Below are 112,924 nucleotides of genomic sequence, written 5' to 3'. Positions count from 1 at the left end.
CACCTGCGCGCTCTGCATCGATGCCTGCGACGGGGTGATGGACAAGATCGGCAAGCCGCGCGGGCTGATCGCCTATGCGACGCTGTCCGAATACCAGTCCAACATGGCGCTGGCGACCGGTAATGGTGAGCATGACATCCGCCCCGCCAATGTGCGCGAGGAGGACGGCAGCTTCAGGAAGAGCATCCGCCACTTCAACTGGCGCATCGTTTTCCGGCCGCGCACGCTGCTTTACACGGCCATATGGTCGGCGGTCGGTATCGGCATGCTGTTTGCGCTGGTGACGCGCGAGCGGCTGGCGCTGAATGTGCTGCATGACCGCAATCCACAATATGTGCTGGAATCGAACGGCTCCATTCGCAACGGCTATACGGTGCGCATTCTCAACATGGTGCCGCAGCCGCGTACGATGAGCCTGACCATCGAGGGCATTCCGAATGCGGTGATGAAGATCAACGGCATGCCGGATACGGCCGCGCGCACCTTCGAGGTGACGGTGGAGCCGGACGAGGCGACGACGCTGAAGGTCTTCGTCACCCTGCCGGGCGAGGATGTGGCGCGTACGGCGGAAAATTTCGAATTCATCGTCAGCGATACGGGCGGCCATGAGACGGCCCGCTACGATGCTGTCTTCAACGCTCCGGGAGTGAAAAAATGACCGTGAACAATCACCAGACGTCCGGTTTCACTTTTACCGGCTGGCACATGCTGGGTGTCATGCTGCTGTTTTTCGGCACCGTCATCACCGTCAACATGGTGATGGCCTGGAACGCGGTCAACAGCTGGAGCGGGCTCGTCGTGCCCAATACCTATGTGGCCAGCCAGCAGTTCAACGCCAAGGCGGAAGCCGCCAAGGCAAGGGCTGCGACCGGTATCAAGGGCAAGCTCATCGTGGATGAAAAGACGGTGCGTTACGAGGTGTTTCATCCCGACACCGGCCCGGTCGATACCGATAAGGTGACGGCGCATTTTCGCCGGCCTGTGGGGGAACGCCAGAATTTCGACATGGAACTGACCCCGGTTTCCACCGGTGTCTTCACCGGACCGCATGACATGTTGCCGGGCCAATGGATCGTCGAGGTTACCGCCGTCAAGGACGGCCGGATCATCGTGCATGAGGGCACGCGGATTGCTGTCATCAGGGGGCGCAAATGAGCTGCTGCGCACCGGGAACGGAAGGTTCGCTGCAACTTGGCGAGCCGATCAATCCACCATCGTCGGAGGAGTTGATGCTGGCGAGCCGCGATCTGGGGCAGGGGTTGCGCCAGACCGATCTCAGCGTGCCGGATGTGTATTGCGGCGCCTGCATCGCCACCATAGAGACCGCGCTCGGCCGTCTTCGCCAAGTGGAGCGGGCGCGCGTGAACCTGTCGTCCAAACGTGTGGCGGTCGTCTGGAAAGAGGAAGTCGATGGCGTCAGGACCGATCCCGCCGAGATTGCCCGCGCCATTCTTGCGACGGGATATCGCACGCATCTTTTCGCCAGTGGGCAGGATGCCTCGGACGCCTTGCGTTCGCAGCTGATTAGGGCGGTGGCGCTGTGCGGCTTTGCTTCCGCCAATATCATGCTTCTGTCCGTCTCCGTCTGGTCGGGGGCGGATGCGGCGACGCGCGACATGTTCCACTGGATTTCGGCGATGATCGCCGCGCCGGCGCTGATCTATGGCGGGCGTTTCTTCTATCAATCGGCCTGGAACGCGCTGAAACATGGCCGCACCAATATGGATGTGCCGATCGCGCTTGCCATCACGCTTTCCTATGCCGTTTCCCTGTGGGAGACGATCCATCACGGCGAACATGCCTGGTTCGATGCGACCGTCTCGCTGCTGTTCTTCCTGCTGATTGGCCGGACGCTTGACCATATCATGCGCGACAAGGCGCGTTCGGCCATTGCCGGGCTTGCCCGTCTTTCGCCGCGCGGGGCAACGGTGATCGGTGAGAACGGAACGCGGGAATACCGCCAGCTTGCCGATGTCCAACCCGGAATGTCGATTGCGATTGCGGCCGGGGACCGCGTGGCGGTGGATGCCGTGGTCGTCTCCGGCAGCAGCGATCTCGACATGTCCATCGTCAACGGTGAAAGCGCGCCGCGTCGCGTTGCGGAAGGCGACAGCCTTCAGGCCGGTACGCTCAATCTCACCGGTTCGCTGACTGCACGGGTGACTGCATCGGCGAAGGATTCCTTCCTCTCGGAAGTGATCGGGCTGATGGAAGCGGCCGAAGGCGGGCGGGCGCGTTATCGGCGCATCGCCGACCGTGCCGCGAGCTATTATTCTCCCGTGGTGCATCTTCTTGCGCTGGTGACGTTTCTCGGCTGGGGCATTTTCGGCGGTGACTGGAAACAGGCGATGCTGATCGCCATCGCGGTTCTCATCATCACCTGCCCCTGTGCGCTTGGCCTTGCCGTTCCCGTCGTGCAGGTTGTGGCCGCCGGAAGGCTCTTCCGGCACGGCATCATGGTCAAGGAAGGTTCGGCGATGGAGCGGCTGGCCGAAATCGATACCGTGCTGTTCGACAAGACCGGCACCCTGACTATCGGCAAACCGAGATTGGTCGAGACTGGCGATGTGAAGCCCGCCACCATGGCGATTACAGCGGGGCTTGCCGCCCATTCGCGGCATCCCCTGTCGAAAGCCCTGCATGCTGCCTATAGCGGCGCTGTGCCGACCTATGAGGCGGTGCGGGAAATTCCGGGCTCCGGCGTCGAGGCGGAGACGGAAGCCGGAACCTACCGGCTGGGCAATCGCCGTTTCGCGTGCCCGGATGAGCCGAGCGTCGACAATGGCGATGCGCGGTCGGAAGTGGTGCTGTCCCTCGATGGCAGGCATCTGGCGAGCTTCGGTTTCGAGGATAATCCGCGCGCGGGGGCTGTTGCGGCATTGCGCAGCCTGTCGGTGCGGGGCCTGATGCAGGAAATCGTTTCGGGTGACCGGGCAGCAGCCGTCAGCGCCATGGCGCAGCGGCTGGGGATCGGCAACTGGCGTGCCGATCTGTCGCCGAAGGACAAGGCGGCGCGCTGCGCCGAGCTTGCCGGAGAGGGGCGCAGGGTGCTGATGGTGGGAGACGGTATCAACGACGCGCCGGCGCTCGCCGCCGCGCATGTGTCCATGGCGCCCGCCACCGCCGCCGATATCGGCCGGCAGGCCGCCGATTTCGTGTTCATGCAGGAGGATCTCGATGCCGCGCCTTTCGCAATCGAGACATCGCAGCGGGCCGGAAGGCTGATCCGGCAGAACTTCGCGCTTGCCATCGGCTATAATGTGATCGCCGTGCCGATTGCGATTGCCGGTTATGCGACGCCGATGATCGCGGCCATCGCCATGTCGACGTCCTCGCTGATCGTTGTCGCCAATGCCCTGCGGCTTGCCGGTGCGGCTGAAACCGTCAGTCCTCAGAACCAAGCGAAGACCGGATTTGCAGGCGAGGGGGTGCAACTGGCATGAATATGCTGATCTATCTCATTCCCGTCGCTCTGTTCTTAGGAGCGCTTGGCCTTTTCGCCTTCCTCTGGTCGGTGCGCTCGGGCCAATATGAGGATATGGACGGGGCCGCCTGGCGGGCGCTGGATGACGGTGACGACCGGCCCCGACGATCATAAGAGGCGAGGCGGGCTTGGCGTTTTGAACCGGCCTCGACCTGTCGCAAATATGCAAAGCTGATTTGCGTCATCAAAATTTAATCGTTTCAGTCCCGGCTAGCCTTGCCGTTTGTTCATTACAGTGCCACAACACGACCACCAAAAAGCAAGATGGAGGCACATCCGTGGAACAGGCAGAAATCGGTTTGATCGGTCTCGGCGTCATGGGCTCGAACCTGGCGTTGAACATCGCGGAAAAGGGCAACAAGATTGCCGTATTCAACCGAACCCCTGAAGCGACGAAAAAATTCTACGCCGAGGCTGGGGACTTGCAGGGACAGTTGATCCCCTGCGAAACCATCGAGGAATTCGTCGCCGCCATTCGCCCTCCGCGCCCGATCATCATCATGATCAAGGCCGGCGATCCGGTCGACCAGCAGATGGAAATCCTGAAACCGCATCTGTCCAATGGCGACATCATGATCGATGCCGGCAATGCGAATTTCCGCGATACGATCCGTCGTTTCGACAATCTGAAGGATAGCGGCCTGACCTTTATCGGCATGGGTGTTTCCGGCGGTGAAGAAGGCGCGCGCCATGGACCGTCGATCATGGTCGGCGGCACCGAGGACAGCTGGAAGCGCGTCGAGAAGGTGCTGACTTCCATTTCCGCCAAGTACAACAACGATCCATGCGTGGCATGGCTCGGCAATGATGGTGCCGGCCATTTCGTCAAGACCATCCATAACGGCATCGAATATGCCGATATGCAGATGATCGCCGAAATCTACGGCATCCTGCGTGACGGCCTTGGCATGAGTGCCGTGGAAATCGCCGATGTGTTCGCAGAATGGAACAAGGGCCGCCTGAATTCCTACCTGATCGAAATCACCGAGAAGGTTCTGCGCGCCGCCGATCCGATCACCGGCAAGCCGATGGTCGATCTGATCCTCGACAAGGCCGGTCAGAAGGGCACCGGCAAGTGGTCGGTCATCGAGGCACAGAACATGGGCGTCGCCGCAACCGCCATCGAGGCGGCTGTGGCTGCCCGTATTCTCTCCTCGCAGAAGGATGAGCGTGAAGCTGCCGAGAAGATCTTCGGCCTGCCGACCCTTGCAGCGGCACCGGCTGACAAAAAGGCCTTCATCGCCGATCTGGAAAGCGCGCTTCTGGCCGCCAAGGTCGGTGCTTATGCGCAGGGCTTCGCCATCATGTCGGCCGCTTCCAAGGAGTTCAACTGGAACCTGCCGATGCCGACGATTGCCCGCATCTGGCGCGCCGGTTGCATCATCCGCTCGGAATTCCTCGATGAGATCACGTCGGCCTTCACCAAGGACCCGCATGTAGCCAACCTCATCGTGACGCCTGCCTTTGCCGGCATCGTCAAGGATACCGACGCGCCGCTGCGCCGCGTCGTTTCCTACGCCGTCCTGTCGGGCCTGCCGGTTTCGGCGCTGGCGTCGGCACTCGGCTATTTCGACGCCTATCGTCGCGGCCGCGGCAGCGCCAACCTCATTCAGGCGCAGCGCGACTTCTTCGGCGCGCATGGTTTCGAACGTACCGACGGTGTGGACAAGCCGCACGGCCCTTGGGGCAGCGGCGCCGACATTTTCTGATCGGCTGAAACGACAAACGACAAAAGGCCCGCACGAGCGGGCCTTTTTCATTTCATCTATGCCTGGATTAGCGGGCGGCGGCGAGGCCGACGATCAGGCCGCTGACGGCGTTGATGAGCAGGAACTGGTTGTCGACGCGCACCCAGCGCTGGTCGCGGCGCGGTTCGGCAAGGCGATAGCGGCGATAATCGCGGCGGTCGATCACGTGGCGGCGTTCACCCGCAGACAGGCGCTGGCCGCGATCCCAGCGGTGCTTCTTGACGATGACCTTTTTGGTGGTGACCTGTCGCTCGACGGTGACGCCGCGATGGCGATCGTCGTGGCGGCTTTGGGCCTGAGCCATCGGAGCGGCGAGAACGGTAGCGGCCAGAAGAATGGTGACGAACTTTTTCATGGAAGTTTCCTCTCGTGTTTCGATGAGGAGAACTTACGAATAAACGAATGAACGGAAACTGAATTTAAAATTACATTTATGTAATGGTTGTTAACGGTTAGGGGTGGGAGTTAATCTTTTGTTTTGAGATTTTTGGCCCGGCTTTTGCAATGTGCAGACCGCCCGGCGGAACCGGGCGGTCTCTCCTCCGTCAGACCCGTTCGGCGGATTTTGCCCAGAGGTTGATATCCGCTTCCTTGGCGTAACGGTCGATTTCGGCAAGTTCCTCGGCCGTGAAATCCGGCTTGTCGAGCGCCTTCACGCAATCCTCGACCTGTTCGACACGGCTTGCGCCGATCAGCGCCGAGGTGATGCGGCCGCCGCGCAGAACCCAGGCAATCGCCATCTGCGCCAGCGTCTGGCCGCGCCGCTCGGCAATGCTGTTGAGTGCACGGATGTTCTCGACATTGCGCTCGTTGAGGAAAGCCGGGTTGAGCGACTTGCTCTGCGCGGCACGGCTGCCGTCCGGCACGCCGCCGAGATATTTCGTCGTCAGCATGCCCTGCGCCAGCGGGGAGAAGACGATGGAGCCGATGCCCAGTTCTTCCAGCGTATCGACGAGCCCGTCTTCCTCGATCCAGCGGTTGATCATCGAATAGCTCGGCTGATGGATGATGCAGGGCGTGCCGAGGTCCTTCAGGATCGCGGCGGCCTCACGGGTGCGCTTCGAATTGTAGGACGAGATGCCGACATAAAGCGCCTTGCCCGAGCGCACGATCTGGTCCAGCGCGCCGCAGGTTTCCTCAAGCGGCGTATTGGGGTCGAAGCGGTGGGAATAGAAAATATCGACGTAGTCCAGCCCCATGCGCTTCAGGCTCTGGTCGCAGGAGGCGATTACGTATTTGCGGCTGCCCCATTCGCCATAGGGGCCGGGCCACATGTTGTAACCGGCCTTGGAGGAGATGATCATCTCGTCGCGATAGCCGGCAAAATCCGTCTTCAGGATTTCACCGAAGGCGGTTTCAGCGCTGCCGGGCGGCGGGCCGTAATTGTTGGCGAGATCGAAATGGGTGATGCCGAGATCGAAAGCGCGGCGGCAAATGGCCTGTTTGGTCTGGTGCGGCGTGTCGTTGCCGAAATTGTGCCAGAGCCCGAGCGAAATCGCCGGCAGCTTCAGGCCGGTCTTGCCGCAGTGATTATATTTCATGGATGCATATCGGTTTTCGGCCGGTTGCCAAACCATGGGTCTTCCTCCGCTTGCTGATGACTGGCTGCCGGAGAACCCGGCAACCTTTTGAACCGATGAAGACAGGCGTGGGTTCACCTGTCATTCCCGAGAGGGATGGTTATGCCTTTCTCCGCATGGTTTCAATGCCGGGATTGGGCGAGGATTGGCAGGTATGAAGATCGAAGATGCGGAAATGCGGCTGGGGGCCGTCCGCCTTCGGGGTGAAGATGATACGGCGCGTTTCGCCGGCGGCAAGATCGAAGAGATTGTCGGAATAACGTCCGGGCTGATCTGCCTCCAGCATGACGAAGAGGGCGAGACCCGTGGCGGTAACATCGATTTCGAACTGGCCGTTTTTCAGTGTGTTGGTCGTGAATGTCAGGCCGGCGGGCTGAAGCTCCAGTGCCTTATAGGTGTCGCGCACATGGTGGCCTTCGCCGGTCATTCCGTTAGACGCGATGAAGCTCCAGGCAAGGACGGCGCCGTCAGGCAGGCTGTCCATGTCGATATCGGTCAGCATGGCGGCCCTGTCGGTCGCGCAGGTGCCGTTGGCCGATTTCAGCGGCACGCGGTTGCCGTCCATGGTCAGGGCAACGATGTTCATGTCGATTTCCACATCCTCCGCCGTGTCGTTGACCATGGAGAAGCTCACCCGGCGTCCATCTTCTGAAGGTATGGCCGAGACCGTAACCGGCTGGAAGAAACGGCGGGCGGCATAATGCAGCGCTTTCCAGCCGCCGCCATAATCGAGGCTCGACCATGAGGCGACCGGCCAGGTGTCGTTCAGCTGCCAATAAAGCGTGCCCATGCAATGGGGCTTCAGCGAGCGCCAGTAATCGACGGCCGTGCGGATGGCCAGCGCCTGCTGCACCTGGCTGAGATAAACGAAATTCTCGAAATCCTTCGGGAAGCGGAAGTAACGGAACATGGTGCCCGCAATCCGCTCATTGCCGCCGACATTCTTCTGGTGCAGCTCAATGACCGGCGAGGCAATGTTCATGTCCCGGTCTTCCGCGTAGGTGCGGATGACGGGCATGGATGTATAGGACTGGAAACCGAATTCGGAGCAGAAGCGCGGTTTCACGGAGCGGTAATTGTCGAACGACTTGTTCTCGTGCCAGACGGACCAATAATGCATGTCGCCGGAACCATCCGCGTGCCAGGCATCACCATAATCGAGATAACCGGAGGCGGGGCTCGATGGCCACCAGTGCGCTTCGGGAGCGGCCTTTTTCAGCGCCCGCTCAATGGTGCGGTTCAGGCGGTCATAGGCCACGAGATAACGGTCGCGATTGTTGCGGGATTCATCGAACCAGGTCAGCGCACCCACCAGCTCGTTATCGCCGCACCAGAGCGCGATGGAGGGATGCGAGGAGAGGCGTTTCACCTGATAATCGACCTCGTGTTCGACATTGTCGAGGAAGTCCTCGCTGCAGGGATAGAGATTGCAGGCGAACATGAAATCTTGCCACACCAGCAGGCCGAGGCGGTCGCAGAGATCGTAGAACCAGTCTTCCTCATAGAACCCGCCGCCCCAGACGCGGATCATGTTCATATTGGCCTCGACCGCAGAGCAGAGAAGGTCTTCGGTCTTTTCCCGGCTGGTCAGCGAATAAAGCGCATCGGCGGGGATCCAGTTGGCGCCGCGGCAGAAGATTTCCCGGCCGTTGATGCGGAAAGCGAAGCGGCTGCCTGCCTCGTCCTTGTCCGTCAGAAGCTCGATGGTCCTGAAGCCGATCTGGCGGGTCACGGCCTCATCGGGCAATTCCACCGTCAGCCCGTAGAGCGTCTGTTCGCCACTGCCGGCTGGCCACCAGAGCTCCGGATTTTCCACGAAGAAGACGTGACGCACCACCGTTTCGCCGGCGCCGACGCCGCAATCGAGCCTGAGCCTTTCGTCATTCAGCGACAGATAGACCGGTAGGCTCGCGGGGCCTTCGGCAAATAGCGTGACGGCCACATGCAGTTCCACACCGCCTTCGACATGGTGCTGCGAGGTGACGACATGTTCGATGCGGGCTGTATCGAGGCGCTTCAGCAGGATTTTGCCGTAAAGGCCGAGCGGCGCAATCGCGATATTCCAGTCCCAGCCGAAATGGCATTGCGGCTTGCGCAGCATGTTGCCATTGGCAATCGGCGAATTGCCGGGGTGATAGGGAATATAAAAAGGCTGCCGCGCCTGCCGTTCCGCGCCGGCCGCGATGTTGGAATGGAAATGGATGCGGATGGTGTTTTCACCCGGCCGCACAGCCCGCGAAACATCCGGGCGGTAACGGCGGAAACAATTGTCGGCGCTCAGGACGGGGATGTCGTTGACGAAGACGATGGCGACGGTGTCGAGGTAATCGATATCGAGATACCAGCTGGCATCCGCCTCATCGAGAATGAATGTGCGCTCGAGGATCCAGTCCTGCTGCGCGACCCATTGTACCGCCTTCTCATTGGCGCCGTGATAGGGATCTGGAATGATGCCCGCATTTTTGAGCGCGGTGTGAACATCGCCCGGGACGGAAAGCTGGGTGGCGTGGTCTCCTTCCATCGAGGTCAGGCGCCAGGACCCGGCCAGATCGATGACGGTTTCGGGCGAGGAAGAAGAAATCATAATCGGACCCTGCATAATATGAATTCGAAGAAGACTGGCCTGCATCATGGTGCAGGCTTGTGTCAGAATCTGGGGAGAATGGACGCTCGCAAAGCGGCTGCCTCACATTTATCCGGCTTTGCGATTTCCTCCCTTCGGCAACGTTACCGTAAAACAATCGTTCCGTCATTCCTTTGAGTGGGAATCAGTAACATGAAAAAATCCGGGGAACGCCGGGTCTTGATAATGACGTTTTCTCGCTCAGTAACTCGTTATATTTATCATTTTATATTAGTATTTTATGTAAGTTTTTTAATCTGTATAATGAGGATTTTTATTCCATGATATTCGGACTTTTGGCCCCGTAAGAAAAGGATCGCAGTCGGGAAATATTTTCCGGACCTATATCGTTTTAGCTGAATTGGCCGATAGCCGGACAAGACCGCAGACCTTTGCCTTTGCAACGGAGCAAAAGCTATCTATGATTACCGTTCGGTAAAGCGTGGCGAAATGACATGAACGATACTGGCAAATCCGGCAGGGACGACATACCCGCGACCACGGGCGAACGTCCGACCTTGAAGACAATCGCCTATATGACGGGTCTCGGCATCACCACCGTCTCGCGCGCACTGAAGGATGCGCCCGATATCGGCGCTGAAACCAAGGAGCGCGTGCGGCTGATCGCAAGGCAGATCGGCTACCAGCCAAACCGCGCCGGGGTGCGCCTTCGTACCGGCAAGACCAATGTGATCGCCCTTGTGCTGAGCGTCGATGAAGAACTGATGGGTTTCACCAGCCAGATGGTCTTCGGCATCACCGAGGTTCTTTCCACGACACAATATCATCTGGTCGTGACGCCCCACATCCATGCCAAGGATTCCATGGTGCCGATCCGCTATATTCTCGATACCGGTTCGGCGGATGGGGTCATTATTTCGAAGATCGAGCCCAACGATCCGCGCGTTCGTTTCATGACGGAGCGCAACATGCCCTTCGTCACCCATGGGCGGTCCGATATGGGCATCGACCATGCCTTTCATGATTTCGACAATGAGGCCTATGCCTATGAGGCGGTCGAGCGGCTGGCGCAATGCGGGCGTAAAAGGATCGCCGTCGTCGTGCCGCCATCGCGGTTTTCGTTCCACGATCACGCCCGCAAGGGGTTCTTGAGGGCAATCAGGGATTTCGGCCTTAGCGAATTTCCGCTGGATGCCATCACCATCGAAACGCCACTCGAGAAAATCCGCGATTTCGGCCAGCGGCTGATGCAATCGGATGACCGTCCCGACGGCATCGTTTCGATCAGCGGCAGCAGCACCATTGCGCTGGTGGCGGGTTTCGAAGCGGCAGGTGTGAGGATCGGCGAAGATATCGATATCGTCTCGAAACAGTCCGCCGAGTTCCTGAACTGGATCAAACCGCAGATCCACACCGTCAATGAGGATATCAAGCTGGCGGGCAGGGAGCTTGCGAAGGCCCTTCTGGCGCGCATCAACGGCGCGCCGCCGGAAACCTTGCAGAGCATCAGCAGCCCTGTCTGGTCTTCGATGGCACCGAAGCCGTAATGAGTTGCTTTGCGATTAATGGCGCGACGTCTCTACCAGCGATTGTCGCGCTTCATTTCCTTATGCAGTACTTTATATTTCAACCGCAAGTAACTGTTTTAAAATATATATTATTCCGATAATTCACGCCTCGACCGTATTCCGGCTCAAAGCCGGAATGACGGAACCGGGGCGTTAGAGGCGGCAATGTGCATCAGGACAGGCAATCCTTCAGCGAGCCTGCAATGCCGCGCATTAGCTTGAAATAGAGGTCCGGGCCGGGTTCCAGTGTCGCTGCTTCCGGATCGAGCGTCGCCGATTTCGCGGCGGTGCCTTCGGTGATGACCGAAATCAGCTTCGGCTCGAATTGCGGTTCAGCGAAGACGCAGGTTGCGCCGAGCTGGCGAACCTTTTCCTGCATCTGTTTGACGCGGTCAGCACCTGGCAGGGTTTCGGGGCTGACGGTGATCGACCCCGCCGTCTTCACGCCGTAACGATGCTCGAAATATTGATAGGCATCGTGGAAGACGATGAAGGGCTTGTCCTTCACCGGCTTGACCGTTTCCCTGAGTTCGGCGTCGAGCGCATCGAGGTCGTCGATCAGTTTTTTGGTGTTGGCCTGATAGGTCGCGGCATTGCCGGCATCGGCCGCGATCAGCGCGGTTTCTATCGTCTGCGCCATGGCCTTGGCATTGGCGGGATCGAGCCAGAGATGGGTGTCATATGCGCCGAGGTCATGGTCCCCGTGACCCTCCGCATGGTCGTGTCCATGATCGTGCGCGCCTTCCTCTTCAGCGTGGCCGTCATGCGCCTCGTGGCCTTCATCGCCATGGTCATGTGCTTCAAAGGGGCCGCCTTCGCGGAAGGGCAGCTTTTCCAGACCCTTTGCGTCTTCCAGTTCCACCACGGTTGCCTTGCTGGCAAGCGCTTCGAGCGGCTTTTCCAGGAATGCTTCCAGTCCCGGCCCAACCCAGAAGACCACATCGGCCTTTTCGAGCTTGCGGGCATTGGACGGTCTGAGATTATAGGTGTGCGGCGAAGCCGCGCCGTCGACGATGAGCTGCGGTTCGCCGACGCCCCGCATGATGGCGGCGACGAGGGAATGGACGGGCTTGATCGAGACCACGACATCGGGCGCGGCGGTGGCGCCGGAAGCGGCGGCCGCTATTGCCACTGATGCCATGAGCGGGATCAGGAACGATTTCATGAAATGCACTCCACTTGAAGAAGTATAGTTATGTTATTACATTTATTGCGTAACTCTATAACGTATGCAATAGCGGTAAGCAACATCGCCGAACGGACAATCCCATGCTTCATTCCGCCCATCGGGGCAAAGAGATACTGGTTTCCCTTGCCAATGCCGGCGTGCAGCGCAACGGCCGCTGGCTGGTGCGCGGCGTGGAGTTTTCCGTCAGCAAAGGCGAGATCGTCACGCTGATCGGGCCGAACGGTTCCGGCAAATCCACCAGCGCGAAAATGGCGATCGGCGTGGTGAAGCCGACCGAGGGCGAGGTTTCGCGCATTGCCGGTCTGAAGGTCGGTTATGTGCCGCAGAAGCTTTCCGTGGACTGGACCATGCCGCTTTCGGTGCGCCGGCTGATGACGCTGACCGGGCCGCTGCCAGCCCGCGAAACCGACGCGGCGCTGAATGCGACGGGCATTGCGCATCTCGCCAATGCGGAAGTGCAGCACCTTTCCGGCGGCGAGTTCCAGCGCGCGCTTCTGGCCCGCGCCATCGCCCGCAAGCCCGATCTGCTGGTTCTTGACGAGCCCGTGCAGGGTGTCGATTTCTCCGGCGAGATCGCGCTCTATGATCTGATAAAAAATATCAGAAATTCAAATAATTGCGGAATTCTGTTAATATCGCATGACCTGCATGTGGTAATGGCGGAAACAGACACCGTCATTTGCCTGAACGGCCATGTCTGCTGCCGGGGCACGCCGCAGGCGGTGAGCCAGAGCCCGGAATATATGCGGCTGTTCGGCGGCGCCGCAGCCAAGGCGCTTGCCGTCTATAGCCACCATCACGATCATACCCATTTGCCCGATGGCCGAGTGCAGCATGCGGATGGTTCGGTGACCGATCATTGCCACCCCGAGGATGGGCACCATCATATGCATGACCACGGCCACCACCACGACAGCCATGACGACTGCGGCTGCGGCCATGAGCATGAGGGCCATACGCCATCCAGGCACGGACAGGGAGAGCGCCATGTTTGACGATTTCTTCGTTCGCGCCATGGTCGCCGGTATCGGCGTTGCGCTCACTGCCGGTCCTCTCGGCTGTTTCGTCGTCTGGCGTCGCATGGCCTATTTCGGCGATACGATGGCCCATTCGGCGCTGCTCGGCGTCGCGCTGTCGCTGCTGTTGCAGCTCAACCTCATCGTCAGCGTCTTTTTGGTGGCGTCGGCCGTGTCGATCCTGCTGCTCTTTTTGCAACGGCGTCAGGCGCTCTCCGCCGATGCGCTGCTTGGCATCTTGTCCCATTCGGCACTGGCGATAGGACTCGTCATCGTCGCTTTCATGAGCTGGGTGCGCATCGATCTCGTCTCGTTCCTGTTCGGCGATATTCTCGCCGTTACCCGCAGCGATATCGCCCTGATCTGGGGCGGCGGGCTGGTGGTCATTGTCTCAATGGTGTTCCTGTGGCGGTCGCTGCTTGCCTCCACCGTCAATACGGAGCTGGCCGAAGCCGAGGGGTTGAACCCGGAGCGCGCAAAGCTGATCTTCACGCTGTTGATGGCGCTGGTGATCGCAATTGCCATGAAGGTGGTCGGCATCATGCTCATCACGTCGTTGCTCATCATACCGGCGGCGACCGCCAGACGCTTTTCCGCGACGCCTGAGGTGATGGCGGTGGTGGCTTCGCTGATCGGCGCGGTCGCCGTTGTCGGCGGCCTGTTCGGCTCGCTCAGTTACGATACGCCGTCCGGCCCATCCATCGTGGTTGCCGCGGTTATCCTCTTCGTTATAAGCCTGTTGCCGGCGCCGGGTTTTTCCCGCGCCGCGGATGAAGGAGGCAAATCATGAATGCGCAGACCCAGCAGAACCTCACCAAGAACCAGTCGCTGGTCATGAATGCCCTCTCAAACGCGCATCAGCCGCTCAGCGCCTATATGATCCTCGACAAGCTACGGGATGAGGGTTTTCGTGCGCCGCTGCAGGTTTACCGGGCGCTGGAAAAGCTGGTTGAGTTTGGTCTCGTGCACCGGCTTGAGAGTCTCAACGCCTTCGTTGCCTGCACCCATACGCAGGCGGAGTGCTGCTCGCACCACCATGGCACGGTGGCTTTCGCCATCTGCGAATCCTGCGGGCAGGTGACGGAGTTCCACGATCATGAAATCGACCACCGCCTCGAGCGCTGGGTGAAGGACAGCAAGTTCAAGGCGGAAAAGACCACCATTGAAATTCGCGGCCTCTGCGCCGCCTGCTCGGCTTAGTCTCACGGCAGGGCGGGCGTGGATGCCCGCCGTTTCCTATCCTTCGATGATCGCCAGATCTTTCGAAAAACGCTTCCAGTTTTCGATGTATTTTTCCGCCGAGCGGCGAAGCCCCGCGGCGGCCTCATCATCCAGCGTCCGGATGGCGCGCGCCGGCGAGCCGACAATCAGGGAATTGTCCGGAAATTCCTTGCCCTCCGTCACCAGCGCATTGGCGCCGACGAGGCAGTTGCGGCCGATTTTTGCGCCATTCAGGATCGTCGCGCCCATGCCGATGAGCGAATTGTCGCCAATGGTGCAGCCATGCACGATGGCATGGTGGCCGATGGTGCACATTTCGCCGATGACGGCGGGAAAACCGGGATCGCTATGCACCATCACGCCCTCCTGAATATTGGTGCCGCGCCCGATGCTGATCGGCTCGTTATCGCCGCGCAGCGTTGCGCCGAACCAGATGCCGACATCCTCGCCGAGCGTCACCGAGCCGATGACATTGGCGTCGGGGGCAACCCAATAGCGATCAGGCGCAGGGGTCTGTGGCACCCGGTCGGCGAGGCGGTAAAGCGGCATGGTGGTGTCCTCCCTTTTGTTCTTCGACGGCCTCAGGCAACCGTGACGCCCAGCGTGCCGATACCCTCGACGCCGCATTCGATCCGGTCGCCACGCACGATGGGGCCGACGCCGGCCGGCGTGCCGGTCATGATGACGTCACCGGCGGTAAGCGTGAACAGCTTGGAAAGCTCGGCAATCACTTCCGGCACCTTCCAGATCATCTGGGCAAGATCGCCCGTCTGCTTGCGTTCGCCATTGACGTCGAGCCAGATCGCACCGGTAGCGGGATGGCCGATCCTGTCTGCTGGGACGATGGGGGAGACCGGTGCGGAATATTCGAAGGCCTTCGCGCCTTCCCAGGAGCGGCCCATCTTCTTCAGGCCGTCCTGCAGGTCGCGACGGGTCATGTCTATGCCGACGGCATAACCCCAGACATGGCCCAGCGCCTCGGAGGCCGGGATATCGGCACCGCCGCTTTTCAGAACCACGACACACTCGACTTCGTAGTGCACGTTCGATGACAGCGGTGGGTAGGGGAAGTCCTGACCGGCGGGCAGCAGATTGTCCGGGTTTTTCTGGAAATAAAAGGGCGGCTCGCGCGAGGGATCGTGGCCCATCTCAATGGCGTGATCGGCATAATTGCGGCCGACGCAATAGACCCGCCGGACGGGGAACAGATCGCCCGTGCCTTCAACAGGCAGGAGAACGGGTTTCGGAGCGGGGATGACGGTGGCGGCCATGTCGATTTCCTGTCGTCTTTTTCGGTGCAATTCTTGTCCCGCGATTCCGGGGCGATTTCCAGTTCAAAATGACCCTGCCTGCAAAACTGGCTTTTTACGGTCCTTTGCTGTAGAAGCCGGCGCAAAGAGGTTAATTCATGTACAGACAAGCGCTTGCAAGCGGCGAAAAAATCTTCGCCGTGGCCCCCATGATCGACTGGACCGACACGAGGTGCAGGTTTCTGCACCGGCAATTGTCGAAGCGTGCGCTGCTTTATACCGAAATGATCGTCGCCGACGCCATCATCCATGGCCAGCGCGACAGGCTGCTCGGTTATCACCCTGAGGAACATCCCGTCGCGCTACAGCTTGGCGGGTCCGATCCGGCCAAGCTCGCCGAGGCGGTGCGGATCGCCGGCGATTACGGATATGACGAGATCAACCTCAATGTCGGCTGTCCCTCGGATCGCGTGCAATCCGGCACCTTCGGCGCTTGCCTGATGCGCGAGCCTGAGGTGGTAGCGCAATGTGTCTCCGCGATGAAGGCTGTCGCCAGCGTGCCGGTTACGGTGAAATGCCGGATCGGGGTGGACGATCAGCAGCCGGAAGCGGTTCTGCCGGATTTTCTGAAGCGGGTTGTTGCGGCAGGCGCGGACGCGGTCTGGGTTCATGCGCGAAAAGCCTGGCTGCAGGGGCTTTCGCCAAAGGAAAACCGCGAAGTGCCGCCACTCGATTATGATCTCGTCTATCGCATGAAGCGGGAAAACCCTGATGTCTTTATCGGCATCAATGGCGGTATCGCCGATCTCGATCAGGCGAGCGAACATCTCCAGCATATGGATGGCGTGATGCTCGGCCGTGCCGCCTATCACAACACGTCCATTCTTGCCGATGTCGACCATCGCATCTATGGCGACGAGGCCCGCCAGCCGGACTGGATAGCGCTGCGTGACGCGATGATGGCCTATGCCGCCGACTATATCGCCGCGGGCGGACGTCTCAACCACGTCACCCGCCACATGGTCGGGCTGTTTCAGGGCATGCCCGGCGCGCGCCGTTTCCGGCAAATCCTCTCCAGCGATGCCACCCGGCCGGGCGCTGGCCCGGAGGTGATCGAGGCAGCTTTCGCGGCCATCGATTTCAGCCCGACGAAAGACATGGCGGGCTGAAAGAGTTCAGACCGCCTTTTGCAGTTCCTGCGCACCAACAGGCGCATTGACCTTGCCGCCGGTGATGAAGAAGGCGAAGACATCGCGTGGTGTCTTTTCAACCTTCCGATCCGGCGCTATCAGCGGCATATCGCCCGGCACGGCGCCCTTCGCATAGGTCTTTACCCGCTCGGCCCAGTGGTCAATGTCTTTTTTCGGGTAACAGGTCTTGATATCGTCCTCGCCCTTCTGCAGGCGGCAATAGACGAAATCGGCCGTCACATCCGGCAGCATCGGATAGTCATGATGATCGGCGCAGACGACCGCGACCTTGTGCCTGGCGAGAAGATCGATGAATTCCGGAACCTGAAATGTCTCGTTGCGCACCTCGACGACATGGCGAAGACGGATGCCGTCCTGCTTCTCGGGTAACAGGGACAGAAATGCGCCAAAATCCTCCGCGTCGAATTTTTTCGTCGGCGCGAATTGCCAGAGGATCGGGCCGAGGTGGGACCCGAGTTCCGTTAGTCCCTGTGTCAGAAACTTCGTCATCGATTCACCGGCCTCGGCCAGAATCCTGCGATTGGTGACGAAGCGGCTTGCTTTTAGCGAGAAGACGAAATCCTCGGGCACTTCGGAAGCCCATTTGGCAAAAGTTTCCGGCTTCTGGCTGCTGTAATAGGTTCCGTTCACCTCTATGGCCGTGAGCTGCCGGCTGGCATGCTCCAGCTGGCGCTTCTTCGGCAGTTTTTCCGGATAAAATGTGCCTTCCCATGGCTCGAAGGTCCAGCCGCCGATACCGGTGCGGATCGTGCCTGATGTCGACATATGCTGTTCCTCCTCCGGCCTTCGGCCTATCGAACCCTTGCGACGAAAGCTGCGGATTACTCCGCAGCCTCCCGTTTTCCGGCCGGCCGGCGCTCCAGAAGCTCCTTCAGGAAGTGACCGGTATAGGAGCGCTCGACCTTGACGATGTCTTCCGGTGTACCGGTCGCCACCACCTCGCCGCCGCCCGTGCCGCCTTCGGGTCCGATGTCGATGATCCAGTCAGCCGTCTTGATGACTTCGAGATTATGCTCGATCACCACGACGGAATTGCCCTGTTCGACCAGCGCATGCAGCATTTCCAGGAGCTTGTTGACATCGTGGAAATGCAGGCCGGTCGTCGGTTCGTCGAGAATATAGAGCGTGCGGCCCGTCGAGCGCTTCGAGAGTTCCTTGGCGAGCTTGACGCGCTGCGCCTCGCCGCCGGAGAGCGTATTGGCCTGCTGGCCGACCTTGATGTAACCGAGGCCGACATCGAAAAGCGATTGCAGCTTGTCGCGCACGGCCGGCACGGCGGCGAAGAACTCCACGCCTTCCTCCACCGTCATATCCAGCACATCGGCGATGGACTTGCCCTTGAAGGTGACATCGAGCGTCTCGCGATTGTAACGCTTGCCGTGACAGACATCGCAGGTGACGTAGACGTCAGGCAGGAAGTGCATCTCGATCTTGATGACGCCGTCGCCCTGGCAGGCCTCGCAGCGGCCGCCCTTGACGTTGAAGGAGAAACGGCCCGGCGCGTAACCGCGCGCCTTCGCTTCCGGCAGACCGGCGAACCAGTCACGGATCGGCGTGAAGGCGCCGGTATAGGTGGCCGGGTTGGAACGCGGCGTGCGGCCAATCGGCGACTGGTCGATATCGATGACCTTGTCGATGAATTCGAAACCGTCGATGCGGTCGTGTTCGGCCGGGATTTCGCGCGCACCCATCACCCTTCGAGCCGCCGATTTGTAGAGCGTCTCGATCAGGAAGGTGGACTTGCCGCCGCCCGAAACGCCGGTTACGGCCGTGAAAACACCGAGCGGCACGGCGGCCGTGACATTCTTCAGGTTATTACCGCGTGCGCCAAAAACCTTGATTTCGCGGCCCTTCTTGGGCTTGCGGCGCTCCGCCGGCACGGCGACGCCGAGCTCGCCGGAGAGATATTTGCCGGTCAGCGATTTCGGATTGGCCATCACCTCCTGCGGTGAGCCTTCAGCGATCACCTGACCGCCATGAATGCCGGCGGCCGGGCCGATATCGACGACATAATCCGCCGTCAGAATGGCATCCTCGTCATGTTCGACCACGATGACGGTATTGCCGATATCGCGCAGATGTTTCAGCGTATCGAGCAGGCGGGCATTGTCACGCTGGTGCAGGCCGATCGACGGTTCGTCGAGAACATAGAGAACGCCGGTGAGGCCCGAACCGATCTGCGAGGCGAGCCGGATGCGCTGGCTTTCACCGCCGGAAAGCGTGCCGGAATTGCGCGACAGGCTGAGATAATCCAGCCCGACATCGTTGAGGAAACGCAGGCGCTCGCGGATTTCCTTAAGAATACGGACTGCGATCTCGTTCTGCTTGGCGTTGAGGCTTTCCGGCAGCACCTCGAACCAGTCGCGCGCGGTGCGGATCGACATTTCGGTGACTTCGCCGATATGCAGCCTGTTGATCTTGACGGCGAGCGCTTCCGGCTTCAGGCGATAACCGGCGCAGGCCGGGCAGGGGGCCGCCGACATGTAGCGTTCGATTTCCTCACGCGCCCAGGCGCTGTCGGTCTCTTTCCAGCGACGCTCCAGATTGGGCACGATGCCTTCGAAATTCTTCACAGTCTTGTAGGAGCGGGCGCCGTCCTGATAGTTGAATTCGATCTTGTCATCGGTGCCCTGCAGGATGGCGTGCTGCGCCTCTTTCGAAAGATCCGACCACTTGCTCGACAGCTTGAAGCCGAAAGCCTTGCCGAGCGCTTCCAAGGTCTGATTGTAATAGGGCGAGGAGGATTTGGCCCAGGGAGCGATGGCGCCGTCGCGCAGGGTACGGGCCGGCTCCGGCACGATCAGGTTTTCATCCACCTTCTGCTGCGAACCGAGGCCATCGCAGCTCGGGCAGGCGCCGAAGGGATTGTTGAAGGAGAACAGCCGCGGCTCGATTTCCGGAATGGTGAAGCCGGAAACGGGGCAGGCGAATTTTTCCGAAAACAGTACACGCTCATGGGTCTCGTTGAGCGACTTGTTGGCGGAACCGCCGGCGGCGGTTTCTTCCGGCGGCAGGGGCTTGTCGGCGAATTCCGCGACCGCCAACCCGTCGGCGAGCTTGAGGCAGGTTTCGAGACTGTCGGCAAGGCGCGCCGCCATATCCGGGCGCACCACCGCACGGTCGACCACCACGTCGATATCGTGCTTGTATTTCTTGTCGAGGGCGGGCACGTCGGCGATTTCGTAGAACTGGCCATCCACCTTGACGCGCTGGAAGCCCTTCTTCATCAGGTCGGCGAGTTCCTTTTTATATTCGCCTTTGCGGCCGCGCACCATTGGCGCGAGAATATAAAGACGTGTGCCTTCCTCGAAAGCGAGGATGCGATCGACCATCTGGCTGACCGTCTGGCTTTCGATCGGCAGGCCCGTGGCCGGCGAATAGGGCACGCCGACACGCGCGAACAGCAGGCGCATATAGTCGTAGATTTCGGTGACCGTGCCGACCGTGGAACGCGGATTGCGCGATGTGGTCTTCTGCTCGATGGAGATTGCCGGTGACAGGCCGTCGATCTGGTCGACATCCGGCTTCTGCATCATTTCCAGGAACTGGCGCGCATAGGCCGAAAGGCTTTCGACATAACGGCGCTGGCCCTCGGCATAGATCGTATCGAAGGCAAGCGAGGACTTGCCCGAACCGGAAAGGCCGGTCATGACGATCAGCTTGTTGCGCGGCAGGTCCAGATCGATGCCCTTGAGGTTGTGCTCACGGGCGCCACGGATGGAAATCGTCTTCAGTTCACTCATGACAAGGCTCGGACAAAAATAACAGGCTTGATGGCAGCGCGTCCTTATGTAGTGACGCAGCCGGATGTGTCGAGGTCTATTCCCAATCGGTCGCAGCTTTTCGGAATGCTTGACTCGAAATCTGCGATTTAATAGAACAAAAAAGGAACGAATTGCAAGCGCGAATGTCTGCTCCCGCAGCTTAAGATTATTCTTTGTGGATAGTTCCATGCTTGCGGTGCCCTTTGCGGGCGGCGGCAGCTATTGTGTGGCGAATTTTTTGAAATGCAATTGCCGGTCATGATGGCCGGCGGACAGGATGACGAGATGGCTGGTAGCGTAAACAAGGTAATTCTGATCGGAAACGTGGGCGCCGATCCCGAAATCCGCCGGACGCAGGATGGCCGCCCCATCGCCAATCTGCGCATTGCCACCTCGGAGACCTGGCGGGACCGTAACAGCGGCGAGCGCCGTGAGAAGACCGAATGGCACACCGTCGTCGTCTTCAACGAAGGCCTGTGCAAGGTCGTCGAGCAATATGTCAAGAAGGGCGCCAAGCTCTATATTGAAGGCCAGCTGCAGACGCGCAAATGGCAGGACCAGACCGGCAATGACCGTTATTCCACTGAAATCGTTTTGCAGGGCTTCAACTCCACGCTGACGATGCTCGATGGTCGCGGTGAGGGCGGTGGCCGTAGCGGCGGCGATTTCGGTGGCGGCAACGATTATGGCAGCGGCGGCGGCTCCAGCTATGGCGGCGGTTACGACCAGCAGTCCTCTCCGCGCGGCGGCTCTTCCCGTGGCGGCGGCCAGCCTTCCGGCGGCTTCTCCAACGATATGGATGACGATATTCCGTTCTGAGCGGATGGCGAATTCGGGAAAGCGTAACGGGAGACAGGCATGAGTGATGCGCCCGCACCGAAACAGCCGGCGACCTGGCGCATCGTTCTTGCCTTCTTCCTCGATTTCTGGACGGCGTTTTTCGCCGCCGGATTTCTCGTGGCGGCGGTTGCAGGCGGGCGCACGCCACAGGGTTTTGCCTTGAACGGTGTGCCTGCCTTTATCGCGTTTGCGCTTATCATCGCATATTTTGTCGTGCTCGGCCGGTTCTTTGGCGGCACGCTATGGCAGCGTCTCCTGAAGGCGAGGCGCTAACATCCGGCTTTGCCGGCTCTCCGATAGGGGAGAAGGTATTTCGGCGTCGCGGCAGACTATGCCGCGACCTTGTCCGCCAGCATCGCGACCATGACATCGGATTGCGACACGATGCCCACCATCTTGCCTCTGGCGTCGATCACCGGCAGGTAATGTAGTCCTTCTTCGGCAAAGCGGATGATGGCCTCCTCGATTGCCGTTTCCGGCCGTACGGTTCTGACCGGCGATGTCATGATGTCCTTGACGGTATCGTTGGGGGCGCTTGCGCCGGAGAGGATGAGGCGCAGCCGCTGCAGGAAATCGATGGAGGGGCGGCCGTTTCTCCAGCTCGCCTTTTCCAGAAAATCCGTCTGGGTGACGATGCCGACGATCTCCGCTTTATCGTTGGTGACCGGCAATGCCTTGAAATGGTGGCTGTGCATCAGCGCGTGGGCATGGCGCAGACTGTCATCAGGCGCAACACCGACGACATCGCGCGACATGACGCTGGCGCAATCGAGATGCAGCGCACGGCGACGCCAGGAGCGCAATTCGGTCTTGCGTAAAATGGTTTCGAGCTCGTCCCGGTCGATATCCAGGACCTGGTCATATTCCTTCAGCACCTCGTCGAGGTCGTTGGAGGAAAATCCGATTTTCTGGATGGGGGTCGGATCGGTAGTGCCATGGGCGGCCTTGCCAAGCTTCAGGCCGTGAGGATAGGCGCGGCCGGTGGCATTGTTATAGGCGAGGGCCAAGGCAAGAAGGATCAGCGAATTTCCGGCGACCGGCCATAGCAGGAAGCCATAACCGAGGCTGTGTATGGCAGGGCCGCCGAGAACGGCGGTCAGCGCCACGGCACCGCTTGGCGGGTGCAGGCAGCGCAAAACCATCATCGCGGCAATGGCGAGGCTGATGGCGAGCGCGCTGGCAAGAAATAGATCCGGAACCAGCAGTGCGACTGTTACGCCCACGAAGGCCGAAACGAGGTTGCCGCAGAGGATCGACCAGGGCTGCGCCAGCGGGCTGGAGGGCACGGCGAACAGAAGCACGGCCGAAGCGCCCATCGGGGCGATCATGGCGGGCAGGGTGGGATCGAAACTGAGAGCGAGACTTCCCAGAAGGCCGGTCAGCAGAATGCCGACAAAGGCGCCGATTGCGGAGCGCAGCCTTTCCCTGTTGCTGACGGGTGCGGCATCCGGGATGAGGCGACGCAGCGTGGAACGCATGGAGATAACTTTCAAATCCGAAAAAACATGCGTCTTTTAGCCGAAGCGGCGGTCGGATTTAAAGGGAGGATTTTCCGGCGTTTTAGCGGTTGGCGGGAATTTATTGCGCAGGCACCGCCAAGGGTCGGCTTTTCAAAAAGCGAAGGCCGATTTTATGCCGTCGACCACGAACTGCACGGAAAGGGCGGCAAGCAGCACGCCGAGCAGACGGGTCAGGATCGCGCGGCCGGTATTGCCGAGAAAACGGTCCATCCGCTCCGAGACGATCAGGGCTGCATAAACGAGGGCCATGGCGAAAGCGAGGATCAGGATGAGCACCAACATCTCACGGTGGTTTTCATCGAGCCGGCAAGTAGCACGGTCGCGGAAATGGCGCCCGGCCCGGCGATCAGGGGCAGCGCCAGCGGAAAGACCGCCAGATTGTGAAGGTGGTCCTTGGTGATGGCGATCTCGGAGGTCTTTTCCTTGCGCTCCTGGCGTTTTTCGAAAATCATCTCGAAGGAAATCCAGAACAGCAACAGGCCGCCGGCGATACGGAAAGCGCCGAGCGAGATGCCGAGAAGATTGAGGATGGCAAGGCCGAAGAGCGCGAAGACGGCGAGAATGCCGAAGGCGATGATGGAGCCGCGCAGCGCCACCTGGCTGCGCTGGTCGCGCGTCATGCCGGCGGTCAGCGCCAGAAAGACGGGGGCAAGGCCCGGCGGATCGAGCGTGACCAGAAGTGTGGTAAGCGCGTTGATGAGCGTTTCGCTGCTGGCCATTCTTTCCCCGTCTCATCTGTTTTTAGGGCGGAGCCTACGCAAGTCGCCGGCACTTTGAAAGGGAGCGGCGGCGCTTTTGCCGGGCTAAATCGTGAAATGCGGCGTTCGTCTTGCAAATGACGCAAAAGCCTGTTCAAAACTCGCCGGGAAATTGGCTTAACGTGGCTGTTTCCGCTATAAAAATCCATCCGATTCTTAACAGAGAATGTGATCCGTTTTGACTGACCAGAGCCCCCCCGGCGGCGGAAAACTTCCGCCAGGCATTGAACCGATTTCCATCATGGAGGAAATGCAGCGGTCGTATCTCGATTACGCCATGAGCGTCATCGTGTCCCGCGCGCTTCCCGATGTGCGAGACGGCCTGAAGCCGGTTCATCGCCGTATTCTTTACGGCATGTCCGAACTCGGCATCGACTGGAACAAGAAATACGTCAAATGCGCCCGCGTTACCGGGGACGTGATGGGTAAATTCCATCCGCACGGCAATGCGGCGATCTATGACGCTTTGGCGCGTATGGCGCAGGACTGGTCGCTCCGCCTGCCGCTGATCGACGGGCAAGGCAATTTCGGCTCCATCGACGGCGATCCGCCGGCCGCAGAACGTTATACCGAATGCCGTCTGGAAAAGGCCGCCCATTCGCTGCTCGACGATCTCGACAAGGAAACGGTCGATTTCCGCGACAACTATGACGGCACCTTGCAGGAGCCGGTCGTCATTCCGGCGAAGTTCCCGAACCTTCTGGTCAACGGGGCAGGCGGCATTGCGGTCGGCATGGCCACCAATATTCCGCCGCACAATCTCTCGGAAGTCATCGACGGCTGTATCGCCATGATCGACAATCCGGCGATCGAGCTGCCGGAGCTGATGCAGATCATTCCCGGTCCGGATTTCCCGACCGGCGCGCTGATCATGGGCCGTTCCGGCATCCGTTCGGCCTATGAGACCGGTCGCGGCTCGGTCATCATGCGCGGCCGCGCCACCATCGAACCGATGCGCGGCGACCGCGAGCAGATCATCATCACCGAAGTTCCCTATCAGGTGAACAAGGCGAACATGATCGAAAAGATGGCCGAACTGGTCAAGGAAAAGCGCATCGAGGGCATTTCCGACCTGCGCGACGAATCCGACCGTCAGGGTTATCGCGTCGTCATCGAATTGAAGCGCGACGCCAATGCGGAAGTGATCCTGAACCAGCTTTATCGCTACACGCCGCTGCAAACCTCCTTCGGATGCAACATGGTGGCGCTGAACGGCGGCAAGCCGGAGCAGATGACGCTCATCGACATGCTGCGCGCCTTCGTGGCCTTCCGCGAGGATGTGGTCAGCCGTCGTACGAAATATCTGCTGCGCAAGGCGCGCGAGCGTGCGCATGTGTTGGTTGGTCTGGCGATTGCGGTTGCCAATATCGACGAGGTCATCCGGGTTATCCGTCATGCGCCCGATCCCGCTTCGGCTCGCGAAGAGCTGATGACGCGGCGCTGGCCGGCGCATGATGTGGAAAGCCTGATCCGTCTGATCGACGATCCGCGCCACCGCATCAATGAAGACGGCACCTATAATCTCTCGGAAGAGCAGGCGCGCGCCATTCTCGAACTGCGCCTTGCCCGCCTCACCGCGCTTGGCCGCGATGAAATCGGCGACGAGCTGAACAAGATCGGTGCTGAAATTTCCGAGTACCTCGAAATCCTGTCGTCGCGCCTGCGCATCCAGCAGATCGTCAAGGACGAGCTTGTCGCCATCCGCGACGAGTTCGGCACGCCGCGCCGGTCCGAGATTGTCGAGGGCGGTCCCGATATGGACGATGAAGACCTCATCGCCCGCGAGGACATGGTCGTTACCGTTTCGCATCTCGGCTATATCAAGCGCGTGCCGCTGACCACTTACCGGGCGCAGCGTCGCGGCGGCAAGGGCCGTTCCGGCATGGCGACGCGCGACGAGGATTTCGTCAACCGTCTCTTCGTTGCCAATACCCATACGCCGGTGCTGTTCTTCTCCTCGCGTGGCATCGTCTACAAGGAAAAGGTCTGGCGTCTGCCGATCGGCACGCCGCAGTCCAAGGGCAAGGCCCTCATCAACATGCTGCCGCTGGAGCCCGGCGAGCGCATCACCACCATCATGCCGTTGCCCGAGGACGAAACGACCTGGGAAACGCTGGATGTGATGTTCTCGACGACGCGCGGCACGGTTCGCCGCAACAAGCTCGGCGACTTCGTGCAGGTCAACCGCAATGGCAAGATCGCCATGAAGCTGGACGAGGAGGGCGATGAAATCCTCTCCGTCGAAACCTGTACGGACCGCGACGACGTGCTGCTGACGACCGCGCTCGGCCAGTGCATCCGCTTCCCCGTGGACGATGTGCGCGTCTTTGCCGGCCGCAACTCCGTCGGCGTGCGCGGTATCAACATGGCCGAGGGTGACCGCATCATCTCCATGACCATTGTGGGCCATGTGGAAGCTGAACCGTGGGAGCGTGCGGCCTATCTGAAGCGCTCGGCTACCGAGCGGCGTGCCGCAGGCGTCGATGAGGATGATATCGCGCTCGTCGGCGAAGAGGTGACGGAAGAGGGTGAACTCAGCGAAGAGCGCTATCAGGAACTGAAGGCACGCGAAGAATTCGTGCTGACGGTTTCGGTAAAGGGCTTCGGCAAGCGTTCCTCTTCTTACGACTTCCGCACCTCGGGTCGCGGCGGCAAGGGCATCCGCGCCACCGATACCTCGAAGACCAACGAGATCGGCGAACTCGTCGCAGCCTTCCCCGTGGACGAAGGCGACCAGATCATGCTGGTTTCCGATGGCGGTCAGCTCATCCGCGTGCCGGTCAACGGCATCCGCATCGCCAGCCGCGCCACCAAGGGTGTGACGATCTTCTCGACCGCCAAGGATGAGAAGGTGGTTTCCGTGGAGCGCATCAACGAGCCGGAAGGCGACGACGAAGCGGAGAACGGCAATGGCGAAGATGCCGCCGACGATCTGCCTGATACGCCGGAGGCACCGGATAACGAGGCGTAAGCCGCCTCGTTATCTTCGGTTACCAATCAAGAAAAACCCCGCGGCGCTCAGGCTCCGCGGGGTTTTTGTTTGTGTCGTATCGACTGTGTTTGATCTTCAGCGAATGCGAATATGGACCGGAGCGCGACCCGAGCGGCTCGCGACATGAAGGTGGATGTTCGCTTCCGGCTGATTGGAGCGCCAGGCGCGGGCGCCATGCGACAGAAGCAGCGCTACGAGATCGCGTGTCTTCGCCTTGGAACGATTAAGACCGAGATCGGCGATACGCATCGCCGCTTCGTGAATGGGATGCAGAACCGACAGGCTGCCATGCCCGTTGCCAGACGCAATGTCCGAATAATTCTCGTTGACTGCCATCTTGGAAAGCCTCGCTACACATTACAAACTTCGAGGAGACAGGCGATGTTTCGACCATGAACCACCGCCTGCGGAAACGTCTGTTACTGGAGTGACGCCCAGCAGCTGACGCCTTTCTTTTTCAATGCATTGCATGCATTCACCGCGGCGTTCTGGCCATCGAAGCCGCCAAAACGGGCGCGGTAGATCTGGGAGCCGTCCTTGCTGAAGGCGACCGTGAAGGGTTTTGCGGAGCGCAGTGCCGCGCCGCCCTTTTCCTGCGCGTTCTGCAACAGGCCGCGTGCGGAGTTCTCGTCGGGAGATGCACCGATCTGGATGACCCAGCCGCCCTGCGGAGCCTCGGACCTGGCCGAAACCGAAGGGGCGGAGAGGACAGGCGCCGTGGTGGAGGCGGTGACAATATTGTCCACCTTGGTCGAGTTGGTGATCAACTTGCGGTCCGGTGCAGCGGGCGCCTGATTGATTGGATCCTTGCCCTTCTGCCAGGTGGCGGCTTCCATGGCCTTGACGGCTGCATTGGAAGAGGAGCCTGCGAAGGCGGTGACCGGCGCTTCTTCGTAACGGGTCTGCGGCACTGGACCGGAATTGGGCAGGCCGGCTGCGGTTGCTGCAACTGCCACGGAAGGAACAGCAGCGGCCACGGCGACGGGCTCTTCGACCGGCGCTGAGCGGGTCTGCGCGATCAGGTTGCTGTTGCCGCCACGCGATGCCTGCGGCAGGTAGGTTGCGACAAGCTTGCGCATGGTGGCGTCGCGGGCAGCGCTGGAGCGGCCGCCGAGAACGACGGCGACGATGGAGCGGCCGTCAAGCTGAGCCGATGTGGCAAGGTTGCTGCCGGCTGCACGGGTATAACCGGTCTTGATGCCATCTACACCCTTCACGGTTCCGACGAGGCGGTTATGGTTGCCGATAACCTGCTTGCCGAAGTTGAAGGTGCGGGTGGAGAAATAGCCGTAATATTGCGGGAAATGCTGGCGAAGCGCGACGCCGAGACGGGCCTGGTCGCGCGCCGTTGTCATCTGCGCCGTGTTGGGCAGGCCGTTGGCGTTGCGATAGGTCGTGCGGGTCATGCCGAGTGCACGGGCCTTGGCGGTCATCATTCTGGCGAAACGGTCTTCCGAGCCGCCGAGATATTCGCCGAGCGCGGTTGCCATATCATTTGCAGACCGGGTGACGAGTGCAAGGATAGCCTGTTCCACGGTGATGCTGCCGCCGGCGCGCACGCCGAGCTTGGATGGCGGCTCCTTGGCGGCGTTGGCTGACACCGGCACCTTGGAATCGAGCGAGATACGTCCAGTATTGAGCGCCTCGAATGTCAGATAAAGCGTCATCATCTTCGTCAGCGAAGCCGGATAACGCAGCCCGTCCGGATCCTCGCCATAGAGGACCTTGCCTGTCTTGGCATCGATGACGATGCCCGCATATTTCGGATCGGCCTTTGCGGTTTGAACGGATGTTGCGGTTATGAACGCCGCAGCAAGGGTTAGCGCAATAAACCTTACGAAAGACGTCGCACCCGCTTTGCGCGAATGTGCCCCAGATAGACTTTTCAACACTGCTGAACTCTTCAATCGCATATTTCTGTTCCGCTCGGACACGCCCCGCCCGATGCTCCGGGAAGAAACTTTATCGGGATGGCGTTACCAAGTGGTTTATGAAAGGTATCTGCCTTCCATAAAATGCGACTTTTCGCACGCAATCTGTGCCGTGCTGTTTCACCGATTTCCGTCTTTTACGAGGCGGCGCTCGATATAGTTTTTCACATCCGCGTCCAGCTTTTGCAATTGCGGCAGCAGGGCGGATGAGAAACGGTAGAACAGGCTGAGGTCCTGTCCGGCGTGAATATCCCTCTGGCAATCGCTGCCGGTGGCCGCCTGCGGCGTTTGCGGCAGCAGGCAGCGCACCACATAGGTGCTTTCGCCCTCGCGCTCGCCGGTCAATATGACTTCCTTGCCGTAACCGGAATCAGCGCGCAGGCGGTGCAGCAGCAGGCCGTGCTTCAACGGCACCGGCTCTCCCTCCGTCAGCCGTGAATAGATCGGCCCGAAACGGCCGGACATGTCCTCGGACATGGTGCTTTGCGAAAGCTGGATGAAGATCAGCCCTGCCGCCTGCGCAGGATCGTCGAAGACGGCGCGATTCGCTTCCTCGTAACCCTTGAGGTCAGGCCAGCTTAGATAGAGGTCGACGCGCTCGCGTTCTCCGCCCAGGCGCTCGGAAGGCGCCCGCAGGGTGTTTTTGGCAAGCTTCAGCCGGTCGTTGCCGATGACGATCTCCACCTCCTCGGTGGCCGTTGTATGGCCCGCCTGGAGAATCCGCTCGCCATACCATTTGATGCCGACATTGAGGGCGCCGAGAAAGATGAGAAGAATTCCGGCGATGAGAGCGGCCCGGAGCATGAGTGACGATGAAAGCAGGGGTTTCTGGTCGTTCATGGGCTTCCATATTCGTTCCGGCCACCGGATGAGTTTCCGGCCGGGAAATAGCCGTGCAAAGCTTTAACCCGAGGCGATCGGCATTGAAATGATGTTTTGCCGCTGCTACCTGATAACGACCAAGCAAAGGACGGCATATGGCAGCGCGCGACAGATATTCCCGGAAGCTCGAATGTTCCAGATGTGGTCATCAGGGTTTTGCCGAAGCGTCGGAATCGGATGACAAGAGCCGTCGGGACGTCGATTTTCGCATCGATGAAATGCCGCGTGGATTTCGCGCGGAGCGCGCCTCGGGCGATCCGACGGATTTCATGATCCGCTGCGCCCAGTGCGGCAATATATTCCGTTTCCTGCAGAAAACCGCCTATGCGCCCGGAGGCGAACCGCGCGTGAAGGCCTGAAGGGAAGGTGCCGGCATGACTTTACCGCAACAACCGAACGGAGCGCCGCAAAGGCGCAAGCCGATCTGGCCGTGGATCGTGCTGCTGGTGCTGACGCTTTCAGCCATTTATTCCTATAATCGCGCCAATGAAATCATCGCGGAATTGTCCGATACCTTGCCGCCGGCGCTGCTGAATCTGTTTGAGGATATTCTCCGGGGTGACGGCCGGCATGGCAATGGCGGGCCGAGCATCGGCGTCTGAGGCGAGGGCGGTATAGAGAGCCGCTGGCCTTTTTTGGCCGCGCTTCGTTTTCTGGGCCATAAAAGAAAAAAAGCCCCGCAAAGAGGCGGGGCAGGTTGATCGCTCGGGGAAAGTTGGGCAATGCCCGGGAGCGATGGGTTGATATAAGTGACAATAGTGCTGACGCGATAGGCCATTTCCGTCCCAAACAGTACGCCTATGCATAAATTTCGCTCAATCAGCAGATTTTTGAACGATGAGTTCGGAAAATCTGTAAGACAACTTGACAGACTTTCGCTTTATTCTTCGCATTGCCTCGAATTGCACATATTCGCCTTTAACATAACGTGACATGAGCAGACGCATGGATAAATCGGGAATCCTCTTCGTGGCGCTTTTGCTGGTGCTTGTCGCAATCGTTTTGAGCCTGACGCTGTTCGATACTGCTCAGCAGGTGCCCTCGATACCTTCAGGCGACGGATCCCTGCTGCCGCCGGCAACGCCCCCGGGGCAATGATCTGCCAACCATAAGAGAAGGGCGACACAGCTCGCCCGGGCGGGATTGACGGCCTTTTTCAAACCGCTATAAAGCCTCACCACCGATGGATGGGTGTCCGAGTGGTTTAAGGAACCGGTCTTGAAAACCGGCGTGCGTGAGAGCGTACCGTGGGTTCGAATCCCACCCCATCTGCCATCATAGCTTCCCGCATGCCCCTGTATCTTCCCATTTGGCCTTGATTAATATGGGGATTCTGGTTCATGCGGTTTCCACCGGTTCCCGCAATACACCGTGGCGTCCCGGTAAAACCGGGTAAGTGCCAACCCGAAACCGGGTACGCAAGGCGCATTCACCGACATAACGTTTCGAAAAACCTTCCATATCTTCATAATATCGACAACTCAAAGCGTCATAAGTCCCCAATCGCAATGCGACCGGCTCGATACTGACCGTGACAAACAGCGTTGATACTATCAATAGCGTTTTCTCAGACGGATTTTGAGCATAGTGAGGACTGATTCTTTAATATTGAACCTTATTATTCTTTAGATTATTGAATAAATCAGTATTGATATATTTATGAATACATATATGGGTATATTTTCATATTCAGTCTTCGGTGCCATTTTCTGTTTGGCAATCGGTAGTAACTGGCCAGACGTGCGGGCTGCCGAGATGGTGACGATACGCGCCGGCGGCGATGCGTCATCGTGCGGTCGGATTGGTGGAGACTTCGCGATGGCGACGTCGGAGACCACAAATCTTGAATATGCGGAATTTCTGAATACGGTGGCCGCCATAAACGATCCCCATGGGCTGTATTCACCGATGATGGAGACGCATTTCTGGGGAGGGATATCGAGAAAAGGCGAGCGCGGGAACTTCATATACGCGCCAAAGCCCGGATATGCTGACCTGCCGGTTACCTTTGTGAGTTGGTACTCCGCCGTGAGATATGCAAATTGGATGCATTACGGCAAGCCGTTGAAACCTGCCGGTCTGGGCGTGACGGAAGGGAATGCCTCCAACGGCGCGTATGACACCGCGACATGGTTGAGAAACAGGGATGCGCAATATTGGTTGCCGAGCTGTGCGGAGTGGCGTCAGGCCGCTTTCTTCGATCCGGCCGAAAACAGGCAGCGCCGATATGTCACCGGACATGAATTGCCGCCCTCCGGTATCGGGCCGTCATCGGTCAATTACTTCGATGGCCGCTGGGCTGCGCCTTTCCCGCATCTGATACCGGCAAAGGACTCTGGTACGGCACGGTCTGCGAGCGGAACGCTGGGACAGGCAGGCAATGTTCTGGAATGGGTGGAAGACCTGACCGGTGGCCAGCGCATGGCGCTGGGGGGATCGTTGTTGCTGCCTGCTGCGGCGCTCAAATCGGAATATGTGGATACGGAATATCCTGATGTGACCATTTCCAGCATCGGTTTTCGTGTCGCGTCACGGCTTGCCCCATCGCCCCCAGGCTTCGTCGATCTTCCCGAGGTTCCGTTCAAACAGTATGATTTTGTCCGTGTCGCCGACAAGGGAAATCCGGTCGATCCGAGAACAGGCCGGGGTCGCGTCGAATATGATTTTGACATTGGAAAATACGAGCTGTCCAATCGCGAATATGCGGAATTTCTGAATGCGGTCGCGCGCGAAGGCGACGCTTACGGTCTCTTCAAAATCGATATGCAGACCGGCGTTGTCGGCGGCCTGGAGAAAATATCCGAAGGCGGCAAAGCCACCTATCGATCGAAGCCGGGTTGGGAGAAACGGCCGGTAACCTATGTTTCCTGGTTCGATCTCGCCCGTATGGCAAACTGGCTGCATTACGGCCGCCCCGCAACCGGTAGGCAGGAGCTTGGCACGACGGAGGGAGACGCAAAGACCGGCGCCTATGATACCCGTGCCTTTCCCGCCCCAAAGGCTTCATTCGACAGCGCCCGCTTGCCCTCTCGAAACCTCGGTGCCAGATTTTTTATTCCGAGCGACGACGAGTGGTACAAGGCGGCTTATTACAACGCCGAGAATCGTCGATATTTCAAATATCCAACGAAGTCAGACACGCCACCGAAGCCCGCGTCGGCGCAAATGCCTGCCGGAGCCAACTATACCCTGCTCGACCAGCTTGGCGAGGGCATGCCTTATTTTGTCAGCGAGGTGGACGCCTTTGCAGCGTCGGAAAGTTATTACGGCACGCGCCAGCAAGGCGGTAACGTCTGGGAATGGATCGAAGACTGGCGAAGCAAGGGTGAGGGCGGATGCTGGCGCTGCGACGAGTGGACCAAGGGCATGAGAGGCGGTTCGTTCAACTATACCGAAATCGGACTTTCCGCTGAAAACCTCGACCCCGGCGCCCCGGAACTCGGCCTTTTCGTTTATGGCGCGAGGCTGGCCCGCATCGAGGAAGGGTGGAGGCCCGTGTCGCCTTCGCCTGTTACACTCATTATCGATACTTTAGGCGAGCAAATCGCGACGCTCAAATCCCGTCCCGCATACCTCGCCTTGACGAGCTTCCTTGCGGGAGTTGTTTCGCTCGGCTCGGCGTATTTTGCGATCGCCTACGTCAGACGCAGAGCCGCGAGGTGACTTAAGCGTTGCACATTATTCTCGTCGGACGTCCCCCACAAGGCATTGACCGTGGTGGATACGCAATCCGCAAATTGGGAAAAAACGATCAAACACCAGATGTCGTCCTGACACCGGTGTTCGGTTTGGAAACAGTTTAGCAGCGCCGTAAGGAAAAACCCGCCTTGCGGCGGGTTCCATGCTGTTGATCCAATCAGATTTCCGGGCAGCCCCGTTCATTGGCGAAGGTGATGCGATCCGGTCCCCGGCGCGTGAAGCCTTCGACGACGACGCGACCCGGAGTGACGCGCACGACCTCTGGATCGCGCAGGCCTGCTTCACGGGCGGCGGCGCGGGCTTCGCGTTCGCTGCAGCCGCGCATGCGGGGCGGGCCGCGGCGGTCTACGTCCCGGTCACGATCGCGGATGATGGGGCGAACGCCGTCGGGGCCGATTCTGAGTTCCATGTCCTGCGCACCTGCAGGGATCGGCGCGGCGAAGGATACCAGGGCGATGCCCATCGCAAGAGCTGTGGTTTTCATAAGCTTGATCATGTTTCCTCCTTCAGCCGAAACCGGCGGAAAGCTCGTTTGTTTGCGGGGAGAGAACGCGGTTGCCGTCCATTTGTTCCTTGCCGATGCGGTGAGTGGGAGATGCTGAGGCGGGTAAATTCGGCCCGACGGGTGGGCTTAAAAGATAGAAATCATTAACCACGTTCGTTACAATTTTATCGAATTTGCAGAAGTCGTTCGCATTTTCGCCACGTTATGCACAAGATTAAGCGACTGTTAGGTGCTTCGATGGCAGGGGCAAATAATCGAGGCAAGTGAGGGTGCGGTTCTCCGAGCCAATAGCAGCGTGGGGCAGACGATTTGAATTCTCCGGTCAAGAAACTCGGCATCAACGCCAGGTCGGGCGTGAAGTGGCTTGCAATTTCCGTGCTTTGCGCCGCCACCGCATCGTGTTCCACGACATCCGAGACTAAGCCTAAGCCCAAGCGCAGCAAGGAATATTTTTCCGAATCCGAATATGGCGTCAAAGCCAGCCCGCGTGTGGCCGATGGCAAAGCCATTCCCAAGGGCGGCGGGCGCGAGTTGATCGGCAATGCCTATACCGTCAAGGGCCGCCGTTATTTCCCGAAGGAAGAGCCGGGTTACAACAAGACCGGCCTTGCTTCCTGGTACGGTTCCGCCTTCCATGGCCGCCTGACCGCCAATGGCGAAGTTTACGACAAAGAACATCTTTCTGCCGCACATCCGACATTTCCCCTGCCGAGCTATGCGCGCATCACCAACATGGAAAATGGTGCTTCGGTTCTGGTGCGCGTCAACGATCGCGGACCGTTCCACGAAGGCCGCCTGATCGACGTTTCCAGCAAAACGGCCGATCTTCTCGACATGAAAGCTACCGGCACGGCCAATGTGCGGGTACAATATGCCGGTCGGGCACCGCTCGATGGTCACGACATGCCTTATCTGATGGCATCCTATATTCCGAAGGGTTCGCGTTCGCCGGGTGTAGCGCCCGAAGGGCAGATCGCGACGGGCGTGATGGTGGCTTCGGCCTCGCCGAATTTCGTTCCGGCTCCCGCGTCCAACCCGAATTATGGCGGCTCCGCACAGACGGCGCTCGTCGGTTCCAAGAAGAATGCGGCGCTTCAGGCCATGCCGCTGGTCAACGGCCCGGTGCCGGCTTTCGAGCAGTTCGCGATACTGCCGGAAATCGGCCCTATCCTGGCGGAGCGTCCGGAAGGCAATTTCATGCGTGAGCCGGCGGCGCCCGGCGGCAATTATCTGCGCGTGCCGACGCCTTCCTCCAAATTTGCGGCGGCCTATTCCGAAGAATCTGCTACGGTCTCCAGGACCGCGAGCGCCTTCGACAGCGTGCTCGTCGACCGTGGCGCGCTCAACGAGCAATCGATACTCGCCCATGTGAAGCGTCAGCAGGCGAAGTCGCGCTGACGGATTGAAGGATACGGCCGGCCTCTCGCCTTTATCGCGGGCAGCCGGTTACGGCAGGCAGGACTGGGCGGTTTCATGCGCAAGGCCATTCATCGCTCCTATTGTTCGGTCGTCGCAGCGGCAGCGTTTGCGTTTTTCAGTGCAGGCCCGGTGCAATCGCAGACCGGCCCCTTCATTGCAAAGGCCGAACAGGCCTACATGATCGATGCCGAAACAGGCACGGTGCTTCTTTCGCAAAATGAGAATCAACCTTTTCCGCCCGCGTCGCTTGCCAAGCTGATGACGGTGGAAGTGGTGCTGGATGCGCTGTCAAAGGGGCAGGTGACGTCAGAGACGGCTTACCCCGTCTCCGAATATGCCTGGCGCACGGGCGGCGCGCCCTCGCGCACCTCGACCATGTTCGCGGCGCTGAAATCCTCTGTCAGCATCAACGATCTTTTGACCGGCATCATCGTGCAGAACGCCAATGACGGCTGCATCGTCGTTGCCGAAGGCATGGCGGGTTCGGATGCCGCCTTCGCCAAGCGCATGACTGTGCGGGCGGGCGAACTGGGCATGAGCAGCAGTACCTTCACCAATTCGACCGGGCTTCCCGACCCCGGCAACCGGACGACCGCGAGGGACATGGTGCGTCTTGCGCAACATCTGCGTGACACCTATCCCGAGCGTTACGGGCTTTTCACCAAGCCGGATTTCGAATGGAACCGGATTTTCCAGCGCAACAAGAATACGCTCCTGATGCCCGGCAGCGGCATAGACGGTCTCGGTCTCGGTTTTGCGGAAGGCAGCGGTTTTGCGGCTGTCGTTTCGGCCGAGCGGGAAGGCCGCCGGGTCTATCTGGCGCTTGCCGGCATCGTGGACGACAAGACGCGGCAGGAAGAGGCCCGCCGCGTGGTGGACTGGGGTCTGACCGCCTTTGAAAAACGCCATCTCTTCAGCAAGGACGAAGCGGTCGGGTCGGTCAGCGTTTATGGCGGCGATGTTTCGCATATCGATCTTTCGCCGAAGGAAGATGTCAGCGTGTTGGTGCCGGTCAATAATCCGGATCGTATTTCCGGCCGCATCGTCTATCGCTGGCCCCTGAATGCGCCGCTGGACGTCGGGGCAAATGCCGGAACGCTTAAGATTTTTTCGGGCGAGCGCCTGTTGCGGGAAGTGCCGCTTTATACGAAGGCGGCAGTCGGCAAGGGGTCTCTCACCCAGAATGCGACAGGCGCGCTGAAGGAACTGCTGCTGTTCTGGCTCTGAAAGCCTGTTCCACGGGCGGCCTTGTTCCTATGCTTTTGTTCAGGCATCGGATTTTCTGAAAACCGCTTCACACTTTTCCGTTCGATGCTGTAAACAGGCATTTCAACATTTACGTGAATTCCTCGCAGGACGTGACATTGGCCGAAAAGACCGGATTGTTCATCAGCTTCGAAGGCGGCGAAGGCGCCGGCAAGTCGACGCAGATTCGCACGCTTGCCGAGGCGCTTCGCGGCCGTGGTTTCGAGGTGGTCGTGACGCGTGAGCCGGGCGGCTCGCCGGGTGCGGAGGCCGTTCGGCATGTTCTGCTCTCGGGTGCGGCGGAATCCTTCGGGGTGCGCATGGAAGCGATCCTGTTTGCGGCGGCGCGCAACGACCATGTCGAAGAGGTCATTCGCCCGGCGCTTGCTCGCGGTAAGATCGTGCTCTGCGACCGGTTCCTCGATTCGTCCCGTGTCTATCAGGGCACGACCGGCAATCTGGAGCCGGATTTCATCGAGACACTGCAACGCATTGCGATTGACGGTGTCGTGCCGGAACTGACGCTGATTTTCGACATCGCCGCCGAAAAGGGGCTCGCCCGCGCCAGAAAGCGCGCGGATGAAGGCGCTGCGCCGGACCGCTTCGAAAAAGAGGAAATCGAGACCCACGAGAAGCGGCGGGAGGCCTATCTGGATATTGCGCTTGCCGAGCCGCGTCGTTGCCGGATCGTCAATGCCGATCAGCCGGAAGAAAAAGTGGCGGAGGATGTCATGTCCTTTGTCGAGCCCTTGCTCGAACAGCTGAAAACAGCAGCGGGCGCGGCGCATGAGTGAGGTTCAGGGCGTTCTCGACGGTGCGATTGCGCCGCAGCAGAACACGAAGCTTTTCGGGCATGAGGAAGCGGAAGCCTTCCTCGCGCAGTCCTATCGTTCCGGCAAGGGCCATCATGCCATTCTGATCGAAGGGCCGGAGGGGATCGGCAAGGCGACGCTTGCCTTCCGTTTCGCCAATCATGTGCTCAGCCATCCCGATCCCTCGCTGGCGCCGGATTTTCTTGCCGATCCCGATCCGCAATCGCTGGTCAGCCGGCAGATCACCGCAGGCGCCTCGCACAATCTGCTGCATCTGACCCGTCCGGTGGATGAAAAGACCGGCCGTGTGAAATCCGCCATTACGGTGGACGAGGTGCGGCGGGCAGGGCACTTCTTTTCGCAGACCTCCGGCACCGGCAACTGGCGCATCGTCATCATCGATCCCGCCGACGATCTCAATCGCAACGCCGCGAATGCGATCCTCAAAATACTGGAGGAGCCACCGAAGCGGGCGATGTTCCTCGTCCTGTCGCACGCACCGGGCAAGTTGCTGCCGACCATCCGCTCACGCTGCATGCCCTTGAGGCTCCTGCCGCTTTCCGATGCGGCCATGGTGCAATCTCTCGATCATCTCAGCATCAGCCCGGAAGGCGAAAAACGCGACGCCCTGCTTGCCGCCTCCAAGGGCAGCGTGGCGCAGGCGTTGAAGCTGATGAATTACGGCGGCTCCGACATTGTCGAGGCCTTTGCGGAGGTCATGGCTTCCGAAGGGCCAGGCGTGCGCAAGCAGATGCATAAGCTCGCCGAGGTTCTGGCACAGAAGGATGGTGACATCGTTCTCGGCTTCTTCATGGAGCATGTGACGGAAGAACTGATGGAGCGCGCAAGGGCGGCGGCGATGGCGGGCGATATCGCGGCGGCGGAGAAACATGCACGGCTTTCCTCGGCGCTCTCGGAACGCATCACCGTGGCGCAGGCCTATAATCTCGACAAGAAGCAGATGGTGCTTTCCATTCTGGAAGATATTCGCGGCGTGTGAAGGCGAGGGATCGTGCGGAATGTAGGATTCGACGGTGCATAAATTCTCCTCTGTCATGCCGGACTGGATCCGGCATCCAGCCACGGCGCGTCCGCGCCGTGAAGAGAGTCTTTTGCGATCAAGGACTTGATCGCGCTGGACCCCGGATCAGGTCCGGGGTGACGGTAGTGCGGATGCCAAGCGCTCGCCAAATCCACTTTGTCTGCAAGCGGTCGTACAAAACGTACGCTTTTTCTTTCGCTGCTGCGAACAATGGTTTAAGAGCGGTCTATCCAAAAAACAGCCTGTAAAGTCGATAGACCGTCATGACAGACAAGACACCATTCTACATCACCACCGCGATCTCCTATCCTAACGGCAAGCCGCATATCGGTCATGCCTATGAGTTGATTGCGACGGACGCCATGGCACGCTTTCAGCGCCTGGATGGAATGGATGTGTTCTTCCTGACAGGCACCGACGAACACGGCCAGAAGATGCAGCAGACGGCGCGGGCGGAAGGCATTTCGCCGGAAGAACTGGCTGAGCGCAATTCCGACCAGTTCCGCGCGATGGGCAAGCTGCTCAACGCCTCGAACGACGATTTCATCCGCACCACGGAAGAACGTCACCACGAGACTTCGCGGAATATCTGGAACCTGATGGCCGACAGCGGCGACATCTACAAGGACAGCTATGCCGGCTGGTATTCCGTGCGCGACGAAGCCTATTACGCCGAGGACGAAACGGAAGTGCGCGCTGACGGCGTTCGCTACGGGCCGCAGGGCACGCCGGTCGAGTGGGTGGAGGAGGAAAGCTACTTCTTCAAGCTCTCCGAATATCAGGACAAGCTGCTGAAGCTCTATGAGGAGAACCCGGAGTTTATCGGCCCGGCAGAACGCCGCAACGAAATCATCTCCTTCGTCAAATCCGGCCTCAAGGACCTGTCGATTTCTCGCACCACCTTCGACTGGGGCATCAAGGTTCCGAACGATCCGAAACACGTCATGTATGTCTGGGTCGATGCGCTGACCAACTATCTCACCGCCACGGGTTACATCGAAGACAGGAACGGCCCGCGCGCCAAATATTGGCCCGCCGACGTGCACATCATCGGCAAGGACATCATCCGCTTCCACGCGGTTTACTGGCCCGCCTTCCTGATGAGCGCGAAGCTGCCGCTGCCCAAGCGGGTCTATGCGCATGGCTTCCTGCTCAACAAGGGCGAGAAGATGTCGAAGTCGCTCGGCAATGTCGTCGATCCGGCCAATCTGGTGAACCATTTCGGTCTCGATCAGGTCCGTTATTTCTTCCTGCGCGAAGTCTCCTTCGGCCAGGACGGCAGCTATAGCGAAGAGGGCATCGCCACCCGCATCAATGCCGATCTTGCCAACGGTATCGGCAATCTCGCCAGCCGTTCGCTGTCGATGATCGTCAAAAATTGCGATGGCCAGATTCCGACGCCCGGTGAGTTCACCGAAGAAGACAAGGCGATGCTTGGCTCCGCCGACGGGCTGCTGGCGCTCTGCCGTGAGGAGATGGGCAAGCAGCTCATCCACCGCGCGCTTGCGGCCATCATCGCCGTCGTCTCGGAAACCGACCGCTATTTCGCCTCGCAGGAGCCGTGGGCGCTGAAGAAGACCGATCCCGAGCGCATGGGCACCGTGCTTTACGTTACGGCGGAAGTGGTGCGCCAGATCGGCATTCTCCTGCAACCCTTCATGCCGGAATCCTGCGACAAGCTGCTGGATCTCGTTGCGGCACCTGCCGACAAACGTGATTTTGCAGCACTCGGCGAAGCGGGCCGTCTGGTTCCGGGCACGCCGCTGGAAGCACCGAAGCCGGTCTTCCCGCGTTACGTCGCACCGGAAGCGTGAAGGCGAGACCCATGCTGATCGATACCCATTGCCATCTGGATTTTCCCGATTTCGAGGCTGAGCGCGACGATATCATCGCCCGCGCCCATGCTTCGGGTGTGAGCCAGATGGTGACGATTTCGACCCGGGTGCGTCGTCTGCCCGAACTTTTGAAGATCACGGAAAGATATCCGTCGGTCTTCTGTTCGGTCGGCACGCATCCGAACAATGCCGATGAGGAACTGGATATTTCCGCCGACGAGCTTGTGCGGCTGGCGGAGAGCCATGACAAGATCGTGGCGATCGGCGAGGCGGGTCTGGATTATTTCTACGATACGCAGAAGCCGGAAGACCAGAAGACCGGCCTCATTCGCCACATAGAGGCTGCAAGACGAACGAAGCTGCCGCTTGTCATCCACAGCCGCAGCGCCGATGACGATATGGCCGCGATTTTGCGCGAGGAAAGCGATAAGGGACCATTCCCCTTCATTTTGCACTGCTTTTCCGCCGGTCCGGATCTGGCGAAAACCGGTGTCGAGCTTGGCGGTTACGTTTCCTTTTCCGGCATTCTGACCTTCCCTAAATCGCAGGACATCCGCGATATTGCCGCCACCGTGCCGCTGGATCGGCTGCTGGTGGAGACGGATGCGCCCTATCTTGCGCCGAAGCGCTGGCGGGGAAAGCGCAACGAGCCGTCCTATGTGGTCAATACCGCTGAGGTTCTGGCCGAGGTGCACGGCGTTTCTTATGAGCGCATGGCCGAAATCACCACCGAAAACGCCTTCCGCTGCTTTTCCAAGATGACAAGGGTGTAGGTGTGGCAATCTACCGTCGTCGCTTCACGGTTCTCGGTTGCGCGTCGTCGCCCGGCGTGCCGCGCATCAACGGCGATTGGGGCGCCTGCGATCCCGAAAACCCGAAGAACCGGCGCACGCGAACGGCCTTCATGGTGGAGCAGATCGGCCCGGATGGCGGCAGGACGACCGTCGTCATCGACACCGGCCCGGATTTTCGCGAACAGATGATCGCGGCGAAGGTGGAGGCGGTGGATGCTGTGCTTTACACCCATGCCCATGCCGACCATCTGCACGGTATCGACGATCTGCGCATCTATTTCGCCCTTCAGCAAAACCGCATTCCGATCTATGCCGATCCCATTACCATGGCGCGGATAAAGGACGGTTTCGCCTATTGCCTGGAGACCCCGCCGGGCAGCAGCTATCCGCCCATCGTCGAACCGCGGATCATCGCCGATATCGACGCGGCGCTGATCATCGATGGGGCAGGCGGGCCGATCCCATTCAACGTGCACATGCAGCAGCATGGCGATGTGCATTCGCTGGGCTTCCGCATCGGTGACGTTGCCTATTGCACCGATGTCAGCGATTTTCCGGCAGAAAGCCTGCCGAAGCTTGCCGGTCTCGATGTCCTCGTCATCGACGCGCTGCAGCACCGTTATCACCCCAGCCATCTTTCGCTGGAACAGGCGCTTGGCTGGATCAAGAGATTCGCACCCAAAAGGGCGATCTTGACCCACATGCATATTCCGCTCGATTATGAGACGGTGATGCGGGAAACGCCTGATCATGTCGAACCGGCTTATGACCAGATGCGTTTCGAGATTGAGTTCGAAGCAGCCTGACGCCGCCTGAAAAGGAACAGCATGTCGACCAAGCCTTTCCGTGCACCCAGTATGGCGAGCTTCTTCGACAATCTGCGCGCCAGTCGCCTGCGGGCGATGTTCCGGCGCGGCGAGCTGGGACTGGTGCTCCTTGCCGTCCTCATCGGCATAGCGGCGGGCCTTCTGGTGGCGCTGATCGGCGCCTTGAGCACGGCGTTGCATATGCTGGTTTTCGGCGTCGAGCGGCTAAGCAGCAGCGATCTTTCCGGACGGATCGTGCTTGCCGGCCCGATCATCGGCGGCATCGTGCTCGGGCTGATCATCTTCATCCTTTCGAAGACCCGCAAGAAACCCATGGTCGACCCCATCGAGGCGAATGCGCTGCATGGCGGCCGGCTGTCGCTGACGGACAGCATCATCGTCTGCGTGCAGAATATCGTCTCCAACGGTTTTGGCGCATCCGTCGGGCTTGAGGCCGGTTACACCCAGATCGCCAGCGGCGTCGCCTCGAAGATCGGCATCAAGCTGAAGCTGCGGCGAGGGGACATGCGTATCCTTGTCGGCTGCGGCGCGGCGGGCGCGATTGCGGCCGCCTTCAACGCGCCTCTGACCGGGGCGTTCTACGCCATCGAACTCATCATCGGCACCTATACCGTGGTGACGCTTGCGCCGCTCATCGTCTCGGCACTGGTGGCGACGACGGTCATAGGGATTATCGGCGGCCATGGTATCTCGATCGATATTGTCGATGCCAGCCGTGTAACACCGGCGGATTATGTGCCCGCCATCTTTCTCGGCGTCGTGTGTGCGGCCATCGGCATCGTGCTGATGCAGGCGGTGTCCTTCATTGAAGAAACCGCACGCAAAAGCGCCATTCCTGGCTGGCTGCGTCCTGCCATCGGCGGCGTGGCGGTGGGCGGGCTTGCGCTGATTTCACCGCAGGTGCTTTCGAGCGGCCATGGTGCGCTGCATCTCAATATCGATGCCGAACTGACGATATACGGAGTGGCCGGGCTGTTCCTGCTGAAAGCGGCGGCGAGCGCCATTTCCATCGGCTCGAATTTCCGCGGCGGCCTGTTTTTCGCGTCGCTGTTCATGGGCTCGCTGCTGGGCAAGATTTTCGCGCTCTGCGCACCCTATATCGGTTATGGGTCGACAGCGCCCATCGTCTATGCCGTGATCGGCATGAGCGCCTTTGCCGCCGCCATTATCGGCGGTCCGCTGACGACGACGTTTCTGGCGCTGGAACTGACTGGCGACTTCCAGATCACGGCGCTGGTGCTTGCCGCCGTCATCACCACCTCGCTCGTGGTGCGCACCACCTTCGGTTACTCCTTCGCCACCTGGCGTTTTCACCTGCGGGGCGAGAGCATTCGCAGCGCCCATGATATCGGCTGGATTCGCGACCTGACGGTCGGCAGGATGATGCGCGCCGATATCCGCAAGGCCAATGTCAGCATGGGCCTTCCGGCCTTCAAGGAGAAGTTCCCGCTCGGTTCGACGCAACGGGTAATCATGACCCATGATGACGGGCGTTATGCCGGCATCGTCCTCGTGCCGGAAATTTACGCCGACCCGATGGATCGCGACCCCAGCAAGATCAGCCTCGAAACCTATCTGCAATACAAGAACGATGTGTTGCTGCCGACCATGAATGCCCGCCAGGCGGCGGCAGCCTTCGATGCGGCGGAGAGCGAAGCGCTGGTTGTCGTCAACGACAAGATCGAAAATCGGCCTGTCGGATTGCTTACCGAAAGCCATACGCTGAGGCGCTATAGCGAAGAACTGGATTTGAGACGCCGGGAGGCGTCAGGCGAGTTTTGAAATTGCATGAGATTATCAGTTTTATCTATTGATATAATTATATTTTTTATAATCTATTTTCATTGCTTTTAATCCTTGATCGGGAACGGTCTTTTCACCGCGCAGACGCGCGTCGGCCGGATTCCTGTGACCGGCACAGGAACGAGGGCGGAGGAACGACTCCGGCCCGCGGAGCCAATTTGTCGCGTATGTGATGCACAACAACTCCACCAAAGTCAGCTTTTTACCCAACATCCGGCGGCACTGAACATGTGATCCCGCACGGCATTTTTCGCCGTCATGTCATTTTTCTCAGTGCCCGCTTGACAAAAAAACATTCGCCCCAATAAATAGACTGACTACTTAATTAATAAAATGTTGAGCCGAAAAAGATCCAGTCGGGGAAGGCGAGGCGGACATGTTCGCACCCGTCCGGTCCTGAAGCCCGAGTGGCGAGATATTTTACCGTCTTCATCCTTACCGGCAGCGCCGGCAGTCGATCAAACTTGGAGAGTGCGATGCCTTCAGACAGCAGCACGGTTGAGACGATGCCTCTTGCGATGTCCTGTGGTGAACTCGAAACGGTTTCGGGGGCCGGGTTTCGCGGGCTTAGTCTTCCGCATCGTCGTGCGCCGCTTTATGGCGTCATCCTTGCCGGAGGCCTGTCGCTTTTCGGCAATGCGGTGGCGGCCGTTGCGTTGCCGTGGATCGTGCTGTCCCTGACCGGAAATGCCGCCTGGACGGGGATTGCGGCGGCGGCGGGCATGATACCGCTGGTTATCGGCGCTTTCTGCGGTGGCCCCATCGTCGACCGTTTCGGTTCGCGCATCGTTGCGGTAACCGCCGATCTTGCCAGCGCCCTGAGTGTCGCGGCCATACCCTTTCTCATGATGGCGGGGCAGATGGATATCGGCCTTCTGCTCGGCCTGATCGTGGTCGGGGCGCTGCTCGATGGTCCGGGCATGATCGCCCATGATGCAAGGGGGCCGGAACTTGCCCGCATCGCCCGGATGCCGATCGAGCGGGTCACCTCGATAGATGAATTGCTCGAAAATGCGGCGATGATTTTCGGCCCGCCGATCGCGGGCATCGCCATTGCCGCTTTCGGGATGGAATATGCCTTGATGATCACGGCGGCCTGTTCGCTGCTCGCTGCCACGATCGGCGCGATCTGTTTGCCGCGTCATAGGCGCAAGTCCGCCGGTGAGGATAGCGGCGATGCGACATTTGCGGGTCTGCGCTTTCTGCTGACGGAGCCGCTTCTGCGTCTTCTGCTTATCGTCGCCATGGTGATGCTGGCTGTTTTCGGGGCGCTCAACGCCGTTGTCCTGCCGGTGCTGTTCAAGGCCAGCGGAGCGGATGTCCTCGATCTCGGGCTGTTTCTCTCGGTCTCCGGGGCAGGGGCGGCTTTGTCGGCGGTGGTTTTCGCCATTCGCGGTCATTCCTGGAACGGACGGACCGTGCTGCTCGCCGGCATATCTGGCGCGACGTTTTCCATCGGCCTCATCGCTTTCCTTCAGAGCGGTCCCTTGCTGCTCATCGCGGCCGCCCTGATCGGTCTTTCCACCGGCGCGCTCGGCCCGCTCGCCAATGCGATGTTTCTGAAGCGCGCGCCGGCCGCGATCCGCGGCAGCGTGCTTGGAACCACGGCGGCGATTGCGATGATGGCGACGCCGCTTGCCGTTCTGATCGCCGGTTTCGGCCTCGAAGCCGCTGGCGCCGTCTGGTTCTTGTGGGGGCTCAGCGCCACGCTCTGCCTGCTGGTGTTCTGGGTTTTCCTCAGCCCGGCCGCACGCGCGCTGGCGAAATCGCCGCCATGAGTGGGCGGCCCCTGTTCCTTCGAGACGCAATCAAACCCGCTCGTGTGCCGGAGTATACGCCTGGCAGCCGAAAATCCGGTCTGGACGGGTGCTTCTCCGCTCCCAATTCGCCTTTTACGGGTAAGGCGGATTGACTGGCGATCATGATATAATTAATGGACTAAGTGCTCAATTAATTTATGGGAGCAATCATGGCCCGCAAGCTGGATCCAGCCAAGCATGAAGCCAAGCGGCAGCAGATTCTCGAGGCCGCCATTACCTGCTTCGCGCAAAACGGCTTTCACCAGACCACCACGGCGCAGATTTGCGCGGCGGTCGGCATGAGCTCCGGCAATCTCTTCCATTATTTCGACAGTAAGGAAGCGATCATCGAAACGATCGTTGCCGAAGAGCGACGGGAAACCGCTGACTATTTCGCCGAACTCGGCGCGGCGGACGATCAGTTCGGTGCGATTTTGGGTTTCGTCGACGCCTCGCTGGAGCTTGCGACCGATCCGACCTATGCCCGGCTGGTGCTGGAAATCGCTTCCGAAGCCATTCGCAATCCAGCCATTCATGCGATTGTACGCACCGCCGACCAGGAAATTCGCGCGGGCCTCGCCGATCTCGTGCGCAAGGGAATGGAGCGGGGACAGATCGACGCCAATCTCGACGCCGAGCGCGCCGCCACCTGGATCGCCGCATTGATAGATGGTGTTTTCTCGCGTCTGGCGGTCGATCCCGATTTCCAGCCCCTGAAAGAGGCCGAGATGATGCATCTGATCATCGGCCGCTTCCTGTCGGCACGGCAATATTCCAATGCAGCGGATCAAACCGGACGATGTCCGACGCCGGCAACGGCTGGGGCATAGGCCCGTACCGAATAGTCCCGGAAAACCGGACTGCGGTCTCAAGGACGGTCGTGTCGCGGCTTTATGACGCGAAGCTGGTTCAAGCGCTTTCAGGGCAGGGCGAGGGGAATTTCTTCGCCCGGCCTGTCGACCATGACGATATCCGTCACTTGACACATTCAATATATCCATTATTCTGGATATATGGATAACAGTAGTGCAATAACCGCGCTTGGCGCGCTCGCCCAATCTACCCGACTGGAGACCTTCCGGCTACTCGTGCGCCACGAGCCGGATGGCATTCCGGCCGGTGAGCTTGCGCGTCTTCTCGACGTTCCCCAGAACACGATGTCGGCGCATCTCGCCACGCTTTCCCGGGCCGGTCTGGTCAAGAGTGAGCGGCAGAGCCGGTCTATCATCTATCGCGCCGATCTCGACGGGTTGCGTCTGCTGACCCTGTTTCTGCTGAAGGATTGCTGCGGTGGTTCGACCGAGCTTTGCGCGCCGTTGATTGCCGAGCTGACACCCTGCTGCAGCCCGCAGGCGAAGCCTTCATGAACGCCACCGGGCTGGTGTCCGCCATCTCTTCTGCTTCGATCGCGGGGCTTGCCAGACCACCGATCTAACCACGGACCGAAACCATGACCGACAAGATCTATAACGTGCTCTTTTTGTGCACGGGCAATTCCGCTCGCTCCATTCTTGCCGAATCCATTCTCGCCAAGGAAGGTGAGGGGAGGTTCAATGCCTATTCGGCCGGCAGCCGGCCGAAGGGAGAGGTAAATCCTCACGCGCTGAAGGAACTGGCGGTGCTGGGGTATCCCACCAGCGGGCTCACCTCGAAAAGCTGGGACGTGTTTGCCGGGCCTGATGCGCCACGGATGGATTTCATCTTCACGGTTTGCGACAGCGCCGCCGGCGAAGCCTGTCCGGTCTGGATCGGCCATCCGATGACGGCCCATTGGGGGATAGAGGATCCCGCCGCTGCGGTCGGCTCGGAGATCGAGGTTCAGCGCGCCTTCGCGCAGGCCGCGCGTTTCCTCAAGAACAGGATCGTGGCTTTCGTCAGCCTGCCGCTGCAATCCATCGACCGAATGGCGCTGGAAACGCAACTTCGACAGATCGGTGCGTTGGATGGAACCACCAATCCTGAAGGAAAGTCGGCCTGATGTCCTTGTTCGAACGATATCTGACCGTCTGGGTGTTTCTGTGCATCGTCGCCGGTGTCGCGCTCGGCCACTTGATGCCCGGCGTCTTTCAGCTCATCGCTGCGGCCGAGATCGCCAAAGTGAATATTCCGGTCGCGATCCTGATCTGGCTGATGATCATTCCGATGCTGCTCAAGATCGATTTCCGGTCTCTTTCGCAGGTCGGCATGTTCTGGCGCGGCATTGGCGTGACGTTGTTCATCAACTGGGCCGTCAAGCCTTTCTCGATGGCGCTGCTCGGCTGGTTTTTCATCGGCTGGCTGTTCCGCCCTTATCTTCCGGCTGGTGAGATCGATTCCTATGTTGCCGGGTTGATCATCCTTGCCGCTGCTCCATGCACCGCCATGGTCTTCGTCTGGAGCAACCTTACACGCGGTGAGCCGCTGTTTACGCTGTCGCAGGTCGCGCTTAACGATGCGATCATGGTCGTGGCCTTTGCTCCCGTGGTCGGCCTGTTGCTCGGCCTTTCCGCCATTACCGTGCCCTGGGATACGCTTGTTCTCTCCGTTGCGCTCTATATTGTCGTTCCGGTCATCCTTGCGCAGCTGATCAGGCATCGGCTCATGACTGACGGAACCTCACGGATGCTGGATTGCGTTCTCGTAAAGCTGCAGCCGGTTTCTCTGACGGCGCTGCTCGCGACACTCATTCTTCTCTTCGCCTTTCAGGGCGAGCAAATCATCGCCCAGCCGGCCATCATCGGCCTGCTCGCCATTCCCATCCTCATCCAGGTCTATCTGAATTCGGGGCTTGCCTACCTCCTGAACCGCATGACGGGTGAGCGCCATTGCGTCGCCGGGCCTTCCGCACTCATCGGCGCCAGCAACTTCTTCGAACTCGCGGTCGCGGCCGCCATCAGCCTGTTCGGCTTTCAGTCAGGTGCGGCGCTGGCAACCGTTGTCGGCGTCCTCATCGAAGTTCCGGTCATGCTTTCGGTCGTCTGGATCGTGAACCGCTCGAAGGGCTGGTATGAGGCTGCGCCCGCCGTTTTCCGAACCACAATGACCGAAAGGCAGTGACCATGGACGCCACCATCTATCACAACCCGTCCTGCGGGACGTCGCGCAATACGCTGGCGCTGATCCGCGCGGCAGGGATCGAGCCGACCGTAATCGAATATCTGCGGGAACCGCCGACACGCGAAAAGCTCGCAGGAATGATTGCGGATGCGGGCCTGACGGTGCGCGAAGCCATGCGCGAGAAGGGGACGCCTTATGCCCAGCTCGGTCTCGACAATCCGGACCTGACTGACGACCAGTTGCTCGATGCGATGATGGAAAGGCCGATCCTGATCAATCGTCCCTTTGTCGTAACACCGCTCGGCAGCAGGCTCGCCCGTCCTTCAGAGGCCGTGCTGGATATTCTGCCGGACACTTTCAAAGGACCGTTCTTCAAGGAGGATGGCGAGCAGGTCCTCGATAATGAAGGAAAGCGCATTGTCTGACAGGTTTCCCGCGTTGCAGGCGCATCACCTGCACAGCATTGACCCGGAGGCTCTGCGTCCGGTGTTTTCGACCCATAAACCACGCATCCTGATCCTTTATGGCTCGCTGCGCGAGGTGTCCTATAGCCGTCTGCTGGCATTCGAGGCTGGGCGGCTGCTCGAACGGCTCGGTTGCGAGGTTCGTATATTCGATCCGAAGGGCCTGCCTTTGCCCGATGAAGCGCCTGCCACCCATGCCAGGGTGCAGGAACTGCGTGAACTTTCAGAATGGTCGGAAGGACAGGTCTGGGTGAGCCCGGAACGCCATGGCGCGATGACCGGCATCATGAAGTCGCAGATCGACTGGATTCCTCTTGCAATCGGTTCTGTACGGCCGACACAGGGTAAAACGCTCGCCGTCATGGAAGTGTCCGGCGGCAGCCAGTCGTTCAACGCCGTGAACCAGATGCGAATTCTCGGCCGATGGATGCGGATGATCACCATTCCCAACCAGTCGTCGGTGGCAAGGGCGTATCAGGAATTCGACGCGGAGGGCCGGATGAAGCCGTCATCCTATTATGACCGGGTCGTGGATGTCTGCGAAGAACTCGTGAAATTCACGCTGCTGACGCGTGACGCTTCCAGCTATCTCACAGATAGATATAGCGAACGCAAAGAGTTGGCAGATGAACTTGAGAAACGTGTTTCGCTAAAATCAATCTGACGGGCTGGGTTCGGTTCAACGCTTCGTGCTTTTCAATCCCTGAACCATATGATCGGTTCGATTGCGGTGGGAGAAGATATTCACGGGTTTTCGAGGCGTTGAACCTGCCATGGCTTGATCGTGCGGCGACGTATGTAACCAGCAATAGCCGCACAAATCCGGAACTGCACCATCAAATAAGTTCCATAATCTATCTTATGCGATTATTGTTTGTGGATTGAATCTAGCTCCCTGACGGGTGTTTTCCCAGCGCCGAGAACGCTGGTCTTCCCCTATGGACGGGATTTTGACGATCTGCCGGCGTGGTGCGGATTAAACCTCTTCCTGTGGTGTTCTCCTGAGTGCGACTACTCATCAAGGAGCTTGCGCCGTGAAATATTTCCCACTCCATCACTCTCCTTATCCTGACATTGGTTTGCTCGCCGGTCTCTGCCAGTCCGTTCTCGTCGGCGGCCGGACGCTATCGTATCGATCCTGCCTCTCACATCCGCTTTTCAATTGCGCAGGTTGCCGGCCCTGGGATCAAGGGCACAATTCCTGATATTTCCGGCCGCTTCGACATCGACCCGGACCAGCCGGCCAGATCTTACGTGGAAATCAGTCTCAACCCTTCCAGTGTCCAGACCGGGCAGGAACGGGTGGAAAATTTCCTGCGATCCAGCGCGGTTTTCAATATCGCCGTTTATCCGCAGATCGTGTTTCGATCCAGCCGCGTTACGCAGGACGGACCGCGCAGCGCGGTGGTTGAAGGCATATTGACAGCCAGAGGCATATCCAGACCCGAAACGTTTCACGCGACATTCGTTGAACAGCAGAAGGGATCCGTCACCTTCCACGTCACCGGCAATGTCGCACGCCTGCCCTATGGCATGGGTGTCGGAGTGCCGCTCTATTCGAATACGGTTGCATTCGACATCGATTTGAAGGGCATCAGATAAAGCGACGGGGCATCAAAAAATCGAGCGGCGGTGGGATTAAGTGCCGCGGGCGGGTGTTTGTCTAATATCGGGCATATCGTCCGATCCGTTACCCTTCAAAGGACCATCGTCATGCGTGCACATCCTTTTGTTCTGGCCGGCGTAGTAACGCTTGCCGCCACGGCTGCCCTTGCCGAACCCTATGCCGGTGGCGCCGTGGTTGAAAAGGCAACGGCCAAAGGCACGATCCTGACCGACGCCAAGGGCATGACCCTCTATACATTCGACAAGGATACCAATGGCGCATCGGTCTGCTACGATGGCTGCGCAAAGAAATGGCCGCCCCTCGCCGCCTCGAAAACCGACAAGGCGGATGGCGACTATAAACCAATCTCCCGCAAAGATGGTACGATGCAATGGTCGCATGACGGAAAGCCGCTCTATCGCTGGCAGATGGACAGGAAGCCCGGCGATGTCACAGGCGATGGCGTCGGCGGCGTCTGGCACATTGCCAAGGAATAGTATCCATGCCGGATTTTCTGGACGAGATGACGAGTTGCATACCAGCGCTTCGCCGCTACGCGAATGCGCCTACGCATGATCGTGACACGGCTGACGATCTCGTCCAGGACTGTCTGGAAAGAGCAATCCGAAAAAAGGCGCTCTGGAAACCGCAGGGACCGTTGCGTCCGTGGTTGTACCGGGTGCTCGTCAACGTTTATCGCAACAATCTGCGCGGCCGCAATCGCCGGCCCTCGCAAATCCCGATCGACGATGTTGCGGAACAGCTGTTTGTGCCGGCGGCGCAGACGGGCCGGATTGCGCTTGCCGAAATGGCCCGTGCCATTGAAAAACTGTCCGGCGAGCATCGCGAGGCCCTGCTCCTCGTCGTCGTCGAAGGCCTCAGTTATGCGGAGGCGGCAGATGTTCTTGAAATTCCGCTGGGCACGCTGATGTCCCGTCTGGGGCGGGCCCGAACGGCTCTCGCCCGGATGACCCAGGAAGACCAGCCAAATCTCAAGGTGATAAAATGACCGGCAGCGAACCGCAGATAACCGAAGCCGATCTGATCTCTTATGTCGACGGGCAGCTCGAAGACCCGCGGCGTGACGCCGTTCGTGCCCACCTCGCCTCCAATCCGGCCGACGCGCGCAAGGTTGCGATGTGGCAGCAGCAGAATGCGACGCTGACGGCTCTCTACGGTCCGCTTGATACCGACGCCCTGCCCGAGCGTCTTGATGTTTACCGCATCGAGCGGCGTCTGCGGTCGCAGCGCGCCGATTGGCGTAACATGGCGGCGGCATCCATCCTCATTCTGGCCATTGGCTTGGCGGGCGGCTGGTTCGGGCGCGGGCTGGTGTCCCAGGTCGCGGAACCGACCCACTCTATCGTGGCGGATGCAACGCAGGCGCATAAGCTGTTTGCGAGCGAGGTTCTGCATCCGGTGGAAATCCGGGCCGATGCGGAGAATGCTTCCAGCCTGCCGAAATGGCTTTCGAAGCGGCTGGACCGCAAACTGAACATTCCCGACCTCACCCGCCACGGTCTGTCACTTGTCGGCGGCCGGGTTCTTCCCAGTTCCGAAGGCGCCGCCGCCCAGCTGATGTATGAGGATAAAAGCGGGCAGCGCGTCACTCTTTATATCGTGGCTGCGGCAGATTCGAGCGACACCGCCATGCGGCGGTCCAGCCTCGGTTCGCTGGAGGCCATCTCCTGGGACGATGAAACCATCCGCTGTGCTTTGGTCGGCAACCTGCCATCCGACCGCATGGACGCCATCGCGAAAGATACCTATCAACAATTGAGCTAGCCGATGAGATATTTCGAGGATCATTCCGATAGCGCAACGACGCGGGAACGGCCGTGGCGTAATACGTCCATATCTTACGGACTGGTGGCAATCGCGTTCCATTGGACAATCGCGGTGCTTTTCCTGGCGCAGCTTGCGCTGGGATATCTGATGAGCCGCGACAATATCGACCCGGTTCTTCAGTTCGACCTGTTCCAATATCACAAGTCGATAGGATTTCTGGTGCTGGCCCTCGCCGTGCCGCGTTTCCTGTGGTCGGTTTTCAGCAGAAAGCCGCAGGCTCCTGAAGGCGAAGGGCTGGTATCGAGGTTCGCCGCGCGGGCCGCTCACGCCGCATTGCTGTTCCTTACGCTCGCCGTTCCCCTCGCCGGCTGGGCAATTGCGTCGACCTCGCCTCTGCAAATCCCCAGTTACGTCTTCGACCTCGTGGTCGTGCCGGGATTACCTCTGATGATTTCCGACCAGGCGGAGGCCTTCTGGAGCGAGGTTCACGCCACCCTCGCCTACCTTGCCGCAGCCATCGTCTTTCTTCATGTGGCGGCGGCTTTATGGCACCATCTCATCCGCAAGGACGCGACTCTCCGACGTATGCTTCCGTTTCCGACAGCCGCAGATAGCAGGCATAAATCCTCCGATTCCCGGAAATAAACGCATAAGCCGTTATGTAAGTATTTGTTTCCATTATTTTTATGACGATATAGCCTGTCCGCAACGTCATCTGAACCGGGAAGAATGGGCGGGTCACCTGACGTTGCATAAAAGTCGCATCGCAGCGGCTTTCCGCCTTTTCGCTGCACTGGATGACTCTGCTTCGGAGCGATCATTTGTTATTGTCGCCGCCGAAGAGCATTGGCGCATCGAGGTAGACTTTGCCTAAGTAAATACCGGTCTCAATCCAGTTTCACCCGTATTGCGGATAGCCACAGGCTGTCTGCGTATGATCATGTTCATCGGGTGGTGGCAAGAGACCGGTCTGGCATTGTTACAATGTGCCCTGCGCAGCGCCGCTGTCTCAGCTCTTCACCACCCCAGAACACCGCCATGCCGTTCCCGCGAGGGTTTTCTCCTGCACCATCTTGGTGGACTTCCGAATGGAAGACCAAGAGACCATGTGCAACTTACTTCGGGTCCAATGGACCATTACGCCACGAACGGCGCCCCAGCCCTGGCTTGCATGCAGCGGATGCGGCGGCCTGAGGGCATTTCAGGCCCGTGGCAAGATCCGGCTCAATGCCAATGGCCGCAAACTGGATGCCTGGCTTATCTATAGATGCATAATCTGCGACAAGAGCTGGAACAGGCCGATTTTCGAGCGCCAGAATGTCCGGGACATCAGCCCTGCCGTTCTCGAAGCGCTGCAGTCCAACGATCCGCAATGGATAAGGGCGGAGACATTCAACCTCGAAGCCTTGCGGCGCAAATCGCAACGCGTCGACGAGTTTCCCGAATTCAATATCGCGAAACAGATCCGGGATGAACCTCCCGACTGGGCCATGGCGGAGATCGATCTCATGGTTCCGTTTCAGACCGGCATACGCCTTGATCGTCTGCTGGCGTCTGAACTCGGGCTTTCTCGGTCGATGCTGCAGAAGCTTCAGGATGACGGTTCGCTTCGGGCGCCGTCCGACCGTTCCGATCTTTTGCGGCGGCGCGTTAAAAACGGCACCCGGATTGTGATCGCGCGCTGCGACGGCTTCGATCCGGAGCATTTGTGGAAACCCGTGACGGCGGAATTCTAACTGCATGGCGAGGGCCTGAAACTTCAGGCCCTCGCTTGCGGCATCGTTCAGCCTAAAAACCCCTGCTCCGCCTCAGGCGAGCGCCTTCTTCACCGCGGCGAGACCGCGGCGCAGGAACGGATCGGAATGGACGTAGAAGAATTGCACGCCGCGCTCCCGCCAGTGCGGCATTTCATCCAGCGTCGCGAGCGTTCCCGCGATTTTTCCGGCTGCGCGTATCTTGTCGACAGCGATGGCGACCTTCTCCATCACCACCTCCGGGCGCGGCTCGCCGAATGGCGGCGCGGGCGGATAGCCCATATCCTGCGAAAGATCGCCGGGGCCGATGAAGAAGACGTCGATGCCCTCGACCGTCAGCATCTCGTCCAGAGCATCGATTGCATCGACAGTCTCGATCATGGCGATGACCAGCCGCTTTTCATAATCGGACGGCAGGGCGTAACGCACCGCATCGACAATCGCGCGGCCCTCCTCGGCATTAGCGACCATGGGCACCATGATCCCGTCCGCACCGGCATTCAGATAGCGGATGATGAGCGGCCGCTCGTGCGAATGCGGGCGTACGATGGCAGCGCCACCGACGGAGCGCACCACCTGCCCGGTCGCGCGCACATCCTCAAAGCTCCATGTGCCGTGCTCGCAATCGAGGAAGACCGCGTCCGCGCCCAGTTCCACCAGCCGGGCGGAAAGGCCCGACGACGTATGGTGTGGGGTGAACATGCTGATAGCTTCACCCGCCGCAATACGGGCGCGCAGCTTTGCTCCATTCATGTACGTCTCTCCCTAGTTCTTTTTCGGCATATCCGGCGTGTCATCCGGCGCGCCCACCCAGCGCGCGACTTCGATATCCTTCGAGGTGTCACGCATATGGGTCGGGCAGATGTGCAGTTCCGGAATGACCGCGCTTTTGCTCAGGCTGGCGCAAAGCAGGACGGCGCGGGCCACGTCATGCGGATCCATCATCACGGCGCGTTCTTCCTTGAGGGGCGGCCGCGCGCGGTTGTTCATGATCGGCGTATCCGTCTCGCCCGGCAGAATGGTCGTCGCGCGGATACCCTGGTTGCGATAGGTATTGTGCAGGAAGGCCATGAAGTTCTTCACGCCCGCCTTCGCCGCACCATAGGCCACGCCGCCCAGAAGATTGGGATTGAGGGCGGCAAGCGATGAGACGGTGATGATGGTACCCTCACCCTTTGCGATCATCTCCGGCAGCACCGCCTGTGTCAGGTTGAACACGGCCGTCAGATTGACGTTGATGGTGGCGTTCCACTCCTCCTCGCCGATGAAGCGGGCGTTGAGCACCTTGCTGGCGGAACCGGCATTATTGACCAGAATATCAATGGGACCGACGGCCTCGCCGATCGACTTCACCGTGGCGAAGATCGCCTCGCGCGAAGCGATGTCGAGCGTGCGGGCAATCGCCTTGCCCTTCTTCTTCTCGATCAGTTCCGCAACCTCGCGCAGCGGATCGAGGCGGCGGCCGGTCAGAACGACCGTCGCCCCTTCTTTCGCGAGCAGAATTGCGGTTTCGCGGCCGATGCCTGAACCGGCGCCGGTTACCAGCGCAATTTTTCCGTTCAGCAGTCCCATTCTCATCTCCTATTCGGCTGCGGCAGCAATGGCGCCAGAATAGCCGAAGATTTCTTTCGCCGCCTTGGCGGTGACCAGACCTTCGGAAATATCCTGTTCGATCAGCGCGCGCGAACGCTCGCTGGCCCTGCCCCAGCCGCCACCGCCGGGTGTCTGAACTTCCAGACGTTCACCGGTCTGAAGAACGACCTTGCCCTTGGGGAAATGCGACTTGCCCTGCTTCATCACCTTGCCGGCGGACCCGCTCTGGCCTTCCACCACGCCGAAGCAGGGATGGCGGACGCGTTCCGATGCCAGATAGATGTTCATCGGGTTTTTGCCGAGATTGCGCAGAACGACGCGCTGGCCAAGGCCGCCGCGATGTTTGCCGGCGCCACCGGAATCGGCGATCAGTTCCTTGCGTTCCGTCAGCACCGGAACGGCGACCTCGAACATTTCGATGGCCGTGACCTTGCAGTTGGATGGGAAACTCAGCGTGTCCGCCCGTCGAATTCGGCGCGTGCGCCCTGCCCGCCATGGAAATTCTGCACGGAACCATATTGCGTGCCATCGTTACGCTGGCCGACGCAGTTGGCCGCCCAGATCGGCGCGCCGCCGCTATCGCCCAGAACCTTTTCCGGCACGATGCCTTCCAGCGCCTTGAAGATCAACGAGGGAATGACGTGGCCGATGAGGTTGCGCGAATTGCCCGCCGTCCATTCCTGCGGATTGAGAATGCAGCCGAGCGGCGCCTCGTCGGTGATCGGGACGATGCAGCCCTCATTATTGGGCGTTTCGGCATCGAGCAGGCATTTCAGCGCGTAGACCGAATGGGCGTAACGATAGTTCGTGCGGCAGTTGATCGAGTGCAGGACCTGATCCGAGGTGCCGGTATAATCCACATGAATGGAATCGTCCCTGACGATCACCGAGGCTTTCAGCTTGACGTCGACATCGTAGCCGTCGAGCAGGACTTCGGCGGAATAGGTGCCGTTCGGCCATTCGCGGATCGCCTTGCGCGTCTGCGCCTCCGACCGGGTGTGGATGGCGTCCGCCAGCCCATCGACATCGTCAAGCCCGTATTCATCGAGGAATTTGACCAGTTCGCGGCCCATGACATTGTTGGCGGCGATCATCGATTCCAGATCGCCGCGCACTTCCGTGGGAAGGCGGACGGAGGCTGCGATGATATCGAACACGTCCTCGTTCGGAACGCCGGCCTTGAGCAGCTTGACGATGGGAAAACGGATGCCCTCCGCGAAAATGTCGCTGGCTTCCGAATGCAGCGGCGCGCCGCCAATATCGGGAAGATGGGCGATGGACCCCGCATAGGCGACGACCTTGCCATTCTTGAAGATCGGCGTGATCATCGTCACGTCAGGCAGGTGGCCGGTTCCGATTTCCGGATCGTTGGTGGCCAAAACATCGCCCTCTTCCAGCATCTCGACCGGAAACTTCGGCAGGAAATATTTCTGCGCCGCTGCGGGCAGCGAGGTGATGAAAACCGGGATCGACCAGGTACATTGCGCCAGCGCCCTGCCCTTACTGTCGAGAAGCACCGTAACGTAATCATGGTTCTCTCGCACGATCGGCGAAAATGCCGTCTTGCCGAGCACGTTGTCGGCCTGATCCGCGATGAAGATCAGGCGGTTCCACATGACCTGAAGGTTGATCGGATCGTTGAAATCGGTTTCGGGTTTCGACATCTGACTGCCCCTTAGAGAATATTGATCACGAGATTGCCGTGGGCATCGACATGGAAGGCGCCGCTCGGCCCGACAACGGCCGTTGATTCACGCTGTTCCACAATGGCAGGCCCCTTTACCTCGTGGCCGACCGGCAGCTTGTAATGGTCGTAAACCGAGGTTTCGACATAGCCGCCCGCCTCCTGAAAATAGACCTGCCGGCTGCCCTTGCGGGCTTCGGCAACGACGGTTTCATGCGGCCGGGTGACCTGATCCTTCTCGCCGCTGGCGCGCAGACGCCAGGTGATGACTTCCAGCGGCGCGGCCACCGTGCGGCCGAACAATTCACGATAGAGCTTGAAGAAACTGCTGCGCAATTCTTCGAGGAAAAGGTCTTTCGGCAGGTTACGGTCAGGAAGCACCACCGTGATCTCGTGTCCCTGCCCCACATGGCGCATATCCACGGTATAACGATTGGTGATCGTCTCCTTCGGAACGCCGGCGGCCGAAACGACTTCCGCCCCCTGAGCGGAAAGATCATCGAGCAGGCGGTTCATTGCCTCGATATCCCAGGCATCGAGCGCCATCGGATGGCTTGCGGAGAGATCGACGGCGACCGGCGCGATCAGCAGGCCGATGGCGGAGCTGACGCCCGCGCCGGTCGGGCAGATGATGCGCGAAATGCCGAGCTTGCGGGCGATGCCGTAGGCGTGCACTGGGCCTGCTCCGCCGAAGGCCACCATCGGTAAAGAGCGTGGATCGACGCCGAGATCGGTCGCATGCATGGCAGCGGCCTTGCTCATGGATTCATTGACGAGATCATGGATGCCCCAGGCGCAGCGCTCGACAGACACATCGAGAGAAGTGGCCAGTTTGGACATCGCCCCGTGGGCGGCGTCCTTCGACACCTTGAACGAGCCGCCGACGAAGGATTCCGTTCCCATGTAACCGAGCAGAATATCGGCGTCGGTCACCGTCGGTTCGGTTCCGCCGCGCTGATAGGCCGCCGGACCCGGCATGGCGCCAGCGGAATGCGGGCCGACATCGAGAAGACCGAGCGGGTTCTTCGCGGCGATGGAACCGCCGCCGGCGCCAATCTCGATCATCTGGATCGACTGAATTTTCAGAGGAAAACCGGATCCCTTGCGGAAGCGCTGGTAATGCGCGACTTCGAGATCGGTGCCGACATTCGGTTCGCCATCGGGAATGAGGCAGAGCTTGGCGGTGGTGCCGCCCATGTCGAAGGAAAGAACGCTTGCTTCGCCCGCCGTGCGGCCGAATTCGGCGGCGGCAACGGCACCTGCGGCTGGGCCGGATTCGATCAGTCGGACAGGAAGTTCTGCGGCGCGACGGCTCGGCACAAGACCGCCCGAAGAGGTCATCCACAGCACCTGCCGGTCGATGCCCTTCTCAGCAAACTCCCGCTGCAGATGGGCGACGTGGCCGGACATTTGCGGGCGGGTATAGGCATTGACCACCGTTGTCGAGGCGCGGTCGAATTCGCGCATTTCCGGGCAGACCTCGGAAGACAAGGACACGAAGATATCCGGGTCTTCCTCGCGCAGAAGGGCGGCGACGCGCTGTTCGTGTTGCGGATATTTGTAAGCGTGCAGCAGGCAGACCGCCACCGAGCGGATGCCCTTTTCCTTCAGCCGTCCGGCAATCTCGCGAACGGTCTCCTCCTTGAGTTCCGTCATCACCTCGCCATCGGCGGCGATACGTTCTTCGGCGCCAAAACTGTTGGCGCGGGTGACCAGCGGATCGGGATATTTGATGTTCAGATCGTAGAGATCGTAACGCCCCTCGTTGCGGATGCGCAGCATGTCCTGAAAACCGTCGGTGGTAACGAAACCGGTTTCCACGCCCTTGCGCTCCAGCACGGCGTTGGTGACGACGGTGGTTGCACCAAGCACCTGCAGGTTCTCGATGGCAATCGCGTCCGCATGCTTTTCGAGCAGCTCCGACACGCCCTGAACAACGGCTTCGGCCGGATTTTTCGGCGTGCTCAGGACTTTATGGAGGTGAAGTTCGCCGCTGTCGTCCAGAAGCGCGAAATCGGTAAAGGTACCGCCAGTATCGAAAGCCAGTTTTGCCATTGTTTCCCTCGAGCGACCATGCAGCCTCTTTGGCTGCCTTGTGGACCCAAATTTGAATCCGTTCACTGATGGAAAATTGAAGCCTTCAGCCCACCTTTACCAACACAACCTCGGTCTGCCGCCATAGGGTTTGCTTATAGCGAATTCAGATGGCGCGAATGCCGGGGTGGTGGCCGCTCTTGAGCTTTGTGACGATCTCGAGAAGCACGGAACGCGCCGCCAGAGCCGGCTCGGAAAGCGGCATATGATCGGAGACGCAGAGCGAAACCGTGGCGTCTATGACGGGGGTTGTGAGCGGGTGCAGCTGCGCGCCGCTGAAGCTCGGGGTTTCCAGAACAACGGAGGCTGGAAGGATCGTTGAGCCGAGACCGTCCAGTACCGCAGCGCCCAAAGCAGGCACGGATTCCAGTTCTGAAATGACCTCCGGCTTCGCGCGCGCCCGCGCCAGTCCTTCATCGATGAGCCGGCGAAGGAAATGCGCCTTGCTCGGTAGCAGCATCGCGTGGCCATCCAGCGCCGAAAGCGGAAGCGGCTGACCGGGTTCGGCCGGCAGCCTCATCTCGGCGGGCGAGACGAGGAACATTTCTTCCCGGAACAACGGCTCCAGCGTCACGCCCTTGATGGGATCGGAGGTGTAGATCAGCGCCATGTCCATCTTGCCGGTCATGATCAGCTCGCTGAGGATATGGCCGAAACTGTCGTTGATATGGACCGTGATGGCCGGAAACCGCGCCCTCATCTCCTTGATGAGCGGCAAGGACAGCGCGCTGGAGGAGGAATAGGTAGCGAGCCCGATGGAGACCCGGCCGGAGACCGAACGGGCCGAGCGGTCGATATCGGTCTGCGCCTGCTCGATCTGCTTCAGCATGATCTGCGCATGGCGATAGAGGATCAACCCGGCTTCGGTTGGCGCGATGCCGACATTGCTGCGCAACAGCAGCTGGTGTTTGAAATGCTGTTCCAGCGACGCGATTTGCTGCGACAGCGCCGGCTGCGCCACACGAAGAATGCCGGCGGCACGCGAAACGCTGCCGGTATCGACGATCTTGACGAAGCTCTTGAGTTTTTTGAAATCGACGCTCATCGGTCCCCACTTTTTTGGGGAAATCCTAGCGCATCGATGCGGAAACAGGAATGGGTTTCTGCGAGGACGGCGCGTAATTTCAATGGGATAGGTGTTTTTCGGTATATGTGCACGACGCAACTGTGCGCGTACATCCCCACCTCCGTCATTCCGGCCTTGAGCCGGAATCCAGTCGACACGCGTCGGCGCGGCGGGACAAGTCTTTTCAGCCCAAGGACTTGGGCTGGCTGGATTCCGGCTCAAGGCCGGAATGACGGGAGGTGAAAAGCTGCACAAACCGTTGTAAAGGCGAGCCTGTTTACGGGTCCGATTTGCCCTACCTTAGCGCAGCCACCGCACGCTCGATGCGGTCGCATGCATCCTCCAGCACTTCCATGGAGGTGGCGAAGGAGATGCGGAAATAGGGCGAAAGCCCGTAGGCCGCGCCCTGGAGAGCCGCCACGCCGACGCTGTCGAGGAGATAGAGGACGAAATCGAGATCGTTTTCGATCACCTTGCCATCCGCCGTCGTCCTGCCGATCACACCGGCGCAGCTCGGATAGAGGTAGAAGGCCCCATCCGGAACCATGCAGGAGAGGCCGGGGATCGCGTTCAGGCGCGCACAGGCGTAGTCGCGCCGCTGTTTATAGACCGCAACGCTTTCCGTCACGAATGTCTGGTCGCCGGAAAGCGCATGGGCGGCGGCGGCCTGGCTGACCGAGGACGGGCAGGATGACATTTGCGATTGCAACTTGTTGATGGCGGCGACGAGTGCTGCCGGCCCTGCCCCATAACCGATCCGCCATCCTGTCATGGCATAGGATTTGGAAACGCCGTTGGTCAGAAGCACACGGTCCTTCAGTTCAGGAACGACGGAAACGAGGGTTTTCATCGGCTCATCCCTGAACCAGACCTGATCGTAAATATCGTCGGAAAGGATCATGACATGCGGATGGCGCAGCAATACGTCGCCTAGCGCTCTCAGTTCCGCTTCGCTATAGGCAGCACCCGTCGGGTTCGAGGGGGCGTTGAGGATCAGCCACAGCGTCTTCGGGGTGATCGCCGCTTCCAGCGCTTCGGCCGTCAGTTTGAACCCCGTTTCCTCCGGGCATGCGACGATGACGGGCGTGCCGTCATTGGCAATGACCATATCGGGATAAGACACCCAGTAGGGAGCCGGAATAATGACCTCCGCACCGTTTTCCACGCTTGCCATCAGCGCCAGAAACAGGATCTGCTTGGCGCCGCCGCCAACGCAGATTTCGCTATCGCCATAGGTGATGCCGAGACGTCTCTGGAAGTCGCCGATGATCGCCTTGCGCAGCGCCGGTGTGCCGTTGACAGCGGTATATTTGGTCTCGCCGCGGTCGATGGCGGCATGCGCCGCCGCCTTGACGGCTTCCGGCGTATCGAAATCCGGCTCGCCCACAGTCAGGTCGGCGATATCGCGGCCGGCGGCCTTCAATTCGCGGGCGCGGGCCGCCGCCGCTGTGCTTGGCGAAACCTTAATTTTCGACACGCGTGATGCTGGCACGAAAGTGCTCATGGTCTTTCCTCGTCTCAATCTAAAGCTTTGGACCAGTCAGTGCGCGGCTTCGAGTTCGCCGCGCATCTTTCCGGTCAGGAACAATTCGCCAAGTTCGTCATGGGTGATCTCCGCCGGCGTGCCGTCCCAGATCACCTTGCCGAGACGGAGAATGACGGCGCGCTCGGCCACCTCCATGGCCTTTTTGGTGTTCTGCTCAACAAGCAGGATGGTCATGCCATTTGCATGCAGCCGCAGGAGTTCATCGAAGACGATACCGATTGCGGCCGGCGACAGGCCGACCGAGGGCTCATCCACCAGCAGCACCTTCGGCCGCTGCAGAACCGCCATCGCCACTTCGAGCAATTGCTGCTCGCCGCCCGACATATTGCCCGCGAGCGTCGAGCGCCGTGTCTTCAGGATCGGGAAAAGGTCGTAGACATAATCCCGGTCCGCCTTCACCTTCGCATCGCGAATGGTATAGGCGGCCATTTGCAGGTTTTCATCGACGGTCATGACCGGGAAATTGCAACGGCCCTGCGGCACGAAGGATATCCCCTCCCCCAGAATGGCGCGCGACGACAATCCGGCGATATTCCTGCCGCGCCAGTCGATGCCGCCTTCCTTGATGGTCGTCATGCCGTAAAGCGTCTTGAGCAGGGTGGATTTGCCCGCCCCGTTCGGCCCCATGAGAGCCACGAATTGCCCGGCCGGCACATCCAGATCGACGCCGTTCAGGATATCGAGATTGCCGTAACCCGCGCGCAGGCCCTGGATGGAAAGATTGCTGTCAGCCGCCAAGATAGGCCTCCCTCACACGCTGGTCCTGAATGATGTCATGCGGCAGGCCCTCGACCAGTTTCGTTCCCTGATCGAGCACGACCACACGCTGGCAGATGCTGGTGACGACATCGATATTATGTTCGATAACGAGGAAGCTCACGCCAAGAGACTTGTTCGCATATTGGATCGTCTCCACCACGCGCTCGATGATCTTCGGATTGATGCCCGCCATCGGCTCGTCGAGCAGAATAAGCTTCGGTTCCGGCATCAGCATGGAAGCGAACTGGATGAGTTTCTGCTGGCCGCCGGAGAGATTGCCGGCGGGCTGGTGGCGAACGTCCCACAGTCCCGCCATCTTGATCAGCTCGCGCGCCCGCTCTCTCAACCCGGCCACGCGGCGGCGCGACATGCCGCCAAGGCCGAATGTCGACAGGAGCGAGGGAAATGTGAACATCTGGCCGGCGATGATGAGGTTCTCCTCCACATCGAGCGCCTTGAAGGTCACTGTCTTCTGGAACGAGCGCAGCATGCGGCCTTCGCGGGCGATGCGGTTGAGCGACCAGCCGGTGATATCCTGCCCGTCCAGTATCACCTTGCCGGTATCCGGCCGGGCAAGCCCGGTGCTGCAATCGAAGAAGGTGGACTTTCCGGAGCCATTAGGCCCGATCAGTCCGGCGATCTCGCCGCGATCGATATGCATGCTGACATCGTTGACCGCCTTCACCGCGCCATAGGACTTGCTGAGGTTCTTTATCTCAAGGATGGGAAGATGAGCTGTCATTTCGAACCTCCGATCGCGTTCCAGAAGCGATTGATCAGGGGCGCAAAGCCTTTTTTGAACCAGAAGACGAGAACGAGAAGGCAGAAACCATAGGCGATCATCCGCACTTCAGGAGCGACGCGCAGCGCCTCCGTCAGTCCGACGAAGAGCAGGCTGCCGAACACGGTTCCCGAAATCATGCCAGCACCACCGCCAAGAACGATGATCAGCATCGTCGTGGAATAATACATCTGGAAGGTCAGCGGGCTGACCACCGTGAGGTAATGGGCATAGAGGCTGCCCCCTACCCCGGCAAAGACGGCGCTCAGCATGAAAACGATCAGCTTGTAACGCCAGGTCGGAACACCGAGGGATTCCGCCAGCGTTTCGTTTTCGCGAATGGCCACCATGTTGCGGCCCGCCGGCGAGCGGACGATTGCCCATGCGGCAAGCGTTCCCAGAACGCAGATGGCCAGAGCCAGATAATAGAAACTGGTGGTTCCACTGACCGTGAAGGAGAGCGGGCCAAGCTCGAAATAGGGCTTCGGTATACCGGAAAGGCCCATGTCGCCGCGGGTCAGCGAAATCCAGTTCTTGGCGATTGCCTGGCCGATGATGACGAAACCGAGCGTACACATGACGAAGGATGTCGAGCGAAGACGCAAAGCCGGAATGCCGAGCGGCAGGGCAAGCGCGCCGGCGACGAAGCCGGCGGCAATGAGGTTCACATAGAATGGCGTTTCATAGTGTACCGCCAGCAGACCGGCTGTATAGGCGCCAATGCCGAAGAAAGCCGCCTGCGCCAGCGACAGCAGGCCGGTATAGCCGACAAGCAGGTTGAGCCCGTGCGCCGGCAGCATGAAGATGAGCGCGATAATGAGCGAGTGGGTAACGTAACGCGTGCCGATGAAGGGCGCGGCAAGTGCTACGACGATCAGGACGGCGGCGAGCGGAATGCGCAGATCGCGGCGGCGTGCCTGGGGAACGGTGTCTGTGAGAGACATGTCTAGTCCTCAAAATTCGAGTAAATTCCGGCGGGCGCGGCTTCTAAAAGCGCGCCTGCGTCGAAAACAGGCCGTGCGGACGCCACATCAACATCAGGATCAGCGTTGCGAAGCCCACCGTGTCGCGGAATTGCAGCCCGACATAGGTGGCGACGAGGCTTTCGGCGATGCCGAGGATCATGGCCGCGAAGAAGGTTCCCCGCACGTTGCCGAGGCCGCCCATGATGATGATCGGCAGGGTCTTGAAGGTGATGAGTTCCCCCATGCCGCCATAGACGCTGACATTGACCGGCGCGGTGAGCACACCCGAAAGTGCGGCGAGCGCGGCGCCGAGGATGAAGGTGCGCAATACGACCTGCGAGACATCGATGCCGACCACGCCGCAGCATTCGACATTTTGTGAGACCGCCCGCATCGCCATACCGAGACGGCTATAGGTCACCATCAGCTCCAGACCGACGAAGACGATCAGACACACGACCAGAATGAGCACGCGCTGCTGCGCCAGCGTGAAGCCGAGGATGGAAATCGGCTCGATATAACCGCCGGCGAAAAACTTGTAGCCGCCGCCGAAGACGAAAATGATCGTGTTTTGCAGGATCAGCGCGATGCCGAGGGTGGCGAGAACGCCGGACTCGGCCGGCGCCCCCACCATTCTGCGCATCACGAGCTGGCCGACCACATAGGCCACGACCACGGTGGAAAGAACGCCGACGACGATCGAAGCCTCATAGGAAAGGCCGAGATAGTCGATGGCGAACCACGCCCCGAAGGTTCCGAGCATGTAATATTCGCCATGAGCGAAGTTGATGGCTCTCAGCACCCCGAAAATCATGGTCATGCCGACGGCGACGATCGCGTAGACGGAACCGGTGACGATCCCGTTTACGACTTGCTCGAGAATTGTCGAGAACATGGCTGTACCCCTCCCGGTCTGTCAGTTCGCAGGGTACTGGATTTCCGCCGTATAAGCGCCCTTGATGCTGGGCTTGCCGTTCTCGATCTGGAGAAGGATCATCGGAAGGCGCGCCTGATTGTGATCGTCGAAGGTCACTTCGCCGACCGGGCTCTTGTACTTGATCTTGGAGAGCGCCTCGCGGACGGCGTTGCGATCAGCGCTTCCGGCTTGCCTGATCGCCTGGGCGAGCAGGTTGACGGTATCCCAATGCACATAGGCATGGTTGTTCGGCGCTTCCTTGTAGGTGGCGGTGAATTTCTCGACGAAGGCCTTGCTGGCCGGACTATCGAACTGCGGCAGCCAGGCGGCGGCTTCCACGGCGCCTTCCATGGCCTTCGGTGCGGATTTGATCGTCTTTTCGGTGTTGAATTCACCATTGCCGATCAGTGTAACCTTGCCGGCAAGTCCGAGTTCCAGCATCTGACGGGCGACAATCGGCGTCGTGTCGGCGAGACCGTACATGATGATCGCCTGCGCGCCGTTATCGCGGATCTTCGCCAGCACGCTGCGGAAGTCGACCTCGCCTTCCTTGTAGTAATCCTCGCTGAGAATTTCTCCCTTGAAGTCGGGCAGATATTTCTTGGTGAAGGTGATGGCGGAACGGCCGTAGTCGCTATCGACCGACAGCACCGCGAACTTGGTGAAACCACGCTGTTCGGCGGCGTATTTCGCCACGACGAAGGCCCGGTTCTCATCCGTCGGATAATTGCGGAACGTCCATTTGAAACCGCCGACGCCCGCCTGATAGGTGATCTTCGGGTTGGAGGACGCGGCGTTCAGTAGCAGAACCTCGGCATCCTCTGCGACAGGCTGCATGGCGAGCGTCACGGAGCTGGAGACATCGCCGATGACGAAATCCACCTCGTCCTGATCGATCAGGCGGCGGGTGGCCGAAACACCTTCGACCGGCGTGCCCTGGCTGTCGGCGTTGAAGAGTTCGATCTGCTGGCCGTTGATGCCGCCAGCCGCGTTGATGTCCTTTACCGCGAGTTCCGCGCCATGCATGGAGAAAGCGCCGTAGCGCGCATTCGGGCCGCTCATCGGCGCGACGAGGCCGAGCCTTATCGTGTCGGCCGCATAAGCTGCGGCGGAGAGCGCCGGCGACAGGCTCAGGATCGGAGCGACCGCTGCGGAAACCAGTAGAAGTCTGCGAGTAATACCGTTTTTCATGTTCCCACTCCTTTTCGGATTTATCTGTTCCGGCTTTGGCCGGGCGAGCTTTTGCCGCTTTTGCGGTTCTTGTCGATTAACGTCATGCTAATCTTTCAGGCAGAGTAGGTTCATCGCCGGATATTTTGCCAACACAAGTCCTTTCTGCCGCTATAGCGTTTCCTTATGCCGGCAGTCGTTTCCCCCTATCCAGACGTCGGGTTTCGATTTTTGCATGTCTTCCATGCAGGCAAATGCCTGTATTTTTCGCGCCAGAATGGGCATATTTTATGCAATCTCATCACTGGAAACCATGAAAATGAAACTTCACGAAACCGTTCGAAACTATTTCCGCAACCGTCGCGCCGTGGCCGAACTGAGCGCGCTCGATGACAGAAGCCTTTCCGACATCGGCGTCAGCCGCTCGCATATCCGTTCCGCCGTGGAAGGCCGCCGCTAACAGGCAGAAACGGTCGCCTTCATGGGCGCCCGCGCGCAGCACGATCTTCAGGCGCTGAAAATTGCGCCTCAGAATCGGTAAAGCTCCTGTAGAACTCTCCTCCACATATTGGGCGGCGCTTTCAGAGCGCGGCCAAGAGGAGAGTCGAATGAACCAACCCGATTATTCCCCCGAATATTCCATCGTCGCGAAAACCCCGTCTGTCGAGGACTATCTGCGCCTTCGCGCCGTGGCCGGGCTAAGCCCCTTCTCACGGGAGGCGGCGGAGAAGGGTTTGCAGGGCACGGTCTTCTCCGTGCTGGTTCTGCATGCAGGTTCGGCCATTGGCATGGGCCGGCTGATCGGTGATGGCGGCTGCTTTTTTCAGGTCGTGGATATTGCCGTCGATCCCGCCCATCAGGGCCGGGGCTTGGGCAAGGCGGTCATGGATGCGCTCATGAGCCATGTGAAGAGCGAGCTTCCCGCTTCGGCCTATGTCAGCCTGATCGCCGATGTGCCGGCAAACAGGCTATACGAAAAATTCGGCTTCAAGGAGACCGCGCCGAGGTCGCTCGGAATGGCCTATCGCGTCAGCACCTCGGCTTGATCGCAGGCAGTCCGCAGCGAGGGTCTCTCCGGTCGATGCGGTTCAGCCGTTCGATGCAGCTTTGAAAATCGCCAACTGATCGGCAAAGGCGCGTTTATAGGCGGGACGCGCCTCGCCCCGGGCGACATAGGCCGCGAGATTTGCGTATTCATCGAGAATGCCAGAACTCTTTATCCGTTGCAGCACCGATATCATCAACAGATCGCCGGCGCTGAATGCGCCGTCAAGCCAATCGGCCTTCCCCAGTCGGTGGGATAATTCGCCGAGCCGCTTGCGAATACGTTCATCGACGATCTGCAGGCGCTCGCCGTGCCAGCTTTTGTCCCTTTCGAGAAAACCGGTGACAAAATGCTCGACAATGGGTGGTTCCATGGTGCTGAGCGCGGCGAACATCCACATGATCGCGCGCGACCGCGCATCCGCATCCTCTGGCAACAGGCCGGCATGGCGTTCGGCTATATGGAATATGATCGCACCGGATTCGAACAGGACGAGATCACCCTCCTCATAGGTCGGGATTTGCCCGAAGGGTTGAAGCGCCAGATGCGCCGGTTCCCGCATCGCCTTGAAGGAAAGAAGGCGGACGTCATAGGGCTGGCCCACTTCTTCGAGTGCCCAGCGGACGCGCATGTCGCGGGCGAGACCCTTGCCGCCATCGGGCGAACGTTCAAAAGCGGTAATGGTGATTGTCATTGCTGTTCTCCATCACTCCCCACCCCGGAATGCTGTCGCCTGACGTTACGTCACACTATGCGCTGGGATGAGCGAAAACAACGTCGTCGTGTTTTCGGCACAGGCTCAGGCGGCGGCGCGCTTTCGACGGGACACCCAGATCAACACCGGTAATGCGGTAAAAGACAGTGCTGCGCCCGCCAGGAAGGTGCCGAAGGAACCATGGAGGTCCCACAGCAAGCCGGCGATGACGTTGCCGACCAGCACCGCCAGACCCGTCATCAGATTGAAGACGCCGAAGGCCGTTCCCTTGAGATGTGGCGGCGCCGTTTCCGCAATCAGGGCTGCGAGCAGACCCTGCGACAGGCCCATATGCAGGCCCCACAGAAGAATGCCGAACAGGAACAACGGAATGGAATTGGCAAAAGCGAGCGTCAGATAAGAGGCCACCAGCACGGCCACGCTCGCCGCGATAATCCCTGAGCGGCCGATCCTGTCCGAAAGCCGGCCGGCGGGATAGGCTGTCAGGCCGTAGACGGCATGCATGATGACCATCGTGATCGGTATCCAAGCCGGCCGGAAGCCTGCCTCTTCGGATTTCAGCAACAGGAATGCTTCACTGAAACGAGCGAAGGTCAGGAGCGACGCCGCGATGATGACGATCCAAACCGCCCGATTGAGTTTCGCAAAATCGGCGAGCCGGAATGGCTTTTCGGCTTTCGGTCTTGCGGGCGCATCCGGTTCCTTCACACCGGCGACGAGGATGAACACCGCAAGGAAAGCGGGAATGACCGCGATCCAGAAAATGGCGAGCACATTTTCGCTGAGCGCGAACATCAGCCCGATGGCCGCCAGAGGGCCGATGAAGCCGCCCACCGTATCGAGCGACTTTCTGAGCCCGAACGCGGCGCCACGAATTTCAGGCGGCGTCACATCGGCAATAAGGGCGTCGCGCGGCGTTCCGCGAATGCCCTTGCCGACCCGGTCCACCGCCTTGGCGGCGACGATCCAGCCAAGCGAGGTGGCGAAGGGAAAAGCGAGTTTCGAGATTGCGCCGAGACCGTATCCAAGCACGGCGAGCATTTTCCGCCGCCTCGTCCAGTCCGCGATAATCCCGGAAAACAGCTTGGTTGTGGTGGCGATGGCAACCGACATGCCCTCGATGAAACCGACAGTGACCGCGGAAGCGCCGAGACCGGAAACGAGATAATAGGGCAGCAGCGTCTGTACCATTTCCGAAGAAATATCCATCAGAAGGCTAACGATGCCGAGCACCCAGACCGTCGCTGGAATGCGCGCCCGAACCGTTGCGGAAACAGGCGCAGAAGAAGTCGTCATGATGGCCCCCCGATCGTCTCTGGAATAATCATGTCCTCCTGAAACAATCAACCGGGCGGACAACGTGCAACCGCGACAAACAGGGAAAAGCGGGGCCATCAAATCTCTGTGGGGCTGAAGCAAATACCGCCCAAGCCCGATGAAAGGGCTGGCCATTTCACGCAAAAACTCTAAGCTCCAGCGCCGGACACGGATTGCCGAGAACCATCAGTTTTCAGTTCAAATCATTAGGGAGAAAACATCAGATGAGCCTGCGTATCAACGATATAGCACCCGACTTCACCGCCGAGACCACCCATGGTCCGGTGAGCTTCCATGACTGGATCGGCGACGGCTGGGCGGTCCTGTTTTCGCATCCGAAGAACTTCACCCCCGTCTGCACGACGGAACTCGGCGCGATGGGCGGCCTGCAGCCGGAATTCGAAAAGCGTGGCGTCAAGATCATCGGTATTTCGGTCGATCCGGTCGAAAGCCATGAAAAATGGAAGAACGATATTCGCACCGCGACCGGTTTCAACGTCGATTATCCGCTGATCGGCGACAAGGACCTGAAGGTCGCCAAGCTTTACGACATGCTGCCCGCTGGCGCTGGCGACAGTTCCGAAGGCCGCACGCCTGCCGACAACGCCACCGTGCGCTCCGTCTTCGTCATCGGTCCAGACAAGAAGATCAAGCTGGTCCTCACCTACCCCATGACCACCGGCCGCAACTTCGAGGAAATTCTTCGCGCGATCGATTCCATTCAGCTCACATCCAAACATCAGGTGGCGACCCCGGCCAACTGGAAGCAGGGCGAGGATGTCATCATCACCGCCGCCGTCTCCAACGAAGATGCGATCGCCCGTTTCGGTTCCTACGACACGGTTCTTCCCTATCTGCGCAAGACCAAACAGCCGGGCTGATTTGAAACCTGAGATGGGGCGGTGAAACATCATCGTCCCACTCGCTCCCAGGTACGACAGCTGGCTCTAGCCGGCTTCCTGCCTGACGACGCGCAGCATGGGCCGGGCATCGAGTTCGGCGGGCGTGAAACGCGCAAGAAGGTCGAAAGATGTTATGGCTTCGCCGGCAGCGAAGCGTCGCCCGTTGACGACGAGATGCCCGAGGCCGAACAGGGTGAGAAGCGCTTCCGTCGCATCTCCAGCCGGGGTCTCGAAAAGCAGATTCGTCTGGCCGAAATGTTCCAGACCCGTTGTCCAGGCCCTGATCTTTTCCCCCTCCTCCGTCACGAAGGTTCCGAAGGCCAGCATCGTTGCCATTTGCTGCGGTTGGTCCAGATGGCTGTTTGCATAGTTCAGATAGTCATCGAGATTAGCGCGGCCAACGATCATGTCGAGATAATGCAATGCAACGGCCTGCATGGGAGCGACCTGATGAATGCCGAGCAGGGTTGAGGCGATCTCGTTATGGGCGATTTCAGGATCGTCCTCATCCGCCATGATGAGGAATTTGAACTCGCACTGATGTGTCGCGCGGCTGAAATCATCATATGCCGCTTTGGCGTCAACGCAAAAGGTCTTTGACCAGTCAACCCCGGTCTCTGCGACTGCCGGATATTGGGCCGGCGCAACCGGCGCCGCTACGACCGGCTCGGGAGTGCCGACAAAGACCCTCGTCGAACCGCGCAGGCCGTCAAACACGCCCTTTTCGCTCAGCCGCTCACATTCATATCCCTCCTCGCCCCACGCTTCTGTCAGCGTCAAATCCGAGATCGTGGGTTCGCTGTCGAAATAGAGTGTCGCCTTGAAAAATTGAGTGTCGCCATTTGCCATTGCAAATCCCGTCCATGGCATTTCCTGCGCTCTATGGCTTTATGATCCCGCCATGATAGTCAAGCCGGTATGTTTCGACATGGCCCCGGTAAATGCGCTCGATGCCGGTGAAGGACTGGAACTCACCCTCATTCGTATCGACATAGACCAGATTTTCCACCGGGTGGGTGAAGCCGCCAAGGAACCGGCCCTCCCGATAGAGCGTGGAAAGCGACCGCTGAATGACACTGCCAGCCGTGGCGCCGTCGATCATGTCGGGCCGGAGGATGCGGCCGTAATAACTCATCGCCCACACCGCCGTCCCCTCATGCCAGACGACCTCCTGGCCGATGAAATCGGTTCCCCCGAAATAGCTGTCGATATAATGCCAGTCGCCGCTCTGATAGCCGAGATCGTGCGATCCCTTGCGCGTCGGCGTCGCGGATTTGTTGCCGCCGCCGACATAGGTGGCGGACTTGGCCTGCACGATGAACTCTTCCAGCATGGGAAACCTTTCGGGATAGGAACATAAAGTGAACATAAGCGATTTTTGGGGTGGTCGCAAGTGCGCCCCCTGCCCGGCATCGAACCCGCATTTCAGCAATGGTGGGCTTGGTAATCGCGGCGTTTGCGCTTAGAAGCATGGCAGGAATTATCCGAAAAGAGTGTCCATGCCGCAAAACCCGCAAATCTATGTCGATGCCGATGCCTGCCCCGTGAAGCCGGAGATTCTCAAGGTGGCGGAGCGGCATAGGCTGGAAGTGACCTTCGTTGCCAATTCCGGTCTGCGCCCGTCACGCGATCCCATGGTGAAAAACGTCATCGTATCTGCCGGTTTCGATGCGGCGGACGACTGGATCGCCGATCATGCAGCCGAAAACGACATTGTCATCACCGCCGATGTGCCGCTGGCCGGCCGCTGCGTCGCCAAGGGTGCGCTGGTGACCGGGCCGACGGGCCGCGTTTTTGACCAGTCTAATATCGGGATGGCGACAGCGATGCGCGATCTTGGCGCGCATCTGCGCGAAACCGGTGAAAGCAAAGGATATAATGCGGCTTTTTCACCGCGTGACCGCTCCGCCTTTCTGGAGACGCTTGACCGCTTTTGCCGCCGTGTCAAAAAATGACGGCGCCAACGGAAAGGTGCCGCCCATGACCCCGGCCAATATGAAAAGCAACAGCTATCGCCGCCATCAACCTTTCGTCATTGCCTTTTTGGTCGGCGCCGTGAGCCTTGGCCTGGCGCTGGTTTTTGCACCGCCGCTGGCGATCGAGATCGCGGCCGTTCTGTTCTTCCTGACCTATCTCACCCTGATTGCCTTTCGCCTGTCGGGCCTGACGGCGCAGCACCTTAAGGCTCATGCCGATAGCGACGATCTGCCTGCGGTCGCCATCATCGCCGTCACGCTGCTTGCCGTTGCCGTCGCGGTGGTATCGCTGTTTCAGGCCCTCAACCATACGGGCGAAACAGTCTGGGCGCTGCTCATCGCCTTCGCCTCGGTGATCTTCGGCTGGTTGACCATCCACACCATGACCGCCCTGCATTACGCCCATCTTTACTGGCGGCCGACCGTGGTGGACGGCAAACGCCAGCATCGCGGCGGCATGGATTTTCCTGGCACGAAGGAACCCTGCGGTTACGACTTTCTCTATTTCGCCGTGGTGATCGGCATGACGGCGCAGACGTCGGATGTGGGGATAACCACGACCGCCATGCGCAAGGTCACGCTGTTGCACTCCATTGTTTCTTTTTTCTTCAATACGGTTCTGGTGGCGGCCGCGGTCAATGCAGCCGTCTCGCTTGCGGGCTGAACCGGAAAATTTCACAAGGAATGGCTTCATGAACATTATTTCGCAAAATACGGCCTTTGGCGGCATGCAGGGCGTATTTTCGCACACATCGGAAACCCTGAAATCTGAGATGACCTTTGCGGTTTATGTGCCGCCGAAAGCGATCCATGAACCCTGCCCTGTCCTGTGGTATCTTTCCGGCCTCACCTGCACCCACGCGAATGTCATGGAAAAGGGCGAATATCGTCGCATGGCCTCCGAACTCGGGCTGATCATCGTCTGCCCGGACACCAGCCCGCGCGGCAACGACGTGCCGGACGAATTGACTAACTGGCAGATGGGCAAGGGCGCCGGATTTTATCTCGATGCCACAGAGGAGCCCTGGTCCGAGCACTACCGGATGTACAGCTATGTGACGGAAGAACTGCCTGCCCTCATCGGCCAGCATTTCCGTGCGGATATGAGCCGCCAGGGCATTTTCGGCCATTCGATGGGCGGTCATGGCGCGATGACCATTGCGCTCAAGAACCCCGGGCGTTTCAAGAGCTGCTCCGCCTTTGCGCCGATCGTGGCTCCCTCTTCGGCCGACTGGTCCGAGCCGGCGCTGGAAAAATACCTCGGTGCGGATAAGGCCGCATGGCGTCAATACGACGCCTGTGCGCTGGTCGAGGACGGTGCGCGTTTCCCCGAGTTCCTGATCGATCAGGGCAAGGCCGATAGTTTTCTCGAAAAGGGCCTGCGCCCCTGGCTGTTCGAAGAAGCGGTCAAGGGCACGGATATCGGCCTGACGTTGCGCATGCATGAGCGCTACGACCACTCCTATTATTTCATTTCTACCTTCATGGATGACCATTTGAAGTGGCATGCGGAGCGGCTGGGATAAGGACGGAGAAGCAGGTCGGCGGCGCCCTGTTAGCGCCGCCGACCTGCTATCTAACCTGACATCACGGGATGCGGGCAATGACCTTGATCTCGAAATCGAAGCCGGCAAGCCAGTTGACGCCCACGGCCGTCCAGTTCGGGTAAGGCTTTTGGCTGAAAATCTCCTGCTTGACGGCCATGATCGTTCCGAACTGGTTTTCCGGATCCGTGTGGAACGTCGTCACATCCACAATATCATCGAAGGTGCAGCCCGCCGCCGCAAGCGTGGCCTTGAGGTTTTCAAAGGCCAGCCGGACCTGACGTTCAAAATCAGGTTCAGGCGTTCCATCGGCACGGCTGCCCACCTGGCCGGAAACGAAAAGAAGGTCACCGGATCGGATAGCTGCGGAATAGCCATGCTCCTCGTAAAGCGCATGCCTGTTAGCGGGGAAAATTGCTTCGCGTGCGGTCATTGTGCATCTCTCTTTTGGCTGAGTGGTCATGGACGCGAGAAGCGTTGCTCTTTTTAAAAGAGGCTTCGGACGCCCATTTACATACGTTACGTATGCCAGATAGTTACATACGCGCCGCATGTCAATTACATATACGCGACGTATGTTAATTTAAGAGCACCGAAGATGCGCCTGATTGAAGCTTGAAATATTTCGGAAGCTGAAATGCGGACGAATAGGCGTCGCGCCCTCGCCTTTTGTGTCCCGCTTATGGAAACAATGCCGTCGCCAGCGTTGTCGGGCCGGGCCGGCTGAGCCTGAATTCGCGGATCACGCGTTCGGCGACACCATAGGCGAGTTCCTGCTCTATCGACTGATTATCGAAGCTGACGACGGTGGCGGTGAATTTGGCTTCCGCGATCACCTCTCCCGTCGCAACGGCGGCGGCGCGGACGATGACTTTGGCCGACGCCCTTTCCCCGAATAGAAAGGGACCGCGTGTAACGGATGCGAGACGGATGGTCAGTACCACGCGCGGCCGGGTTTCTCCACGCGCCGTGGTTTTGATCGCATTCTGCACCTGCGCATGAATGGACTGCATCAGCGCCGGAGCGACATCCGGGCGTGCCGCAACGAATGCGCCGCGCACATCGTAAAGCAGCCGGTCGGTATTGGTCGCTTCCGGTTCCAGCCTGAAAGACATGAGCGTGAAACACGCCAGCACAATGGTGCCAAGGCGTTTCAGCGTGGTATTCATGATTTGCGGCTCCCCTAACGTGAGGTAACCGCATGTTCGACGATCAGGGTTAGAAAAGCGTTAAGAAGCGCTCTTCAGCGACTCCAGAACATTGAGTGCCGCGCGCATATCGACAAGCCTGACGGCGCGGCGCTCCAGCGCCTCCTCGTCCTCGCCCCATTGCTCGGCGGTCCAGTCCTCATCCAGATGGGCAAGCGCCCAGGCTTCCTCCAGCGTCAGCTCCCCTTCCGCCAGTGCAAGGGCCAAAATGGCGGAGCCGGTCAGCGATGTCATGGTGTGAAGAGCGGCAAGCGCAATCGGTGTGTCGTATTTCTTCAGCGTTACCGCAAAAGCCGCGATGGCTTCGCGCGGTTGGTCCTGATGCATCACGCCTTCGACGAGAATGAAGCGCGCTCCGAGCACATTGGCCGCCCAGTCCAGAACCGGATCCCAATGGTCCGTCTGGCGCGCAACCAGCGCCTCCGGATCGCCGGCGCGATAGCAGAGGAGATCGGAAGAGGAAAAACGAAGTATGTCCTCAAAAACCGCCTGAGTATCATTGGCGACGCCATCAATGGCCGTGTTCACATGCCGAGAGACGGGCATGACCACCGGATTGACCACTTCTTTCTGGGCATCCCATTCATCGCGAAGCAGTTCCGCCAGCGCACGCGTCGGAACGGTCAGCGGCTTCTTGGCGGGAGTGCGCAGCGGCTTGCCATCAAGAAGGATGGTAAAACCGCCCTCCTCCGCCTCGCCGACAGTGACATCCTTGTAGAACCGCTTCGGCAGAGGTTTCTGCATCTGGATCTGCGCGCGCAGGATCGGGTCGGGATGGCTCAGGCCCTCCGAAAGGTCATTCAGGAGATCACGCATGGCACGTCCTCGTCAGTCGGATAAAAAGGTTATTCAAGAATATCGGCGGGAACATAGGCGGGAATTTCGCTTGGGTCGCTGACGACCGCATCCGCGCCCGCCTTCCAGAGATCGTCGACCGAGGCATACCCCCAGGCGACACCAATTGCTTTCGCGCCCGCAGCCTTGGCCATTTGCATGTCATAGATCGCATCGCCGATAACGACAGTATCGGCCGGAACCATGCCGGTTTCATGGCAGCATTCCATCACCATGGCCGGATGCGGCTTGGAGGGGCAATCATCCGCCGTGCGCGAAACGATGAAGTGATCGGCAAGGCCGTGGGTCTGCAGGATATGGGCAAGACCGCGCCGGCCCTTGCCGGTCACAGCGCCGATCAGCACATCGTCGCGTTTCGAAAGCATATCGATCAGCGTGGCGATACCGTCGAAAAGCGGCACGGTCATTTCCGGCCGCTCCCGCAGGGGATGATAGATTTCCCTGTAGCGCTCCGTCATCGCCTTCGCTTCGTCATCCACATGCGCCTTGCCGAGCATGCGGGCGATGGCGATATCCAGCGTCAGACCGATGATCGCCTTGGTTTCGGAGATATCGGGGCGCGGTTTGCCGAAATCAGCGAAAGTATCGGCCATGACGGCATGGATCAGGCCGGCGCTATCCACCAGCGTTCCGTCGCAATCGAAAAGAACGAGTTTCATGGGCTCTCAGTCTTCCCTATCGCCATCGGCCACGTCGAGACCGAGGAGGTTCCAGGTCTGTACCATATGCGGCGGCAGGGGGGCGCTGACCCGAAGCCGGCCGCCATTCGGATGCGGGATGTCGATGTGGCGTGCGTGGAGATGCAGGCGCTTCTGAATGCCGCCCGGGAAATCCCAGTTCGGATCGTCGATATAATATTTCGGATCGCCGATGATCGGGTGGCCCATATGCAACGCGTGCACGCGAAGCTGATGGGTGCGGCCGGTATAGGGTTCCATTTCCAGCCAGGCGAGGTTCTGCGCGGCGGTATCGATGACACGGTAATAGGAAACGGCGTGATCGGCCCCCTCCTCGCCATGCTTGGCAATACGCATGCGATCGCCATCCATGGTCTGTTCCTTGACCAGCCAGGTGGAAATCTTGTCCTGATGCTTGCGCGGCACGCCCTTGACCAGCGCCCAATAGGTCTTTTTGGTATCGCGTTCGCGGAAGGCGGCCGTCAGCTTCTGCGCAGCACCGCGGGTGCGGGCAACCACCAGCACGCCCGACGTATCGCGGTCGAGGCGGTGCACCAGGCGCGGTTTTTCGCCCTTCTGGTTGGTCCAGGCTTCCAGCAGGCCGTCAATATGGCGGGTGACGCCGGAGCCGCCCTGCACGGCAATGCCGGCCGGCTTGTTGAAGACGAACACCTTGTCGTCTTCATGCAGCAGCATGCGCGCCAGAAGCTCGCCGTCTTCGGAATGTTTGAGGTCCTTCGATCCGATCGGGCCGCTCTTGACCTTGAGATCGGAATCGACCGGCGGTACGCGCACCATCTGTCCCGGCTGCACGCGTGCATCCGTCTTCACCCGGCCGCCATCCACACGCACCTGGCCGGAGCGCAGAAGCTTCTGCAGCTGCCCGAAACCAAGTCCCGGATAATGAATCTTGAACCAGCGATCGAGGCGCATACCGGCCTCGTCGGCCCCGACCTTGATATGCTCGATACCTGCCATGAAATTTCCAGTCTTTCTGTCCTGATCGCGCGCCCTATTCGTCAGCGCGCCGTTTGGACCAAGCCTTTAGAACAAACTGCGGCCCAAGGCCAGCCCGGCGAAAACCGCTGCGATGGAAACCGCAAGGCTTGCAAGCACGTAAACGGCCGACAGCCCGAGCGCGCCGCGCTCGAACAGCGCGACCGCGTCGAGCGAGAAGGACGAGAATGTGGTGAACCCGCCGAGCACGCCGGTGACGAGAAACAGGCGCATTTCCATCGAGGCGTTCAGCCTCCGCGCCACAAGCTCGACCAGCAGACCGATCAGGAAAGATCCGACCACATTGACGGCAAGGGTTCCCCAGGGGAAATTCGGTCCGGCCAACCGCACGCTCCAAACCCCGACCAGATAACGGAACACAGAACCGATTGCGCCGCCCGCAGCGACAAGGGCGATATTGATCATGGGGAATTGTGTCTCCGGAAGAAATCGTCGGACCGGACGGTCCAGGACATTTTTAGACCATGGGAACCGCTGGCGAAACCCCTTTGCCCGGCGCTTTCGGCTGTTAAAATACGATTAAATTGCAGCTGTGCGATTTAGCCTTCCAACAATGGGCAACTGTTAATCTACGGTTTTTCAGGGTCGGCGAAGATGGCCGGAGGTTCGATGACACAGGTTCTTTCCGTTTCCGCGAATACAGCGGCCTATGCGCTGGAGGCCATGAAGCCGCCGCAACGCGTGCCGCGCAAGAGCGAGGTTGAAGAGGCCATTCACGAACTGGCGCGCAAGGCCGAACATGGCGATGACTTCCAGCTCAGGGGCCTGATGACGACGATCAAGCCGCCGGCCCTCACCCTCTATTTCCTGATAGCAAGCAGCCAGCGCCAGGAGCCACAGGCGACACTGGAGCAGGCCGTGGAGGCCTACGAGGAAAACAGCTTCCCTTCGAAATCTGAAAGAAATTTATAGATCAGGTGGATATATAGATATTTTAATGTGGTTTATTCAGTTTCTCGCCATATGGGCGGAATCCCCGCATTCAGCCTGGTGTCAGACTGATCTTCTAGAAATCTTCGACCGAGTTCCGGAAAATCACGTGGGCGAATGCCACCCTGCCTTTTCCGCCACGGCGCTGAAGAACAAACACGATAGATGAAAATTTACGGCTACCGGACCTGTCACGCGTTCCGGTAGCCGTTTTTCATCCGTCAATTATGCTGGTGGTCGCCGCCGCCCTTGGCTGCGCCTGCGGACAGCACGATCTCCACCTTGCCGGCCTTTTCGAAGATGAGCGTTACCGGCACTTTGTCGCCTTCGGCAAAGGGCTTCTTCACATCGAAGAACATCATATGCAGGCCGCCGGGCTTCAGCTCCACCGTCTGGCCGGCGGGAATGACGATGCCGTCATCCAGCTTGCGCATTTTCATGACGTCGTTGACCATGGCCATCTCGTGAATTTCAGCACGTCCGGCGGACGAAGATTCGACACCGATCAGCTTGTCGTCGCTATCGCCGGCATTCTTGATCGTCACGTATCCACCGCCCACGGGCTGGCCCGGCAGCATGGCCTTGGTCGTTCCGTCCGATACTTCGAGGCTGCCGGCCTTCACGACATCCATATCCATGGTGGAGTGATCATGGCCGCCGGCATGCGCAGCTTTTGCGGCAACGCGAATGGTGGGAGCGGGACTTTTCAGGGAATGCGGATCGACGCCGGCCGCTGCCACTTCGTCCCAGGAAACCTTGCCCTTGTCGCCGCAGAGCTGCGTTACCTTGAACGGCAGGTCCTGCCCCGCCTCTATACCGGAGATTTTTCCCTGCACGGCGAAGGTGTCGTAGAATTCATCCGGCAGGTTGCCGCCCTTCCAGCGGATTTCGACCGGGCCGCTTTTAATCTCCTTGCCGTGGTTCTTGTAGGCCTTCTGGTAGTCTCCCTTGATGACCTCCAGTTCCCAGCCAGCCTTGGGCTGCGGCTTGGCGGAAATGAATCCTTCCGGCAGCTTGATCTGAACTTCGGTGGTGGCGAGCCCGCCTTCGCAGCCATGCGGCACCTGGAGGGCCGCAACGACGGTGCTTTCCTGTTCGGCCGAACCGTCAACGAATGTGGCGTGGGCGAAAGCCTGCGCGGTCGAAACCGAGGCGACGAAAAGGCTGCAGGCGATGATCTTGGTGGTTTTCATTTGTTTGTCCCTGCGACTGCTATCCCTCTGGGTCCGCGCAGCCGCTCCGTGCCGCCAAAGGCGGCGATGATCCCGTAAAACGAAAAATCAGGCGGACAGGGATGGCGGACCGCGCGCGGCGGGCTTCTGGATCGTCAGCACGGAGCGGAAGCTCCATTCCGCAGGCAGGCGATTGTCGAGCCAGGCAAACTCAGTCTTCAGCCAGCCAGCCGTATCGGGCATCGGCAGAAGAATGGACGAGGCGAGGAGGCAGGCCTCGCAAAACAGGATGGCGTCGCCGGAATGGGCGGGGCCTTCCTTGGTATGGGAAGCATTGACGCCGCTGCCATGGCCAAGGCAGATTTCCGCAAATGTGCCGTCCGGCAACCGGTAGCTCTCATCCAGCGCAACGGCGGGTGCTGCGGCAAGTGCCGGCTTGTGGGCGAAACCGAGGGACAACATCAGGGTCGCGCAGAAAATGCGAAGCATTTTCTCCATCCCCATCGGCCGTCTTTTTCGATTTGCATCCATGTTCTAGGCGATATCCCTGTTTCTCTCCGATTTCAAAGGGGAATTTTGCCGCAGGCCAGACCGTCGCAAGGGAACAATAGATGCCAGGCGGCATTTTCCTGCCGCAACCATCGTTCAAGGGAGGCCCGACATGCCAGCCAAATCGAAAGCCCAGCAGAAAGCGGCGGGCGCCGCACTGGCGGCCAAACGCGGAGAAATGAAGAAATCCAGTTTAAAAGGTGCTTCAAAAAGCATGGAGAAGTCCATGACGGAAAAGGAACTTGAGGATTTAGCATCGACGAAACGCAAGGGCCTGCCGGAGAAAAAATCCGACTGAGGAAAGCTGCCGAGGCCATCTGTCGCCCCGGATCGCTAAGCCGATGGCGCAGATGGAGCAAGAATCTGTTCAGATGCGTCATTTGGTCCTTGCCAATAACGGGTCTTCGAAGATAATGAGCGTCGCATCATCGTTGGGAGAAACCGCTTCACTGCGGTGCCGAAGGAGCAACCGCCCCGGAAACTCTCAGGCAAAAGGACCAGCGGTGACGACGGAACTCTGGAGAGAAGCCACCTTTCATAAGGACGGCTCGCCGAAGGGATAACAATCTCAGGCGACAAGGACAGAGGGGGCTCTTGAACCCGGCGCGTTTTTTTTGCGTCATGACCTGAGCCCGCGCGATGTTTCGCGCAACCCTGGAGGCGTCCTTGGACGATACCGCCGAGCTTAAAATCACGCCGCTCAATTCCCTGCATCTATCCCTTGGCGCCCGCATGGTGCCCTTTGCCGGTTATGACATGCCGGTGCAATATCCGACCGGCGTTCTGAAGGAACATCTTCAGACCCGCACCTCCGCCGGTCTCTTCGACGTGTCGCATATGGGTCAGGTGATCCTGAAGGCGAAGTCCGGCAACAATGAAGATGCCGCACTCGCGCTGGAAAAGCTGGTGCCGGTGGATATTCTCGGCCTGAAGGAAGGCCGCCAGCGCTACGGTTTCTTCACCGACGAAAATGGCGGCATTCTCGATGACCTGATGATCACCAATCGCGGCGATCATCTGTTTGTCGTGGTCAACGCTGCCTGCAAGGATGCCGATGTCGCCCATATGAAGGCGCATCTTTCCGATGCCTGCGAGATAACGCTTCTCGATGACCGGGCGCTCATCGCGCTTCAGGGACCGCGCGCGGAGGCCGTTCTGGCTGAACTCTGGGCCGGCGTCTCGGAAATGAAATTCATGGATGTGCAGGAAGTGCCGCTGCATGACGTGCCCTGCATCGTCTCCCGCTCCGGTTATTCCGGTGAAGACGGCTTTGAAATCTCCGTACCGGCCGACAAGGCGGAAGAGATCGCCAAGGCGCTGCTCGAACATCCCGATTGTGAGCCGATCGGGCTTGGCGCGCGCGACAGCCTGCGCCTCGAAGCCGGCCTTTGTCTTTATGGCAACGATATCGACACCACGACCTCCCCCATCGAAGCCTCGCTTGAATGGGCGATCCAGAAGGCGCGCCGCGCTGGCGGCGACCGCGAGGGCGGTTTTCCCGGCGCAGAGCGCATTCTCGGCGAACTGAACGACGGTACATCGCGTCGCCGCGTTGGCCTGAAGCCCGAGGGCAAGGCGCCGGTGCGCGGTCATTCGAAGCTTTTCGCAGATGCCGAAGGCAAGACGGAGATCGGTGAAGTGACATCGGGCGGTTTCGGCCCTTCAGTCGAAGGTCCCGTCGCCATGGGTTACGTGCCTGTTTCCCACGCTGCTCCCGGCACGGCTGTCTTTGCGGAAGTGCGCGGCAAATATCTGCCCGTCACCGTCGCCGCCCTGCCCTTCATCAAGCCCACCTATAAACGATAATCTTCATCCCATCTCCGGAGAGAATACGATGCTGAAATTTACCGCAGAACACGAATGGCTGAAGTTCGAAGGCGATATCGCCACCGTTGGCATCACCAGCCACGCCGCTGAACAGCTTGGCGATCTCGTTTTCGTCGAATTGCCGGAAGTGGGCGCCACCTTCTCCAAGGATGGCGACGCGGCGACCGTTGAATCCGTCAAGGCGGCTTCCGACGTCTATTGTCCGCTGGATGGCGAAGTGGTGGAAATCAACCAGGCCATCGTCGATGATCCCTCGCTGGTCAATTCCGACCCGCAGGGCGCCGGCTGGTTCTTCAAGCTGAAGCTTTCCAACGCCGCAGATGCCGATACGCTGCTTGACGAGGCAGCCTACAAGGAGCTGATCGCGTAATGACGACGCCCACCGAATTCCATTTTACCGACTATCAGCCCTATGACTTCGCCAACCGGCGTCACATCGGGCCGTCACCGTCGGAAATGGCCGAGATGCTGAAGGTCGTTGGCTATAAGAGCCTCGACGCCCTGATCGAGGCCACCGTTCCCTCTTCCATCCGCCAGAAGGTGCCGCTGACCTGGGGTGCCGCGTTGACCGAACGCGAGGCGCTCGACCGTCTTCGCGAGACAGCCAACAAGAACCAGGTGCTGACCTCGCTGATTGGCCAAGGCTACTACGGCACGATCACGCCACCGGTCATCCAGCGCAATATTCTGGAAAACCCGGCCTGGTACACGGCCTATACGCCCTACCAGCCGGAAATCAGCCAGGGCCGTCTTGAGGCGCTGCTGAACTACCAGACGATGGTGTGCGACCTGACCGGTCTCGATGTTGCCAACGCATCGCTGCTCGATGAAGCGACGGCGGCTGCCGAAGCCATGGCGATGTGCCAGCGTGTTGCGAAATCCAAGGCGACCGCCTTCTTCGTGGACGCCAATTGCCATCCGCAGACTATCGCGCTGATCGAGACGCGTGCGGCCCCGCTCGGCTGGAAGGTGATTGTCGGTAACCCGTTCACCGATCTCGATCCGGTCGACGTGTTCGGCGCGATCTTCCAGTATCCGGGCACGCATGGCCATGTCAGCGATTTCTCCGGCCTGATTTCCCGCCTGCACCAGACGGGTGCGATTGCCGCCGTCGCCGCCGATCTTCTGGCGCTGACGCTCCTGAAATCTCCCGGCGAAATGGGCGCGGATATCGCCATCGGCACCTCGCAGCGCTTCGGCGTGCCGGTCGGTTACGGCGGTCCGCATGCGGCCTACATGGCGGTCAAGGATGCGCATAAGCGCTCCATGCCTGGCCGTCTGGTCGGCGTTTCGGTCGATGCGCGCGGCAATCGCGCCTATCGCCTGTCGCTGCAGACCCGCGAGCAGCATATCCGCCGCGAAAAGGCGACGTCGAACATTTGCACGGCGCAGGTGCTGCTGGCCGTCATGGCCTCCATGTACGGCGTCTTCCATGGTCCGCAGGGCATCAAGGCGATTGCCCAGCAGACCCACCAGAAGGCCGTGCTGATGGCCAAGGGTCTTGAAAAGCTCGGTTACATGATCGAGCCGGAAACCTTCTTCGACACGATTACCGTCGAAGTCGGCCATATGCAGGGCGTTATCCTGCGCTCGGCCGTTGCGGAAGGTGTGAACCTGCGCAAGGTGGGCGCGACCAAAATCGGCATGAGCCTTGACGAGCGCACGCGCCCGGCAACGCTGGAGGCCGTCTGGCGCGCATTCGGCGGCAATTTCTCGATCTCGGATTTCGAGCCGGACTATCGTCTGCCGAAGGAACTGCTGCGCACCAGCCAGTACATGACGCATCCGATCTTCCACATGAACCGTGCCGAAAGCGAGATGACCCGTTACATCCGCCGGCTTTCGGACCGCGATCTGGCGCTCGACCGCTCGATGATCCCGCTCGGTTCCTGCACCATGAAACTGAATGCGACAGCGGAAATGCTGCCAATCACCTGGCCGGAATTTTCCGACATTCATCCCTTCGTACCGGCCAATCAGGCGCTCGGTTACAAGGAGATGATCGACGATCTCTCCGAAAAGCTGTGCTCGGTCACCGGTTACGACGCCTTCTCCATGCAGCCGAATTCCGGCGCGCAGGGGGAATATGCGGGGCTTCTGACCATCCGCAACTACCACCTCGCCAATGGCGGCACACATCGCGACGTCTGCCTCATTCCGACCTCGGCGCACGGCACCAATCCTGCCTCCGCTCAGATGGTCGGCATGAAGGTGGTGCCGGTGAAGGTGCGGGATAACGGTGACATCGATATCGATGATTTCCGCGCAAAAGCAGAGCAGTATGCGGAAAACCTCTCGTGCTGCATGATCACCTATCCGTCCACCCACGGCGTGTTCGAGGAGACGGTTCGCGAGATCTGCGAGATCACCCACAAGCATGGTGGACAGGTCTATCTCGACGGCGCCAACATGAACGCCATGGTCGGTCTCGCCCGTCCCGGCGATATCGGTTCGGACGTCTCCCACCTCAACCTGCACAAGACCTTCTGCATTCCGCATGGCGGCGGTGGCCCTGGCATGGGACCGATCGGCGTCAAGGCGCATCTTGCTCCCTACCTGCCCGGCCATCCGGCGACGGACGGTCGTGAGGGTGCGGTGTCTGCTGCCCCGTTCGGCTCGCCGTCGATCCTGCCGATCTCCTGGAGCTATTGCCTGATGATGGGCGGCGAAGGGTTGACGCAGGCGACCAAGGTGGCGATCCTCAACGCCAACTACATCGCCGAACGGCTGAAGGGCGCTTACGACGTGCTCTACAAGTCCGAAACGGGACGTGTGGCGCATGAATGCATCATCGATACCCGCCCGCTGGCAGACAGCTGCGGCGTGACGGTGGACGATGTCGCAAAGCGCCTCATCGACTGCGGTTTCCACGCGCCGACCATGAGCTGGCCGGTCGCCGGCACATTGATGATCGAGCCGACGGAATCCGAAACCAAGGCGGAAATCGACCGTTTCTGCGATGCCATGCTGGCTATCCGTGAGGAAGCCCGCGACATCGAGGAAGGCCGTGCGGACAAGACCAACAACCCGCTGAAGAACGCGCCGCACACCGTGGAAGACCTCGTCGGCGAATGGGATCGTCCCTATAGCCGCGAAAAGGGCTGCTTCCCGCCCGGCGCCTTCCGCATCGACAAATATTGGTCGCCGGTCAACCGCATCGACAATGTCTATGGCGACCGCAACCTCATCTGCACATGCCCGCCGATGGAGGCTTATGCCGAAGCGGCTGAGTAAGGCATCGGTGCGAACCGACATACGAAGGCCCGGAGCGATCCGGGCCTTTTTCGTTATGGCAAGGTTTTCGTTATCTGGCGATCACGCTTCCGCATGGTTGATCCTGGCATAGCCCGTGTTAAACAGATGACGCTGCGACATGGGGATGGAGTGGGAATGCGTCTGATTTGCCTGAACGGCTGGGGCGGAAAGCTCCACGACAAACTTGTCCCCTATATCGCCTCGTCCGATCCCGATATCTTATGTCTGCAGGAAGTGGTGCACACACCGGCCGCCACGCAGGACTGGCTGAGTTATCGCGATCACGGCGTTGACTTGCCGCAAAGGGCGAATTTACTGCGTGATGTCGCGGACGCGCTGCCTGATCACGTAGCAGTATTCTGCCCCGCGGCGCAGGGTGATCTCTGGCAGGGCGAGACTCGATATCCTTCCCAATGGGGACTGGCGACCTTCGTACGCAAGTCCATCGCCATCGTTGCGCAGGCGCAGGGTTTCGTGCATGGCGCCTTCTCTGCGGATGGATATGGCGATCATCCACGCTCACGCACGGGCCACGCCATCAGGGTTTTCGACTTCACGACTGGTCAGCCCGCCGTCATCGCCCATATGCATGGGCTGCGCGACCTCGACGGCAAGCACGATACCGCCGCCCGTCTGGCGCAGGCAAAACGCCTCGTCCAACTTGTGAAAAACATTGCGGAGGATGGCGACCGGATCGTCGTCTGCGGCGACTTTAATGTTCTGCCTGAGAGCGAAACCTTCGCCGTGTTGACGGAACTGGATCTCACCGAACTTGTCACCACGCGCGGCTTTACCGATACCCGAACCTCGCATTATGCCAAACCGAACCGCTATGCGGATTACATGCTGGTCAATCCGGCTGTAGAAGTCGATCGCTTCGATGTGGTGAGGCAGCCTGAGGTCTCGGACCATTGCCCGCTGCTGCTCGAATTCCGCTAAGATTCAACATCCCAACGGCCATTTTCTCATGGCTGTCTCAGCGCACAAGCCGGATATCGCTCGTCACCACCGTTTTGCCGGTCCGTGCGTCTTTGTCGGTGGTGCGCAACCGCAGGCCATTATCGCCAACCTTTTCAATGGTCATAGCGGCGACACGGTCACCGTTGATATCGCGATTCCAGCGGACGGTCAGGTTGATCGCATTTCCCTGTCTCGTGCCGGAAAGGGCAGACGGGCGGCCCGAAGGGCCGATATAGGCGCCGCTATAGCGCCCACCCTTCGCTGAGAGATCGGCGGCGATTGCGCGCTTTACCACAAGCAGTCCCCGACAAGTGCCGGACATGTTGAGCGAAGATGCTCCGGTATTGGAGTTGAGCGTACAGTTCACGCTGATCGGCGGCGTGCCAATGCGGGTAATCACGGTTCCCTTGCCCGCCCAGGTGCCTTTCAGCGACGAGAGGAATTCGCGTTCATCCGCATGCGCGGGCTGTGCGCCGAGCAATCCGGCAGAAAATAAAATCGCAAAAGCCTTGGTCTTCATGGCGAGTATCCGTTTTTTCCACGAAGGCTAACTCGCTCGCGCCGGCAAACGTTCCTTCGGCCTGTTCTGCAACCGTCAAAAATATCGGCGGACCAATATTTCCGTTGTGTCGGTGCAACCAAATGCGGGCAGAGATGTTTCTCGCCAGCCTCAATCAATTTCCCATCCTTTCGCGCATATTTTCGGAGCATATTTCATGACGACAATCGGCGTTCCGGCAGCGCGCGGCAGCCTTCCTTCCGGTGGTCTGCCCCGCAGCGGCGGCATTTCAGACCGCACGCTTTTTGCCCTTGCAGCGCTGAACTTTTTCCTCGCCGATGCCCGCGACGGCCTTGGGCCGTTTCTGGATGCCTTTTTAGCGACAAAGGGCTGGTCTTCGCTTTCGCTGGGCATGATTGCCACGGTGGGCGGCCTCGTCGGTCTGCTTGCCACGCCGCTCTGTGGTGCGCTGGTGGATGGCACGACGTGGAAAAGGATGCTGATCGCCATTCCCGTCATCCTCGTGACCATCGGCGCGCTGATCACGCTGATCTTTCCGGATGCATGGATAGTCTGGACCGGTCAGATCATGACGGCCGTCGTCGGCGCCGTGGTCGGGCCGGCACTTGCTGGCCTCACACTCGGCCTTGTCGGCGAACGCCTGTTCTCCCATCAGATTTCACGCAACGAGTTCTGGAACCACGGCGGCAATTTCGCCTCGCTTTTCGCGACCTATGTGGCGGTTACCTTCTTCGGCATGAACGGTATCATCGGCCTCATGCTGCTGACCGCTGCAGGCGCATTGGTCGCGACGGCGGCCATCGACCCTGATCGAATCGACCACAACGTCGCCCGCGGCCTCGCCGAAGACAAGGGAGAACCCGGCCCGTCCGGCATCAAGGTGCTGCTGCAGGAGCGCGGGCTGATCTTTCTCGCCATCATTCTGCTTGTTTTCCACTTCGGCAACGCGCCGATGAGCCGGTTGATCGCGCAGGATTTCGCCATCGAACTGCAGACGCCCTTCCGCACCACCGCCATCATTACCGGCGTCGCGCAATTCGCGATGATCTTCGTTGCCGCAATGGCCCCATGGCTGATACGCCGTTTCGGTCTCTCGACCGTTTTCATCATCGCGCTGATCGCGTTGCCGATACGCGGTCTCCTCGCCTCAGCCTTCACGGATTTCTGGGTGATTTTCCCGGTGCAGTTTCTCGATGGCGTTGGCGCCGGCCTGCTCGGCATCGTCACCCCGGTTGCGGTGGAGAGGATTTTGAAGGGCACCGGTCGTTTTAATGTCGGCCTTGCCAGCGTCATGATGGTTCAGGGTATCGGCGCATCGTTCAGCAATGTCGTCGCAGGCTGGCTGGTGACGAAGGGCGGTTATTCGCTGTCGCATCTCGTCGGCGGCGGCATTGCCGCTATCGCCATCGGGCTTTTTCTTCTCTATCGCAACGAGATAGCGCCGAAACAGGATGACGACGACGCCTCTCACCACCGGCACTGAAGGCGCAAACAAAAAGGAGGCCTGACGGCCTCCTGAAATCTCGTAGCTTTTTATGGGATCAACCGACGAAAGCGCGTTCGATAACGAATTCGGCGGGCTTGTTGTTGGCGCCTTCGTTCAGGCCGGCCTTTTCCAGGAGCTCCTTGGTGTCCTTCAGCATCGCGGAGGATCCGCAGATCATGCCGCGATCGATTTCGGGGTCGAGCGCCGGAACGCCGAGATCCGCAAACAGCTTGCCGTTTTCAATCAGCGTGGTGATACGGCCCTTGAAGGGGTAGTCCTCGCGGTGACGGTCGCATAGTGCTTCAGCTTGTCGCCGACGATCTCGTTCAGGAATTCGTGGTTACGGATTTCCTCGACCAGATCGAAGCCGTATTTCAGCTCGGCCACGTCGCGGCAGGTATGGGTGAGGATGACTTCCTCGAACTTCTCATAGGTCTCCGGGTCACGGATCAGGCTCGCAAAAGGCGCGATGCCGGTGCCGGTGGAGAACATGTAAAGCCGCCTGCCAGGCGTCAGCGCATCCAGAACCAGCGTGCCTGTCGGCTTCTTGCGCATCAGCACGGTATCGCCGGGTTTGATCGCCTGAAGATGCGATGTCAGCGGACCGTTCGGAACCTTGATCGAGAAGAATTCCAGTTCCTCGTCCCAGGCGGGGCTGGCGATGGAATAGGCGCGGTAGATCGGCTTGTCGCCGACCATCAGGCCGATCATGGCGAATTCGCCGGAACGGAAACGGAAGCCGGCCGGGCGCGTCATGCGGAAACGGAACAGGTGGTCGGTATAGTGCTCCACCGATAAAACCGTCTCGGCGTAAACACCGTCAGGTATCTTGATCGCGAAATCTTCCGTCTTGGCTGGCGCGTTCATTTCAGGTTCCGTCCATTCTTATTCGATGCGACATTCTCCGACCGGGCAATTATACCATTTTTGCTCCGGTTTGAAGGCATGAGAATGTCAATACTGCCATGTGCGTAGGAAATATGTATCAAAAACTCATATTTCCACGCAACGTGTCATAGAGACGCACGGCGACGCCAGCTATAGGCCTCACCGCCGCTCGCCGGCTTGGCCGTCGGCTGGTAATAAACCGGAATTTCCGGCAGGCGATTTTCGGACAGGCGGCGGATGGCCGTGCCGTTCGTCACCGCAAAGCTGGTGAAGCCGGTGCGCAGCATCAGCGGCACCTGGTCGATCAGCACGTCGCCAACCGCCCTCACCTCGCCCGCAAAACCGAGACGGCTGCGCAGCAGCGAGGCGTGGCTGAACCCGCGACCGTCATTGAAGGCCGGGAAGCTTACGGCGACAAGGTCGATACGGTCGAGATAGGGGCCGAGCCGCGTCACATCGTCGGCGGGCGTGATCAGAACGCCGAGGCCGATATCGTTGCTTTCGGCGGCACGAACCAGAAAATCGGCAAGCGGCAGCACCGGCTTCTGCTCCGCTGTCGCTTTCACTTCTTCCGTTTCGATCACCCAGGGATCGTTTTCCACGAAGCCGTCGCGGTTCCAGATTTTCGTCATGGCATTCTCCTCAGGCGGCTTCTGCAGCGGAACCGTAGAGCGCATCCTTGAACGGTTGCGGTCCAACGCGGCGATAGGCTTCGAGGAAAATTTCTTCCTTCGAAAGGCGAAGCCCGAGATAGGTGTCGACGATGGTTTCGATGGCGTCGGTGACTTTTTCCGGCTCGAAGCCACGGCCGATGATTTCACCGATCGAGGTATTCTCATCGCCCGATCCGCCAAGCGTGATCTGGTAGAGTTCCGCGCCCTTCTTTTCCACACCCAGCAGGCCGATATGGCCGACATGGTGGTGGCCGCAGGCATTGATGCAGCCGGAAATCTTGATCTTCAGCTCACCGATTTCCGCCTGACGCTCCGGCGAACCGAAACGGGTGGAAATTTCCTGCGCCACCGGAATGGAGCGCGCATTGGCGAGCGCGCAATAGTCCAGCCCGGGACAGGCAATGATATCGGTGATCAGCCCGGCATTGGCGGTCGCGAGGCCAGCGCCTACCAGCGCGCGATAAACCGGCTCGAGATCGGCCAGCGCCACATGCGGCAGGATGATGTTCTGCTCATGGCTGATGCGGATTTCGTCGAAGGCATATTCCGCGGCGATATCGGCGACGAGTTCCATCTGCTCATCGGTCGCATCGCCCGGAATGCCGCCAATCGGCTTCAAAGAAATCGTCACCATGCCGTAGTCGGGATGCTTGTGCGGCGCGACGTTCTGCTCGACAAAACGGGCAAAGCCTTCATCGGCCCGCTTCCAGCGCGCCAGGCTTTCCCAGCCTTCCGGCCGGTCCTTCAGCGCCGGCGGCGCGAAATAAGCGGTGATTGCCGCAATATCGGCATCCGGAAGCTTCAACTCGGTGTTCTTGAGTTCAGCGAATTCGACCTCGACCTGGCGGGCCAGTTCTTCCGCACCGGTCTCATGCACGAGGATCTTGATACGCGCCTTGTATTTGTTGTCGCGACGACCGTGCAGGTTATAAACGCGCATGATCGCCGTGGTGTAGGACAAAAGGTCCTCTTCCGGCAGGAAGTCGCGGATTTTCTTGGCGATCATAGGCGTGCGGCCCTGCCCGCCGCCGACATAGACGGCGAACCCGATCTCACCCTTGTCGTTCTTTTTCAGATGCAGGCCGATATCGTGCACCTGAATGGCGGCACGGTCGCGCTCGGCGCCGGTGACGGCGATCTTGAACTTGCGCGGCAGGAAGGAGAATTCCGGGTGCACGGAAGACCACTGACGCAGGATTTCCGCATAGGGACGCGGATCGGCGACCTCATCGGCGGCTGCACCGGCGAAATGATCGGCGGTGACGTTGCGAATGCAGTTGCCCGAGGTCTGAAGCGCGTGCATTTCCACGCTCGCCAGTTCGGACAAGATATCCGGCGTATCGGAAAGGCGCGGCCAGTTGTACTGGATGTTCTGGCGGGTGGTGAAGTGGCCGTAACCCCGGTCATATTTGCGGGCGATATGGGCCAGCATCCGCATCTGCTTCGAATTCAGCGTGCCGTAAGGAATGGCGACGCGCAACATATAGGCATGCAGCTGAAGATAGACGCCGTTCATCAGGCGCAGCGGCTTGAACGCATCCTCGGCCAGTTCGCCGGAAAGGCGGCGCTCGACCTGATCGCGAAACTGCGCCACGCGGCCTTCAACAAATGCGTGATCGAACTCGTCGTAACGGTACATATTCTTCCTCAGACTGCGATGAATGCTGCATCGGCCGGCTTGAAGCCGGTGGCATAGTGCACGGTGGGGCCGGCGGCGCGAATGCGTTCGCGAAGACGCGTCGGCCAAAGCTTGCCGTTCTCCTCAATGACATCGATGATGGCCACATCGACGACCTTGTTGGCGGAAAAATCCCGCTTGCCGATTTCCTCGAACGAGGCGACGGCCTCCGCATGGCGGGCAACGATTGCGCCCTGCAGGTTCTCCGTCCACTCCCCGTTGGCATCGAGCCAGACGGCGATGCCATCGCTCAGGCGGTTGGCGGTCAAAACCTTGTCAGCCATTTATATACTCCCGTTTGAAATCCGCCGGCCGCACTGATGATGCAAGCGCCTCGGACCTGTCAAAATTGGCGCCCGCCACCGCATCGCCGATGATGACCATGACCGGTCCGGTCAGTTCATCGCGATGTTCGAGCTCGGGCAGATCGTTCAGTGTGCCATGCAGCAGGCGGCGATCCGCGCGGCTGGCGTTTTCGATGACGGCAACCGTGGTTTCCACACCCAATCCCGCGTCGATCAGCCGCCTCGCGACCGAAGCAGCAACACTGCGGCCCATATAGACGGCGATGGTGGCGCCGGAAACGGCAAGCCGTGCCCAATCGGGCAGAACATCGCCGGCCAGATCGTGGCCGGTGGTGAAAATCAGCGATGAAGCGACACCGCGCAGCGTCAGCGGCAATTCGAAATCCGCAGCGGCAGCGAAGGCCGACGTGATGCCGGGCACGATTTCATAGGCAATACCGGCCTCGCGCAGCGCCGCCATTTCTTCGCCCGCCCGGCCATAGACCAGCGGATCGCCGGATTTGAGGCGCACGACGCGCTTGCCATCTTTGCCGAGGCGCACCAGCAGGCGGTTGATCTCATCCTGCGACTTGCTGTGGCAGCCCTTGCGCTTGCCGACGGAGAGCCGCTCGGCATCGCGGCGGCCCATATCGACAATCGCCTGCGGCACAAGCGCATCGTAAACGATCACATCGGCTTCCATCAGCACGCGCTGCGCGCGCAGCGTCAGCAGATCTTCAGCGCCCGGTCCCGCGCCGACGAGCCAGATACGGCCTTCACTGCGTTCGGGCGATTGCAGCAGGCGGCCAACGGCCTGACGGGCGGAGAGCGTGTCGCCAACGGCGACGGCATCCGCCACTGCACCCGAAAAGAACCGTCGCCAGAAATTGCGCCGCAAGGCGCCCTTCGGCACGTTCTCCTCGGCCGCATCACGATACTGCACGGCAAGGCGCGCAAGCTTGCCAAGCGACGGCGACAGCATCTGATCGATGCGGGCGCGGATCATCTGGGCAAGAACCGGCCCTGCCCCTTCCGTGCCGATAGCCACGGCGACGGGCGCGCGGGCGACGAGCGCCGGAGTGAAAAAATCGCAGAATTCCGGCTGATCCACCGCATTGGCGGGGATTTTCGCGGCGCGCGCGACGGTGACGATCTCACGGTCCAGCGCCTCATCGCCGGTAGCGGCGAAGACCAGCGTGGCGCCTTCGATCAATTCACCGGCGAAAGCCAAAGCCCGATGATCAATGCCGTTTTCGCTGATATAACGGGCAAAATCGGCGTCCGGCTGGTCGGCATAGGCAACGATATGCGCGTTGGTATTGGCGAGAAGCCTTACCTTCGCGAAGGCTTCATCGCCATTTCCGAAAACAGCGACCTGCCGCCCCTCGACCCGGAAGAAAGCGGGGAAGGTTGAAAGGCGGTCGCCAGCAGCGGAAAAATCATGTTCGTTGTGCATTGGACATATATCCCGCATTGCGGTGCAAGATTGAAGAAACAGAAATTCAAGCCTTTCCGGCACCTGGATTTTTATTTCTCGAAGACCCCGGTTTTGGAGGAAAACAAACCGGCGATGCTTTTCCACACCCTCGCAAGCCCTGAGAATCCCCTCGCAATCCCTTGACAAAGCGGGTCCTCGCGCCGAACAAGGAGCGACCATCGACTGCCGATTTCCCCATGCGAAGACCGCTTTTTCTTAAAGCGGCACGAAGGACCAGACCCTTGACCAGCCCCACCCTCGCCGCCCGCCTTCTCGATGTCATCGAACACGATATCCTGCCCTTGACGGCGCGTGGCGTCAGCCTTGGCAACAAGGTTTTCGGTGCGGCGATCCTGCGCAAATCGGACATGTCGCTGGTAATCGCCGAGACAAATAACGAGCTGGAAAATCCGCTCTGGCATGGCGAAGTGCACACGCTGAAGCGGTTTTACGAGCTGGGCGAAAAGCCGAACACGAAGGAGTTGATTTTTCTCTCCACCCACGAACCCTGCACCATGTGCATGTCCGCCATCACCTGGGCCGGCTTCGATAATTTCTACTCCTTCTTCAGCCACGAGGATTCCCGCGACGCTTTCGCGATCCCTCACGACCTGAAAATCCTCAAGGAAGTTTTCGGACTGGAACCGGGCGGCTATCGCCGCAACAATGCCTTCTGGAATTCGTATTTCATCGCCGATCTGGTGGAAGGTGAAGAAGACCCGCTGAAAACCACGTTGAAAGCGCAGACGGCCCGCATCAAGGCCGCCTATGACGATCTTTCCACCAGCTATCAGTCGTCCAAGAGCGGCAACGACATTCCATTGAACTAGAGCATTTCCGCAGGACGTGCGTGGCGGTTTTCCGTCCGGGCGATGCGCAGAAACAAAAAACGAAGGTTTGAGACACTATGGAAGCCTCGAAGGATATTTCCCGCCTGATCGAGATCATGGAAGCCCTGCGGCAGCCGGAAACCGGTTGCCCTTGGGATGTCGTGCAGACCTTCGAGACGATCAAGCCCTATACCATCGAAGAGGCTTATGAAGTCGCCGACGCCATTGAGCGCAAGGATATGGACGATCTTTGCGAGGAGCTGGGCGACCTTCTGCTACAGGTGGTTTTCCATGCCCGCATTGCCGAAGAGATGGGCGAATTCGCCTTTGGCGATGTGGTGCATGCCGTGACCTCGAAGATGATCCGCCGTCATCCCCATGTCTTCGACGTATCCGACGCCGACACGCCGGACGGCGTCAAACTGCAATGGGATCGCATCAAGGCGGAAGAAAAACGCGAGCGAGCAGAGCGACGCGCGCGACGCGGCATCACCGAGGATTTCAAGGCCGGGTTTCTGGGCGGCGTGCAGCGCAGCCAGCCGGCGCTGACCGAGGCCCTGAAGCTACAGGAACAGGCAGCGCGTGCCGGTTTCGACTGGTCGAACCCCGCTCCCATTCTCGACAAGATCGAGGAGGAAATCGCCGAACTGCGTGAGGCGCTGGCGGAAGGAAAACCGGAGAAGGTCTCGGACGAGCTCGGCGATCTCATTTTTGCCCTCGTCAATATCGGCCGGCATGTCAAAGCCGATCCGGAAGATGCGCTGCGCGGTACGAACACGAAATTCCGCAGGCGTTTCAATCACATCGAAACGTCGCTCAGCCAAAATGGCGAAACGCTGGAAGACGCGAGCCTCGAGAGAATGGAAGATCTCTGGCAGGCGGCGAAACGCATCGAACGTTCGCTTGATACGGTTTCATCCTGATCGCAGGGATATGCGGTGAATCCGGTAAGGCACAGCATTTCCGTTATGACTGCCGAATGCATCTTGGCAGCAGCGGAGCATCCGCAACCGTCACCCCGGATTTAGTCCGGGGTCCAGCGCGATCAAGTCTTTGATCGCAAAAGACTCTTCTCACGGCGCAGACGCGCCGTGGCTGGATTCCGGCTCAAGGCCGGAATGACGGAGAGAGTTTGGGGACAATGCAAGAAGCGCTCAGCGCTCCCAGTCCTCGCGTTCGCGGACAGTCACTTTACCAAGCTTCCGTTCCAGTTCGGCCGCTTGCGCTTCCGAAAGGCGCACATCGAGCGCAACCGATCCGTCCTCATGATCTTCACGACCGTCGACAATGGAATTGCTGTAGACCCAGGAGATCAGCGGCAATTGTTCGATGGAGAGGACAACGGTCGTTTCCGTCAGAACACCGGAAAGACGCTTTGAAATCTCGTCCATCAGGGCATCGACGCCCTCGCCCGTGATGGCCGAAACGGCGCGGATATCCGAACGACCCTCGGCACGCTGCATGATGGCGTCATGCGCTTCCGGCTCGAGACGGTCGACCTTGTTCCAGACCTCGATGATGCGCTTTTCCGCTTCCTTCTCGTCAATGCCGAGGTCACCGAGAATGCGCAACACATCCGCAGACTGAGCGGCATTGTCCGGATCGGACATATCGCGCACATGCAGAACGAGATCGGCTTCCAGCACCTCTTCCAGAGTGGCGCGGAAAGCGGCGACCAGATGCGTCGGAAGATCGGAAATGAAACCGACCGTATCGGACAGGATGACGGTGCGGCCATGCGGCAACTTCATACGGCGCAAGGTCGGGTCGAGCGTGGCGAACAGCATATCCTCCGCCAGAACGCCGGCGCCGGTGATGCGGTTGAACAGCGTGGATTTGCCGGCATTGGTGTAACCGACCAGCGCGACGATCGGATGCGGCACCTTGCGGCGCTTGGCGCGGTGTAGCTGGCGCGTGCGCACCACCTGCTCCAATTCCTTCTCCAGCTTGACAATGCGATCCTGCAGCAGGCGTCTATCGGCCTCGATCTGGGTTTCACCCGGGCCGCCCATGAAGCCCGCACCGCCGCGCTGCCGTTCTAGGTGGGTCCAGCTTCGGACGAGGCGGCCCCTCTGGTAGTTCAGATGCGCAAGATCGACCTGCAGCGTGCCTTCCTTTGTGGAGGCGCGGCGACCGAAGATTTCAAGGATCAGGCCGGTGCGGTCGATGACCTTGCAATTCCACTGCTTTTCGAGATTGCGCTGCTGCACCGGGGTCAAAGGATGATCGACGATCACCAGGCCGGAATCGGTCTCGTCGAGAAGATGGCCGATTTCCTCGATCTTGCCGGTTCCGAACAGTGTGGCCGGGCGCGGCTGGTTCACCGAAACGATGAGACCCTGCGTCACTTCCAGATCGATGGCGAGCGCCAGTCCCTTTGCTTCCTCAAGTTTGGCTTCGACCGAGCGGCCGGGGGCAGCCGGGCCGGCAGCCGCGTCGCGCGTTTCGCGCTGCTTGAGGACCGGCACGAGGACGACCGCACGCATGTCGTCGCGGCGCTTTTCCTGCTCCGGAATAATCGATTCGTTCGAGGTGTCGCGCGTTGAAATGGGTTCAGCCTTGTCCAGAAAGAGGATTGCGGCCGACCGCATCCGCGCGGGCGGCCATGGGGATTAACCTGACGGCACGGGAAATGTTCCCGGTCCAGGTCAGTCTATGTCGAATATCCGTCGAGGGAGCCCGATCAGGCAGCGCCTTCTTCGCTTTCGAACATCTGCATCGGCTGGCCGGGCATGATGGTGGAGATCGCATGCTTGTAGACAAGCTGCGAATGACCGTCACGGCGCAGAAGCACGCAGAAATTGTCGAAGGAGGTGACAACGCCCGTCAGCTTGACGCCGTTGATCAGGAAAATCGTGAGCGAAATCTTTTGCTTACGAACGGTATTGAGGAAGAGATCCTGAAGGTTTTGAGAACGTTCCGCCATGGCGCCGCTTCTTTCTTTTTTGCCGGCAGGGATACCGGAAAATAATCAATCAATAATAAGCCGGCCGAGTCTTGTCCCCCGCTTGGCCGACCTCAAACTCTGGTATCAAATCGTGTTCCGTTCCGCAACGGTCAAAACAGCCGAATGAGTACGAGTATTGACCCACATTTTCAATTCGGGACAGTCAAAAATATTGTATCGAAACACGGAAAAGTTGTTCCACGTCGCGCACCGCATCGGCGGATGCGAACAGCACGACCCGGTCCTTCGCCTTGATTTTCGTGCTGCCATCCGGGCGGATCACCACGCCGTCGCGATAGATCGCCCCGATGCGCACACCCTCCGGCATATCGATGTCGCGGAAAGACTGGCCGACCAGCGGCGACGTCTCCAGCGCTTCCGCCTCGATAACCTCCGCCGAGCCGCGCTGGACGGCATAGACTGAGCGGATGCGCCCCTTGCGCACGTGCTGAAGCACGCGGGAGATCGTTACGGCCCGCGGGTTGATATAGGCATCGAGCCCCAGAGAGCGGGCGACGTCGTGGAACGACGTACTGTTCAAAAGCGCCAGATTCGATTTGCAGCCGAGCTGCTTGGCAATCACCGCCGCCAGAATATTGGTCTGATCGTTATTGGTGAGCGTCACCATCAGATCGGCATCCTGAATATCGGCCTGCATCAGGATTTTCTGGTCGAGCGCCGAGCCGTGCATGACGATGGTATTGCTGAGCTGTTCTGATGCGGCAACCGCCCTGTCGCGGTCCGCCTCGATGATCTTCACCCGCGTTTTCTGCTGCATTTCCTCGATCTTGCGGGCGACGAAGTGGCCGATATTGCCGGCGCCGGCAATCACGATGCGCTGCGCTTCCTGCTCCTCATGGCCGAAAAGGCTTAAGGTGCGGCGGGCATGCTGGCGCTGGCAGATGACATAGGCAAGGTCGCCCACCCGCAACTGTTCCGAAGAGTGCGCTACCTTGAGGATACCATCCCGATACACGCCCACCACCGTGGCGATGAGGTCTGGAAAGAGGCTGGAGAGCTGCTGCAGCGGCGTATTGATGACCGGACAATCCTCCATGCATTCGATGGCCAGCATGTAGATCGTGTCGTCGGCGAAACGCACCACATCCGTTGCGCCCGGAAAGGCGATGCGCCGGAGCACCATCTTGCCGACTTCGACTTCAGGCGAAATCGTCACGTCGATGGACATGTTCTCGCGGCTGAAGAGATCGGCATATTCCGGCTTCAGATAGCTCTGGTCGCGGATGCGGGCGATCTTGGTCGGCACGCTGAACAGGGCATGCGCCACCTCGCAGGCGACGATGTTGATCTCGTCATGCAAGGTCACGGCGATGATCATGTCGGCCTGGTCGGCGCCGGCCTTGGCCAGCATGTCGGGATGCGCGCCATGGCCGACATAACCGCGCACATCCAGCGTCTCGGTAATGGCGGTGATGAGCGGCGCGGCGGTATCGATCACCGATACTTCATTATCCTCCCGCGACAATTGTTCGGCGATGCCGTAACCCACCTGCCCTGCGCCGCAAATGATGACTTTCATGCTGTCTCTCTGACGGAATAATCGGTTACGGCGAAGCGCCTTCTTTCCTTATACGCCGAGAGATTTCAGTTTGCGATGCAGTGCAGACCGTTCCATGCCGACAAATTCCGCCGTTCGCGAAATATTGCCGCCGAAGCGGTTGATCTGCGCCATCAGATAGTCGCGCTCGAACATTTCGCGGGCTTCGCGCAACGGCAGGGTCATGATGTGCTGATCGCCCTGCGCCGAAATCTTCGGCAGCATGTCGCCAATATCCGACGGCAGCATGTCGGCCGAGATCGGCGCTTCGCCGCCCTCGGGACGGGCGAGAATCATCAGCCGCTCGATATTGTTGCGCAGCTGGCGGATATTGCCCGGCCAGTCATGCGTCTGGAGAACGGCCATGGCGTCGTCGCCGATCTTGCGCGGGCGGATGCCGGCCTGCTCGGAAATCTGCCGCATGAACATATCGACGAGGAAAGGAATATCCTCGCGCCGTTCGGAGAGTGCCGGCACCTTCACCGGCACGACGGCGAGGCGATGATAGAGGTCTTCACGGAACTGGCCTTCGGCGATCAGGCTTTCGAGGTGATGGGCGGTCGAGGAAATGATACGCACATCCACCTTCACCCGCTTGCCGCCGCCGACGCGCTCGAACTGCTGATCGACCAGCACGCGCAGGATCTTGTTCTGTGTCTCGCGCGGCATTTCGCCGACTTCATCGAGATAAAGCACGCCGCGATGGGCTTCTTCCAGAGCGCCGACCTTGCGCGGCTGCCCAGGCAGGCCTTCCGTGCCGAACAGCGCGATTTCCATGCGGTCCGGCGTGATCGTCGCGGCATTGAGCGCCACGAAGGGTCCGCTCGCACGCGAGGACTTCTTGTGCACCATGCGCGCCACAAGTTCCTTGCCGGAACCGGAGGGGCCGAGGATCATGATGCGACTGTTGGTGGGTGCAACCCGGTCGATGGTCTGACGAAGCTGCGACACCGCAAGCGATGCGCCGACGAGTTCAACCGCGTCACCGGTGCGCTTCTTGAGTTCCTGAACCTCGCGCTTCAGCTTCGAGTTTTCCAGCGCTCGCTCAGCGATCAGAATGAGGCGGTCGGCCTTGAACGGCTTCTCGATAAAGTCGAAAGCGCCGCGCTTGATGGCGTTGACGGCGGTTTCGATATTGCCGTGACCGGAAATCATGACCACCGGGATTTCGGGGTGGCGGCTCTTGACTTCGTCGAGCAGCGCCAGACCGTCGAGCTTCGAGCCCTGCATCCAGATATCGAGAAAGATCAGACGCGGCACGCGCTCCGAAATGGCGGCCAGCGCGCTGTCGCTGTCGAACGCCATGCGGGTCTCGTGGCCCTCGTCGGAAAGAATGCCCGCTACGATTTCGCGAATGTCCGCCTCGTCATCCACGACCAGAATATCAGACGCCATATGCTGCTTCCTTGTTATTTTCGCCGCCGACCGCCTCGATATAGGGCAGCAGCACTCTGATCATGGCGCCGTGGCCGTGATCGAACTCCGGCGGGGCATCGTGGAGTTCCAGATACCCGCCATGCTCTTCGATGATTTTCTTGACGATGGCGAGGCCGAGGCCCGTGCCCTTGTCCCGCATCGTCATATAAGGTTCGAGAATGCGGTGACGGTTCTCGACGGGAAGGCCGCGGCCATTGTCGATGATGTCAGCCACGAAACGCGAATTGGCCTCGTCGAAAGCGGCGCGCACCAGAATTTTACCCGGCCGCTTTTCGCCTTCCACCGCCTCGATGGCTTCCGTCGCATTCTTGATGAGATTGCCGAAGGCCTGACCCAGCATGCGGGCATCGAACATGCCCTCCAGCGGGATATCGCCCAGTTCGGTTGAGAATTTCGTATCGGCGGCGCTGATCTCGCGCAGGAATGCGGCGTCCTTCAGGATTGCCCGCAGATCCGACTTTTCCTTCGTCGGCTTCGGCATGCGCGCAAAAGCCGAGAATTCGTCCACCATCCGGCCGATATCACCGACCTGCCGGACGATGGTGTCCGTACACTGGTCGAAGACGGCACGGTCGCTCTCGTCGATCTGCTTGCCGAAACGACGCTTGATACGCTCGGCGGAAAGCTGGATCGGCGTCAGCGGGTTCTTGATCTCATGCGCGATGCGCCGCGCCACATCCGACCATGCGGTCGAACGTTGGGCGATGACGAGATCGGTGATGTCATCGAGGGTGATGACGTAGCTGTCACGGCTGTCGCGGGCGTCCTCACGGGTCACCTGCACATTCAGCGTCCGTTCCTTGCCGCGCCGCATGATGTTGATCTGCTTGCGGAAATTGCCGCGTGACCAGGTATTGGCCTCGTTGACGACCTGTTCGATTTCGGGCGCGATCTCCGACAGTTGCGCGCCGATAAGCTGCTCGGAGGTCTGCGCCAGGAATTCTTCGCCCGACGGATTGACGATGGTGATCCTGCGGTTCTCATCGACACCGATGACGGCGGCAGTGACGCCTGACAGCACGGCCTCGATGAAGCGGCGGCGATCATCGATATCGTCCTTGGCCTCGATGATCTGTTCCTGCTGACTGCGCAGTTCCGAGACCATCTTGTTGAAGGTGCGCGACAGTCGCCCGACGTCGCCATCGACGGCGCGGACGGGAACCAGCACATGCATGTTGCCGGTGGCGACACTGTCTGCCGCACTGATGAGGAGACGGATAGGCCGCACGATACGGTCGGCCACCGCAATCGCCGTCCAGATGGCGGCGAGAAGCACGATCAGCGCGAAACCGAGATAGAGGATCGCAAAGGCGATCTGCAGCGGCGCGCGACCTGCCTCCATCGCCTTGTATTCGGCGCGGTTCTCTTCCATCAGCCGCATTGCGCTCATCACCTTGGGATCGACGGCGCGCACCGTGTAAAGGAAGGTGCCGCTGATGCCTTCGAGCTTGATAATGGCGCCGACGAGGTTGGTGATACCGGGCGGTATCAGCGTCGGCTGGCCGGCGGCCGCCTTTTCAAGCGCGTCATGCGGTATGGCGGGAAGTGGTTTTTCGGTCTTGATGTCGGCCTGAGCAACGGCATCGCCGTCCTCCTGCACCAGAAACGCGCCGAGAAGGCCGCGCCCCTTGGCCTGACGGGTCATCAGATCGACGAAGCCGGTGCGATCCAGATAAAAAAGCGCACGGTTGCGGTCGAGGTCGGTCGCCATCGACAGGGTCTGACCCTGAAGATAACCGGCATTCTCCATCATATAGGCCTGGGCGATATTGCTCGATGAATCGACAATCGACTGCGTACGCAGCGAAAACCAGCGGTCGAGGCCCACATTCAGCGTCAGACTGGCGAAGATGGCGACGAGCACCGCAGGCGTAATCGCCACGATGGAGAAAAGCACGACGATGCGCACATGCAGACGAGCAGCAGCCCTGCCCTTTTTACGCGCTTTCAGCAGCCGGTTGATTTCGCGTCCGATGAGGAAGATCAGGCCGATCACGAAGATCGAATTGATGACGACGGAGGCGATGACGACGTTCGATGTCGGCGCGATTGGCGTGACACCCAGAAGTACGAACAGGGTGAGGATGGCGCAAACGAGAGCGACGCCGGCGAGCACCAGCCCCGGCAAAGCGAAAGACATCCTGCGATCGGCAACCACCATGCCCGCTGCTTCATCGGCAACGGCGTTTTCGGCGGCGGGTTTCCGCATGCACTACTCCCAATCGCTGGCCAGCCAGCACCACATTTCTGAAGTCAGGTAAGACGCGCCTCAGGCTGGCGAATCTCTTTCCTTCCTAGTGTTTTTCAAGCAACACAATGTGGCGAAAGTGCAACGACAAATGCGACCTTGTCAACATTCTCAGGTTGGGCGGGAGCTGCGATAAACGGAAACGCCAAGCTCGCGGATTTTCTTGCGCAGCGTATTGCGGTTCAGGCCGAGAAGATCGGCGGCCTTGATCTGGTTGCCACGCGTCGCGGTCAGAGCCGCTAGAATCAGCGGATATTCGAGTTCGCGCAGAACGCGGTCGTAAAGGCCGGGCGGCGGCAGGCCATCGCCGAAACTGGCGAAATAATCCCGCATATTTTCTTCCACCGCCTGCGAAATGGTGAGCGAACCGGTGCGAACCGCCATCTTGTCGAGCGGGCTGTCGGGAACATCCGATTGCAGTTCCTGTTCGATGATCTCGCGGGTGATGACTTCCTGCGGGTAAAGCGCCATCAGGCGGCGGATCAGGTTTTCCAGCTCGCGCACGTTGCCCGGCCAGGCATAGGCCTTCATGACCTCCAGCGCCTCGCTCTCGAAACGCTTTCCTTCCAGACCTTCCTTTTCGCCCTGCTGGATGAAATGGCGCACCAGATCGGGAATATCCTCGGCGCGGTCACGCAGCGGCGGCAGCCGCAGCGGCACGACGTTCAGGCGGTAATAAAGGTCTTCGCGGAAGAGACCCTGATTGATCGACTGCTTCAGGTCCTTGTTGGTGGCGGCGACGATGCGGACATCCGTGCGGATCGGCGTGCGACCGCCCACCGTGGTATATTCGCCCTGCTGCAACACGCGCAGCAGCCGCGTCTGGGCGTCCATCGGCATATCGCCGATTTCATCGAGGAAGAGTGTGCCGCCCTCGGCCTGTTCGAAACGGCCGGTGGAGCGGTTTTGCGCGCCGGTGAAGGCGCCCTTCTCATGGCCGAAGAGTTCGGATTCTATCAGGTCGCGCGGAATAGCCGCCATGTTGATGGCGACGAAGGGACCGTTGCGGCGCTTGCCGTAATCATGCAGCGCACGCGCCACCAGTTCCTTACCCGTACCGGATTCGCCCGTTATCATCAGCGTCAGGTCGGTCTGCATCAGGCGGGCGAGAACGCGGTAGATTTCCTGCATCGCGGCAGAGCGGCCAACGAGCGGCATGCCGTCCTGCATGTCATCATCGAGCTTCGCCGGCTTGCGCTTCGGCTCCGACAAAGCGCGGCCGATGATGGCGATCAGTTCCGTCAGGTCGAAGGGCTTCGGCAGATAGTCGTAAGCGCCTTTTTCCGAGGCCTTGATGGCCGTCATGAAGGTGTTCTGCGCACTCATGACCAGAACCGGCAGGTCCGGGCGGGCCTTCTTGATGCGCGGCAGCAGGTCAAAGGCGTTTTCATCCGGCATCACGACATCGGTTACGACAAGATCGCCCTCACCCGCCGAAACCCAGCGCCAGAGCGTGGCGGCATTGGAGGTGATGCGCACGTCGTAACCGGCGCGGCTCAGCGCCTGGTTCAGCACCGTGCGGATTGCGGCATCATCATCGGCGACGAGGATCGTAGCTGTCATTGGTCATTTCCTGTCGTGTTCGGCAAAGAGCGGTCGTCGAGCGCCACTTCCGGCGAGACGGGCATCAATACGCGGAAAGTCGTGCGGTGGTTCTGGCTGTCGCATTCGACAATGCCGCCATGGGCGCCGATCAGCTTGGCGACAAGCGCCAGCCCGAGGCCCGAACCATTCGTCTTGGTGGTGATGAAGGGATCGAAAAGATGCGGCAGCAGATCGGCCGGAACGCCCGGGCCATTGTCATGCACGCAGAATTCGAGCGGCAGCGAGATGCGCTCGCGGCTGCCGGCGACCGAAAGCCGCATGCCGGGGCGATAGGCGGTGGTGAGGATGATCTCGCCATCCGGCTGATTGCCCACGGCTTCCGCCGCATTCTTCACCAGATTGAGAAAGACCTGCACCAACTGGTCACGATTGGCATAAACAGGCGGCAGCGAGGGGTCGTAATTCTCTGAGATCTTGATATTGCGGGCAAAGCCGGCCTTGGCGATGGCCTTCACATGATCGAGCACGGAATGGATGTTGACCGGCACGCGATCCACCGGCCGCTCGTCGGAAAACACCTCCATGCGATCGACCAGCGAGACGATGCGGTCGGTCTCGTCGCAGATCAGCCGCGTCAGCGCCCTGTCTTCATCGGCAACCGATGTCTCCAGCAATTGGGCAGCGCCTCGAATGCCGGACAGCGGGTTCTTGATCTCATGCGCGAGCATGGAGGCAAGGCCTGTGACAGAGCGCGCCGCAGCGCGATGCGTCAGTTGCCGGTCGATCTTGTCGGCCATCGATCTTTCCTGGAAGACGACCACCACCGATCCCGGCTCGCTGACAACGGGCGCGACATAAAGATCGACCAGCTTGTCCTGGCCGAGACGCGGCGAACTCAGATCGACGCGATATTCGTTGACCGGCGCGCGGCGCTCCCGCACCTGATCGATCAACGCCAGAAGCGGGCTGCCGAAGGGGATGAAGGTGGAAACGCGGTAACGCGCGAGATGGGAGGCGCTCGCCCCGAAAAAGGCTTCGGCTTCCCAGTTGGCGAAGGCGATGAAACCTTCCGCATCCACCAGGATGACGGGGTTCTGCACTGCATTCAGAACCGCCATGGCGAGCGGGTTTGCATCTGCCGGGCTGTGTTTGTCAGCGCTCATGCGGCCTTCCTTGCGGCTTCTTCGCCCGCATTTTCGCTAAGGGCGGAGCGCAGCAGATCCGCCACTTCCGCCGTGTCACGCGATGTCATGATTTCAGCCTTGTCAGTCGTGGCGATCTCTGGCGCGAAACGGTCGAGATACCAGCCAAGATGTTTGCGGGCATGCCGGAGACCGGCTTCCCTTCCGTAAAATTCCAGCATCATCTCGTAATGTTCGATGGCGATGGCGGGAATATCGTCGCGGTGCGGCGCTGAATGTCCGGCAAGCACCGCCGGTAGCCAGGGCTGCCCCTGCGCGCCGCGACCGACCATGACGGCATCCGCACCCGAACGGCGCAGGATTTCGCGCGCATCCCCGGCCGTTTCAACGTCGCCATTGGCGATCAGCGGCACGGAAATCACCTCGCGCACGGCGCGGATGGCGTCCCAGTCCGCCCGTCCCTCGTAAAACTGCATGCGGGTGCGGCCGTGAATGGTGATCAGCTGAACACCTGCGGCTTCGGCACGGCGGGCGATCTCCGGCGCATTGATGGTGTTTTCGTCCCAGCCGAGCCGCATCTTCAGCGTCACAGGCACGTCGACTGCATTGACCGTCGCCTCGATGAGCGAGAGTGCATGATCGGGATCGCGCATCAAAGCCGAGCCGGAATAACCGCCCGTCACCTTCTTGGCAGGACAACCCATATTGATATCGATGATGCCGGCGCCATTATCCGCCGCGATCTTCGCTGCCTCGGCCATAAAATGCGCCTCGCGTCCTGCGAGCTGCACCATATGCGGAACCATGCCGGCATTTTTCAGCCGCGCCCAGGATTCGCCTCGGTTGGCGACGAGCTCACGGCTTGCCACCATTTCCGTAACGACAAGGCCCGCGCCATAACGCCAGGCGAGCTGCCGGAACGGCAGATCCGTCACGCCCGACATGGGCGCCAGCACGGCACGATTACGGATCGTGACTGAGCCGATGCTGAACGGTTCTGACAACTCCGGAAGATGCAATTGATGATCTTTCATGCAGAAGGGTTATTTGCATTATTTTTAGACAGTGTTTGTGCAGTTGCCAAGCACTTTTAGAGGGTTGCACCTTTTATTTGCTGGGCGACTGCCTGCCTGTTTTGCTGTCGGCAGCAATTTGTGCAGGTTCGAACACGCAATGGCGGCTGATCCTGCGGCATGCAGGGGCGAATGCGCGTCTTATCGGGCTGGCCATCCGGGTTTTGAAACGCTAGAGCAGGACTGTCAACCGCTAAGGGTTGCGCGCAAAGCATAAGACCAATGCAGGAAAGTACTATGAAACTCGGCATCGTCATCGTCGCCGCCGGACGCGGAGAAAGAGCGGGCTCTCCCGAGGAAGGGCCGAAACAATATCGCCCTATCGGAGGCAGGGCCGTGATCGAGCATACATTGTCGACCTTCCTTGACTGGGATCATGCCTCCCCCATCGTGATCGTCAGTCATACAGACGATGCGGCACTGCTGTCGCCGATCCTCCAGCGGCTTGATGCCGGAGAGCGGATCGTTACCGTCACGGGCGGCGCAACACGCCAGCAATCGGTGCTTGCCGGGCTGGAAGCTCTCGCCTCGGAAGAGCTGACGCATGTGATGATCCATGATGCCGTGCGGCCTTTCATCGCCGTAGACATGCTGGAACGGATCGTCGCCCTGCACCGGGCCGGCGCCAGTGGCGTTCTGCCTGCCCTCTCCGTCACCGACACGCTGAAGCGCGGCTCGGATGGTCGCGTCGTGGAGACGGTTTCCCGGCAGGGGCTTTATGCCGCGCAGACACCGCAGAGTTTCGGCTACGGCGATATTCTCGCCGCGCACCGCGCGGCTGCCGCCTCCGGAAAGTCCGATTTTACCGATGATGCTTCGATTGCCGAATGGGCGGGACTAACGGTGACGCTGACCGAAGGTTCGGTCGACAATGTAAAACTCACTCTCAAGCGGGATATCGCCATGGCCGATGAAAAGCTCTCCCACGGATTGCCGGACGTGCGCACCGGCAATGGTTACGACGTGCATCAGCTGGAGGCCGGCGACGGCGTGACACTGTGCGGCATCTTCATCGAACACGACCAGAAACTCAAAGGTCATTCGGATGCGGATGTGGCTTTGCATGCGCTGACGGATGCGCTGCTCGCCACCTGTGGTGCTGGCGATATCGGTGATCACTTCCCGCCTTCCGATCCGCAATGGAAGGGAGCGGCCTCGCGCATCTTCCTCGAACACGCGGCCAAAGTGGTTCGCGACAATGGCGGCACGATCATGAATGCCGATGTCTCGCTGATTGCGGAAGCGCCGCGCATCGGCCCGCACCGGCAGGCCATGCGCGAAGCGCTCTCGGACATGCTCGGCATCGCGCTTGAGCGCTGCTCGGTGAAAGCGACGACTAATGAGACCATCGGCTTTGTCGGCCGCCGGGAGGGTATCGCAGCAATCGCCACCGCTACCGTCGTTTACAGGGGCAGACCACTTTGAGCCTTTTTCCCGCCGACATAGAAGAGCTGGCGCGACAGATCATTGTCGATTTCACCGCGCATGGTTTCATGGTCTCGACCGCGGAAAGCTGCACTGGCGGCCTGATCGCCGGTGCCCTGACGGAGATTGCCGGCTCCTCCGCTGTCGTCGATCGTGGTTTTGTCACCTATACCAATGAAGCCAAGATGGACATGCTGGGGGTTAGCGTCGAGACGCTGGCGAATTTCGGCGCGGTTTCCCGACAGACGGCGCTGCAGATGGCGCATGGCGCCCTGTTTCGTTCACGGGCGGATTTTGCGGTGGCGGTAACCGGTATTGCCGGTCCGGGTGGTGGTTCCGCCGACAAGCCGGTTGGGCTGGTGCATCTGGCCGCCAAGGCGCGCAATGGCGGCAGCCTGCATAAGGAAATGCGTTATGGTGAGATCGGCCGCACCGAAATCCGGCTTGCGACGGTGAGGACGGCGCTGGAGATGCTGATTGCCCTCAATCAGGCCGGGTCCGTATAAATTTTATCGGCACGCGTTTCGAAGGCTTCCGCGAACATGCGGAAGGCCCGGTCGAACATCGACCCCATGACTGCGCCGAGCAGACGGTTCTTGAACTCATAATCGATGAAGAAATGAATGGCCGATCCGCCCTCGTCCGAGGCCTCGAAACGCCAGCGATTGTCGAGATATTTGAAAGGGCCGTCGATATATTTCACGTCGATGGCGCGCTCGGCCGGGTTCAGCAGCACCTGCGTGGTGAAGGTTTCGCGAATGGCCTTGTAGCCCACCGTCATATCCGCCACCAGCAGCACCTTGCCATCGCGCTCCTTGCGCGAACGCACGGTGAGCGCCTCGCAAAGGGGCAGAAACTGGGGATATTTCTCCACATCGGCGACGAGGTCGTACATGCGGTCGGGCGAGTGTTTGACGTGGCGATGCGTTTCGAACTGTGGCATGAGCGGCAGTTAATCCTCGACACGCAGAAGATCAAGAAGGCGGCGAAACTGTTTTCGGCTTTTCAGCTGGAATACCGGCACATCAGGACCATAAAGCGCGAAATTCTGCTCGAAGATCGGCGTATGGCGCCGCTCGAAATTCCAGATATAGCGCAGGAATTCGATGTCTATTCTTTCGGGGCACCCCTCCGCCATTTCCGGGCGGGCCTTGCCATAACCCTTGATCGCCCGGCTAACGGCACCCCACAGGCAGAGCCAGCGCGGCATGCGCACCCACAAAACGATATGGGATCGCGGCAACCGTATATCGAAAGACGACGGATTGCTGCCGTCCATCAGCCAACGCTCCTCGGTAATGATGGTGGCTATCCTCTCTCGCTGCTCCTCGCGCGGGCGCACCTGCCAGCCAGGCAGCCAGAAAACATCTCGATCCATGGAGATGTAGCGAAGCCCGAAATTGCGCGCGAGCTTCTGCGAAAGCGTCGACTTGCCCCCGCCGGAACAGCCCACGACCATGATTCGCTGCGCCCCGGCGATGATCGCAGCAGCGTCTTCCACCCTGTGAAGATAGTTTGGCATTTCAGAAACCTCATCTGACTGCTGGATTTTTCTGCCATCGCCCCGCAGCGATATCTTCGCCGTGCATGACAGTTACGGAAAATTGACTATTGTAACCCCGTCGCAGGGATTGCTATTTATTTGCGACTAATATTACACCCATTGGATGCAACGGCGCTGGAAGCTCCCGATTTCACCCAGCGTATTCATCCTTGGGTTCAGACCCGACATATAACCGCTTTGAGCCACTGAGTGAGCCGATGGACGATTTTTCCAACATCATCAACCTTCTCGAATCCGCCAAGCAACTCGCATCGATGAACGGCATGCCGGTGCTTGCCTATCTCATCGACGTCGCGAAATGCGAGGCGAGAGAGAACAAGCCGGTTCTGCGCAAACGCAAACGCGGCGAATCGACCGCCAAGGAAGACTGTTAATTGCCGGCGCGTAGAGCCGACCGATAAAGCCGACTGGCCCAATCTTCAAGACGATGTCATAATCAAACAATGAACTGGCCGCTTTTTCGAGGCGGCCATTTCTTTGCACAATGGAAACGACAGCGTCATGACAGCCGCATCCGCCGATATCAGAACCTACAGGGAAGAAAGACCGAAGGAACGGCATGGCTTCGTTCAGATCGTTCTTCCGGTCTCCGGGCGTCTGCTGATCGATGTGGCGGGACGGCAGGACGAATTGTCGACCGGACGCGGCGCGTTCATCCATCGCGACGCGCCGCACACCCAGGAAGCGACGGCAAGCAACCGCTCGCTGGTGGTCGATATCGATGAAGGCGCCCTTCCCGAGCAAACGCTCGAGAAATTCGCCCATTCGCCGTTTCTCGACATAGCGCAGGATACGCGGCAATTGATTGCCTATATGCGCGGCGTCATCGGGGCAGATGGGCGTCGCGACGATATTGCCGACCTGTGGGCGCCGCTCCTGGTCGACAGCCTTGCCAATGGGAAAGCCGACATTCGCCAACGCCTGCACAGGCTCGTTGCACTTATCAGGGCGGAGCCGTTCTTCCCCTGGACCATCGAGATGCTGGCCTCCTGCGTGACGATCGGCGACAGCCGCCTGCATGCGCTGTTTCTCGAGGAATTCGGCCTCCCGCCTCACCGCTGGCTGGCCGGGTTGCGCATGGACAAGGTCTGCGCATTGCTCAGCAATTCCACCCTGCCAATTGCCGAGATCGCCTTGCGGGCCGGTTTTTCAGACCAGACTGCACTGACGCGCGCCATGCGCAATGCAGTGGGTGAAACGCCCGCCGCCTACCGTCGGACCTACGGGATTCATTAAAACCGCCAGCACATCCGGTCAGGAGTTTTTGTCAAGACAGCCGCAGAGGGCTGTGGCACATCGCAGGCAAATGTGAATGCGGATGTGACATGACATGAACAGAACAGGTCTCGGTGTTTTTTACGGCATGCTGGCGGGTGCGCTCTGGGGTGGGATTTTTCTCGCCCCGAAACTCGTGCCGGATTTTTCCGCCCTGCAACTCTCGACGGCGCGTTATCTCACCTATGGGCTGATTTCCCTCATCATCATCGGGCCGCGCCTGAAACGCGTGTCGGCGCATTTTGGCGCGCGGGAATGGATAGCACTCGGCTGGCTGAGCATGATCGGCAACATCGCCTATTATGTCTTCATATCGACCGCAGTGAAATTGAGCGGTGTCGCCTTCACCTCGATCATCATCGGCTTCCTGCCCGTCGCCGTCACCATCATCGGCAGCCGCGATCACGGCGCGGTGTCGCTGAAGCGGCTGTGGCCGTCGCTCGCCTTCGGCGCGATGGGGATTATCGGCATTTCCTGGCAGTCGCTGACGGAAAACGATGCAGGGCTCGATGTCTCTCGCGTCATCGGGCTTGCCTGTGCGCTCGGTGCGCTGGCGTCTTGGACGGCCTTTGCGGTTGGCAATGCCCGGTGGCTCTCCCGCCTTCACGATGTCAGCGCCGATGACTGGAACATGATGACCGGTGTGGTGACCGGCGGGCTTGCGCTCGCGCTCGCCATCCCGGCCTTTGGCTTTGGCGGCGAAAGCCATAATTCCGGCGACTGGCTGCATTTTGTGGCTGTTGCAGCCGGGCTGGGTTTCACCGCCTCCATCCTCGGCAATGCCTTATGGAACCGCATGAGCCGCCTTCTGCCGCTCACCATGGTCGGGCAGATGATCCTGTTCGAAACGCTGTTTGCGCTGCTTTACGGTTTTCTATGGGAAGGACGCGGGCCGACCATTGTCGAGATCGTGGCGATCTGTTCGGTGGTGCTGAGCGTGATCTTGTGCATGCGGGCGCATAGGCCGGAGAAGGTTGTGGTTTGATCGGTTGAAGGCCGGGAACAGGCGGCGGAGCCATTTCACAAGCCTCGCCTCCCACTCACGTCATCCTCGGGCCTGTCCCGAGGATCCAATCACGTATCGTACAATCGATAGGTTGCAGATGCTCGGGACAAGCCCGAGCATGACGGTGGAGAGAGCGTATATCGCCCGATGCAGCAACCTATGTTGCCGAACCTTTGCCCCTTACTCCGCAGCTGCCAGCAGCTTCTTCTCGCGGGCCGCACGCAGGCGTTCGAAATCGTCGCCGGCATGGTGGGAGGAGCGGGTCAGCGGGCTGGAAGAAACCATCAGGAAGCCCTTGGTGTAAGCCACGGTCTCGTAGGACTTGAACTCTTCCGGCGTCACGAAGGCCTCGACCTTGTGATGCTTGCGGGTCGGCTGCAGATATTGGCCGATGGTCAGGAAGTCGACATCGGCGCTGCGCAGGTCGTCCATCAGCTGCAGCACTTCGTTGCGCTCTTCGCCGAGGCCAACCATGATGCCGGACTTGGTGAACATGGTGGGATCGAGTTCCTTCACCCGCTGCAGAAGGCGCACGGAGTGGAAATAGCGCGCACCGGGGCGAACCGTGAGGTAATTGCCCGGGACGGTTTCCATATTGTGGTTGAAGACATCGGGCTTGGCGGCGACGACCCGTTCCAGCGCGCCCGGCTTCTTCAGGAAGTCGGGGGTGAGGATTTCGATGGTCGTATTGGGCGATGCCGCACGGATCGCCCAGATGACCTTCTCGAAATGTTCAGCACCGCCATCGGCGAGATCGTCGCGGTCGACCGAGGTGATGACGACGTGAGAAAGGCCCATCTGCTTGACGGCCTTGGCGACGTTCTCGGGCTCGGCCATATCCAGCGGATTGGGCTTGCCGGTCGCGACATTGCAGAAGGCGCAGGCGCGGGTGCAAATTTCACCCATGATCATGAAGGTCGCGTGCTTCTTGTCCCAGCATTCGCCGATATTCGGACAGCCGGCTTCCTCGCACACCGTCACCAGCTTGTGCGAACGCACCAGTTCACGCGTCTCGTGATAACCCTTTGAGGTCGGCGCCTTGACGCGGATCCATTCCGGCTTGCGCATGACCTCGGTATCGGGCTTATGCGCCTTTTCCGGGTGGCGAATGCGCTTTTCGTCGGACGACGTCCTGTCGAGAATAGTGACCATTAAAAACCTGCTTCCATCGCCCCTGGCGACCTAAACATCTGTTGGCCCGATGCTTTAGAACAATTCCAGAAAAAGCGTAAGCCCCTTCCGGTCACGAAGCCTGTCAGCGCCGTACCAGCTTCGCCAGAAACAGCAACAGGCTGGCGCCGATGAAAGACGTGACGAAATAGCCGAGCCTGCTGTCCTGCACGAAAACATCGAAGGTTCGAAGCACCGCAACCGCAAC

The 112,924-nt window shown here is 59.8% G+C and carries 110 protein-coding genes, 1 tRNA gene, 3 pseudogenes and 1 riboswitch (2 of these 115 running past the window's edge); of the genes and pseudogenes, 59 read left to right on the top strand and 55 right to left on the bottom strand.

Going from position 1 to position 112,924, the window contains the following annotated elements; all coding sequences use genetic code 11:
• The 5 genes from ccoG to gndA all read left to right on the top strand — a co-directional run.
• Positions 1 to 658, top strand: the final stretch of a protein-coding gene (gene ccoG, locus L901_RS02515) for a cytochrome c oxidase accessory protein CcoG (protein WP_059753063.1). It extends 926 nt beyond the left edge of the window; only the last 658 of its 1,584 coding nucleotides appear in the window; the start codon falls outside the window, past its left edge; the stop codon is at positions 656 to 658.
• Positions 655 to 1,155, top strand: a complete 501-nt coding sequence (locus tag L901_RS02510; RefSeq protein ID WP_059753061.1) for a FixH family protein — start codon at positions 655 to 657, stop codon at positions 1,153 to 1,155. The genes ccoG and L901_RS02510 overlap by 4 nt, the downstream gene beginning before the upstream one ends.
• The gene (locus tag L901_RS02505; RefSeq protein WP_082710417.1) at positions 1,152 to 3,443 is read left to right on the top strand and encodes a cation-translocating P-type ATPase; all 2,292 of its coding nucleotides are present in this window, start codon (positions 1,152 to 1,154) and stop codon (positions 3,441 to 3,443) included. Before L901_RS02510 ends, L901_RS02505 begins: the two co-directional genes overlap by 4 nt.
• Positions 3,440 to 3,598 (top strand): cbb3-type cytochrome oxidase assembly protein CcoS, encoded by a 159-nt coding sequence (ccoS, locus tag L901_RS02500; RefSeq protein WP_003502794.1) that lies wholly within the window; start codon positions 3,440 to 3,442, stop codon positions 3,596 to 3,598. Before L901_RS02505 ends, ccoS begins: the two co-directional genes overlap by 4 nt.
• Positions 3,599 to 3,762: 164 nt before the next feature.
• Positions 3,763 to 5,193, top strand: a complete 1,431-nt coding sequence (gndA, locus tag L901_RS02495) for an NADP-dependent phosphogluconate dehydrogenase (RefSeq protein ID WP_059753056.1) — start codon at positions 3,763 to 3,765, stop codon at positions 5,191 to 5,193.
• 67 nt (positions 5,194 to 5,260) lie between these two features.
• On the opposite strand, the gene L901_RS02490 is transcribed toward gndA, so the two are convergent.
• The 3 genes from L901_RS02490 to L901_RS02480 form a co-directional block, all read right to left on the bottom strand.
• Complete coding sequence (locus L901_RS02490; protein WP_035223395.1) at positions 5,261 to 5,587, bottom strand: RcnB family protein; 327 nt, start codon at positions 5,585 to 5,587, stop codon at positions 5,261 to 5,263.
• A 190-nt stretch (positions 5,588 to 5,777) separates the two neighbouring features.
• Positions 5,778 to 6,809, bottom strand: a complete 1,032-nt coding sequence (gene mgrA / locus L901_RS02485) for an L-glyceraldehyde 3-phosphate reductase (RefSeq protein WP_059753054.1) — start codon at positions 6,807 to 6,809, stop codon at positions 5,778 to 5,780.
• Positions 6,810 to 6,912: 103 nt separating this feature from the next.
• Entirely contained in the window at positions 6,913 to 9,411 is a 2,499-nt protein-coding gene (locus L901_RS02480) for a glycoside hydrolase family 2 protein (protein WP_059753051.1), read from the bottom strand.
• Positions 9,412 to 9,890: 479 nt separating this feature from the next.
• On the opposite strand from L901_RS02480, the gene L901_RS02475 reads away from it, so the two are divergent.
• Positions 9,891 to 10,943 carry a LacI family transcriptional regulator gene (locus tag L901_RS02475; protein ID WP_059753048.1) on the top strand — a complete coding sequence of 351 codons (1,053 nt, stop codon included), beginning with the start codon at positions 9,891 to 9,893 and terminating at the stop codon, positions 10,941 to 10,943.
• 193 nt (positions 10,944 to 11,136) lie between these two features.
• Here the strand turns inward: L901_RS02475 and znuA are convergent, their stop codons facing one another.
• Positions 11,137 to 12,129: a zinc ABC transporter substrate-binding protein ZnuA gene (znuA, locus tag L901_RS02470; RefSeq protein WP_059753046.1), complete on the bottom strand. Its 993-nt coding sequence runs from the start codon at positions 12,127 to 12,129 to the stop codon at positions 11,137 to 11,139.
• A 104-nt stretch (positions 12,130 to 12,233) separates the two neighbouring features.
• Here znuA and znuC point away from each other — a divergent pair, with 104 nt between their 5' ends.
• Genes znuC through zur form a run of 3 tightly spaced genes read left to right on the top strand, consistent with a single transcriptional unit; the run spans position 12,234 to position 14,369 of the window.
• Positions 12,234 to 13,148 carry a zinc ABC transporter ATP-binding protein ZnuC gene (gene znuC / locus L901_RS02465; RefSeq protein ID WP_059753043.1) on the top strand — a complete coding sequence of 305 codons (915 nt, stop codon included), beginning with the start codon at positions 12,234 to 12,236 and terminating at the stop codon, positions 13,146 to 13,148.
• On the top strand, positions 13,141 to 13,959 hold the full coding sequence (gene znuB, locus L901_RS02460) for a zinc ABC transporter permease subunit ZnuB (RefSeq protein WP_020809931.1): 819 nt from the start codon (positions 13,141 to 13,143) through the stop codon (positions 13,957 to 13,959). Before znuC ends, znuB begins: the two co-directional genes overlap by 8 nt.
• Positions 13,956 to 14,369 carry a zinc uptake transcriptional repressor Zur gene (gene zur, locus L901_RS02455; protein WP_020809932.1) on the top strand — a complete coding sequence of 138 codons (414 nt, stop codon included), beginning with the start codon at positions 13,956 to 13,958 and terminating at the stop codon, positions 14,367 to 14,369. Before znuB ends, zur begins: the two co-directional genes overlap by 4 nt.
• Positions 14,370 to 14,405: 36 nt before the next feature.
• Here zur and L901_RS02450 read toward each other — a convergent pair whose 3' ends face one another.
• Complete coding sequence (locus L901_RS02450) at positions 14,406 to 14,939, bottom strand: gamma carbonic anhydrase family protein (protein WP_003525039.1); 534 nt, start codon at positions 14,937 to 14,939, stop codon at positions 14,406 to 14,408.
• 32 nt (positions 14,940 to 14,971) lie between these two features.
• Positions 14,972 to 15,661 (bottom strand): fumarylacetoacetate hydrolase family protein, encoded by a 690-nt coding sequence (locus L901_RS02445; protein WP_059753040.1) that lies wholly within the window; start codon positions 15,659 to 15,661, stop codon positions 14,972 to 14,974.
• A gap of 137 nt (positions 15,662 to 15,798) precedes the next feature.
• Here L901_RS02445 and dusA point away from each other — a divergent pair, with 137 nt between their 5' ends.
• Positions 15,799 to 16,809: a tRNA dihydrouridine(20/20a) synthase DusA gene (dusA, locus tag L901_RS02440; protein ID WP_059753038.1), complete on the top strand. Its 1,011-nt coding sequence runs from the start codon at positions 15,799 to 15,801 to the stop codon at positions 16,807 to 16,809.
• Positions 16,810 to 16,815: 6 nt separating this feature from the next.
• Here the strand turns inward: dusA and L901_RS02435 are convergent, their stop codons facing one another.
• A complete protein-coding gene (locus tag L901_RS02435) occupies positions 16,816 to 17,616 on the bottom strand; it encodes a DUF72 domain-containing protein (RefSeq protein WP_059753035.1) in 801 nt (266 codons plus the stop codon).
• A 56-nt stretch (positions 17,617 to 17,672) separates the two neighbouring features.
• Entirely contained in the window at positions 17,673 to 20,594 is a 2,922-nt protein-coding gene (gene uvrA, locus L901_RS02430) for an excinuclease ABC subunit UvrA (RefSeq protein WP_020809937.1), read from the bottom strand.
• Between the two features lie 264 nt (positions 20,595 to 20,858).
• On the opposite strand from uvrA, the gene L901_RS02425 reads away from it, so the two are divergent.
• The gene (locus tag L901_RS02425; protein ID WP_020809938.1) at positions 20,859 to 21,434 is read left to right on the top strand and encodes a single-stranded DNA-binding protein; all 576 of its coding nucleotides are present in this window, start codon (positions 20,859 to 20,861) and stop codon (positions 21,432 to 21,434) included.
• Between the two features lie 39 nt (positions 21,435 to 21,473).
• On the top strand, positions 21,474 to 21,728 hold the full coding sequence (locus L901_RS02420) for a hypothetical protein (protein WP_059753033.1): 255 nt from the start codon (positions 21,474 to 21,476) through the stop codon (positions 21,726 to 21,728).
• A gap of 56 nt (positions 21,729 to 21,784) precedes the next feature.
• On the opposite strand, the gene L901_RS02415 is transcribed toward L901_RS02420, so the two are convergent.
• Together L901_RS02415 and L901_RS02410 are read right to left on the bottom strand one after the other, a co-directional pair.
• A complete protein-coding gene (locus L901_RS02415; protein WP_059753030.1) occupies positions 21,785 to 22,933 on the bottom strand; it encodes an HPP family protein in 1,149 nt (382 codons plus the stop codon).
• A 132-nt stretch (positions 22,934 to 23,065) separates the two neighbouring features.
• A pseudogene (locus L901_RS02410) lies at positions 23,066 to 23,694 on the bottom strand (MarC family protein).
• Between the two features lie 217 nt (positions 23,695 to 23,911).
• Here L901_RS02410 and gyrA point away from each other — a divergent pair.
• Positions 23,912 to 26,704: a DNA gyrase subunit A gene (gene gyrA / locus L901_RS02405; protein ID WP_059753028.1), complete on the top strand. Its 2,793-nt coding sequence runs from the start codon at positions 23,912 to 23,914 to the stop codon at positions 26,702 to 26,704.
• 96 nt (positions 26,705 to 26,800) lie between these two features.
• Here gyrA and L901_RS02400 read toward each other — a convergent pair whose 3' ends face one another.
• The 3 genes from L901_RS02400 to L901_RS02390 all read right to left on the bottom strand — a co-directional run bounded on the left by L901_RS02400 (position 26,801) and on the right by L901_RS02390 (position 29,496).
• Positions 26,801 to 27,061, bottom strand: coding sequence for a hypothetical protein (locus tag L901_RS02400; RefSeq protein ID WP_003502750.1), 261 nt, complete (start codon positions 27,059 to 27,061; stop codon positions 26,801 to 26,803).
• Positions 27,062 to 27,144: 83 nt separating this feature from the next.
• Positions 27,145 to 28,638 carry a D-alanyl-D-alanine carboxypeptidase family protein gene (locus tag L901_RS02395; protein ID WP_082710415.1) on the bottom strand — a complete coding sequence of 498 codons (1,494 nt, stop codon included), beginning with the start codon at positions 28,636 to 28,638 and terminating at the stop codon, positions 27,145 to 27,147.
• A 138-nt stretch (positions 28,639 to 28,776) separates the two neighbouring features.
• Positions 28,777 to 29,496 carry a hypothetical protein gene (locus L901_RS02390; protein WP_059753025.1) on the bottom strand — a complete coding sequence of 240 codons (720 nt, stop codon included), beginning with the start codon at positions 29,494 to 29,496 and terminating at the stop codon, positions 28,777 to 28,779.
• A 137-nt stretch (positions 29,497 to 29,633) separates the two neighbouring features.
• Between L901_RS02390 and L901_RS02385 the strand changes: the two genes are divergently transcribed.
• The 5 genes from L901_RS02385 (at position 29,634) to L901_RS02370 (ending at position 33,201) form a co-directional block, all read left to right on the top strand.
• Positions 29,634 to 29,897 carry a hypothetical protein gene (locus tag L901_RS02385; RefSeq protein ID WP_035261275.1) on the top strand — a complete coding sequence of 88 codons (264 nt, stop codon included), beginning with the start codon at positions 29,634 to 29,636 and terminating at the stop codon, positions 29,895 to 29,897.
• 15 nt (positions 29,898 to 29,912) lie between these two features.
• On the top strand, positions 29,913 to 30,140 hold the full coding sequence (locus tag L901_RS02380; RefSeq protein ID WP_035261278.1) for a hypothetical protein: 228 nt from the start codon (positions 29,913 to 29,915) through the stop codon (positions 30,138 to 30,140).
• A gap of 343 nt (positions 30,141 to 30,483) precedes the next feature.
• A complete protein-coding gene (locus L901_RS25880) occupies positions 30,484 to 30,636 on the top strand; it encodes a hypothetical protein (RefSeq protein WP_162935873.1) in 153 nt (50 codons plus the stop codon).
• A gap of 87 nt (positions 30,637 to 30,723) precedes the next feature.
• Positions 30,724 to 30,813 (top strand) — tRNA-Ser (locus L901_RS02375).
• Positions 30,814 to 31,356: 543 nt separating this feature from the next.
• Entirely contained in the window at positions 31,357 to 33,201 is a 1,845-nt protein-coding gene (locus L901_RS02370; RefSeq protein ID WP_197419687.1) for an SUMF1/EgtB/PvdO family nonheme iron enzyme, read from the top strand.
• 193 nt (positions 33,202 to 33,394) lie between these two features.
• Here L901_RS02370 and L901_RS02365 read toward each other — a convergent pair whose 3' ends face one another.
• Complete coding sequence (locus L901_RS02365; RefSeq protein WP_059753019.1) at positions 33,395 to 33,733, bottom strand: hypothetical protein; 339 nt, start codon at positions 33,731 to 33,733, stop codon at positions 33,395 to 33,397.
• 318 nt (positions 33,734 to 34,051) lie between these two features.
• Here L901_RS02365 and L901_RS02360 point away from each other — a divergent pair, with 318 nt between their 5' ends.
• The 21 genes from L901_RS02360 (at position 34,052) to L901_RS02260 (ending at position 53,948) form a co-directional block, all read left to right on the top strand.
• Positions 34,052 to 35,140 (top strand): septal ring lytic transglycosylase RlpA family protein, encoded by a 1,089-nt coding sequence (locus L901_RS02360; protein WP_059753015.1) that lies wholly within the window; start codon positions 34,052 to 34,054, stop codon positions 35,138 to 35,140.
• 75 nt (positions 35,141 to 35,215) lie between these two features.
• Positions 35,216 to 36,388 carry a D-alanyl-D-alanine carboxypeptidase family protein gene (locus L901_RS02355; RefSeq protein ID WP_059753011.1) on the top strand — a complete coding sequence of 391 codons (1,173 nt, stop codon included), beginning with the start codon at positions 35,216 to 35,218 and terminating at the stop codon, positions 36,386 to 36,388.
• Between the two features lie 137 nt (positions 36,389 to 36,525).
• Positions 36,526 to 37,200, top strand: coding sequence for a dTMP kinase (gene tmk / locus L901_RS02350; RefSeq protein ID WP_059753217.1), 675 nt, complete (start codon positions 36,526 to 36,528; stop codon positions 37,198 to 37,200).
• Positions 37,193 to 38,218, top strand: a complete 1,026-nt coding sequence (locus L901_RS02345; protein WP_059753009.1) for a DNA polymerase III subunit delta' — start codon at positions 37,193 to 37,195, stop codon at positions 38,216 to 38,218. Before tmk ends, L901_RS02345 begins: the two co-directional genes overlap by 8 nt.
• Positions 38,219 to 38,523: 305 nt before the next feature.
• Positions 38,524 to 40,074, top strand: a complete 1,551-nt coding sequence (gene metG / locus L901_RS02340) for a methionine--tRNA ligase (protein ID WP_059753006.1) — start codon at positions 38,524 to 38,526, stop codon at positions 40,072 to 40,074.
• Positions 40,075 to 40,085: 11 nt separating this feature from the next.
• Positions 40,086 to 40,868: a TatD family hydrolase gene (locus tag L901_RS02335; protein WP_059753003.1), complete on the top strand. Its 783-nt coding sequence runs from the start codon at positions 40,086 to 40,088 to the stop codon at positions 40,866 to 40,868.
• Positions 40,869 to 40,870: 2 nt separating this feature from the next.
• A complete protein-coding gene (locus tag L901_RS02330; RefSeq protein WP_059753001.1) occupies positions 40,871 to 41,695 on the top strand; it encodes an MBL fold metallo-hydrolase in 825 nt (274 codons plus the stop codon).
• 21 nt (positions 41,696 to 41,716) lie between these two features.
• Complete coding sequence (locus L901_RS02325; RefSeq protein WP_082710413.1) at positions 41,717 to 43,498, top strand: chloride channel protein; 1,782 nt, start codon at positions 41,717 to 41,719, stop codon at positions 43,496 to 43,498.
• A 497-nt stretch (positions 43,499 to 43,995) separates the two neighbouring features.
• Entirely contained in the window at positions 43,996 to 45,297 is a 1,302-nt protein-coding gene (locus L901_RS02320) for an MFS transporter (protein WP_059752998.1), read from the top strand.
• 191 nt (positions 45,298 to 45,488) lie between these two features.
• Positions 45,489 to 46,148: a TetR/AcrR family transcriptional regulator gene (locus L901_RS02315; protein WP_082710412.1), complete on the top strand. Its 660-nt coding sequence runs from the start codon at positions 45,489 to 45,491 to the stop codon at positions 46,146 to 46,148.
• A 183-nt stretch (positions 46,149 to 46,331) separates the two neighbouring features.
• Positions 46,332 to 46,685, top strand: a complete 354-nt coding sequence (locus L901_RS02310) for a helix-turn-helix transcriptional regulator (RefSeq protein WP_059752994.1) — start codon at positions 46,332 to 46,334, stop codon at positions 46,683 to 46,685.
• 83 nt (positions 46,686 to 46,768) lie between these two features.
• On the top strand, positions 46,769 to 47,296 hold the full coding sequence (locus L901_RS02305) for an arsenate reductase ArsC (RefSeq protein ID WP_059752991.1): 528 nt from the start codon (positions 46,769 to 46,771) through the stop codon (positions 47,294 to 47,296).
• A complete protein-coding gene (arsB, locus tag L901_RS02300; protein ID WP_059752988.1) occupies positions 47,296 to 48,354 on the top strand; it encodes an ACR3 family arsenite efflux transporter in 1,059 nt (352 codons plus the stop codon). The genes L901_RS02305 and arsB overlap by 1 nt, the downstream gene beginning before the upstream one ends.
• 2 nt (positions 48,355 to 48,356) lie before the next feature.
• Entirely contained in the window at positions 48,357 to 48,779 is a 423-nt protein-coding gene (gene arsC / locus L901_RS02295) for an arsenate reductase (glutaredoxin) (RefSeq protein WP_059752985.1), read from the top strand.
• The gene (gene arsH, locus L901_RS02290) at positions 48,754 to 49,482 is read left to right on the top strand and encodes an arsenical resistance protein ArsH (RefSeq protein ID WP_245289578.1); all 729 of its coding nucleotides are present in this window, start codon (positions 48,754 to 48,756) and stop codon (positions 49,480 to 49,482) included. The genes arsC and arsH overlap by 26 nt, the downstream gene beginning before the upstream one ends.
• A gap of 377 nt (positions 49,483 to 49,859) precedes the next feature.
• Complete coding sequence (locus L901_RS02285; protein ID WP_059752982.1) at positions 49,860 to 50,420, top strand: YceI family protein; 561 nt, start codon at positions 49,860 to 49,862, stop codon at positions 50,418 to 50,420.
• 111 nt (positions 50,421 to 50,531) lie between these two features.
• Positions 50,532 to 50,921, top strand: a complete 390-nt coding sequence (locus tag L901_RS02280; RefSeq protein ID WP_059752978.1) for a hypothetical protein — start codon at positions 50,532 to 50,534, stop codon at positions 50,919 to 50,921.
• Between the two features lie 5 nt (positions 50,922 to 50,926).
• Positions 50,927 to 51,433 carry a sigma-70 family RNA polymerase sigma factor gene (locus L901_RS02275; protein WP_059752975.1) on the top strand — a complete coding sequence of 169 codons (507 nt, stop codon included), beginning with the start codon at positions 50,927 to 50,929 and terminating at the stop codon, positions 51,431 to 51,433.
• Positions 51,430 to 52,209 carry an anti-sigma factor gene (locus L901_RS02270; RefSeq protein ID WP_059752972.1) on the top strand — a complete coding sequence of 260 codons (780 nt, stop codon included), beginning with the start codon at positions 51,430 to 51,432 and terminating at the stop codon, positions 52,207 to 52,209. The genes L901_RS02275 and L901_RS02270 overlap by 4 nt, the downstream gene beginning before the upstream one ends.
• A gap of 3 nt (positions 52,210 to 52,212) precedes the next feature.
• Positions 52,213 to 52,857, top strand: coding sequence for a cytochrome b (locus L901_RS02265; RefSeq protein ID WP_059752969.1), 645 nt, complete (start codon positions 52,213 to 52,215; stop codon positions 52,855 to 52,857).
• A gap of 443 nt (positions 52,858 to 53,300) precedes the next feature.
• Positions 53,301 to 53,948, top strand: coding sequence for a DUF1062 domain-containing protein (locus tag L901_RS02260; RefSeq protein WP_371259704.1), 648 nt, complete (start codon positions 53,301 to 53,303; stop codon positions 53,946 to 53,948).
• A 72-nt stretch (positions 53,949 to 54,020) separates the two neighbouring features.
• On the opposite strand, the gene L901_RS02255 is transcribed toward L901_RS02260, so the two are convergent.
• The 11 genes and pseudogenes from L901_RS02255 to L901_RS02205 form a co-directional block, all read right to left on the bottom strand.
• On the bottom strand, positions 54,021 to 54,719 hold the full coding sequence (locus L901_RS02255; RefSeq protein WP_059752963.1) for an HpcH/HpaI aldolase/citrate lyase family protein: 699 nt from the start codon (positions 54,717 to 54,719) through the stop codon (positions 54,021 to 54,023).
• A 12-nt stretch (positions 54,720 to 54,731) separates the two neighbouring features.
• Positions 54,732 to 55,538 carry an SDR family oxidoreductase gene (locus tag L901_RS02250; RefSeq protein WP_059752960.1) on the bottom strand — a complete coding sequence of 269 codons (807 nt, stop codon included), beginning with the start codon at positions 55,536 to 55,538 and terminating at the stop codon, positions 54,732 to 54,734.
• Positions 55,539 to 55,547: 9 nt separating this feature from the next.
• A pseudogene (locus L901_RS02245) lies at positions 55,548 to 57,223 on the bottom strand (hydantoinase B/oxoprolinase family protein).
• 11 nt (positions 57,224 to 57,234) lie between these two features.
• The gene (locus L901_RS02240; protein WP_059752957.1) at positions 57,235 to 59,298 is read right to left on the bottom strand and encodes a hydantoinase/oxoprolinase family protein; all 2,064 of its coding nucleotides are present in this window, start codon (positions 59,296 to 59,298) and stop codon (positions 57,235 to 57,237) included.
• 145 nt (positions 59,299 to 59,443) lie between these two features.
• Positions 59,444 to 60,382: a nitrogen assimilation transcriptional regulator NAC gene (gene nac, locus L901_RS02235; RefSeq protein WP_059752954.1), complete on the bottom strand. Its 939-nt coding sequence runs from the start codon at positions 60,380 to 60,382 to the stop codon at positions 59,444 to 59,446.
• A 316-nt stretch (positions 60,383 to 60,698) separates the two neighbouring features.
• A complete protein-coding gene (locus L901_RS02230) occupies positions 60,699 to 61,907 on the bottom strand; it encodes an aspartate transaminase (RefSeq protein ID WP_059752952.1) in 1,209 nt (402 codons plus the stop codon).
• Positions 61,908 to 61,943: 36 nt separating this feature from the next.
• Entirely contained in the window at positions 61,944 to 62,687 is a 744-nt protein-coding gene (locus L901_RS02225) for an ABC transporter ATP-binding protein (protein WP_059752949.1), read from the bottom strand.
• Positions 62,677 to 63,450: an ABC transporter ATP-binding protein gene (locus L901_RS02220; RefSeq protein ID WP_059752946.1), complete on the bottom strand. Its 774-nt coding sequence runs from the start codon at positions 63,448 to 63,450 to the stop codon at positions 62,677 to 62,679. Before L901_RS02220 ends, L901_RS02225 begins: the two co-directional genes overlap by 11 nt.
• Complete coding sequence (locus L901_RS02215) at positions 63,447 to 64,433, bottom strand: branched-chain amino acid ABC transporter permease (protein ID WP_059752942.1); 987 nt, start codon at positions 64,431 to 64,433, stop codon at positions 63,447 to 63,449. The genes L901_RS02220 and L901_RS02215 overlap by 4 nt, the downstream gene beginning before the upstream one ends.
• Before the next feature lie 43 nt (positions 64,434 to 64,476).
• The gene (locus tag L901_RS02210) at positions 64,477 to 65,349 is read right to left on the bottom strand and encodes a branched-chain amino acid ABC transporter permease (RefSeq protein WP_035217353.1); all 873 of its coding nucleotides are present in this window, start codon (positions 65,347 to 65,349) and stop codon (positions 64,477 to 64,479) included.
• A 21-nt stretch (positions 65,350 to 65,370) separates the two neighbouring features.
• Positions 65,371 to 66,561, bottom strand: coding sequence for an ABC transporter substrate-binding protein (locus tag L901_RS02205; protein ID WP_059752939.1), 1,191 nt, complete (start codon positions 66,559 to 66,561; stop codon positions 65,371 to 65,373).
• 298 nt (positions 66,562 to 66,859) lie between these two features.
• On the opposite strand from L901_RS02205, the gene L901_RS02200 reads away from it, so the two are divergent.
• Both L901_RS02200 and L901_RS02195 read left to right on the top strand, forming a co-directional pair.
• Positions 66,860 to 67,000 (top strand): DUF1127 domain-containing protein, encoded by a 141-nt coding sequence (locus L901_RS02200; protein ID WP_080853169.1) that lies wholly within the window; start codon positions 66,860 to 66,862, stop codon positions 66,998 to 67,000.
• A 148-nt stretch (positions 67,001 to 67,148) separates the two neighbouring features.
• The gene (locus tag L901_RS02195) at positions 67,149 to 67,586 is read left to right on the top strand and encodes a GNAT family N-acetyltransferase (protein WP_059752935.1); all 438 of its coding nucleotides are present in this window, start codon (positions 67,149 to 67,151) and stop codon (positions 67,584 to 67,586) included.
• Between the two features lie 42 nt (positions 67,587 to 67,628).
• Here the strand turns inward: L901_RS02195 and L901_RS02190 are convergent, their stop codons facing one another.
• Entirely contained in the window at positions 67,629 to 68,279 is a 651-nt protein-coding gene (locus L901_RS02190) for a glutathione S-transferase family protein (protein WP_059752932.1), read from the bottom strand.
• 105 nt (positions 68,280 to 68,384) lie between these two features.
• Positions 68,385 to 69,596, bottom strand: coding sequence for an MFS transporter (locus L901_RS02185; protein ID WP_059752929.1), 1,212 nt, complete (start codon positions 69,594 to 69,596; stop codon positions 68,385 to 68,387).
• 245 nt (positions 69,597 to 69,841) lie between these two features.
• Between L901_RS02185 and L901_RS02180 the strand changes: the two genes are divergently transcribed.
• Complete coding sequence (locus tag L901_RS02180) at positions 69,842 to 70,498, top strand: peroxiredoxin (protein WP_035217366.1); 657 nt, start codon at positions 69,842 to 69,844, stop codon at positions 70,496 to 70,498.
• Between the two features lie 66 nt (positions 70,499 to 70,564).
• Here the strand turns inward: L901_RS02180 and L901_RS02175 are convergent, their stop codons facing one another.
• Complete coding sequence (locus L901_RS02175) at positions 70,565 to 71,368, bottom strand: hypothetical protein (RefSeq protein ID WP_059752927.1); 804 nt, start codon at positions 71,366 to 71,368, stop codon at positions 70,565 to 70,567.
• Positions 71,369 to 71,399: 31 nt separating this feature from the next.
• The gene (locus tag L901_RS02170; protein ID WP_059752924.1) at positions 71,400 to 71,852 is read right to left on the bottom strand and encodes a DUF5680 domain-containing protein; all 453 of its coding nucleotides are present in this window, start codon (positions 71,850 to 71,852) and stop codon (positions 71,400 to 71,402) included.
• Positions 71,853 to 72,018: 166 nt separating this feature from the next.
• On the opposite strand from L901_RS02170, the gene L901_RS02165 reads away from it, so the two are divergent.
• From L901_RS02165 to fghA, 3 genes are read left to right on the top strand one after another with little or no spacing between them, the layout of a single operon-like run.
• Positions 72,019 to 72,474, top strand: coding sequence for a YaiI/YqxD family protein (locus L901_RS02165; protein WP_059752921.1), 456 nt, complete (start codon positions 72,019 to 72,021; stop codon positions 72,472 to 72,474).
• 25 nt (positions 72,475 to 72,499) lie between these two features.
• Positions 72,500 to 73,159, top strand: coding sequence for a DUF1345 domain-containing protein (locus tag L901_RS02160; RefSeq protein WP_059752918.1), 660 nt, complete (start codon positions 72,500 to 72,502; stop codon positions 73,157 to 73,159).
• A 28-nt stretch (positions 73,160 to 73,187) separates the two neighbouring features.
• Positions 73,188 to 74,021, top strand: coding sequence for an S-formylglutathione hydrolase (gene fghA / locus L901_RS02155; RefSeq protein WP_059752915.1), 834 nt, complete (start codon positions 73,188 to 73,190; stop codon positions 74,019 to 74,021).
• A gap of 61 nt (positions 74,022 to 74,082) precedes the next feature.
• On the opposite strand, the gene L901_RS02150 is transcribed toward fghA, so the two are convergent.
• The 6 genes from L901_RS02150 to crcB form a co-directional block, all read right to left on the bottom strand.
• Positions 74,083 to 74,472, bottom strand: coding sequence for a RidA family protein (locus L901_RS02150; RefSeq protein WP_035217376.1), 390 nt, complete (start codon positions 74,470 to 74,472; stop codon positions 74,083 to 74,085).
• A gap of 247 nt (positions 74,473 to 74,719) precedes the next feature.
• Positions 74,720 to 75,208: a hypothetical protein gene (locus L901_RS02145; protein WP_059752910.1), complete on the bottom strand. Its 489-nt coding sequence runs from the start codon at positions 75,206 to 75,208 to the stop codon at positions 74,720 to 74,722.
• Between the two features lie 60 nt (positions 75,209 to 75,268).
• On the bottom strand, positions 75,269 to 76,063 hold the full coding sequence (locus L901_RS02140) for an ATP12 family chaperone protein (protein WP_059752907.1): 795 nt from the start codon (positions 76,061 to 76,063) through the stop codon (positions 75,269 to 75,271).
• A 29-nt stretch (positions 76,064 to 76,092) separates the two neighbouring features.
• Positions 76,093 to 76,761 carry an HAD family hydrolase gene (locus L901_RS02135; RefSeq protein WP_059752902.1) on the bottom strand — a complete coding sequence of 223 codons (669 nt, stop codon included), beginning with the start codon at positions 76,759 to 76,761 and terminating at the stop codon, positions 76,093 to 76,095.
• Between the two features lie 6 nt (positions 76,762 to 76,767).
• The gene (locus L901_RS02130) at positions 76,768 to 77,757 is read right to left on the bottom strand and encodes an RluA family pseudouridine synthase (RefSeq protein WP_035264040.1); all 990 of its coding nucleotides are present in this window, start codon (positions 77,755 to 77,757) and stop codon (positions 76,768 to 76,770) included.
• Positions 77,758 to 77,823: 66 nt separating this feature from the next.
• On the bottom strand, positions 77,824 to 78,201 hold the full coding sequence (gene crcB, locus L901_RS02125; RefSeq protein ID WP_059752900.1) for a fluoride efflux transporter CrcB: 378 nt from the start codon (positions 78,199 to 78,201) through the stop codon (positions 77,824 to 77,826).
• 204 nt (positions 78,202 to 78,405) lie between these two features.
• Here crcB and L901_RS02120 point away from each other — a divergent pair, with 204 nt between their 5' ends.
• On the top strand, positions 78,406 to 78,708 hold the full coding sequence (locus L901_RS02120) for a hypothetical protein (protein ID WP_059753211.1): 303 nt from the start codon (positions 78,406 to 78,408) through the stop codon (positions 78,706 to 78,708).
• 239 nt (positions 78,709 to 78,947) lie between these two features.
• Here L901_RS02120 and L901_RS02115 read toward each other — a convergent pair whose 3' ends face one another.
• Together L901_RS02115 and L901_RS02110 are read right to left on the bottom strand one after the other, a co-directional pair.
• Complete coding sequence (locus L901_RS02115) at positions 78,948 to 79,919, bottom strand: copper chaperone PCu(A)C (RefSeq protein WP_035264036.1); 972 nt, start codon at positions 79,917 to 79,919, stop codon at positions 78,948 to 78,950.
• A gap of 87 nt (positions 79,920 to 80,006) precedes the next feature.
• Positions 80,007 to 80,387: a hypothetical protein gene (locus L901_RS02110; protein WP_082710433.1), complete on the bottom strand. Its 381-nt coding sequence runs from the start codon at positions 80,385 to 80,387 to the stop codon at positions 80,007 to 80,009.
• Between the two features lie 172 nt (positions 80,388 to 80,559).
• On the opposite strand from L901_RS02110, the gene L901_RS02105 reads away from it, so the two are divergent.
• From L901_RS02105 to L901_RS02085, 5 genes are all read left to right on the top strand, one after another.
• A complete protein-coding gene (locus tag L901_RS02105; RefSeq protein WP_059752896.1) occupies positions 80,560 to 80,745 on the top strand; it encodes a DUF3008 family protein in 186 nt (61 codons plus the stop codon).
• Between the two features lie 124 nt (positions 80,746 to 80,869).
• A riboswitch (glycine riboswitch) is annotated at positions 80,870 to 80,957 on the top strand.
• A gap of 156 nt (positions 80,958 to 81,113) precedes the next feature.
• The gene (gene gcvT, locus L901_RS02100) at positions 81,114 to 82,253 is read left to right on the top strand and encodes a glycine cleavage system aminomethyltransferase GcvT (RefSeq protein ID WP_059753206.1); all 1,140 of its coding nucleotides are present in this window, start codon (positions 81,114 to 81,116) and stop codon (positions 82,251 to 82,253) included.
• Positions 82,254 to 82,281: 28 nt separating this feature from the next.
• The gene (gcvH, locus tag L901_RS02095) at positions 82,282 to 82,644 is read left to right on the top strand and encodes a glycine cleavage system protein GcvH (protein ID WP_003502678.1); all 363 of its coding nucleotides are present in this window, start codon (positions 82,282 to 82,284) and stop codon (positions 82,642 to 82,644) included.
• A complete protein-coding gene (gene gcvP, locus L901_RS02090; protein WP_059752893.1) occupies positions 82,644 to 85,508 on the top strand; it encodes an aminomethyl-transferring glycine dehydrogenase in 2,865 nt (954 codons plus the stop codon). The genes gcvH and gcvP overlap by 1 nt, the downstream gene beginning before the upstream one ends.
• Before the next feature lie 156 nt (positions 85,509 to 85,664).
• Positions 85,665 to 86,468, top strand: a complete 804-nt coding sequence (locus tag L901_RS02085; RefSeq protein ID WP_059752890.1) for an endonuclease/exonuclease/phosphatase family protein — start codon at positions 85,665 to 85,667, stop codon at positions 86,466 to 86,468.
• A gap of 37 nt (positions 86,469 to 86,505) precedes the next feature.
• Here L901_RS02085 and L901_RS02080 read toward each other — a convergent pair whose 3' ends face one another.
• Positions 86,506 to 87,009, bottom strand: coding sequence for a hypothetical protein (locus L901_RS02080; protein ID WP_059752886.1), 504 nt, complete (start codon positions 87,007 to 87,009; stop codon positions 86,506 to 86,508).
• Positions 87,010 to 87,205: 196 nt separating this feature from the next.
• Between L901_RS02080 and L901_RS02075 the strand changes: the two genes are divergently transcribed.
• On the top strand, positions 87,206 to 88,492 hold the full coding sequence (locus L901_RS02075; RefSeq protein ID WP_059752883.1) for an MFS transporter: 1,287 nt from the start codon (positions 87,206 to 87,208) through the stop codon (positions 88,490 to 88,492).
• 58 nt (positions 88,493 to 88,550) lie between these two features.
• Here L901_RS02075 and L901_RS02070 read toward each other — a convergent pair.
• From L901_RS02070 to cysG, 5 genes and pseudogenes are all read right to left on the bottom strand, one after another.
• Positions 88,551 to 89,362, bottom strand: a pseudogene (locus tag L901_RS02070) (ferredoxin--NADP reductase).
• Between the two features lie 146 nt (positions 89,363 to 89,508).
• Positions 89,509 to 90,015 carry a DUF934 domain-containing protein gene (locus tag L901_RS02065; RefSeq protein WP_059752880.1) on the bottom strand — a complete coding sequence of 169 codons (507 nt, stop codon included), beginning with the start codon at positions 90,013 to 90,015 and terminating at the stop codon, positions 89,509 to 89,511.
• A 10-nt stretch (positions 90,016 to 90,025) separates the two neighbouring features.
• Positions 90,026 to 91,696: a nitrite/sulfite reductase gene (locus L901_RS02060; RefSeq protein ID WP_003521340.1), complete on the bottom strand. Its 1,671-nt coding sequence runs from the start codon at positions 91,694 to 91,696 to the stop codon at positions 90,026 to 90,028.
• An 8-nt stretch (positions 91,697 to 91,704) separates the two neighbouring features.
• On the bottom strand, positions 91,705 to 92,019 hold the full coding sequence (locus tag L901_RS02055) for a DUF2849 domain-containing protein (protein WP_059752878.1): 315 nt from the start codon (positions 92,017 to 92,019) through the stop codon (positions 91,705 to 91,707).
• Entirely contained in the window at positions 92,012 to 93,475 is a 1,464-nt protein-coding gene (gene cysG / locus L901_RS02050) for a siroheme synthase CysG (RefSeq protein ID WP_059752875.1), read from the bottom strand. The genes L901_RS02055 and cysG overlap by 8 nt, the downstream gene beginning before the upstream one ends.
• A gap of 218 nt (positions 93,476 to 93,693) precedes the next feature.
• On the opposite strand from cysG, the gene L901_RS02040 reads away from it, so the two are divergent.
• Positions 93,694 to 94,326 (top strand): deaminase, encoded by a 633-nt coding sequence (locus L901_RS02040; RefSeq protein WP_371259703.1) that lies wholly within the window; start codon positions 93,694 to 93,696, stop codon positions 94,324 to 94,326.
• Between the two features lie 77 nt (positions 94,327 to 94,403).
• Positions 94,404 to 95,249 (top strand): nucleoside triphosphate pyrophosphohydrolase, encoded by an 846-nt coding sequence (gene mazG, locus L901_RS02035; protein ID WP_059752866.1) that lies wholly within the window; start codon positions 94,404 to 94,406, stop codon positions 95,247 to 95,249.
• 231 nt (positions 95,250 to 95,480) lie between these two features.
• On the opposite strand, the gene hflX is transcribed toward mazG, so the two are convergent.
• The 8 genes from hflX to dusB all read right to left on the bottom strand — a co-directional run bounded on the left by hflX (position 95,481) and on the right by dusB (position 106,237).
• A complete protein-coding gene (gene hflX / locus L901_RS02030; protein WP_183044063.1) occupies positions 95,481 to 96,917 on the bottom strand; it encodes a GTPase HflX in 1,437 nt (478 codons plus the stop codon).
• A gap of 92 nt (positions 96,918 to 97,009) precedes the next feature.
• Positions 97,010 to 97,252 carry an RNA chaperone Hfq gene (gene hfq / locus L901_RS02025; RefSeq protein ID WP_003496145.1) on the bottom strand — a complete coding sequence of 81 codons (243 nt, stop codon included), beginning with the start codon at positions 97,250 to 97,252 and terminating at the stop codon, positions 97,010 to 97,012.
• 184 nt (positions 97,253 to 97,436) lie between these two features.
• Positions 97,437 to 98,813, bottom strand: coding sequence for a Trk system potassium transporter TrkA (gene trkA / locus L901_RS02020; protein WP_059752863.1), 1,377 nt, complete (start codon positions 98,811 to 98,813; stop codon positions 97,437 to 97,439).
• A 48-nt stretch (positions 98,814 to 98,861) separates the two neighbouring features.
• Positions 98,862 to 100,226, bottom strand: coding sequence for a sigma-54 dependent transcriptional regulator (locus tag L901_RS02015; protein WP_059752860.1), 1,365 nt, complete (start codon positions 100,224 to 100,226; stop codon positions 98,862 to 98,864).
• Complete coding sequence (locus L901_RS02010; RefSeq protein ID WP_059752857.1) at positions 100,216 to 102,477, bottom strand: PAS domain-containing sensor histidine kinase; 2,262 nt, start codon at positions 102,475 to 102,477, stop codon at positions 100,216 to 100,218. Before L901_RS02010 ends, L901_RS02015 begins: the two co-directional genes overlap by 11 nt.
• A 150-nt stretch (positions 102,478 to 102,627) precedes the next feature.
• Complete coding sequence (gene ntrC / locus L901_RS02005; RefSeq protein WP_003521350.1) at positions 102,628 to 104,079, bottom strand: nitrogen regulation protein NR(I); 1,452 nt, start codon at positions 104,077 to 104,079, stop codon at positions 102,628 to 102,630.
• Complete coding sequence (locus tag L901_RS02000) at positions 104,076 to 105,224, bottom strand: nitrogen regulation protein NR(II) (protein ID WP_035264009.1); 1,149 nt, start codon at positions 105,222 to 105,224, stop codon at positions 104,076 to 104,078. The genes ntrC and L901_RS02000 overlap by 4 nt, the downstream gene beginning before the upstream one ends.
• Entirely contained in the window at positions 105,221 to 106,237 is a 1,017-nt protein-coding gene (dusB, locus tag L901_RS01995; RefSeq protein ID WP_035264006.1) for a tRNA dihydrouridine synthase DusB, read from the bottom strand. The genes L901_RS02000 and dusB overlap by 4 nt, the downstream gene beginning before the upstream one ends.
• Positions 106,238 to 106,513: 276 nt before the next feature.
• Between dusB and L901_RS01990 the strand changes: the two genes are divergently transcribed.
• Both L901_RS01990 and L901_RS01985 read left to right on the top strand, forming a co-directional pair.
• Positions 106,514 to 107,701, top strand: coding sequence for a bifunctional 2-C-methyl-D-erythritol 4-phosphate cytidylyltransferase/2-C-methyl-D-erythritol 2,4-cyclodiphosphate synthase (locus tag L901_RS01990; protein ID WP_035264003.1), 1,188 nt, complete (start codon positions 106,514 to 106,516; stop codon positions 107,699 to 107,701).
• Complete coding sequence (locus L901_RS01985; RefSeq protein WP_035264000.1) at positions 107,698 to 108,207, top strand: CinA family protein; 510 nt, start codon at positions 107,698 to 107,700, stop codon at positions 108,205 to 108,207. The genes L901_RS01990 and L901_RS01985 overlap by 4 nt, the downstream gene beginning before the upstream one ends.
• Here L901_RS01985 and L901_RS01980 read toward each other — a convergent pair.
• Together L901_RS01980 and L901_RS01975 are read right to left on the bottom strand one after the other, a co-directional pair.
• A complete protein-coding gene (locus L901_RS01980; RefSeq protein ID WP_035217445.1) occupies positions 108,189 to 108,644 on the bottom strand; it encodes a type II toxin-antitoxin system RatA family toxin in 456 nt (151 codons plus the stop codon). The genes L901_RS01985 and L901_RS01980 overlap by 19 nt on opposite strands.
• Before the next feature lie 9 nt (positions 108,645 to 108,653).
• Entirely contained in the window at positions 108,654 to 109,223 is a 570-nt protein-coding gene (locus L901_RS01975) for an ATPase AAA (protein ID WP_035263998.1), read from the bottom strand.
• 239 nt (positions 109,224 to 109,462) lie between these two features.
• Here L901_RS01975 and L901_RS27305 point away from each other — a divergent pair, with 239 nt between their 5' ends.
• From L901_RS27305 to L901_RS01965, 3 genes are all read left to right on the top strand, one after another.
• Entirely contained in the window at positions 109,463 to 109,639 is a 177-nt protein-coding gene (locus L901_RS27305) for a hypothetical protein (RefSeq protein WP_003496171.1), read from the top strand.
• Between the two features lie 127 nt (positions 109,640 to 109,766).
• Positions 109,767 to 110,501: an AraC family transcriptional regulator gene (locus L901_RS01970; RefSeq protein WP_059752855.1), complete on the top strand. Its 735-nt coding sequence runs from the start codon at positions 109,767 to 109,769 to the stop codon at positions 110,499 to 110,501.
• 94 nt (positions 110,502 to 110,595) lie between these two features.
• The gene (locus L901_RS01965; protein ID WP_059752852.1) at positions 110,596 to 111,525 is read left to right on the top strand and encodes a DMT family transporter; all 930 of its coding nucleotides are present in this window, start codon (positions 110,596 to 110,598) and stop codon (positions 111,523 to 111,525) included.
• A gap of 201 nt (positions 111,526 to 111,726) precedes the next feature.
• Here the strand turns inward: L901_RS01965 and lipA are convergent, their stop codons facing one another.
• Together lipA and L901_RS01955 are read right to left on the bottom strand one after the other, a co-directional pair.
• Entirely contained in the window at positions 111,727 to 112,698 is a 972-nt protein-coding gene (lipA, locus tag L901_RS01960; RefSeq protein ID WP_035217452.1) for a lipoyl synthase, read from the bottom strand.
• 103 nt (positions 112,699 to 112,801) lie between these two features.
• A protein-coding gene (locus L901_RS01955; RefSeq protein WP_003521362.1) for a GlsB/YeaQ/YmgE family stress response membrane protein crosses the window boundary here: on the bottom strand, positions 112,802 to 112,924 show its 3' portion. The gene runs 126 nt beyond the window's last position; only the last 123 of its 249 coding nucleotides appear in the window; its start codon lies off the right edge, out of view; its stop codon occupies positions 112,802 to 112,804.

This window comes from Agrobacterium sp. D14 (assembly GCF_001526505.1).
GTDB classification, from domain to species: domain Bacteria; phylum Pseudomonadota; class Alphaproteobacteria; order Rhizobiales; family Rhizobiaceae; genus Agrobacterium; species Agrobacterium leguminum.
This window is presented reverse-complemented; position numbering and strand designations above follow the sequence as displayed.

Excerpts from the sequence above, each read along its gene's own strand:
- L901_RS02510 (WP_059753061.1), top strand. The coding sequence starts at position 655 with ATGACCGTGAACAATCACCAGACGTCCGGTTTCACTTTTACCGGCTGG.
- L901_RS02505 (WP_082710417.1), top strand. The coding sequence starts at position 1,152 with ATGAGCTGCTGCGCACCGGGAACGGAAGGTTCGCTGCAACTTGGCGAG.
- ccoS (WP_003502794.1), top strand. The coding sequence starts at position 3,440 with ATGAATATGCTGATCTATCTCATTCCCGTCGCTCTGTTCTTAGGAGCG.
- L901_RS02490 (WP_035223395.1), bottom strand. The coding sequence starts at position 5,587 with ATGAAAAAGTTCGTCACCATTCTTCTGGCCGCTACCGTTCTCGCCGCT.
- mgrA (WP_059753054.1), bottom strand. The coding sequence starts at position 6,809 with ATGGTTTGGCAACCGGCCGAAAACCGATATGCATCCATGAAATATAAT.
- L901_RS02480 (WP_059753051.1), bottom strand. The coding sequence starts at position 9,411 with ATGCAGGGTCCGATTATGATTTCTTCTTCCTCGCCCGAAACCGTCATC.
- L901_RS02475 (WP_059753048.1), top strand. The coding sequence starts at position 9,891 with ATGAACGATACTGGCAAATCCGGCAGGGACGACATACCCGCGACCACG.
- znuA (WP_059753046.1), bottom strand. The coding sequence starts at position 12,129 with ATGAAATCGTTCCTGATCCCGCTCATGGCATCAGTGGCAATAGCGGCC.
- znuC (WP_059753043.1), top strand. The coding sequence starts at position 12,234 with ATGCTTCATTCCGCCCATCGGGGCAAAGAGATACTGGTTTCCCTTGCC.
- znuB (WP_020809931.1), top strand. The coding sequence starts at position 13,141 with ATGTTTGACGATTTCTTCGTTCGCGCCATGGTCGCCGGTATCGGCGTT.
- zur (WP_020809932.1), top strand. The coding sequence starts at position 13,956 with ATGAATGCGCAGACCCAGCAGAACCTCACCAAGAACCAGTCGCTGGTC.
- L901_RS02450 (WP_003525039.1), bottom strand. The coding sequence starts at position 14,939 with ATGCCGCTTTACCGCCTCGCCGACCGGGTGCCACAGACCCCTGCGCCT.
- L901_RS02445 (WP_059753040.1), bottom strand. The coding sequence starts at position 15,661 with ATGGCCGCCACCGTCATCCCCGCTCCGAAACCCGTTCTCCTGCCTGTT.
- dusA (WP_059753038.1), top strand. The coding sequence starts at position 15,799 with ATGTACAGACAAGCGCTTGCAAGCGGCGAAAAAATCTTCGCCGTGGCC.
- L901_RS02435 (WP_059753035.1), bottom strand. The coding sequence starts at position 17,616 with ATGTCGACATCAGGCACGATCCGCACCGGTATCGGCGGCTGGACCTTC.
- uvrA (WP_020809937.1), bottom strand. The coding sequence starts at position 20,594 with ATGAGTGAACTGAAGACGATTTCCATCCGTGGCGCCCGTGAGCACAAC.
- L901_RS02425 (WP_020809938.1), top strand. The coding sequence starts at position 20,859 with ATGCAATTGCCGGTCATGATGGCCGGCGGACAGGATGACGAGATGGCT.
- L901_RS02420 (WP_059753033.1), top strand. The coding sequence starts at position 21,474 with ATGAGTGATGCGCCCGCACCGAAACAGCCGGCGACCTGGCGCATCGTT.
- L901_RS02415 (WP_059753030.1), bottom strand. The coding sequence starts at position 22,933 with ATGCGTTCCACGCTGCGTCGCCTCATCCCGGATGCCGCACCCGTCAGC.
- L901_RS02400 (WP_003502750.1), bottom strand. The coding sequence starts at position 27,061 with ATGGCAGTCAACGAGAATTATTCGGACATTGCGTCTGGCAACGGGCAT.
- L901_RS02395 (WP_082710415.1), bottom strand. The coding sequence starts at position 28,638 with ATGCGATTGAAGAGTTCAGCAGTGTTGAAAAGTCTATCTGGGGCACAT.
- L901_RS02390 (WP_059753025.1), bottom strand. The coding sequence starts at position 29,496 with ATGAACGACCAGAAACCCCTGCTTTCATCGTCACTCATGCTCCGGGCC.
- L901_RS02385 (WP_035261275.1), top strand. The coding sequence starts at position 29,634 with ATGGCAGCGCGCGACAGATATTCCCGGAAGCTCGAATGTTCCAGATGT.
- L901_RS02380 (WP_035261278.1), top strand. The coding sequence starts at position 29,913 with ATGACTTTACCGCAACAACCGAACGGAGCGCCGCAAAGGCGCAAGCCG.
- L901_RS25880 (WP_162935873.1), top strand. The coding sequence starts at position 30,484 with ATGGATAAATCGGGAATCCTCTTCGTGGCGCTTTTGCTGGTGCTTGTC.
- L901_RS02370 (WP_197419687.1), top strand. The coding sequence starts at position 31,357 with ATGGCGACGTCGGAGACCACAAATCTTGAATATGCGGAATTTCTGAAT.
- L901_RS02365 (WP_059753019.1), bottom strand. The coding sequence starts at position 33,733 with ATGATCAAGCTTATGAAAACCACAGCTCTTGCGATGGGCATCGCCCTG.
- L901_RS02355 (WP_059753011.1), top strand. The coding sequence starts at position 35,216 with ATGCGCAAGGCCATTCATCGCTCCTATTGTTCGGTCGTCGCAGCGGCA.
- L901_RS02345 (WP_059753009.1), top strand. The coding sequence starts at position 37,193 with ATGAGTGAGGTTCAGGGCGTTCTCGACGGTGCGATTGCGCCGCAGCAG.
- metG (WP_059753006.1), top strand. The coding sequence starts at position 38,524 with ATGACAGACAAGACACCATTCTACATCACCACCGCGATCTCCTATCCT.
- L901_RS02335 (WP_059753003.1), top strand. The coding sequence starts at position 40,086 with ATGCTGATCGATACCCATTGCCATCTGGATTTTCCCGATTTCGAGGCT.
- L901_RS02325 (WP_082710413.1), top strand. The coding sequence starts at position 41,717 with ATGTCGACCAAGCCTTTCCGTGCACCCAGTATGGCGAGCTTCTTCGAC.
- L901_RS02320 (WP_059752998.1), top strand. The coding sequence starts at position 43,996 with ATGCCTTCAGACAGCAGCACGGTTGAGACGATGCCTCTTGCGATGTCC.
- L901_RS02315 (WP_082710412.1), top strand. The coding sequence starts at position 45,489 with ATGGCCCGCAAGCTGGATCCAGCCAAGCATGAAGCCAAGCGGCAGCAG.
- L901_RS02310 (WP_059752994.1), top strand. The coding sequence starts at position 46,332 with ATGGATAACAGTAGTGCAATAACCGCGCTTGGCGCGCTCGCCCAATCT.
- L901_RS02305 (WP_059752991.1), top strand. The coding sequence starts at position 46,769 with ATGACCGACAAGATCTATAACGTGCTCTTTTTGTGCACGGGCAATTCC.
- arsB (WP_059752988.1), top strand. The coding sequence starts at position 47,296 with ATGTCCTTGTTCGAACGATATCTGACCGTCTGGGTGTTTCTGTGCATC.
- arsC (WP_059752985.1), top strand. The coding sequence starts at position 48,357 with ATGGACGCCACCATCTATCACAACCCGTCCTGCGGGACGTCGCGCAAT.
- L901_RS02280 (WP_059752978.1), top strand. The coding sequence starts at position 50,532 with ATGCGTGCACATCCTTTTGTTCTGGCCGGCGTAGTAACGCTTGCCGCC.
- L901_RS02275 (WP_059752975.1), top strand. The coding sequence starts at position 50,927 with ATGCCGGATTTTCTGGACGAGATGACGAGTTGCATACCAGCGCTTCGC.
- L901_RS02270 (WP_059752972.1), top strand. The coding sequence starts at position 51,430 with ATGACCGGCAGCGAACCGCAGATAACCGAAGCCGATCTGATCTCTTAT.
- L901_RS02265 (WP_059752969.1), top strand. The coding sequence starts at position 52,213 with ATGAGATATTTCGAGGATCATTCCGATAGCGCAACGACGCGGGAACGG.
- L901_RS02260 (WP_371259704.1), top strand. The coding sequence starts at position 53,301 with ATGGAAGACCAAGAGACCATGTGCAACTTACTTCGGGTCCAATGGACC.
- L901_RS02255 (WP_059752963.1), bottom strand. The coding sequence starts at position 54,719 with ATGAATGGAGCAAAGCTGCGCGCCCGTATTGCGGCGGGTGAAGCTATC.
- L901_RS02250 (WP_059752960.1), bottom strand. The coding sequence starts at position 55,538 with ATGGGACTGCTGAACGGAAAAATTGCGCTGGTAACCGGCGCCGGTTCA.
- L901_RS02240 (WP_059752957.1), bottom strand. The coding sequence starts at position 59,298 with ATGGCAAAACTGGCTTTCGATACTGGCGGTACCTTTACCGATTTCGCG.
- nac (WP_059752954.1), bottom strand. The coding sequence starts at position 60,382 with ATGAGCGTCGATTTCAAAAAACTCAAGAGCTTCGTCAAGATCGTCGAT.
- L901_RS02230 (WP_059752952.1), bottom strand. The coding sequence starts at position 61,907 with ATGAGCACTTTCGTGCCAGCATCACGCGTGTCGAAAATTAAGGTTTCG.
- L901_RS02220 (WP_059752946.1), bottom strand. The coding sequence starts at position 63,450 with ATGACAGCTCATCTTCCCATCCTTGAGATAAAGAACCTCAGCAAGTCC.
- L901_RS02215 (WP_059752942.1), bottom strand. The coding sequence starts at position 64,433 with ATGTCTCTCACAGACACCGTTCCCCAGGCACGCCGCCGCGATCTGCGC.
- L901_RS02210 (WP_035217353.1), bottom strand. The coding sequence starts at position 65,349 with ATGTTCTCGACAATTCTCGAGCAAGTCGTAAACGGGATCGTCACCGGT.
- L901_RS02205 (WP_059752939.1), bottom strand. The coding sequence starts at position 66,561 with ATGAAAAACGGTATTACTCGCAGACTTCTACTGGTTTCCGCAGCGGTC.
- L901_RS02200 (WP_080853169.1), top strand. The coding sequence starts at position 66,860 with ATGAAACTTCACGAAACCGTTCGAAACTATTTCCGCAACCGTCGCGCC.
- L901_RS02195 (WP_059752935.1), top strand. The coding sequence starts at position 67,149 with ATGAACCAACCCGATTATTCCCCCGAATATTCCATCGTCGCGAAAACC.
- L901_RS02190 (WP_059752932.1), bottom strand. The coding sequence starts at position 68,279 with ATGACAATCACCATTACCGCTTTTGAACGTTCGCCCGATGGCGGCAAG.
- L901_RS02185 (WP_059752929.1), bottom strand. The coding sequence starts at position 69,596 with ATGACGACTTCTTCTGCGCCTGTTTCCGCAACGGTTCGGGCGCGCATT.
- L901_RS02180 (WP_035217366.1), top strand. The coding sequence starts at position 69,842 with ATGAGCCTGCGTATCAACGATATAGCACCCGACTTCACCGCCGAGACC.
- L901_RS02175 (WP_059752927.1), bottom strand. The coding sequence starts at position 71,368 with ATGGCAAATGGCGACACTCAATTTTTCAAGGCGACACTCTATTTCGAC.
- L901_RS02170 (WP_059752924.1), bottom strand. The coding sequence starts at position 71,852 with ATGCTGGAAGAGTTCATCGTGCAGGCCAAGTCCGCCACCTATGTCGGC.
- L901_RS02165 (WP_059752921.1), top strand. The coding sequence starts at position 72,019 with ATGCCGCAAAACCCGCAAATCTATGTCGATGCCGATGCCTGCCCCGTG.
- L901_RS02160 (WP_059752918.1), top strand. The coding sequence starts at position 72,500 with ATGACCCCGGCCAATATGAAAAGCAACAGCTATCGCCGCCATCAACCT.
- fghA (WP_059752915.1), top strand. The coding sequence starts at position 73,188 with ATGAACATTATTTCGCAAAATACGGCCTTTGGCGGCATGCAGGGCGTA.
- L901_RS02150 (WP_035217376.1), bottom strand. The coding sequence starts at position 74,472 with ATGACCGCACGCGAAGCAATTTTCCCCGCTAACAGGCATGCGCTTTAC.
- L901_RS02145 (WP_059752910.1), bottom strand. The coding sequence starts at position 75,208 with ATGAATACCACGCTGAAACGCCTTGGCACCATTGTGCTGGCGTGTTTC.
- L901_RS02140 (WP_059752907.1), bottom strand. The coding sequence starts at position 76,063 with ATGCGTGATCTCCTGAATGACCTTTCGGAGGGCCTGAGCCATCCCGAC.
- L901_RS02135 (WP_059752902.1), bottom strand. The coding sequence starts at position 76,761 with ATGAAACTCGTTCTTTTCGATTGCGACGGAACGCTGGTGGATAGCGCC.
- L901_RS02130 (WP_035264040.1), bottom strand. The coding sequence starts at position 77,757 with ATGGCAGGTATCGAGCATATCAAGGTCGGGGCCGACGAGGCCGGTATG.
- crcB (WP_059752900.1), bottom strand. The coding sequence starts at position 78,201 with ATGATCAATATCGCCCTTGTCGCTGCGGGCGGCGCAATCGGTTCTGTG.
- L901_RS02120 (WP_059753211.1), top strand. The coding sequence starts at position 78,406 with ATGACACAGGTTCTTTCCGTTTCCGCGAATACAGCGGCCTATGCGCTG.
- L901_RS02115 (WP_035264036.1), bottom strand. The coding sequence starts at position 79,919 with ATGAAAACCACCAAGATCATCGCCTGCAGCCTTTTCGTCGCCTCGGTT.
- L901_RS02110 (WP_082710433.1), bottom strand. The coding sequence starts at position 80,387 with ATGCTTCGCATTTTCTGCGCGACCCTGATGTTGTCCCTCGGTTTCGCC.
- L901_RS02105 (WP_059752896.1), top strand. The coding sequence starts at position 80,560 with ATGCCAGCCAAATCGAAAGCCCAGCAGAAAGCGGCGGGCGCCGCACTG.
- gcvH (WP_003502678.1), top strand. The coding sequence starts at position 82,282 with ATGCTGAAATTTACCGCAGAACACGAATGGCTGAAGTTCGAAGGCGAT.
- gcvP (WP_059752893.1), top strand. The coding sequence starts at position 82,644 with ATGACGACGCCCACCGAATTCCATTTTACCGACTATCAGCCCTATGAC.
- L901_RS02085 (WP_059752890.1), top strand. The coding sequence starts at position 85,665 with ATGCGTCTGATTTGCCTGAACGGCTGGGGCGGAAAGCTCCACGACAAA.
- L901_RS02080 (WP_059752886.1), bottom strand. The coding sequence starts at position 87,009 with ATGAAGACCAAGGCTTTTGCGATTTTATTTTCTGCCGGATTGCTCGGC.
- L901_RS02075 (WP_059752883.1), top strand. The coding sequence starts at position 87,206 with ATGACGACAATCGGCGTTCCGGCAGCGCGCGGCAGCCTTCCTTCCGGT.
- L901_RS02065 (WP_059752880.1), bottom strand. The coding sequence starts at position 90,015 with ATGACGAAAATCTGGAACCGCGACGGCTTCGTGGAAAACGATCCCTGG.
- L901_RS02060 (WP_003521340.1), bottom strand. The coding sequence starts at position 91,696 with ATGTACCGTTACGACGAGTTCGATCACGCATTTGTTGAAGGCCGCGTG.
- L901_RS02055 (WP_059752878.1), bottom strand. The coding sequence starts at position 92,019 with ATGGCTGACAAGGTTTTGACCGCCAACCGCCTGAGCGATGGCATCGCC.
- cysG (WP_059752875.1), bottom strand. The coding sequence starts at position 93,475 with ATGCACAACGAACATGATTTTTCCGCTGCTGGCGACCGCCTTTCAACC.
- L901_RS02040 (WP_371259703.1), top strand. The coding sequence starts at position 93,694 with ATGCGAAGACCGCTTTTTCTTAAAGCGGCACGAAGGACCAGACCCTTG.
- mazG (WP_059752866.1), top strand. The coding sequence starts at position 94,404 with ATGGAAGCCTCGAAGGATATTTCCCGCCTGATCGAGATCATGGAAGCC.
- hflX (WP_183044063.1), bottom strand. The coding sequence starts at position 96,917 with ATGCGGTCGGCCGCAATCCTCTTTCTGGACAAGGCTGAACCCATTTCA.
- hfq (WP_003496145.1), bottom strand. The coding sequence starts at position 97,252 with ATGGCGGAACGTTCTCAAAACCTTCAGGATCTCTTCCTCAATACCGTT.
- trkA (WP_059752863.1), bottom strand. The coding sequence starts at position 98,813 with ATGAAAGTCATCATTTGCGGCGCAGGGCAGGTGGGTTACGGCATCGCC.
- L901_RS02015 (WP_059752860.1), bottom strand. The coding sequence starts at position 100,226 with ATGGCGTCTGATATTCTGGTCGTGGATGACGAGGCGGACATTCGCGAA.
- L901_RS02010 (WP_059752857.1), bottom strand. The coding sequence starts at position 102,477 with ATGCGGAAACCCGCCGCCGAAAACGCCGTTGCCGATGAAGCAGCGGGC.
- ntrC (WP_003521350.1), bottom strand. The coding sequence starts at position 104,079 with ATGACAGCTACGATCCTCGTCGCCGATGATGATGCCGCAATCCGCACG.
- L901_RS02000 (WP_035264009.1), bottom strand. The coding sequence starts at position 105,224 with ATGAGCGCTGACAAACACAGCCCGGCAGATGCAAACCCGCTCGCCATG.
- dusB (WP_035264006.1), bottom strand. The coding sequence starts at position 106,237 with ATGAAAGATCATCAATTGCATCTTCCGGAGTTGTCAGAACCGTTCAGC.
- L901_RS01990 (WP_035264003.1), top strand. The coding sequence starts at position 106,514 with ATGAAACTCGGCATCGTCATCGTCGCCGCCGGACGCGGAGAAAGAGCG.
- L901_RS01980 (WP_035217445.1), bottom strand. The coding sequence starts at position 108,644 with ATGCCACAGTTCGAAACGCATCGCCACGTCAAACACTCGCCCGACCGC.
- L901_RS01975 (WP_035263998.1), bottom strand. The coding sequence starts at position 109,223 with ATGCCAAACTATCTTCACAGGGTGGAAGACGCTGCTGCGATCATCGCC.
- L901_RS27305 (WP_003496171.1), top strand. The coding sequence starts at position 109,463 with ATGGACGATTTTTCCAACATCATCAACCTTCTCGAATCCGCCAAGCAA.
- L901_RS01970 (WP_059752855.1), top strand. The coding sequence starts at position 109,767 with ATGACAGCCGCATCCGCCGATATCAGAACCTACAGGGAAGAAAGACCG.
- L901_RS01965 (WP_059752852.1), top strand. The coding sequence starts at position 110,596 with ATGAACAGAACAGGTCTCGGTGTTTTTTACGGCATGCTGGCGGGTGCG.
- lipA (WP_035217452.1), bottom strand. The coding sequence starts at position 112,698 with ATGGTCACTATTCTCGACAGGACGTCGTCCGACGAAAAGCGCATTCGC.